This window comes from Citreimonas salinaria (genome assembly GCF_900107235.1).
Classification (GTDB): domain Bacteria; phylum Pseudomonadota; class Alphaproteobacteria; order Rhodobacterales; family Rhodobacteraceae; genus Citreimonas; species Citreimonas salinaria.
Genome location: NZ_FNPF01000008.1, coordinates 1 through 111315, shown reverse-complemented (window position 1 = coordinate 111315; position 111315 = coordinate 1). Strand labels below are relative to the sequence as shown.

Genomic DNA, 111315 nt, shown 5'->3' with positions numbered 1-111315 from the left:
ACCTTGCTCGGTCAGCGTCCATTCCGCCGCCCGCTCGCGGCAGGCGGACAGGTCCGAGATGGTCGCCTGCATCGCCTCGTCCAGTTCAGGGCCCTTCGACGCACGCGTCCGGCGCGCGCGCAGGCGGCTGCGCAACTCCTTCACCGTGGCGTCGTCGGGCGCTGTTCCCTCGCGTTCGGCCAGCTTGTCCAGCGTTTCCAGCATCGAGGTCCGGTCGCGGAACCGCGACAGGTGGCGGGCGGCGTCGCGGACGGCGCGATTCTCGGCCTTGTAGTCGGCGAAGGCGGGCCGGACCAACCGCAGCAGCCCGCGCAGCTTCTTGCAGCGCTTGCGGATGTCGTGGATGCGCGCGTGCAGGTCGCCCTCTTCGTCGCGGGCCGAGGCCAGCGCGCTGTCGATCTGGTCCAGCGCAATGCGGCGGAAACCATGCGTGACGGACGGGTCGGAGGGTTTGAAGCTGTAGCTCATGGCGGGACAACCCGCGCGAGGCTTGGTCGGTTTCACGTCACAGCGGGCCGGGGCGTCGCTCCTCGGACAGCAGCACGTTGGCGTCGATCGCCCCCGCCCCCGGCAGCGCCATGATCCGGCGCCGCAGCACCCGCTCGAAATCGGAAATATCGCGCGCTACCACCCGCAGCCGATAATCATAGCCGCCCAGCACGTGCTCGACGGTCTGCACCTCGGGGATGGCGGTCACCGCGCGCTCGAAATCCTCGAGGCTGACGCGCCCCTTCGCGGCCAGCTTCACGCCCAGGAACACCGTGACGCCGAAGCCGAGCGCCTGTTCGTCCACGTCCAGCCGCGCGCCACGGAACACGCCCGCATCGCGCAGGCGGCGGATGCGCCGCCAGCAGGCGGGCTGCGACAGGCCCAGCGTTCGGCCGAGCGCGCCCGCACTGGCGGTTGCATCCTGCGCCAGCGCCCGAACCAGCGCGCGGTCGATGTCGTCCAGCGCGATCACAGCGGCAGCGTCTCGCGGCCCTTGACACGGGCCACGTGCATCAGCGCCTCGATGTCGGCGATATGCGGCAGGGTCAGCAGGCGGTCGCGGTAGAGCTGCTGGTAATGCGCCATGTCGCGCGCGATCACCGACAGGCGCGCGTCGACCTGACCTAGGAAGGTCTGGATCTCAAGCACCTCGGGCACGGCACGGGCGGCCTCGATGAACGCGTCGAAGGCGCGCGGCTGGGTCTTGTCCAGCGTCACGCGCAGCGAAACCTCGACCGCGTAGCCCAGCGCCTGCCAGTCGATGACCCCGCGGACGCCGCGCAGGATGCCCGCCACGCGCAGCCGCTCGATCCGCCTTCCGTAGGTGGCGGGCGTCACCCCGGCGCGCTCGGCGATCTCGGCGGCGCGGGCCTCGGGCGTGGACTGAAGCTGGCGAAGTATGCGCCGGTCCGTGTCGTCGAGCATGGAAATCCCGCAGGCCGTGAAAGTAGCGAATGAAGCCGCCGCACATTCGGGCAAAAGCGCGAAGAACGCAAACACTCTCGCCCCTGTGCGGCTAGTCTGCGCCCACAACGAAAACCAGAGGGGAAGAGACATGCGCGTCTATTACGATCGCGATTGCGACATCAACCTGATCAAGGACATGAGGGTGGCCATCCTGGGCTACGGCAGCCAGGGCCACGCCCACGCGCTGAACCTGCGCGACAGCGGCGCCAAGAACGTCGTCGTCGCCCTGCGCGAAGGCTCGCCCAGCCGCGCCAAGGCCGAGGGCGAAGGCCTGCAGGTCATGGGTATCGCCGAAGCCGCGGCGTGGTGCGACCTGATCATGTTCACCATGCCCGACGAACTTCAGGCCAAGACCTACAGGGAGCACGTGCACGACAACCTGCGCGAGGGCGCAGCGATCGCCTTCGCCCACGGCCTCAACGTGCATTTCGGCCTGATCGAGCCCAAGGCCGGCGTCGACGTCATCATGATGGCACCCAAGGGCCCCGGCCACACGGTGCGCGGCGAATACGTCAAGGGCGGCGGCGTGCCCTGCCTCGTGGCGGTCGACAACGACGCCTCGGGCCGCGCGCTCGAGATCGGCCTCAGCTACTGCGCAGCCATCGGCGGCGGGCGCTCGGGCATCATCGAGACCGACTTCAAGGAAGAGTGCGAGACCGACCTCTTCGGCGAGCAGGCGGTGCTGTGCGGCGGCCTGGTCGAACTGATCCGCATGGGCTTCGAGACGCTGGTCGAGGCGGGTTACGCCCCCGAGATGGCGTATTTCGAGTGCCTGCACGAGGTGAAGCTGATCGTGGACCTGATCTACGAGGGCGGCATCGCGAACATGAACTACTCGATCTCGAACACGGCCGAGTACGGCGAATACGTGTCGGGCCCGCGCATCCTGCCCTATGACGAGACCAAGGCGCGGATGAAGGCAGTCCTGGCGGACATCCAGTCGGGCGCCTTCGTGCGCGACTTCATGACCGAGAACGCCGTCGGCCAGCCGTTCTTCAAGGGCACGCGCCGCAACAACGACGCGCACCAGATCGAGGCGGTGGGCGAGAAGCTGCGCGAGATGATGCCCTGGATCTCGGCCGGCAAGATGGTCGACAAGGCGCGCAACTGAGGCGCGGGCGGCGGACCGGTCCCGCCGCCGAACCGGTCTTCGGGCCGGATGATCTTCGCAGGCCCGCGCCCGGCATGACGGGACGCGGGCCTGTTCGTCACGGAACGGGCAGATATCGTGCAGACACCGCCAACCATCACCGGCCGTGACTGGGCCATGGTCGCGATCCTAGGGGTGATCTGGGGCGCGACCTTCCTGCTGACCGAGATCGCGCTGACCGGGCTGCCGCCGCTGTGGATCGCGGCGGGGCGGATCGGGTTCGCGATGGTGCTGACGGTGGCGGTCTGGCGCCTGCGCGGCGGGGCGCTGTTCCTGAGCGAGCGGACGGCCTGGCCGTCGCTGGTGCTGGTGGGCGCGCTGGCGTCGGCGGTGCCGTTCACGCTGCTGGCCTGGGGGCAGCAATACGTGACCGCGGGCTTTGCCGGCGTGTCGATGGCGGGCGTGGCGCTGATGGTGCTGCCGCTGGCGCATTTCCTGGTTCCGGGCGAGAGGATGCACCTGCGGCGGGCGGCGGGGTTCCTGATCGGCTTTCTCGGTGTGGTGCTGCTGATCGGGGGGCAGGCCTTCGCGTCCTCGGGTGCCGCGCTCGAGCCCTTGGGGCGCGCGGCCTGCGTGGCGGCGGCGGGCTGCTACGCGGTCAGCATGGTCACGATGCGGCGCCTGCCGCCGGTGGACCCAATCGGGCTGGCGGCGGTGCCGCTGATGGTGGGCTCGGTCGTGGTGATCCCGGCGGCGCTGGTCGTCGAGGGGGTGCCGCCCCTGCCCTCGGCCGAGATCCTGGCCGTGGTGGCGCTGCTGGGCCTGGTGCCCACGGCGGGGGCGAACCTGCTGCGGGTGCTGGTGATCCGCAGCGCGGGGCCGGTCTTCATGTCCCTGGTGAACTACCAGGTGCCGGTCTGGTCGGTCGTGCTGGGGGTCGTGCTGCTGGGCGAGCCGTTCGAGGTCTCGCTTCTGGCGGCGATGGGGCTGATCCTGGCGGGGCTTCTGGTCAGCCAGTGGGGGGCGCTGAAGCGGCTGTTCGGGCGACGGGCCGAGACGCGTCCGGCGGAGTGTCCCACGGTGGGACAGGTTTCCGCGCACGAAGAATCAATGACTTACAGAGACGGATTCACCAAGCGTTAGGAATGTCCCGCGCCGAGGCCCCGCGGGCGGGGCCAGCGGGGCGCGCCGAAAAGTGCCCCGCCGCGCCCTAGCCTTCCAGCTTCGTCAGGTCGGCGGCCTGAAGGCAGACCTTGCGGATCATCCCCAGCAGGTTGAGCCGGTTGCGCCGCACGATCTGGTTGTCGGTGTTGACCTGCACCGCCTCGAAGAAGGCGTCGATGGGCGCGCGCAGGCCGGCCATCGCCTGCATGGCGGTGGCGAAATCCTCGTCCCGCATGGCGGGGGCGATCCGGCCTTCGGCCTGTTGCAGCGCGTCGAAGAGCGCGCGTTCCTCGTCGGCCTCGGCGAATTTCGGATCGGCGCCGAAGGAGTATTCGACGCCGTCGTTCTCCTCGGCCTGGGTCAGGATGTTGTTGGCGCGCTTGAAGCCCTGCACGAGGTTTTCGCCGTCGTCGGTCTTGCGGAAGGCGGCGAGCGCCTCGGCGCGTTTGACCAGCAGGGTGAGGTCGTCGTTGCCCGGCATGGCAAGGCAAGCGTCGATCACGTCGTGCGGGATGCCCTCGTCGCGGAGGTGGACCTTGAGGCGGTCGTGGAAGAAGGCGAGGAGGTCGCCGGCAAGCTGAAACTCGACCAGATCCTCTTTCCGAACTGCGCTCCAGCTATCGATTTGCTTCTTCAACTCATCAAGATCGATAGTTTCGAACTCAAGGGTGCGAAGGCGATCTTCATCCAATCCAGTGGAGGCCGCGTAGCGCCTCCTAAGATTTAGCGGTGTATTCGGATCGCCTGCGCTTAACTTCGCAAACAGTTTCTCTACCCGAAAGAGCGCCAATAGTATTTGCCGCTCTAGCGAGAAACGCACCCCGTTCCCCAGCACCAGCCGGATCACGCCCAGCGCGGCGCGGCGCAGGGCGTAGGGGTCTTTCGAGCCGGTGGGCTTCTCGTCGATGGCCCAGAAGCCGGTGAGCGTGTCCAGCTTGTCGGCCAGCGCGACGGCGACCGAGACAGGCGCCGAGGGCACGGAGTCGGTGGGGCCAAGCGGGGAATAATGCTCCTGCGCCGCGGCGGCGACTTCGGGCGGAAGGCCGGCGGCCTCGGCGTAGTAGCGGCCCATGAGGCCCTGAAGCTCGGGGAATTCGCCGACCATCTCGGATTGCAGGTCGGCCTTGGCGATGCGGGCGGCTTGCTCGGCCGCGTCGGCGTCCGCACCCACGACGGGCGCGATCTCGCGGGCGAGGGCCGCGATGCGCTCTACCCGGTCCTTCTGGCTGCCCAGCTTGTTGTGGAAGGTGACGCTGGCGAGGCCGTCGGTCCAGTGCTCCATGCCGTGGTCGCGGACCGTGCGCAGGTCGTTTTCCCAGAAGAACGCGGCGTCGGACAGGCGCGCGGCCAGCACCTTCTGGTTGCCGGCGAGGATCGTCGCGCCGTGGTCCGCCGTCTCGATATTGGCGACGGTGACGAATTTCTCGATCCGGCCGGTGGCGGGATTGCGGACGGAAAAGAACTTCTGGTGTTCCTTCATCGAGGTCTGCAGCACTTCCGCAGGCAGCGACAGGAAGCGGTCCTCGATCTCGCCCATCAGGACGACGGGCCATTCGACGAGGCCGGCGACCTCGCGCAGCAGGCCCTTGTCCTCGACCAGTTCCAAGCCTCGGGCGAAGGCGATCTGCTGGGCGTCGTTCCACAGGGTCTCGGCGCGCTCATCCGTCGACAGGATGACCTTGGCGCGCTTCAGCTTGGTCTCGTAATCCTCGAAGGACGAGACCTCGAACGGGGCGACGCCCATGAAGCGGTGGCCGCTTGTGACGCGGCCCGCCGTGATGCCGTCGATGTCGAGCGGGACGACCGAGGCCTCGCCCGCGTCGTCGGTGAGGATGCACAGGATGGAATGCAGCGGGCGGACCCAGCGCAAGCTGCCCGCGCCCCAGCGCATGGACTTGGGCCAGGGGAAATTGCGGACGGTCTTTTCAAGCTGCTCTGCCACGATCTCGGCCGCCTGGCGGCCGGGGGTGGTGACGGTGGCGTAGTAGAAGGCGCCCTTCTTGTCCTCACGTTCTTCCAGCTGGTCGCGCGACACGCCGGCGCCGCGGCAGAAGCCCTCGATCGCCTTGTCGGGCGCGCCCACCTTCGGCCCGCGGCGTTCCTCGCGCAGCGTGGGCGAGTTGGCGGTGAGGCCGTGGACGGTCAGCGCGAGGCGGCGGGGCGTGGCGAAGGCCTTGGCGCCCGCGTAGGTGAGGCCCGCGTCGACCATTCCGTCGGTCATCGCCTTGAGCAGGTCGGCGGCGGCCTTTTCCTGCATGCGGGCAGGGATTTCCTCGGAAAAGAGCTCGATCAGGAGATCAGGCATTGGGGCCTCGGCGCTGGGATTTGCGGGGGCGTGTTAGCCGCCCCCGGCGCCGGGGTCCAGTGCGGATGAGGCGAGGCTCAAGCGCCGGCCTTGCGCGCGCCGCGCTCGGCCGAGTTCTTGGCGCGCTGGGCCAGCGTCTCGACCGAGTCGCCGGCGCGGGCCTTGACGATGCGGTACTTCGCCTCGACCGCGTTCTCGATCCCGAAGAAGATCAGGCCGAGGGCGACGATGCCCAGCGCGATGCGGCCATAGGCGACCGAGCGGATCTCCGTGAGCGCCTGGCCGATGCCGCCGGCCTGTTCGGGGTTCGTGGTGAAGGCGGCGTAGAGGACCAGCGCGCCGACGATGCCCACGACGAGCCCCTCGGCGAGGAAGCCGCCGCGCATCAGCGGGTCGAGCTTCAGCGTGGTCCGGTTGGTGCGGATGTCCTTCTGGTAGCGGCGGGAATAGCCCTTGTAGGCGTAGTAGATACCGGCGCCGAGGATGCCGAGGCCGATAAGGCCCACCAGCCAGCGCCCATAGGGCATCTGCATGACGCGGGCGGTCAGGCTTTCGGCGTTGCCGCCGCCGCTGCTGTCGCCCATGGCGAGGCCAAGCGCCGAGATGCCCAGCGCCGCGTGGACGAGGCCGGTGACGACGAGCGCGAGGCGGGCGAAGATGCCCTTGGCGTCGCTGCCGTAGGTGTCGAGGTCCATCCACGCGTCGATGAAGCGCCAGGCGGCGTAGCACAGCAGTCCGAGCCCGACGATCCAAAGCAGCAGCACGCCCCACCAGGACCCACGCAGATCGGCGAGCGCGTTGGTGGTGCCCTGCGCCTGCCCTCCGTAGATCGAGGCGAGCAGCGCGAGCACGCCGACGGTGACATAGACGATCGCGCGGGCGGCATAGCCGGCCTGCATGACGGGAACGACCCAGGCGGGGGCTTTGTCGGACATTGGAAGGCCTCCTTCGCGGGCACGGGACGCGCCCCTTCCGGGGGGGAAAGCGCCCGGACCCGGTGCAGGTTCCATCGCGGCCGGAGGAAGTCAGTCGCGGGGCGGGCAATCCTCGCCGAGCGGCGTGCCGTCGTAGGCGCGGTCGCCGCATTCGTTGACCTCGTGCCAGATGTAGCCGCGGCCGCTGTTGGTGATCGCCACGACGCGGTCGATGCCGAATTCGAGGTTGCGCTGGCCGGTGAAGACGCGGGCGCTGCCCTCGGCGATGGCGGCGCCGACGGCGTCGGCGTCGAAGCAGTCGAACCAGAACGGCCCGCGGCGCGGGATGGCGCGGGGGTAGATCTCGGCGTCGAGGGTGTCGAGGCTGGCATCGGTGCGGAAGCAGGCGCGGAACCGGATCGGCGAGCTTTCGGCGTCGATCGCGCGGAAGTCGCGCACCGGCAGGTCGATGGGCGTGCCGTCCGAGCCGGTCAGGCGGACGCTGTCCTGCATCGGCGCCTCTTCGTAATAGTGGAAGACCTGCAGGTAGTACATCCCTGCCCCGGCGACGATGGCGCACAGGATCAGGACGATGGCCAGGATTTTTCCGGCATGCACGGCGCTATCTCCTCGGGACGAAGGGGAAGGCCGCGGATCGGCGGGCGCGACCGGTCATGCCGCGGCGCCGCCCGCGGGGGTGCGCGCGAAGGCGTCGGCGCACATCTTGGCCAGCGCGCGCACCCGGCCGATATAGGCCTGCCGCTCGGTGACCGAGATCACGCCGCGGGCGTCGAGCAGGTTGAAGATGTGCGACGCCTTGATGCACTGGTCGTAGGCGGGGTGCGCCATGACGATCGCTTGGCCCGACCGCGGGTCGGCTTCCTCCTGGCCCAGGATGCGGGCGCATTCGGCCTCGGCCTCCTGGAAGTGGCGCAGCAGCATCTCGGTGTCGGCCACGTCGAAGTTCCAGCGGGAGTATTCCTGCTCGGTCTGGTGGAAGACATCGCCGTAGGTCAGCGGCTGCGGGCTGGCGGGATCGTTGTAGGGCATGTCCATGACGTGATCGACGCCGAGGACGTACATCGCCAGACGTTCCAGCCCGTAGGTCAGTTCGCCCGAGACCGGGTGGCAATCGTGCCCGCCCACCTGCTGGAAGTAGGTGAACTGCGACACCTCCATGCCGTCGCACCAGACCTCCCAGCCCAGGCCCCAGGCGCCGAGCGTGGGGCTCTCCCAGTCGTCCTCGACGAAGCGGACGTCGTGCAGGCCCATGTCGATGCCGATCGCGGCCAGCGATCCGAGGTACAGATCCTGCAGATCCGGGGGCGACGGTTTGATGATCACCTGAAATTGATAATAGTGCTGAAGCCGGTTCGGGTTCTCGCCGTAGCGCCCGTCGGTGGGCCGGCGCGAGGGCTGCACGTAGGCCGCAGCCCAGGGGTTCGGACCCAGCGCGCGCAGGGTCGTCGCCGGGTGGAACGTGCCCGCGCCGACCTCCATGTCGTAAGGCTGAAGCACCGCGCAGCCCTTTCCCGCCCAGTAGCTTTGAAGCCGCAGGATGATTTCCTGGAAACTGCGCGGTCTGTCGGTCGTTGCCTGCATGACGCTCTCCGGTCCGGTCGCGCGCCTGATAGGGCAAGCCGGCCCTCGGGGTCAATGAGACGGCGCAGATTCGGGGTGCACGTTACCGCTCTTATGTTAACACTCGTGCGGCAGGATCGCACCAACCGGGAAAGGCAGACCCGACGATGCTAAAGAAATTGATGGCGGCGCTCGCGCTGGCGGGGGCGCTGACCGTTGCGGCGCAGACCGAGGCACGGGCACAGCAGCAGGCATACTTCATCCAGGTCGAGGCGGAATCGAGCCTGACCGGCGCGCGCGAGACCGCGAGAAGCTACGGCGACGTCTTCGACAACGCCGCCAGCTTCGCGCTGGGCGGCGGGTGGTACGGCATCGCGCTGGGACCCTACACCCAGGACGAGGCCGAGCGCGTGCTGGCGAACCTGCAGGGCCGGGGCCAGATCCCGCCCGACAGCTACGTGCAGGACGCCGGACGCTACGACGAACAGGTCTGGCCGCCGGGCGCGGATCGCGCCAGCACCATGGCCCGGCTGGATGCGTCCGGGTCTTCGTCCTCGGAGGACGCGCTGGCGCAGGCGCTTGGCGCGGCCCAAGACGGTGCGCAGGACGCGCAGGACACCCAGCAGCAGGCCGCACGGGACACCGCGCCCGAGCCGGAAACTCCCGAGCAGGCGCGCGCATCCGAGCGCGAGCTGACGCGGGCCGAGCGCGAGCAGCTGCAGATCGCCCTGCAATGGGCCGGGCATTACGGCGGCCGGATCGACGCCGCCTTCGGGCCGAACACCCGCAACGCCATGCGCAGCTGGCAGCAGGCGAACGGCTACGAGACGACGGGCATCCTGACCACGGCCCAGCGCGCCCAGGTGCTGGAGCAATACAATTCCGTCTTCGACGGGCTGGGATTTGCCCGCCACGTGGACGACCGCGCCGGCATCGCCATGGAGATCCCGCTGGGCGTCGTCGCCTTCGACGGCTACGAGCCGCCCTTCGCGAAGTTCGAGCCGACCACCGACCTTGGCGCGCGGGTGCTGCTGATCAGCCGCCCCGGCGACCGCCAGACGCTGGGCGGGCTCTACGAGATCATGCAGACGCTCGAGATCGTGCCGCTGGAAGGCGAACGCAACCGCAGCAACGACGGCTTCGTTCTGAAGGGCGCGAACGACGCGATCGTCAGCCATACCGAGGTCGGGCTGGCCGACGGCGCGCTGAAGGGCTTTACCCTGATCTGGCCGGCGGGCGACGAGGCGCGACGGACCCGCGTGCTGGCGCGCATGCAGGAGAGCTTCGAGCGCCGGCCCGGCGTGCTGGAGGCGCCGGCCGCCCTTGCCGATGATCCGGCCGTGGACCTGGTGGCGGGGCTGCGCGTGCGCCAGCCGGTGCGCTCGACCTCGGGGTTCTTCGTCGACCGCGCGGGCCGCGTGCTGACCAGCGCGGCGGGCGTGCAGGGCTGCGCGCGCGTGACGCTGGACAGCGAGCACGAGGCACAGGTGGTGGCGCAGGATGCGGAACTCGGGCTGGCGGTGCTGCGGCCCGAGGACGCGCTTGCGCCGCGGCGGGTGGCGCAGTTCCGCGCCGACCCGCCCCGCCTGCGATCCGAGGTCGCCGTCGCGGGCTATTCCTTCGGCGGCGTGCTGGGCGCTCCGACGCTGACCTTCGGCACGCTGGAGGAGATGCAGGGCCTGCGCGGCGAGGATGCGCTGAAGCGGCTGACGCTGGCATCGCAGCCCGGCGATGCGGGGGGTCCGGTGCTCGACGATGCCGGCGCGGTGCTGGGCATGCTGCTGCCGCGCGACGACCAGGACAACCGCCGCCTGCCGCAGGATGTCAGCTTCGCTGCCAAGACCGACGAGATCATGGCCTTCCTGCGCGGGGCCGGGATCGACGCGCGGGCGGGCGGCGCCGGCGGGGCTTTGGACCCGGTGGACCTGACGCGCGTGGGCGCCGAGATGACCGTGCTGGTCAGCTGCTGGGACTGACGGCCGCGCCGCCGGCTCTCGTGGCCGGCGACGCGTCGTCCGGGCTTGTCACGGCGGGCGGATCGGGGCGAGGGTGCCGGCATGGATGATGCCGCCACCGCCCCCGATCCGCACGTGACCCCGATCACGCCCACCGCCCCGGTCGCGGCGGTGACGCATGGCGGCCGGGCGAAGTGCCTGCAGCGGCTGGTGCGGCTGGAGATGCCGCTGCCGCGCACGGTGGCGCTGTCCTTCGACACGGTCCACGGCATCGCCGCCGGCCGGATGCCCGACATCGCCGCGCTGGTCGCCGGGTTCCACGCGGGCGCGCTGCTCTGCGTGCGGCCGTCCTCGGGCGATCCGGACTGGGGCGGGCCGGGGGCGATTCTGAACATCGGCATGAACGAAGCGCGGTGCCGCGCGCTGGCCCCGCGCCTGGGCGAGGCGGCGGCGCGCGCGCTGTACCTGCGCTTCGTGGAATCCTACGCGGTGCACGTGGCGCGGCTGGATCCAGACAGCTTCGAGGGGCGCGACGCGACCCATCCCGACGCATTGGCCGCCGCGCTCGCCGCCTACGAAGACGAGGCCGAGGAGCCGTTTCCGCAGGACCCGGTGGTGCAGCTGTCCGAGGTTCTGCGCTCGATGGCGCGGGCGTGGGAGGGCACAACCGCGCGGCTGCTGCGGCAGGCGCGCGGTGCGCCGGCCGATGCGGGACTGGGGCTGGTGGTGCAGGAGATGGCGCTGGGCCTGGGGCCCGGCGAATGCGGCTCGGGCGTGCTGCAGCTGGTCGACCCCGAGACCGGCCTGCCGCAGATCACCGGGCGCTATCTGTCGCAAAGTCAGGGCCGCGAGGCGCTGGAGCACGGGCTGGCGAGCCTGTACCTGGGCCGCGACCCGCGCGGGCCCTCGCTGGAGGAGCTGGCGCCGCAGGCCTTCGAGGACCTGAAGCGCCACGCGGCGCGGATGCGCGAACGGCTGCGCGAGGAGATGCAGATCGAGTTCACGATCGAGGACGGCGGCGTGCACATCCTCGACGGCATCCGCGTGCCGCGCAGCGCGCGGGCGGGCCTGCGCATCGCCGTGCGGCTGGCCGAGGACGGCGTGATCTCGCGCGCGGAGGCGGTGATGCGGATCGAGCCGCGCGCGGTGTCGGAACTGCTGCACCGGCAGGTCGCACCCGGCGCGCCGCGCGCCGTCATCGGCCGCGGCGTCGCGGCCAGCCCCGGCGCCGCGTCGGGGCGGATCGTGTTCACCGCCGCCGACGCGCAGGCCAGCGCCGCGCGCGACGAGCCGTGCATCCTGGTCCGGCGCGAGACCACGCCCGAGGACATCCGCGGCATGCACGCGGCGGCGGCCGTGCTGACCGAGCGCGGCGGCATGACCAGCCACGCGGCGGTGATCGGCCGCGGCCTCGGCCTGCCCTGCGTGGTGGGCGCGTCGCGCATCCGCTTCCACTTCAAGCGGCGGCAGATCGTCGACACCGAAGGCCGGGTCTTCCGCGAGGGCGACGTCATCACCGTGGACGGCACCACCGGAGAGATCCTCGCCGGCAGCCCCGCGATGGTCGAGGCGGCGCTCGACGATGCCTTCACCACTTTGATGGACTGGGCCGACGCGGCGCGCGACATCGACATCCGCGCCAACGCCGACACGCCCGCCGACGCGCAGACCGCGCGCAATTTCGCCGCGCAGGGGATCGGGCTGTGCCGGACCGAGCACATGTTCTTCGAGGCCGACCGCCTGACGCCCATGCGCGAGATGATCTTCGCCGACAGCCCCGCCGACCGGCAGGAGGCGCTGGCGCTGCTGCTGCCGATGCAGCGCGGCGACTTCGTCGAGCTGTTCCGCATCATGGAGGGCATGCCGGTCTGCATCCGGCTGTTCGACCCGCCGCTGCACGAATTCCTGCCCTCGGACCGCGCCGGGCTGCGCGACCTGGCCGAGGCGCTGGACATGGCCGTCAGCGACGTCACCCGCCGGGTCGAGGCGATGGGCGAATACAACCCCATGCTGGGCCTGCGCGGCGTGCGGCTGGGCATCACCGTGCCGGAAATCTACGACATGCAGGCGCGCGCGATCTTCGAGGCGACGCTGGAGGCCAGCCGCGACGGCGCGCCGGTGGTGCCCGAGATCATGCTGCCGCTGGTCTCGGCGCGGCGCGAGGTCGAGCTTGTCCGGGCGCGCATCGACGCCGTCGCCGCAGCGGTACGCACCGAGCGCGGGCGCGACTTCACCTACCGGCTGGGCGTCATGGTCGAGACGCCGCGCGCCTGCCTGCGCGCCGGCGACATCGCCCAGCACGTGCACTTCCTGTCCTTCGGCACCAACGACCTGACGCAGATGACCTACGGGCTGTCGCGCGACGACGCCGGGCGCTTCATGCAGGCCTACGTGGCCGAGGGCGTCTTCAGCGAGGATCCGTTCCACGTGCTGGACCACGAGGGCGTGGGCGAGCTGGTCTCGATCGGGGCGGAACGGGCGCGGCGCGCGAAGCCCGGCATTACCCTGTCGATCTGCGGCGAACATGGTGGTAACCCCGAGTCGATTGCGTTCTGCCGCGCGGCGGGAATGGATTACGTCAGCTGTTCGCCCTTCCGGGTTCCGGTTGCGCGGCTGGCGGCGGCTCAGTTGGCCATCCGCGATGCGTGGCAAAATTAACCCAAATAAGCTCAAATTCTTTACGTTATGGTAACCATTCGGTAACCAGCAAGCGTTTTGCGGTGCTCTTCAGGCTCGCAAGGCGGTGCAACGACCGAAGGTTTTCGCCTATGTTACGGGCACTTGCGATCATATCTTTCCTGATTCTTCCCGCCTCTGGCGCGCTGGCCGACGGTGGCGGGCTCAAGGCGATGCAGCTGATCTCGCTCGAGCGCCGGGCGCTCGACGATACCGCGACGGCCCACCTGGGCCGCCTGCTGATGGGCCCGGACGCCCCCAGGATGCCGCGCTACGACGCCGCCTGGCTGGCGACCCAGCCCGAGGCTACCGGCGACAGCCAATGGGAATGCCTAGCCGAAGCACTGTACTTCGAGGCCCGCGGCGAATCCATCCGCGGCCAGTTCGCGGTGGCCGAGGTGATCCTGAACCGCGTCGAAAGCGGCCGCTTCCCCGACAGCGTCTGCGATGTCGTCCGGCAGGGCACCGGGCGCAAGTTCGCCTGCCAGTTCACCTATACCTGCGACGGCTTGCCCGAAGACGTGCACGAGAAACGCGCCTGGGAGCGTGTGGCCAAAGTGGCGCGAGCCGTGCTCGACGGCCGGGCCGGCCGGTTGACCGAGGGCGCGACCCACTATCATACAACCGCCGTGAACCCCGACTGGGCCAATGTCTACGAGCGCACCGCGCAGATCGGCGCGCATCTGTTCTATCGCCACACCTGGCGATCCACGAGCCGCTGAGCCTTCGGCGGGCCGCACGACGCCTTGGCCCGGCCGGGCAAAGGCACCCGAGGCCCGCCGCGGGCCGCCCTGCAGGAGCCCGCCATGGCCGACGAGATCCGCCTAGCCTTCGCGCACCCCTCGGAACGCGCCATCGCCACCGCAGGCGAGGCGCCGCGCGACCGGATCTCGGTCCGGGATCTGGTGATGGAAGCCGAGATCGGCGCCTTTCAGACCGAACGCGGCACCACCCAGCGGCTGCGCTTCGACGTGGTGGTCGAGGTAGCGCCGCTGGCCACGCCGGTCGAGGACGACGTCGACCGCATCCTGTCCTACGACCGGCTGAGCGAGGCGATCGCGCACGAACTGGCCGCCGAGCGGCTGAACCTTCTGGAAACGCTGGCCGAGCGCGTGGCCGAGCGCATCCTGCTCGAGCCGCAGGCGATGCGCGCCTTCGTGCGGATCGAGAAGCTGGACCGCGGCCCCGGCGCGCTGGGGGTCGAGATCGTCCGCACGCGGCGCGATTTCGGCGAGCACCTGGACGCCCTGGCGGACGAGGCTGCGCGCGAGCGGCCGCATCCGCGCATCGCCTTCCTGGCGAACGAGGCGATCGCCGATCCGCGGCTGGCGTCGTGGATCGACGCGCTGCTGGCGGGCGACGCGCCGGTGGTGCTGTGCGTGGGCGCACCCGACCTGCCCGCGCCGCAGACCGGCCACAAGATGACCCAGCGCCGCATCGACCTGCTGGCGATCGAGCAGAACGGCTGGTGTCTGGCCGCGCGCGACTTGCGCTGCAAGGTGGTCGCCACCCGAACGGAACTCGACTGGGAGATGCGCAACGGCCAGCTTTGCGTCTGGGCGCCGTCGAAGATCGTGCTGGACGCGACGCAGGGCCCTCAGGCGCAGCCGCGCGACGCGGTGGCGCTGGCGGCGTGGTTCGCCGGCGCGATGGAGGCGCGCGAGCTCGTGGTCGTGGGCGCGGCCGCGCCCGAGCCGGCGCCCGTTCCGGTGCGCGCCATCGCGCTGGAGGACGGCGCGCTGTAGTCGCTTGCCAAAGGCGCCGGGATCGGCCACCACCGGACGCATGACCACCTCCTTGCCTGAGTATTTCCGCCCCCTGCCGCAACGGGACGGACCGCGCCCGGAAGACGCCGTGCCGCTGGCCGGCGGCGGGCTGTGGTTCACCGAGGCGGTGCGCCTGTCGCGCGACGCCGCGCCCCGGCGGGTGCCCGTGGCGGAGATCCCGCGCGACTGGCTGGAGCGGCTGAGCGCGCCGCGCGCGCCGCTGGCGGGTCTGCCCATGGACCGCTCCCGCGTGATGGGCATCGTCAACGTGACGCCCGACAGCTTTTCCGACGGCGGCCGGCTGCGCGACTCCGCCGCGGCGGCGCAGGACGCGCGCGCCATGGTCGCCGCGGGTGCCGACATCGTCGATATCGGCGGAGAGAGCACGCGGCCCGGCGCGGACACCATCGCGGACGAACTGGAAATCGAGCGCACGCGGCCGGTGATCGAGGCGCTGGCCGGGGATCTCGGCGCGCCGATCTCGATCGACACGCGCAAGCGCGCGGTGGCCGAGGCGGCGGTGGCCGCCGGTGCGGCGATCGTCAACGACGTCTCGGGGCTGCTCCATGATCCGGCGCTGGCGGGTCTCGTGATGGATCGCGACCTGCCGGTCTGCGTTATGCACGCGAAGGGCGATCCGAAGACCATGCAGGACGACCCGCGCTACGACGACGTGCTGCTGGACGTCTACGACTGGCTGGCCGGCCGGGTCGAGGCGCTGGAGGCGCAGGGCATCCCGCGGGCGAACATCGTGGTCGATCCGGGGATCGGCTTCGGCAAGACGAAGGCGCACAACCTGGCGCTGCTGGCCGGGTCGGCGCTGTTTCACGGGCTGGGATGCCCGGTGCTGATCGGTGCCTCGCGCAAGCGGTTCATCGGCACCATCACCGGCACCGAGCGTCCCGCCGACCGGATGCCCGGATCGGTCGCGGTGGCGCTGGAAGCCGCCGCGCGGGGGGCTCAGATCCTGCGGGTTCACGACGTGCCCGAGACCGTCCAGGCGCTGCGCGTCCGGGCGGCTTTGAGCGAAGGAGAAAGCGATGTCGCGTAAGCTGTTCGGAACCGACGGGGTACGCGGCACCGCGAACGCCCATCCCATGACCGCGCACCTTGCGCTGGAGCTGGGCGCCGCAGTCGGGCGGTATTTCCGCAACGAGCATCACGGCGTGCACCGCGTGGTGATCGGCAAGGACACACGCCTGTCGGGCTACATGTTCGAGAACGCGCTGACCGCCGGGCTGACCAGCACCGGCATGAACGTGCTGCTGCTGGGCCCGGTGCCGACGCCGGCGGTGGGCCTGCTGACGCCGTCCATGCGCGCGGACCTCGGGATCATGATCTCGGCCAGCCACAACCCGGCGGCCGACAACGGGATCAAGTTCTTCGGCCCCGACGGCTACAAGCTGTCCGACGCGGTCGAGACCGAGATCGAGGCGCTGATGGACGCGGGCGTGGAACCCGCGGCGCCGGCCAATATCGGCCGCGCCCAGCGCATCGACGACGGCCGCTTCCGCTACCAGGAGCGGGTGAAATCCACCCTGCCGCCGGGCCTGCGGCTGGACGGGATGAAGGTCGTGGTCGATTGCGCCAACGGCGCCGCCTACCGCACCGCGCCCGAGGTCCTGTGGGAACTGGGCGCCGACGTGATCCCCATGGGGGTCAAGCCCGACGGGCACAACATCAACGCGGAATGCGGCTCGACCAAGCCGCAGGCGGCGGCGGCGCTGGTCCTGGAGACCGGCGCCGACGTGGGCATCTGCCTGGACGGCGACGCGGATCGGATCGTCCTGATCGACCAGAACGGCACCATCGCGGACGGCGACCAGATCATGGCGCTGATGGCCGCCCGCTGGGAGGAGGAGGACCGCCTGAAAGGCGGCACCGTGGTCGCGACGGTGATGTCGAACCTCGGGCTGGAGCGCTTCCTGACCGGGCGCGGCCTGCGGCTGGAGCGCACGCAGGTCGGCGACCGCTACGTCGTCGAGGCGATGCGCAAGGGCGGCTGGAACCTGGGCGGCGAGCAGTCGGGCCACATCGTGATGACCGATTACGCGACCACCGGCGACGGGCTCATGGCCGCACTGCAATTCCTGACCGAGATGGCGCGCTCCGGAAAGCCGGCGTCCGAACTGGCGGCCAGCTTCGAGTTGGTGCCGCAATTGCTGCGAAACGTGCGCTACGATCCCGCGCAGGCGCCGCTGGAGAACGCTTCGGTCCGCGCCGCCATCGCCGAGGCCGAGGCGGTGCTGGACGGCAAGGGCCGGCTGCTGATCCGCAAGTCGGGGACCGAGCCGCTGATCCGCGTCATGGCGGAATGCGAGGATTCGGCCCTGATGAACGAGATCGTGTCGGGTATCATCGCCGAGGTCGAGGCGGTCGCGGCCCGCTAGGGGCGGCGCCCGCCCCGCCGGTGCCCCAGTCCGCGCTGCGGACGAGCAAGGGAATCGGGGTTCTGCCCCGTCGGCGCAGCGGGCAGACACGGGAATGGGCGCTCTGCCCCCGCCCGCTTCGCGGGCTCCTTGGAATCCTTCGGGACAGACGAAGCAGGCCGGCCGCCTGGCCGGCCGGCGCTTTAGGCGGAGGCCTTGCCGTAGATCTGCGCGATGCGCTCGACGGCCTGCTCGGGGGGCAGCTCCTCGCTGGTGCCGGTACGGCGGCTGGTCAGTTCGACCACGCCGTTCTTGAGCCCGCGCGGCCCGACCGTGATGCGCCACGGCAGGCCGATCAGGTCCATCGTGGCGAACTTGGCGCCGGCCCGGTCGTCGGTATCGTCGTAGAGCGGCTCGAGCCCCAGCGCGGTCAGCGAATCGTAGATCGACCGGCAGGCCGCGTCGGCGGCCTCGTCACCGGATTTCAGGTTCACGATGCCGCAATGGAAGGGCGTGACGCCCTCGGGCCAGATGATGCCCCTGTCGTCGTGGCTGGCCTCGATGATCGCGCCCAGCAGGCGCGAGACGCCGATGCCGTGGCTGCCCATGTGCACCGGGACCGCCTGCCCGTCGGGCCCCTGCACCGTGGCGCCCATCGGCTCGGAGTATTTCGTGCCGAAGTAGAAGATCTGCCCGACCTCGATGCCGCGCGCGGTGCGGCGGCGTTCCTCGGGGACCTGGTTGAACAGCGCCTCGTCGTGGGTCTCGTCGGTGCGGGCGTAACGCGAGGTGAATTCCTCGAGCACGGCGCGGCACTGGGCGTGGTCGTCGTAGTCGATGGCACGGTCGCCGAACTTCAGGTCGGTGATCTCGGAATCGTAGAACACCTCCGACTCGCCGGTCTCGGCGAGCACGAGGAATTCGTGCGTGTCGTCGCCGCCGATCGGGCCGCTGTCGGCTCGCATCGGAATCGCCTGAAGCCCCATCCGCTCGTAGCTGCGCAGGTAGCTGACCAGGTGGCGGTTGTAGGCGTGCAGCGCGTCCTCTTTCGTGAGGTCGAAGTTGTAGCCGTCCTTCATCAGGAACTCGCGGCCCCGCATGACGCCGAAACGCGGCCGGATCTCGTCGCGGAACTTCCACTGGATGTGGTAGAGCGTCAGCGGCAGGTCCTTGTAGCTGCTGACGTGGCTGCGGAAGATGTCGGTGATCAGTTCCTCGTTGGTGGGACCGTACAGCATGTCGCGGTCCTGTCGGTCGCGGATGCGCAGCATCTCGGGGCCGTAGGCGTCGTAGCGGCCGCTTTCGCGCCACAGGTCCGCCGATTGCAGCGTCGGCATCAGCATCGGGATGTGGCCCGCGCGCTGCTGCTCCTCGTGGACGATCGCCTCGATGTTGCGCAGGACCTTGTAGCCCAGCGGCAGCCACGAATAGATGCCTGCGCTGGCCTGCTTGATCATGCCGGCGCGCAGCATGTAGCGGTGGCTGACGATCTGCGCCTCGGACGGCGTTTCCTTGAGAACCGGCAGGAAATATCTCGACAGGCGCATGGGCTCCCCTTCGCGTCTCGGATGCGCGCCGGTTGTGGCGCAAGGGCCGGGACTTGGCAAGGGACCCTCGGGCCTTGCGCGAGGCGTTCGTGCAGGCGATGAAGGGTGAAACGCAAGGATCGGACGCCATGGCGCTGCCCGTCAGGGAACAGCTGAAATACTGGGGTATCGCGCTGGCGGTGCTGGCCGTGGTCCTGTGGCTGCTGGGCGACGTCCTGCTGCCGTTCATCCTGGGCGGCGCGATCGCCTATGCGCTGGACCCGCTGGCCGACCGGCTGGAGCGGCTGGGCCTGAGCCGCGTGCTGTCCGTGGCGGTCATCACCTTCGCCGCGCTGGTGCTGTTCGTGGTGATCGCGCTGGCGGTGGTGCCGGCGCTGGTGCAGCAGACCGTGCAGCTGGTCGACCTCGCCCCGCAGCTGTTCCGCGACCTGCAAACCTTCCTGACCGGCCGCTTTCCGCAGATCATGGACGAGGACAGCTCGGTCCGCGTGGCGCTGGTGGGCATCGGCGACACGATCCGCGAGCGCGGCGGCCAGCTGGTCCAGACGGCGCTGAGCTCGGCCGCGTCGCTGCTGAGCGTGATCCTGCTGTTCGTGATCGTGCCGGTGGTGGCGATCTACATGCTGGTCGACTGGGACAACATGGTCGCCCGCGTCGACGACCTGCTGCCGCGCGATCACGTCGACACGATCCGCCAGCTCGCGCGCGAGGTCGATGCGGTGCTGGCGGGGTTCGTACGGGGCATGGGCTCGGTCTGCCTGGCGCTGGGGGTGTATTACGCGGTGGCGCTGTGGCTGGTGGGCCTGCAGTTCGGGCTGGTGGTGGGCGTGGTCGCGGGCCTGCTGACCTTCATCCCCTACGTGGGCGCGATCGTCGGCGGTGCCTTGGCGATCGGGCTGGCGCTGTTCCAGTTCTGGGGCGACTGGATCTGGATCATCGTGGTCTGGGCGATCTTCCAGTCCGGCCAGTTCATCGAGGGCAACGTGCTGACGCCGCGCTGGGTGGGCGGCAGCGTAGGGCTGCACCCGGTCTGGCTGCTGCTGGCGCTGACGGTGTTCGGCTCGCTCTTCGGGTTCGTGGGCCTTCTGGTGGCGGTGCCCTTGGCCGCTGCGCTGGGCGTTCTGGCGCGGTTCGTCGCGCGGCGTTACAAGGAGTCTCAGCTTTACGGTGGGGTCGCATCCGAATCCGGCCGCCCCGCAATCGACCGCGACCTGCCATGACCGCCATCCGCCAGCTTCCGCTTCCACTGCCCGCGCGCACGGCGCTTGGGCGCGAGGACTTCTTCGTCTCGCCCGCAAACGCGATGGCGGTGGCGGTGATCGAGGCCTGGCCGACCTGGGCGTCGCGCAAATGCGTGCTGACGGGGCCGGAAGGCGCCGGCAAGTCGCACCTGGCGCATGTCTGGGCGGCGCAGAGCGGCGCGCGCATCGTGCCGGCCGACACGCTGGCGGACGCCGACATCGCCGCGCTGGCGGACAGGTCGGTCTGCGTCGAGGACGCGGACCGAATCGCAGGCGACGCCGGGGCCGAGGCCGCGCTGTTCCACCTGCACAACCTGGTGCTGGCCGAGGGGCACGCGCTGCTGCTGACCGCGCGGCGGGCGCCGAACCACTGGTCGCTGACGCTGCCCGACCTGCGCAGCCGGATGCTGGGCACGCAGGCCGTCGCTCTGCCCGAGCCCGACGACACGCTGCTGGCGGCGCTGCTGGCCAAGCTGTTCGGCGATCATCAGACCGTGCCCGCGCCCGACGTGATTCCCTACCTGCTGACGCGCATGCCGCGCAGCTATCGCGCGGCGCAGCGCATCGTCGAAGCGCTGGACCGCGCGGCGCTGGCGCGCAAGGGGGCGATCACGCGGCCCCTGGCGATGCGCGTCCTCGAAACCCTTGCTGAAGGCCGCCCCGATGGCCGATCCTGAACCCGTGCGTCACGAAACCGTTGCATCGGGGCCCGACAACCCCGCCATGACCAATGCCGATTTCCTCAAGTCGCCGCTTCCGCCGGCGGTCGAGATCGAGGGCCTGGACCTGTCCGGGCCGGGGCGCTTCGTCAACCGCGAGCTGTCCTGGCTGGGCTTCAACTGGCGCGTGCTGGAGGAGGCCGAGAATACCCGCGTGCCGCTGCTGGAGCGGCTGCGCTTCCTGTCGATCTCGTCGGCGAACCTCGACGAGTTCTATACCGTCCGCGTGGCGGGCCTGCGCGAACTGGCGCAGGCGGGCAATACCAGCCCGGCCGACGACGGCCTGACGCCGGCCCAGCAGCTGGAGCTGATCGACGCCGACGCCCGCCGGCTGATGGGTGCGCAGCAGCGCGTGCTGGGGGAATTGCGCGCGCTGATGTCCGAGCAGGGCATCACGATCGTCCGGCGCGACGCGCTGACCGACGCGGACCGCGCCTTCCTGGCCGAGACGTTCCTGGCGCAGGTCTTCCCGGTGCTGTCGCCGCTGGCCATCGACCCCGCGCACCCTTTCCCGTTCATCGCCAGCATGGGCTATTGCCTGGCGCTGCAGCTGGAACGCGAACGCGACGGGCGCGGGCTGCAGGCGCTGCTGCCGATCCCGGCGCAGATCGATCGGTTCATGGTGCTGCCGGCGGAAAAGGGCGAAAGCCGCTTCATCCTGCTCGAAGACGTGCTGCTGCTGCACATCGACAGCCTGTTCCCCGGCTACATCGTGAAGGATCACTTCGGGTTCCGCGTGCTGCGCGACAGCGACATCGAGGTCGAGGAAGAGGCCGAGGACCTGGTGCGCGAGTTCGAGGTCGCGCTGAAGCGCCGCCGCCGCGGCGAGGTGGTGCGCCTGACGGTCTCGCGCGGCGCGCCCGCCGGCCTGCGCCGGATCGTCATGCGCGAGCTGCACGTGAACGAGGACGAGGTGATCGAACTCGACGGGATGCTGGGGGCGGCGGACCTCAAGGAACTGGTGCTCGAGTCGCGGCCCGACCTGCTGTGGCCCAGCTTCACGCCCCGCGTCCCCGAGCGCGTGCAGGACCACGAGGGCGACATGTTCGCCGCCATCGCGCAGAAGGACATGCTGCTGCACCACCCCTACGAGACGTTCGACATGGTGGTGCGTTTCATCAGCCGCGCGGCACGCGATCCGAACGTGGTGGCGATCAAGCAGACGCTGTACCGAACCTCGCGCAACTCTCCGATCGTCGAGGCGCTGTGCGAGGCGGCCGAGGACGGGAAATCCGTCACCGCGCTGGTGGAACTGAAGGCCCGTTTCGACGAGGCCGCCAATATCCGGCAATCTCGCCGGCTGGAGCGCGCGGGCGCGCATGTGGTCTACGGATTTCTCGACTGGAAGACCCACGCCAAGATCAGCCAGGTGGTCCGCCGCGAGGGCAGCAAGCTGGTGACATACACCCACTGGGGCACCGGCAATTACCATCCCATCACGGCCAAGATCTACACCGACCTGTCGTTCTTCACCTGCGACGCGGCGCTGGGGCGGGATGCCGCGAAGATCTTCAACTACCTCAGCGGCTACGCCATGCCGGCGGGGCTCGAGAACATCTACATCTCGCCGCACAGCCTCAAGCAGGGGATGCTGGACCTGATCGCGGCCGAGGCCGAGCATGCCCGGGCGGGTCGGCCGGCGCAGATCTGGATCAAGCTGAACTCGCTGATCGAATCCGACATGATCGACGCGCTCTACGCCGCCAGCCAGGCCGGCGTGCGGATCGACTGCGTGATCCGGGGCATCTGCGGGCTGCGGCCGGGGGTGAAGGGCCTGTCGGACAACATCCGCGTGAAATCCATCGTCGGGCGATACCTGGAGCATTCGCGCATCATCTGCTTCGGCAACGGCCACGGGTTGCCGCACGCCAAGGCACGGGTGTTCCTGTCCTCGGCGGACTGGATGGGGCGCAACCTCAACCGCCGGGTGGAAACCGGCGTCGAGATCCACAACGCCACCGTGAAGGCGCAGATCGTCAGCCAGATCATGGCCGCGAACCTTGCCGACACGGCGCAAAGCTGGGTCATGGCGCCCGAGGGGCATTTCACCCGCGAGCCGGTGCCAGAGGGCGTCTTCGCGTTCAACTGCCATCGTTTCTTCATGGAGAACCCCTCGCTGTCGGGCCGCGGCTCGGCCGGGGCGGGCGACGTGCCCAAGCTGACCCATACCGAGGATTGAGCGCCGCCCCCCGGCGGCAGGGCCGCGAACGGGCGATTGACCCCGCCGCCCGGTCGGTTCTACGTAGGGGCGCCTAAGTGGGGATGACGACGTGGACGGCGACACCACCACCGAACCGGATTGGGGCCCGTTCGGGCGACCGCTCTTCGACGATGCCTCGGCCCGCGCGCTCGCCCGTGTGGGCGTGGTCGACATCGGCTCAAACTCGGTCCGGCTGGTCGTGTTCAACGGCGCCGCGCGCAGCCCGGCCTATTTCTACAACGAGAAGATCATGTGCGCCCTCGGCGCCGGCATGGCCGAGACCGGCCGCCTGAACCCCGAAGGGCGCGAGCGCGCGCTGGCCGCGCTGAAGCGGTTCCGCCTGCTGGCGCGGGGGATGGAGCTGCCGCCGCTGACGGTGGTCGCCACCGCCGCGATGCGCGACGCCGAGGACGGACCCGAATTCCGCAAGCAGCTGGAATCCGAGACCGGGCTGAAGATCCACGTCATCGACGGCGAGGAAGAGGCGCGGCTGTCGGCGCAGGGCGTGCTGCTGGGCTGGCCGGGCAGCTACGGGCTGGTCTGCGACATCGGCGGCTCGTCGATGGAACTGGCCGAGATCCACGGCGGCCGCGTCGGCAAGCGCATGACCTCTGCCCTCGGTCCGCTGAAGTTCAAGGATCTCGAGGGCGGCAAGAAGGCGCGCGAGAAGTACATCCGCCAGACGATGGCACCGCTGGCCCAGCACATGGGCGCCCAGCGCGACCGGCTGTTCCTCGTCGGCGGCAGCTGGCGCGCCATCGCGCGCATCGACATGGAGCGGCGCGGCTATCCGCTGCACGTGCTGCACGAATACCGCATGGACGCCGACGCCGTGCGCGAGACAGTCGCCTTCATCGAGGCCGCGGACCTGGACTCGCTGCGCCACGCCTGCGGCCTGTCCTCGTCGCGGATGGCGCTTGTTCCCTACGCATCCGAGGTGCTCAGCCAGCTGATCGAGACGTTCCAGCCGAAGGACATCGCGATCTCGTCCTACGGCATCCGCGAGGGGCTGCTGTTCGAGCAGATGCCGCAGGAACTGCGCGACCGGGATCCGCTGATCGAGGCCTGCCGCTTCGCCGAGAAGAAGGACGCGCGCATGCCCGGCTTCGGCCGGACGCTGTACCACTTCGTGCTGCCGCTGTTTCCCGACGCGCAGCCGGCGCAGATGCGGCTGATGCGGGCCGCCTGCCTGCTGCACGACGTCAGCTGGCGCGCGCACCCCGACTACCGCGCCGAGGTGTGCTTCGACTACGCCACGCGCGCCAACCTCGGCGGGCTGAAGCACCACGAGCGCATCTGGCTGGGGCTGGCGCTGCTGCACCGCTACCGCAACAAGCGGCACGGCACCCGGTTCGAGGAACTGTACGACCTGCTGCCGCCCGAGGCCCAGACCGAGGCCGAGGTGCTGGGCAAGGCGATGCGCTTCGGCGCGATGCTGTGGTCGGTGGATGCCGGGCAGAAGAACGCGCGGCTGGACTGGCACCCCGCGCAGCGCCGGCTGCGGCTGAACCTGAGCGAAGAGCTTGCGCCGCTTTACGGCGAGGTCACGCAGGCGCGGTTCAAATCCCTCGCATCGGCGCTGGGCTCCGACAATTTCGACCTTCAGATCGAGGGCTAGAGTTCGATCTCGCCGGTCTCGCTGTCGGGCTGCGGCTCGGTTCCCGGCGCGATGTCGGGCACGCCGTCCGGCGCGTCCTCCAGCGGCTCGCGCCGGCGGATGATGATGTCGCCATTGGGCAGGATCTCGGGCGCGTGGTAGACCGACCAGTCCTCGACCTCGGTCATCAGGTCGCGGAAGGCGGGGCCCATCTCGGCCACGAAGTCGCGCAGCGCGGGGCGCATCTGCTCGGTCATGCCCTGCAGGCCCTCCAGCGCGGGCTCCATCTCTCCCATCAGGCCGCGGAAGAAGGTGCGCGCGCCCTCCTCCATCATCCGGAAGCTTTCGGACTCCTCGGAGGGTTCGGGCACGGGCTGGTCCTGCAACGGCTCCTGCGCGGCCAGCGGCGTGGCGGACAGAAGCGCGGTCAGGGCGAAGGCTGCGATGCGTGTCATGCCCTGAAGATAGGGCCGCGGCGCGCTCGCGCAATCCTCAGGCGGCCTGGCGCGAGATTTCCTCCCACGCGCGGTTGATGTCGATCAGCCGCTTCTCGGACAGCTTCACCGCCTCGGGGGGGACGCCGCGCGCGATCATCGCGTCGGGGTGGCTTTCGCGCACCAGTCCGCGCCAGGCCTTGCGGATCTCGGGCAGCGGGGTGTCGGGATCGACGCCCAGGATCGCGTAAGGGTCGCGCCGCGCTTCGGGCACGAATCGCGCCCGCAGGCGGGCAAAGCGGCGCTGGTCGAGGCCGAAGATCTCGGCCACGCGCTCGAGGAACGCATCCTCGGCCGGGTGATAGGCGCCGTCGGACAGGGCGATGTGGAACAGCCCCTCCATCAGGTCGCACAGTGTGTCCTTCCGGTCGCCGAACATGGCGCCGATTCGCCGGGCGTATTCCTCGAACCCCGCCACGTCCTGCCGCGCCAGGTTGAAGACGCGCGCGGCGCCGGGCTCGTCCTCGGGGGGGATGTGGAACACCTCGCGGAAGGCGGTGACCTCGGCACGGGTCACCTGCCCGTCGGCCTTGGCCATCTTGGCCGACAGCGCGATCACCGCGATGGTGAACGCGACCGTGCGCTCGGGCGGCGTGCGCAGCCGCTCGAAGAGCGCGGCAAGGCCTTCGCCGCTGCGCAGCGCCTCGACCAGATCGGTAATGCGGGTCCAGATCGACATGGGGTCATCCTATGCCAGGCCGCCGGGGATGTCAGCGCGGTGGGGACAGGAATTTCTGCATCAGCACAAGGTCCATCCAGCGGTCGAACTTGCGCCCCACCTGCGGCAGGCGGGCCACCTCGACAAAGCCCGGGGCGGCGTGGAAGGCGACGCCGCCGGGGTTCTCGCCGCTGACGCCAGCCCAGAGCGAATGCACCCGCTCGGCCCTTGCCGTGTCCTCCAGCGCGACCATGAGCGCGCGGCCGAGGCCCCGCCCGCGGGCTTCGGGGGCAAGCTGGATCGAGTGTTCCTTGGTGAAGGCGTAACCCGGCCCGCCGCGGAACGGGAAATACGTGGCGAAGCCCAGCACGCGGCCCCGATCTTCGGCCACCTGGAAGGCGGGGCCGCGCGCGGCGATGTCGGCGGCGATGCCCGACGGGGTCTTCAGCTCGGTGGTGAAGGTGACGGCGGTGCCGTCGATCACCGCGTTCCAGATCGCGACGATCGCCTCGGCATCCTCGGGCCGCGCGGGGCGGATCGTCATTCCAGCGTCACCGTCCCGTGCGTCGTGCGGATCCGGGCGCGCAGGCCCGCCGCGCCGGTCTCGAAGGCAAGTCCGGTGGTGTCGAGATGCGGAGCCAGCAGGTCGCGCAGGGCGTCCACCTCGGGGTGCGAGACGCACAGCCCCTCCAGCGCCAGCCCCGACGCGGCCAGCGTCTTGCCCGGCGGCACCGGGCTGCGCCACTGCATCAGCGCCGGGAACAGCCCGTCGAAGGGCAGCAGCCCGTCCTCGGGGACCGCCATGGTCCAGGCAAGATCGCCCCGTTCCAGATGCACCGGGTGCCCCGCCATCGGCAGCGCCTTCAGCGCGGCGTCGATGTCGTCGCAGCGCAGCACCCACTTGTCGAGCCGCGGCGGCCCGGCGAAGCGGTCGAGCCCGAACCAGCGCGCCTCCTTCGGCGGCGCCAGCGCCGGGTCGACGGCGATCGCCTCGATATACAGCTCGGGCGAAAGGCCCAGCAGTCGGTTATGCGTGCCGTAGCGTTCATGCTGGCCGCCGGGGATCATCGGCACGCCCAGCGCGCGCTCCACATGCGCGGCGGCCTCGTCCAGCGTCTCTCCCAGCACCGCGACGTGATCGAGTTGCAGCATGACCATGACCCTTCATCCCCTGCCCTTCCGAGTATGGGCGGGAGATGGGCACTTGGCCAGTGCCCGCGCGCAGGCAGAGCGCCGGTGTCCGCGCGCGCTGCACGCGCGGGCGCGGGGTCAGAGCCCGCGGGCCTCGCGGACGAGGGTCAGGATGTTCTGTGCCGCCTCGGGGATGTTCGTGCCGGGGCCGAAGATCGCCTTCACGCCGGCCTGCTTGAGGAAGTCGTAATCCTGCTGCGGGATCACCCCGCCGCAGATCACCAGGATGTCCTCGGCACCCTGCGCGCGCAAAGCCTCGACCAGCTGGGGCGCCAGCGTCTTGTGCCCCGCCGCCTGGCTGCTGATGCCGATCACGTGCACGTCGTTGTCGATGGCGTCCTGCGCGGCTTCCTCGGGGGTCTGGAACAGCGGGCCCACGTCCACGTCGAAGCCGATGTCGGCGAAGGCCGTGGCGATCACCTTCGCGCCGCGGTCGTGGCCGTCCTGGCCCATCTTGACCACCAGCATGCGCGGGCGGCGGCCGTCGACCTCGGCGAAATCCTCGACCGACTTCTGAATCGCGGCGAAGCCCTCGTCGCCCTCGTAGGCGGCGCCGTAGACCCCGGCGAGCGTCTTCACCTCGGCCCTGTGCCGGCCGAACACCTTTTCCATCGCCATGCTGATCTCTCCTACCGTGGCGCGGGCGCGCGCCGCCTCGACCGCCGCCTCGAGCAGGTTCCCGCCCTCGGCCGCGCGCTTTTCCAGGTCCGCCAGCGCCGCGTCGCAGGCCGCTTGGTCGCGGGTGGCGCGGATGCGCTCCAGCGCCTTGACCTGCCCGTCGCGGACCTTGGCGTTGTCGATCGACAGGATGTCGAGATCGTCCTCCTTCGCGAGGCGATACTTGTTCACGCCGACGATCACGTCGCGGCCTCGGTCGATATCGGCCTGCCGGCGGGCGGCGGTCTCCTCGATCCGCAGCTTGGGCATGCCCGACTCGACCGCCTTGGTCATGCCGCCCATGCCGTCGACTTCCTCGATCAGCTTCCAGGCCTCCTCGGCCAGCTGGTGCGTCAGGCTTTCGACGTAATACGAGCCTGCCAAGGGATCGACGACCTTGGTGACGCCGGTCTCCTCCTGCAGGATCAGCTGGGTGTTGCGCGCGATGCGGGCGCTGAAATCGGTGGGCAGCGCCATCGCCTCGTCCAGCGCGTTGGTGTGCAGGCTCTGCGTGCCGCCCAGAACCGCGCTCATCGCCTCGTAGGCGGTGCGGATGACGTTGTTGTAGGGGTCCTGCTCGGCCAGGCTCACGCCCGAGGTCTGGCAATGGGTGCGCAGCATCTTGGACTTGGGGTCCTGCGCGCCAAGCTCGGTCATGATGCGGTGCCACAGCATCCGCGCGGCACGCAGCTTGGCGGCCTCCATGAAGAAGTTCTTGCCGATCGCGAAGAAGAAGCTCAGCCGGCCGGCGAATCTGTCCACGTCCATGCCGCGCGCCATCGCGGTCTTCACGTATTCCTTGCCGTCGGCCAGGGTGTAGGCCAGCTCCTGCACCAGGTTCGCGCCGGCCTCCTGCATGTGGTAGCCGGAGATCGAGATCGAGTTGAAGCGCGGCATCTCGTTCATCGTGTATTCGATGATGTCGGCGATGATCCGCATGCTGGGCTCGGGCGGGTACACGTAGGTGTTCCGCACCATGAATTCCTTGAGGATGTCGTTCTGGATCGTGCCCGACAGCTGCGCGCGCGACACGCCCTGCTCCTCGCCCGTGACGATGAAGTTCGCCATGATCGGGATGACGGCGCCGTTCATCGTCATCGAGACGCTGACCTGGTCCAGCGGGATGCCGTCGAACAGGATCTTCATGTCCTCGACGCTGTCGATGGCGACGCCGGCCTTGCCCACGTCGCCCACCACGCGCGGGTGGTCGCTGTCATAGCCACGGTGGGTGGCAAGATCGAAGGCCACGCTGACGCCCTGCTGGCCGGCATCCAGCGCGCGGCGGTAGAAGGCGTTGCTTTCCTCGGCGGTCGAGAAGCCGGCATATTGCCGGATCGTCCAGGGCCGGCCGGTATACATCGTGCTGCGCACGCCGCGGGTGAAGGGCTCGTCCCCCGGCAAGGTGCCGAGATGCGGCAGGCCCTCGGTATCGGCCTCGGTGTAAAGCGGCTTGACGTCGATGCCTTCCAGCGTGTGCCAGGTCAGGTCCTCGACCGTGCGGTTGCGCAGTTCCTTCTCGGCGCGGGCGCGCCAATCCTGTGGCAGATCCGTCATCCTGTGATCCTCTCTGGTTCGGGACGGCGACCGAGGTCCATCATCCGCGCGAGGGTGAACTTTTCGTGCCCGGCGGGGATCAGGGCCTGTGCAGGGGCCCCCGCTCGGCTTATATCGAATGTCATGAAATCCCTGACAAGAAGCGCATGGATCGGCGTCTTTGCCCTGCTCGCGACACTGGGTGGCGCAGCGACCGGCGCGACGGCGCAGATCTCCGTTACCGACGACGACCCGCCCCTGGCCGAGCCTTCGGTCGACGCGCAGGAGGCGCCACCCGACGCGGCCGAGCCGGAGGTCGTCGATCCCATCCGCTCGGCGGTCGGAACCACGCTGGAGGAATGGCGCTGGACGCGGCGTCCGGTCGTCGTCTTCGCGGAAAGCCCGAACGATCCCCGCTTCGTCGAGCAGATGGAGAACATCACCTCGCGGCTCGACGCGCTGGTCGACCGCGACGTAGTCGTGATCACCGACACCGATCCCGCCTCGGGTTCGTCTTTCCGGCGATCCCTGCGGCCGCGCGATTTCATGGTGGTCGTCATGGCCAAGGACGGCACAATCGTCCTGCGCCGGCCGATGCCGTTGTCCGTGCGCGAGATCTCGCGATCGATCGACAAGTTGCCCCTGCGCCGGCAGGAAGTGCGCGAGCGCCGCCTCGATGCGGATTGAGCCGCGGCGCGGGCCTTCGCACGGGTCGTCGTGGTTTCCGGCCGCGGGTCCATCGCCCTATTCGAACTCCATGATGACGTCGTCCACGGCAAGGCTGTCGCCGGCGCTGGCGTTGATCTTGGCCACCGTGCCGCGGCGTTCAGCGCGCAGGATGTTCTCCATCTTCATCGCCTCGACGGTGCAGAGCGCCTGCCCCTCCTGCACCTCCTGACCCTCCTCGACGTCGATCTTCACGATTAGGCCGGGCATCGGGCAGAGCAGCATCTTGGACGTGTCCGGCGGCACCTTTTCCGGCATCAGCGCGGCCAGCTCGGCCTGCCGCGGGGTGCGCACATGCACCTTGAGGTCGGCGCCGCGGGTGCGCAGGCGGAAGCCCTGCGTGATCTTGTCGACCTTCAGCACCAGCGGCGCGCCGTCGACCATCATGCGTGCCAGCCGGTCGCCGGGGGTCCAGTCGCCCTCGACCCGCATCGCATCACCGGTCGCGAAGGTGACGGTGGTGCCCTGCCGGTCCGCGGCGGTCGCCACCTCGAATCGCTCGCCCTGCGCCTCGACCATCCATTCGGTGCCGACCTTGCGTTCGTGGTTGTCGAGCGTGCCCGAGATGCGCGCGCGCCGAATCTCGGCCACGCGGTTCATCGCCGCCGCCGCCGCCGCCACGCGCCGCAAAGCGGTGTCGTCCAGCGCGACGCCGTCGAACCCGTCGGGCCACTCCTCGGCGATGAAGGCGGTCGTCATGTCTCCGCTGACGAATTTCGGATGGTCCATCACCGCCGACAGGAACGGCAGGTTGTGCCCGATGCCCTCCACCTCGAACGCGTCGAGCGCGGTGCGCATTGTCTCGATCGCCTGCGCCCGCGTGGGCGCCCAGGTGCACAGCTTGGCGATCATCGGGTCGTAGTACATGCTGATCTCGCCGCCCTCGAAGACTCCGGTGTCGTTGCGCACGGTGCCCGCGCCCATCGCGCCCTCGGCCGGGGGGCGGTAGCGGGTCAACCGGCCGATCGACGGCAGGAAGTTGCGATACGGGTCCTCGGCGTACAGCCGGTTCTCGATCGCCCAGCCGTTGATCGTCAGGTCCTCCTGCCTGAACGGCAACTTCTCGCCGTTGGCGACCCGGATCATCTGCTCGACCAAGTCCACGCCGGTGATCATCTCGGTGACCGGGTGTTCGACCTGAAGGCGGGTGTTCATCTCGAGGAAGTAGAAGTTGCGCTCGCCGTCGACAATGAATTCGACGGTGCCGGCGCTGGTGTAGCCCACGGCCTGCGCCAGCCTGACGGCCTGTTCACCCATCGCGCGGCGGGTCGCCTCGTCCAGGAACGGCGAGGGCGCCTCCTCAACGACCTTCTGGTTGCGCCGCTGGATCGAGCATTCTCGCTCGTGCAGATAGACCGCGTTGCCGTGCTGGTCGCACAGCACCTGGATCTCGATGTGGCGGGGCTGGGTGACGAATTTCTCGATGAAGATGCGGTCGTCGCCGAAGCTGCTGGCGGCCTCGTTCTTCGAGGACTGGAAACCCTCGCGCGCCTCGTCGTCGGTCCACGCGATGCGCATGCCCTTGCCGCCGCCGCCGGCGCTGGCCTTGATCATCACCGGATAGCCGATCTCGCCCGCGATCTTCACCGCCTCGTCGGCATCACCGATCAGGCCCATGTAGCCGGGAACGGTGTTCACCCCCGCCTCCTGCGCGATCTTCTTGGAGGTGATCTTGTCGCCCATCGCCTCGATCGCCTTCACGGGCGGGCCGACGAAGGCCACGCCCGCCGCATCCAGCGCCTGCGCGAATTTCGGGTTCTCCGACAGAAAACCGTAGCCCGGATGCACCGCCTGCGCGCCCGACGCCTTGATCGCGTCCATCACCTTGTCGATGACGATGTAGGACTGGTTGGCGGGCGGCGGCCCGATATGGATCGCCTCGTCCGCCATCTCGACATGCAGCGCGTTGCGGTCCGCGTCGGAATAGATCGCGACTGTGGTGATCCCCATGCGCCGCGCGGTCTTGATGACGCGGCAGGCGATCTCGCCGCGGTTGGCGATCAGGATCTTGTCGAACATGGCCGTCCCTTTTCCGGTTTTCTTGCGCCCGGACCGCTTGTCCGGGCGAGACACGAAAAGGCCGCCCGCAGACGATTGTCCGGGGCGGCCTCGATCTCGATGTCACGTGGTTCCGCGCGGGCCAGTTCGCCTCGCGTCAGCGCGTCCGCAGGCTCAGCGGTCTGCGCAGAGACGCGGCGAGATGTCGTCGCAGACCACGCCGGCCGCGCCGCCGATGGCCGCGCCGGCCGCAACATCGTTGTTGGTCGCCGCAGCGCCTGCCGCGCCGATGCCTGCGCCCAGGACGCCGCGTTCAAGATCGGAGCCTTCGCACGCCGCGAGACCGACGCAGGATGCCAGGGCAAGAGAGAGAGTGACGATACGCATAGAATGAGCTCCATAGATTGCATGCGGCCGCGCAGGCGCGGCCGGAACCGGCGGCAAGACCCTTGCTGCGTGCGGCTGGTTCCTCGGTGACAGGCGGTCAGCCCGCCACCGGCATGAACCCGCTCGCAAGCCCCTGCCCCACCGACGATCGTCATCGATCATCTCCGAATATTTCGGGGAAGGCAACGCGCGCCGCCTCTTCGTCTATGACCAGGCGGGCCTCGTAGCTTTCGGGGTCGAACGGGTCGTCGAACGGCAGCACCTCGCGTCCGAACAGCCATGACAGGCGCCCCGCGTCCAGGTTGCCGCGCTCGAAAGGCTCGTCGCCAAACGACTCCCACAAGGCCGCCATGAAGGCCGCGTCGGCGCGGCGGTCGGCCGGCCTGCGATCGCGGTAGCGTTCGCGCCGGATCAGCGGGGCCGCGCCACGAGGATTTGCGCGCCTGATGGTGAACTGGAAATCCGTACCCGGCATGCGGCCGGGAAATCCACGATGCTTCAGCATGCCGTCCTCCGGTCGGGCCGGGATGCAGGGTGAAGCTGCGGCCGGGCCATGTGCGCTGTGTTCTGCGCTGCGGCGGGACGCGTGGGGGCCGCGCCATACGTCGCGCGGAGGACGGGATCGGGGACGGGCCCAGCGGCCCGTCCCGCGAAGGTCTTACTTGTACTTACCGGTGTAGACCGGCTCAACGCTGATCGGCTCGGGATCGACGATGACAACTTCTTCTTCCTGCTGGCCGCAGGCCGCGAGGCCAGCGACGAGGCCGAGTGCTGCAAGCAGTTTGATGCTCTTGGACATCTTTGTCTCCTGTCTGTTTCGTCTGCGCCCGGCACGCGCTGCGCCCGGGCCTGCGACGGTGTAACGATCGCATGGGTGCAATCGGTTCCAAAAATATCGAACGTTTCGAACGAAATATATGGGGCGGCAAGAGATGAGCGGCCCTGTGACACGATTGCCATATTCCGCCGGGTCAAACCGTCCGGAACTACAACATCTTGATTCGCGGGGGAGGCGACGACTACATGCAGTAGGCCGCAGGAAGGGCAGAAAAATATTTTCGGCCCCGCGGAACTGTGGGACCGGGTCGCGCAGGCCGTTGTCTCGGCCAGGCGCGGCCGCGGGGCCCGATGCATTTTCGCCACATGGCCACACACGTGCGCATCCGCACCGCAAAGCGGGCAGCCCCGACACCGTTTCCGGTCTCCTCCTGTCGGAGCTGCCGCGCGCCCGGCCTCGGCAGGGGCGCTTTTGACTTGTCGGGGGCCGGCGTTCATGCGGCCCACTTCGATGCGTGGGCGATCCAGCGCGCCCGCAGGCACGGATCGTCCAGAAGCGCCTCGATCCGCGTCTCGAGGCCGGGCGGAACCGGTCTGGCAGCCCGCCCACCGGCGGTGACGCGGATTCCGGTATCCCTTACGTCAATTTGTACCACCGGTGAAAAACCGCGCAAGCGCTGAAATGCGCGCCAGACATCCTGGCGCACCTGGTGCGCCAGGCGCGATGCGCGCAGCGGCGGGAAATCCGCGCTGGCCGCGACGTCGAAGCGCGGCGGCCAGTGCCGGGCAAGGGTGTAGCGCCCGCTCTCGCGGTGCTCGTACCATCCGCGCAGGGGAGCGGGTCCGGATTCGTCCAAGGCGATGCTCACAGCGGGATGTTGTCGTGCTTCTTCCACGGCATGCTCCGCCGCTTGTTGCGCAGCATGGCGAAGGCCCGTGACACCCGCCGCCGGGTCGAGCGCGGCTGGATCACCTCGTCGATGAAGCCGCGTTCGGCGGCGACGAACGGGTTGGCGAATCGCTCCTCGTATTCCTGCGCATGCGCCGCGATCTTGCCGGGATCGCCCAGGTCGGCACGGTGGATGATCTCGGCCGCGCCCTTGGCGCCCATCACCGCGATCTGCGCGGTGGGCCAGGCATAGTTCACGTCCGCGCGCAGGTGCTTGGACGCCATCACGTCGTAGGCGCCGCCATAGGCCTTGCGGGTAATCAGCGTGACCTTGGGCACGGTCGCCTCGCCGTAGGCGAACAGCAGCTTGGCGCCGTGCTTGATGACGCCGCCGAATTCCTGCCCCGTGCCGGGCAGGAAGCCGGGCACGTCCACCAGCGTCAGGATCGGAATCTCGAACGCGTCGCAGAACCGCACGAAGCGCGCGGCCTTGCGGCTGCTGTCGATGTCCAGCACGCCGGCCAGCACCATCGGCTGGTTCGCCACCACGCCCACACTCTGCCCTTCGAGCCGGATGAAGCCGGTGACGATGTTCTTGGCGAACTCCTCTTGGATCTCGTAGAAATCGCCCTCGTCCGCGACCTTGGTGATCAGCTCCTTCATGTCGTAGGGCTGGTTCGGGCTCTCGGGGATCAGCGTGTCGAGGCTGGTCTCCACGCGCTCGACATCGTCGAAGAACGGCCGCACCGGCGGCTTCTCGCGGTTGTTGAGCGGCAGGAAGTCGACCAGCCGGCGCACCTCGGCCAGCGCCTCGACGTCGTTCTCGAACGCGCCGTCGGCAACCGAGGATTTGCGCGTATGGGTCAGCGCGCCGCCCAGTTCCTCGGCGGTGACCTGCTCGTTGGTCACAGTCTTCACCACGTCGGGCCCGGTGACGAACATGTAGCTGCTGTCCTTCACCATGAAGATGAAGTCGGTCATCGCCGGCGAATAGACCGCCCCGCCCGCGCAGGGCCCCATGATGACGCTGATCTGCGGGATCACGCCCGAGGCCTCGACGTTGCGCTGGAAGATCTCGGCATAGCCCGCAAGGCTGTCGACGCCTTCCTGGATGCGCGCGCCGCCCGAATCGTTCAGCCCGATGACGGGCGCGCCGTTCTGCACCGCCATGTCCATGACCTTGCAGATCTTGCGGGCGTGGGTCTCGCTGACCGACCCGCCGAGGACGGTGAAATCCTGGCTGAAGACGTAGACCATGCGGCCGTTGATCGTGCCCCAGCCGGTAACCACGCCGTCGCCGTAGGGGCGGTTTTGCTCCATCCCGAAATCGGTGCAGCGGTGGGCCACGAACATGTCGTATTCCTCGAAGCTGCCCTCGTCGAGCAGCAGGTCGATGCGTTCGCGCGCCGTCAGCTTGCCCTTCGCGTGCTGGACATCGAGCCGTTTCTGCCCGCCGCCCAGCCGCGCCTGGCCGCGCCGGTTCTCGAGCTCCTGCAGGATATCCTTCATGCGTGTCCTCCGCCTGGCCGCGGCGCCGGAGGGGCCGCCACGGGTGGCACCATACGACACGGCGGATCGGTCTCAAGTCAAATCCGGCAAATTTGCAAAGCATGAAGAGGAGACGCGCGCAAAAACGCAAATCCGCAAATCGCACGGCCGCGCGCGGGCGCAGATGGACAAACCCGCGGCAGGGGCCTAACCCCTATCGCATGAACAGCGCCGTCAAGGTCCGCTTTCTGGACCGCTCCACCCCGCCGCATATCGCCACGCTCATCTTCATGTCCGGCCTCTCGGCGCTGGCCATGAACATCTTCCTGCCGTCCCTGCCGCAGATGACCGAGTATTTCGATACCGACTACCAGCTGATGCAGCTTTCGGTGGCGGTCTACCTGGGCGTCAACGCGGTGCTGCAGATCGTCGTGGGGCCGCTGTCGGACAAGCTCGGGCGCCGGCCGATGGTGCTGGGCGGTATCGCGCTGTTCTGCCTGGCCACGCTGGGCTGCCTGCTGGCGACGAACGTCTGGGTCTTCCTCGCCTTCCGCATGTGCCAGGCGGTGATCGTCGTCGCCATGGTGCTGAGCCGGGCGATCGTGCGCGACATGGTCCCGCAGGACCAGGCGGCGTCGATGATCGGTTACGTCACGATGGGCATGGCGGTGGTGCCCATGATCGGGCCCGCCATCGGCGGCCTGCTCGACCAGATCGCGGGCTGGCAGGCCAGCTTCTGGATGCTGCTCGCGCTGGGGATCGGCCTGTTCTGGCTGTGCTGGCGCGACCAGGGCGAGACGGCGACGGTCAGCGGACTGTCGCTGGGGCGCCAGTTCAGCCAGTACCCCGAGCTGTTCCGCGCGCCGCGCTTCTGGGGCTACGCCCTCGCGGCGGCCTTCGCGTCGGGGGCGTTCTTTTCCTACCTCGGCGGCGCGCCCTTCGTGGGCTCGGTGGTCTTCGGTCTCGATCCGGCGACGCTGGGCATCTATTTCGGCGCCCCGGCCGTCGGCTACTTCCTCGGCAACTGGGCGTCGGGGCGGTATTCGGCGCATTACGGCGTCAACCGGATGGTGCTGGTCGGCGCGATCATCGTCACCAGCGGCCTCGTGCTGTCGCTGGTGGTCTTCGCGCTGGGCTTCAAGACCCCGCTGACCTTCTTCGGCTTCATGACCTTCGTGGGCCTCGGCAACGGCATGACGATCCCCAACGCCACCGCCGGCATGCTGTCGGTGCGCCCGCACCTCGCGGGAACGGCCAGCGGCCTCGGCGGCGCGATCATGATCGGCGGCGGCGCGGGCCTGTCGGCCTTCGCCGGCGTGATCCTGCAGCCGGGCACGGGCGCCTGGCCGCTGCTGTGGCTGATGCTGTCGACCTCGGTCGCCGGTGTCGCGGCCATCGCCTTCGTCATCTGGCGCGAGCGGCAGCTGGAAAGGCTGGACACCGCCTGAGCGGTTTGCAAACGTCGCCGCCGACGCTGCAAATCCGCGAAAGCCCGCCATGCCCGCACCCAAGCTCTATGCCGGCGCCAAGCTGCGCGACCTGCGGACGCGGCTGGGCCTGACGCAGAAAGACTTTGCCGCGAAGCTGGGCGTGTCCCTGCCCTACCTGAACCAGATGGAGAACAACAACCGCCCCGTCAGCACGACGGTGGTGCTGGGGCTGGCGCAGGAATTCGGCTTCGACGTGACCGAACTGGGCTCGGGCGAATCCGAGCGCATGGTCACCGACATGCGCGAGGCGCTGGCCGACCCTGTCTTCAACGAAACGCCCGGCATGGCCGACCTGCGGCTGGCGGCGTCGAACGCGCCGGCGCTGGCCCGCGCGTTCCTGGAACTGCACCGCGCCTACCGCCAGACCCACGAACGGCTCGCCTCGCTAGACGAGGCGCTGGGTCGCGACGGCGCGCAGCTTCAGCCCAGCCCGTGGGAAGAGGTGCGCGACTTCTTCCACTATTGCGACAACTACATCGACGCGGTCGACCGCGCGGCCGAGCGCACGGCGCAAGGCTTCGGCGACCGCGACCCGATGGCCGCCGCGACCGAGCGGCTGGCGCATCACGGCATCACGGTGCGGGTCGAACGCACCGCGCCCCTGCGTGTGTTTGACGAGGCGCGGGGCACGCTAACCCTGTCGGCCCTGTCGCCGCCCGAGACGCGCCGCTTCCAGCTTCTGGTGCAGTTGGCACTAGTGACGCAGGCCCCGCTGCTGGGCGCGACGCTGGACCTCGCCCGTTTTCAGACGGACGAGGCGCGCCAGATCGCGCTTCTTGGGCTGGCCAACTACTTCGCGGGCGCCGTGGCGATGCCCTATGCGGCCTTCCTCGATGCCGCGCGGGAAACCCGGCACGACCTCGAACTGCTGGCGGCGCGCTTCGGCGCCTCGATCGAGCAGGTGGCGCACCGGCTGTCGACGCTGCAGCGCCCGGGCGCCAAGGGAATTCCGTTCTTCTTCGTCCGCGTCGACCAGGCCGGCACGATCACGAAACGCCATTCGGCCACGCGGCTGCAATTCGCCCGCTACGGCGGCGCCTGCCCGCTGTGGAACGTGCACCGCGCCTTCGAGACGCCGGGCCGCTTCCTGCGCCAGGCGGCGGAAACACCCGACGGCGTGCGCTACATCAGTCTTGCCCGCGACGTGTCGAAGCCCGGCGGCCATTTCGGCGCCCCGGTTCGCCGCTACGCCTTCGCGCTGGGATGCGAGACGCGGCATGCGGCGCAGATCGTCTATGCCGACGGACTGGACCTGCAAAGCGACCGCGCCTTCGAGCCGATCGGCATTTCCTGCCGGATCTGCGAACGCACCGCCTGCCACCAGCGCTCGGTCCCGCCGCTGGAACGCCGGCTCAGCGTCACCACCGACCGCCGCGACGTGCTGCCCTACCGGATCGAATGACCGGCTCGTTCTTCAGTCGACGCAGGGAAACCCGGCCGCAAGGCCCGCCGCAAGTGCTGCGTCCACCCGGTCGGGCGCACCGCCGAGGGCTGTCGCATCGGGGCGGAACCGCGACCGGAAGGCGCCCAGAACCGCGTCCTCCTGCCCCTCGGCCCAGCGGTATCCCGCCCTGCGAAGATCGACCCAGGCATCCCCCGGCGTGGCTGGCTCGGGCCAGACCGACAGGTCCTGAAGCGCCAGACGGCGCCAGTCGAAGCGGCGGCCGGGGTCGATCTTGCGGCCCGGCGCGATGTCGGAATGCGCCACCACGCGGGCGGACGGGATGCTCCAGCGCCGCATGATCCCGCGCAGCAGGTCCTCGAGCCGGTCCATCAGCGGGGCCGCGAAGGGCGTCGCCCCGTCATTGTCCAGCTCGATCCCGATCGAGCGGGAGTTCACATCCGCGCACGCGCCCCAGGCGCCCGCGCCAGCGTGCCACGCGCGGGCGTCCTCGTCGACCATCTGCCACAGGGTGCCGTCGCGACCGATCAGGTAATGCGCCGAGACCTGCGATTCCGGATTGCACAGCCAGTCGCGCGCCGCGACCGCATCCTTCATCGCCGTGTAGTGCAGGACGATCATGTCCGGCAGCGCGCCGTCGCGCCGCGCGCCGTGGTTGGGCGACGGCGCGGCGAGCGCCGAAGGCTCGCCCCTCAACTGCCGCGGATGGCGCGGAAGGGCGTCGGATCCCAGCGGCAGGCAAAGCCGTCGCCGTCGGGGTCGAGGTTCTCGCGGTCACGCTCGGGGCCGCCGGCGGCCAGGAACGCCTCCTGCGCGAGGTCGGGCTTGGCGAATTGCGCGCAGGCGCGCTGGTGGCCCGCCGCGGTTCGGATGCCCATCCGGCGATACAACTGCGTCCCGACGGGGTTGTCGGTCCGCAGCGCGTATTCGACGATGTTTGGCGTTTCGGTGCCCGGACGCGTGGGAACGACGGTCGGCGTGATCACCTGGTATTGCGCGCGGTTGCGCGCGATCAGGTTCGCGTCGGCCGCGATGTCACGCTCTTCGCTCACGGCATCGAAATCGTTCTCGGCCGAGATCCCGGCGGCGTTGCTCACGACCTCGGGCACCCCGGCACTGGCGCTACCGTCAGCCCCCAGCGTCGCGCTTTCGACCGCGGGCGCGGCCGGCACGCCGCCCGTCAACTCGGCCTCGCGCGCGGCGTATTCGTCGTAATCGCCAAAGCCCACGCCCGCGCCGCTGTCGGGAATCGACGTCGTGCAGGCGGCAAGCGACAGGGCCATCAGCCCGGGAAGAATGAAGATGCGCATGGTCAGCCCCTGAGTCTCGCGTGAACCGGCAGCTACCACCATTTCGCGGGCTTATCCACAAAGCCCGCGGCACGTTCCAGCGCATAGGCGGTATTCAGCAGATCGCCTTCCTCCCACGGGCGGCCGATCAGCTGCAGACCCAGCGGAAGACCCTTCCGGTCCAGCCCCGCCGGCACCGCGATGCCCGGCAGACCGGCCAGGTTCACCGTCACCGTGAACACGTCGTTGAGATACATCTGCACCGGGTCCGCCTGCTCCTGCCCCAGCGCGAAGGCCGAAGAGGGCGTGGCCGGCGTCAGGATCGCGTCGATGCCCTCGGCGAACACGGTCTCGAAGTCGCGCTTGATCAGCGTGCGGACCTTGCGCGCGCGGTTGTAATAGGCGTCGTAGAAGCCCGCCGACAGGACATAGGTGCCGATCATCACGCGGCGCTTGACCTCGTCGCCGAAGCCCTCGGCGCGGGTCTTCTCGTACATCTCGGTGATGCCGTCGCCCTGGCTCAGCGTCGCGCGGTGGCCGTAGCGCACCCCGTCGTAGCGCGCCAGGTTCGACGACGCCTCGGCCGGGGCGATCACGTAGTAGGCGGGCAGCGCGTACTTGGTGTGCGGCAGGCTGATGTCGCGGAGCTCGGCGCCCGCGTCCTGCAGCATCTTGCGTCCCTCGGACCACAGCGCCTCGATCTCGTCGGGCATGCCGTCCATGCGGTATTCGCGCGGGATGCCGATCACCTTGCCCTTGATGTCGCCGGTCAGCATGGATTCGAAGTCCGGCACGGGGAGGTCGGCGCTGGTCGAATCCTTCGGGTCGTGGCCGCACATCGCCTGCAGCAGGATCGCCGCGTCGCGCACGTCCTTGGCCATCGGCCCCGCCTGGTCGAGGGACGAGGCAAAGGCCACGATCCCCCAGCGCGAGCAGCGCCCGTAGGTCGGCTTGATCCCGGTGATGCCAGTGAAGGCCGCCGGCTGGCGGATCGACCCGCCGGTGTCGGTGCCGGTCGCGCCCAGGCACAGGTCGGCAGCCACCGCGGCGGCCGAGCCGCCCGAGGACCCGCCCGGCGTCAGCTTCGTCTCGTCGTTGCCGGCGCGCCACGGGTTCACCACATCGCCGTAGGTGCTGGTCTCGTTGCTGCTGCCCATGGCGAACTCGTCCATGTTCAGCTTGCCCAGCATCACCGCACCCGCGTCGAACAGCTGGCTGGTGACGGTGGATTCGTATTCCGGCCTGAACCCCTGCAGGATGCGCGAGGCCGCCTGGCTCGGCACGCCCTTGGTGCAGAACAGGTCCTTGATGCCCAGCGGGATGCCGCACAGCGCCGGCGCATCGCCGGCCTTCACGCGCGCATCGGCGGCGCGCGCCTGCTCGGTCGCGATCTCGGGCGTGTGGTGCACGAAGGCGTTCAGCGGGCCCGCCCCGTCGATCGCCTTCAGGCAGGCCTCGGTCAGCTCGATCGCGGTCACGTCGCCCTTGCGCAGCGCGTCACGCGCCTCGGCGATCTTCATCTTCGGCAGCTCGGTCATCTGTCTTCCCTCTGGATCGTCCGGTCGGAGTGGGCCGTGCGCCTCACTCGACGACCTTGGGCACGGCGAAGAAGCCTTCGCGGGCATCGGGTGCGTTCGACAGGACCTTGTCCTGCATGCCGCCGTCGGTCACGCCGTCCGGCCGGCGCTTCAGCCGCATCGGGGTGACCCCGGTCATCGGCTCGATGCCCTCGACGTCGACCTCCTGCAGCTGCTCGATGAAGCCCAGGATGGTGTTGAAATCCTGCGCGAGCCCTTCCAGGGCCTCGTCCTCGACCTTGATGCGCGCCAGTTTCGCCACGCGCGCGGCGGTTTCGGTGTCGATCGACATCGCGGGTTCCCCTTGCCTCGGATCGGCCCGGCTTTAGCGTCCCGCCGCCCGGCCCGCAAGCCTGTGGCGCCGCGGCACGACGATCGTTCAGCCGGCCCGTTCGCCCCACGCCGGGCCCGTCCGCCATTTGGACCGGCGCGCCGAAGCTGCTAGTGTCGCCTGCAGGCAAAGGCATGCACGGAATGGGAGACGCATCATGCAGATCATCTGGCTGGGTCATGGCAGCTTCCGCATCGAGATCGAGGACCAGGTGCTGCTGGTCGATCCGTGGCTGAACGGCAACCCGATGATGGAGGGCCAGGACGTCGACGCTGCCGTCGCGGGCGCGACGCAGATCCTTGTGACGCACGGACACGGCGACCACACCGCCGACATCGTCGAGATCTCGAAGAAGACCGGCGCGCCGGTCTCGGGGATCGTCGAACTGGCCGGCCTGCTGCACGGCATGGGCGCGGCCGAGGGGCAGGCCTTCAACAAGGGCGGCACGGTGCGCTTCGGCGACGTCGCGGTGACGATGGTGCCGGCCTCGCATTCGTCGTCAATGTCCGTGGACGGCGCGGCGCGCTACACCGGCATGGAGATCGGCTACATGATCGCGGGCGAAGGCCACGTGATCTACGTCTCGGGCGACACCGGGATCATGGCAGACATGGGTTGGATGGGCGAATACCACCGGCCCGACATCGGCATCCTGTCGACGGGCGGGCATTACACGATGGACATGAAGCAGGCGGCCTTCGCGGCGAAGAAATACTTCGACTTCAAGACCGTGATCCCGTGCCACTACCGCACCTTCCCGCTGCTCGAGCAATCCGCCGACGCGCTGAAACAGGGCCTGCCCGGCGTCGACGTGATCGAGCCGCAGGTGATGCAGCCCATCACCCTCTGAGGTGCCCGCGCCCACGGTCCTGATCGTCGCGCAGGCCGGCCGCCTGCAGGCCGAGGCGCTGCTCTTCGCCGCCTCGCTGGCCGAGACCTCGCCCTCAGCGCGCCTCGTGGTGGCCGAGCCGCAGCCCGGCCCGCTCTGGGACGACGATCCGCGGCTCGACCACGACGCGCGCGCCGCGCTGAGGCGGCTGGGCGCGACGATCCTGCCCTTCGACGCGAGGCATTTCGGCCGGACCTACCCGCAGGGCAACAAGATCGAGGCGCTATTCGCCCTGCCCGCGGACACGCCCTTCGTGTTCTTCGACACCGACACGCTGATCCTGGGCGACCTCGCCGCCGTGCCGCTCGACTTCGACCGGCCGGCGGCATCGCTGCGGCGCGAGGATACGTGGCCGAAGCCCGATATCGCGGGCCACGACCGCGCGGCGATCTGGCGCGCGCTCTACGACCGTTTCGACCTCGACATCGACGGCAGCCTAGACACGGCCCACGCGCCGGACGACTGGCGCCGCTACCTCTATTTCAACGCCGGCTTCTTCCATTTCCGCTGCCCCCATGTCTTCGGGCAGCGCTTCCTGCACATCGCGCAAACGATCCGCGACGCGCCCCCGCCCGAACTGGCGGGCCAAAGCCTCGACCCGTGGCTCGACCAGGTGGCGCTGCCGCTGGTGATCCACGGGCTTGGCGGCGGGCGCGACGCGCTGGAGCCCGGCTGGCTCGACGGGCGGACCTCGTGCCACTGGCGGGCGCTGCCGCTGCTCTATGCCCGCGAATCCGACGCCGTGGTGGACACTGTGGAACGCATCGCCAACCGCCCCGACCTGAAGCCCCTGCTGGCGCGCCACGCGCCCCTGCGCAAGCTGGTCCACGAGGGCGGCGGCGCCCGGATCCGCGCGATGTTCGACCGCACCGCCCTGCCTGCGCAGGAACGCGACCTCCGCAAGCGCATCCGCGCCGCGGGGCTGTGGCTGCGCTGACGGAACCCGGCCGTCCCCGGGGCGGTTTCCACGCCATGACACAGATCCCCGACATGCTGTTCCAGGGCTGGACCGGAATCCTGCGCGTGCTGATCGTCGGCACGCTGGCCTATGCAGGCCTGCTGATCTTCCTGCGCGTCTCGGGCAAGCGCACGCTGGCCAAGCTCAACGCCTTCGACCTCGTGGTCAGCGTGGCGCTCGGCTCGACCCTCGCGACCATCCTGCTGTCGGATTCGGTCGCGCTGGCCGAGGGGATGACGGCCTTCGCGCTGCTGATCTTCCTGCAATGGCTGGTCGCGCGGCTGTCGGTCGCCTCGCACGGCTTTGCCCGCACCGTGCGCTCCGAGCCCCGCATCCTGATGCACAACGGCGAGCCCTGCCCCCGCGCCATGCGGGCCGAGCGCGTCACCGAGGACGAGCTCGCGCAGATCCTGCGCGCCAACGGATCGACCCAGCCGGACGACGCCGACACCGTCATCCTCGAAAGCGACGGGTCCTTCAGCGTGATCGCCCGCGACTTCACCGGGCACGTGCGCACCGCCCGCGTCGGCCTTCCCGACGAGGCGCGCTAGGCGACGGCAAAGATTGTCGCGTCCCCTCCAAGCCGCTAGTGATTCCGCAAGCGACACAGCAGCATCTCCGGAGGGACAGCCCATGACCGACACGCCCCGCTACGGCTTCGGCACGCTTCAGATCCACGCCGGCGCCCGCCCCGACCCCGCCACCGGCGCGCGGCAGGTGCCGATCTACCAGACCACCGCCTACGTCTTCCGCGACGCCGAGCACGCCGCCGCGCTCTTCAACCTGCAGGAAGTCGGCTACATCTACTCGCGCCTGACCAACCCGACGGTCGCGGCGCTGCAGGAACGCGTGGCCACGCTGGAGGGCGGCGCCGGCGCGGTCTGCTGCTCGTCCGGGCACGCGGCGCAGATCATGGCGCTGTTCCCGCTGATGGGACCGGGGCGGAACGTCGTCGTCTCGACGCGGCTCTACGGCGGGTCGATCACCCAGTTCAGCCAGACCATCAAGCGCTTCGGTTGGTCCGCCCGCTTCGTCGACTTCGACGATGTCGAGGCCATCGCCGCCGCCATCGACGAGGACACCCGCGCGGTGTTCTGCGAATCCATCGCCAACCCCGGCGGCTACATCACCGACCTCGACGCGGTGGCCAAGGTCGCCGACGCCGCCGGCCTGCCGCTGATCGTCGACAACACCTCGGCCACGCCGTACCTCTGCCGCCCGATCGAGCACGGCGCCACGCTGGTCGTGCACTCGATGACCAAGTTCCTGACCGGCAACGGCACCGTGACCGGCGGCTGCGTCGTCGATTCGGGCAAGTTCGACTGGTCCGCCTCGGACAAGTTCCCGTCGCTGAGCGAGCCCGAGCCCGCCTATCACGGCCTGAAGTTCCACGAGACCTTCGGCCCGCTGGCCTTCACCTTCCACGGCATCGCCATCGGGCTGCGCGATCTCGGCATGACGCTGAACCCGCAGGCGGCGCACTACACCCTGATGGGGATCGAGACGCTGTCCCTGCGGATGGAGCGGCACGTGAAGAACGCCGTCGAGGTCGCCGGCTGGCTGGAAAAGCACCCGGCGGTAAAGGCCGTGACTTATGCCGGGCTGCCCTCGTCGCCGTGGCACGATCGCGTCGCACGGATCTGCCCCAAGGGCGCGGGCGGGCTCTTCACGGTGACGCTGAAGGGCGGCTACGACGCGTGCATGACGCTGGTCGACAGCCTGGAAATCTTCAGCCACGTGGCCAACCTCGGCGACACGCGCAGCCTGGTGATCCACTCGGCCAGCACGACGCACCGCCAGCTGACCGAGGAACAGCAGATCGCGGCCGGGGCCGCACCGGACGTGGTGCGCATCTCGATCGGGATCGAGGACGCCAAGGACCTGATCGCCGATCTCGACCAGGCGCTGGCCAAGGCCGGCTGATCCGCCGGCGTCATTCGCCGGAACGCGTCGGCCGGTCCGCGACCGGCCGGCGCGCGCATCACTGCTCCAGGTTCCAGACCATGGTCACCCGCGCGGTGACCGACGTGCTGCCCGGCTCGACCGGCACGCCGCGCGAGGCTTCCATCGCCATCATCGGCCGCGGCCCTCCGCCGTTCTCGGTCTCCTCCGAGATCGAGCGGATCCCGCCCAGCGCGACGCCGGCCGCGTCGGCGTAAAGCTGCGCCTTCGCGCGCGCATCCTCGACCGCGTCGCGACGGGCGTCGTTCATCACCGGGCGCGGGTCCTGCAGCGTGAATTGCAGCGACGACAGCCGGTTCGCCCCGTCCTCGAGCACCGCCTGAAGCACCGGCCCCAGCGAGTCGAGCTCGCGCACCTGCACCGACAGCTGGTTGGAGGCCTCGAAACCCTCGAACTGCGCTTGGCCCGACATGTCGTTCTCGCGCACCGGGTACAGCGACAGGTCCGTCGTCTGCATGTCGGCGGGCGCGATCCCGGCCGCGCCCAGGCGCTGGATGATCGCCTCGGCGGTGGTGGATGCCGCGTTCATCGCGTGGCTGGCGCGGGCCGCGCGTTCCGTGACGCCGACGGTGACCACCGCCATGTCGGGCGCGACGTTTCGGCTGCCCTCGCCCGTGACCGTCAGCGTGGATTGTGCGGCTGCGGGCAAGGCCATCGCCAGCAGGATCGCGGTGAGAAGTGCACGCATCGGCGTTTTCCTTTCCGAGGTTTTCCGGTGTCGCGGCATCTTGCGCCCCGCACCGCCCGATACAAGCCCGTCGCCGCGGCATTCTTTCCCTTGGCGGAGTCTTGCTGTAGGCTTGGTCGACGCTGCGCGTCCGGGGATGTCCGGACCGCAAGGGCCGTGTTAAGGACGCAGGATGGTATCGACGCTCGCGCTGTCATTGTCCTTCGAGGGGATCACCCTGCTGCGGCGAGATCCCGGGGGGTGGCAGACGCTCGGCCACGTGGCGGTCGATGACCCCGATCTCAACGCCGCGATGGCGCGCCTGCGCGACCGCGCGATCCGGGCCGACGCGCAGGGCGATGCCGTTCTCCTGCTTCTGCCCGAGGCGCAGATCCGCTTTCTCGACCTGCCCGCGCCCGACGCCGACCCGGCCGGGGCGGCGCGCGCGGCGATGCGCGGCGCCACCCCCTATGCCGTCTCCGAGCTGACGATCGACCACGTGATGGACGGCGCGACGCTTTATGTGGCCGCCGTCGCCAACGAGACCCTGGCCGAGGCCGAGACCTTCGCCCGCAGCCACGGCTTCCGCCCGGCCGGCTTCGCCGCGCTGCCCCCCGAGGGCGCGTTCCCCGGCACGGTCCTGTTCGGCGCCCCCGCCGCGTGGGACGGCCCCGCCCACGCGCGGCCCGACGTGCCCGCCGTCATCCTGCCCGCGCAAGTGGCACAGGCCGGCGACGAGCCCGCGGTGTCGGAGGATGCCGCCGCCACGCCCCCCCCGCCGGACGAGAGCGCACCGCCGCTGACATTCGCCAGCCGCCGCGCGGCTGCCGCACCGGACCCGGCGAAACCGGCGGACGACCCGACCGCCGGCCCCGCGGCCGCCGCCAAGCACCGCGCGAATGACGCAACGCCGCGCCACGCGACCCGACCCAAACAGCCCGCTTCCAAGGCCGCACCCGCGGTCGATGCGAAGATCGCCACCGCGGCCGGTGCGAGCGCCGGGCCCGCGGTCAGTGCGAACTTGGCCGCTGGAAAGGCCGCACCGGTGTCCTCCTCCGGCGCAAGGCCCGCCGCGCCGCCGGTCACGCCCACCGCGCTGCAGGGCGCGGCCTTCCGCCAGCGCATCCTCGACCGTGCGCGCGAGGCGCAGGCCGCCGCGTCCGCCACGCCGGAGCAGCCCTCGGAGCAGCCCCGCGGCCGGCGCGGCATGCGCACCGAGCGGCCCGCCCTCGCCGCCAACGGCCTGCCCGGCGGCGGCGGCGCGAAAGGACGGAAGGTGGGGCTGGCCGTAACCGCGGCGCTGCTGGTGGCGCTGGCGATGGTGGCGTTCTGGTCCCTGCGCGACGCGCCCCTGACCAGCGCGCTGCCCGTCCCGGTGGCCAGCCTCCCCCCATCCCAGGACGACACGCCGCAGGACCCGCCGCCCCTCGATACCGGGCAGGTGCCCGCGCCGCTTCCGCAAACCGCGCCGCAAGGCGACGACACCGAGGTGGCCGCGCGCGAGCCGGATGACGAGCTGCTCGATGTCCCGGCCGCGCCGGACACCACCGCCCTCGAACCGCCCCCGCTTCCGCTGACCCCGGAGGAGGCAGCCGCCACCTATGCCGCCACCGGCATCTGGCAGCGCGCCCCGGAACAACCCGCCCGCCCCGAGACCGGCAGCGTCGAGGATCTCTACGTCGCCTCGATCGACCCGGATGTCGGGCAGTTCGACGCCGTCGCCCTGCCGCCCGCGCGCGGCTACGCGCCGGACGCACCCCCGGCCGATCCCGCCCCGCCGCCGCCCGCGGGCGTCACCTTCACGCTGGACGACCGCGGCCTGGTCGCCGCCACGCCGGATGGCGCGCTCACGCCCCACGGGCACCGCGTCTTCTCGGGGTCGCCGCCGGCGGTGCCGCCGCTGCGCGAGGCCGCTCTGCCCGCGCCCGCGCCCGAGACTGAAACCGGAACCGAGAGCGACGCCGCGGCCCCGCCCGCGTCGCAGAGCGCCGGGCTTCGTCCCGCCGCGCGCCCGGACGACCTGGTCGAACAGCGCGAACGGGCGACCCTGCAGGGCCTGTCGCGCGACGAACTGGCGGATTTCCGCCCAGCGCTGCGCCCGGAATCGGCGCAAGCGCAGGCAGAACCGGACACGCCGGCGGCCACCGACGAAGCGGTGGCGCAATCGCTGGCGCCGGTGCGCCGGCCGGGCACGCTCGCCGACGTGGTCGCCACGGTCCGCGAAAGTGCCCCCGCGCAGGCCGCACCCCGGCCCCAGACCGTGCCCGACCTGCCCACCACGGCCGAGGTCGCCCGCGCGGCGACCGTGCGCGACGCCGTCGATCTCAGCAGAACGACACTGTTCGGCATCTACGGCGACGCCTCGGCCCGGCGCGCACTGGTGCGGCTGCCGAACGGACAATACGAGAAGGTGAAGGTGGGCGACCGGCTGGACGGCGGCCAAGTCCTTGCCATCAGCGAGACCGAGCTGCGCTACCGGAAGCGCGGCAGGACCATCACGCTGGACATGCCGCAGGGCTGATCCTTCGAGCCGCCCCCGCCGCAAGGGGCTGCAAGGGAAAGGCGGGCCGCGTCCTTAGCGCCGCCCGCCGCAATCGTCACTCGGCCTCGGACAACTCTCCGCTCTCGATCTGCTCGCGCTCGATCGATTCGAACAGCGCCTTGAAGTTGCCCTCGCCGAAGCCGTCGTCGCCCTTGCGCTGGATGAACTCGAAGAAGATCGGCCCGATCACCGTCTTCGAGAAGATCTGCAGCAGGATGCGCGTCTCGCCCCCGTCGACCACGCCCTCGCCGTCGATCAGGATGCCGTGCTTCTTCATGCGGTCGATCGGCTCGTCGTGGCCGGTCACGCGGTCGAAGCTCATGTCGTAATAGGTGTCGGGCGGTGCCGGCATGAACCGGATGCCGTTCTCGGCGATCCTGTCGGTCGCCTCGTAGATGTCGCGCGCGCCCACGGCGATGTGCTGGATGCCCTCGCCGTTGTACTTCTTGAGATAGGCCACGATCTGGCCCTTCTCGTCCCGGTCCTCGTTGATCGGAATGCGGATGCGCCCGCAGGGCGACGTCAGCGCACGGCTGGTCAGGCCGGTATACTTGCCCGAGATGTCGAAGAAGCGGATCTCGCGGAAGTTGAACAGGTCGCCGTAGAAGCGGAACCACGTGTCCATGTTGCCCTTGAACACGTTGTGCGTGAGGTGGTCGAGATACCAGAAGCCGACGCCGCGCGGCTTGGATTGCGCGATCCAGTCGAACTCGTCGTTGTAGGGCGAGGTGTCGTAGTACTGGTCAGTGAAGTAGATCAGGCTGCCGCCGATCCCCTTGATCGCGGGCCAGTCGACGGTCTTGTCGTCGCCCTCGTAAGGCTCGGCGCCGTTCTTCACCGCGTGCTCGAAGGCATGCTCGGCATCGACCACGCGCCACGCCATCGACGGCGCGCAGGGGCCGTGCTCCTCGACGAAGCGGGCGGCGAAGCTGCCCGGCTCGGCGTTGAGGACGTAGGTGATGTCGCCCTGCTGCCAAAGCTCGACCGCCTTGGTCTTGTGCGTGGCGACATGCTCGTAGCCCATCTTTGCGAAGAGGTCGCGCAGCTCCTGCGGCTCGGGATGCGCGAACTCGACGAACTCGAAGCCGTCGGTGCCGGCGGGGTTCTCGTCGGTGATCTTCGCCTGGGGGGCGTCGTGCGGGAACGGGCCCATGGTCTCTCCTCCTGTCTGGATTTGGAACAGATATATGTTGGCCCGCACGCGGCTGCTGCGCATTGGCGTGTCGATTCTGACGCCGGATGCGACGCGATTGCGTCCGGACGCCTGTTCGTGCGAAGTATCCGCATGGATCTCGACTCGGTGGACATCGCGCTTCTCGACGCCCTGCAACGCGACGGGCAGGCCACGGCGCAGGATCTGGGCGCCCGGCTGAACCTGTCGCCCAGTCAGGCCGGCCGGCGCCGACAGCGGCTCGAGGCGGCCGGCATCATCGAGGGCTACCGCGCGGCGCTTGCCCCGGAACGGCTGGGCCTCGCGGTGCAGGCCTTCGTCCAGGTGCAACTGTCGCGCCACGGCGCCGAACAGGCGCGCGAATTCGCCCGGCTGCTGGACACCCGGGCCGAGATCACCTCGGCCTGGACGATGACCGGCGAGGCCGATTACCTGCTGCGCGTCTGGTGCCGGGACCTGCAGGCGCTCAACCGCCTGATCCACGAGGACCTTCTGGCCAACCCGCTGGTGGCGCGGGTGCACAGCCAGATCGTGATGAACCAGCCCAAGGCGGATTCGCCCCTGCCGATCGAGTGAACGCGACGGGCTGCAGGGGGCTTTCCCCGTTCGTCCTGCGGCCAGTCCGGCGCCCGGCGGCTGCGGCGCGGAAACCGTCACGGTTTCCGGCACGCACCTCCGCCAGCGGGGCACCATGAACAGAAGACGCCGCTGCCGGTCGGCCGGAGCCCGCGCTCACGCACACCGGCCGCAAGGGCGACAGCCACATTCGGCACCGGCGCGGGGCCACTCAGATCCGGCCCGAAGGTTGACGAATCCTGAATCCGCCTCTGTAACCCGTTGATTTCCCGTGGGGCGAAACATGTCCCACCGTGGGACACGCCTAGAACGGCACGTCGTCCGCCGCCGTCACGAAGCGCGCCACCACCTTCTTCGTGCCCGCCTTCTCGAAGGCGATCTCCAGCTTGTCGCCCTCGATTCCGGCCACGGCGCCGTAGCCGAATTTCTGGTGGAACACCCGCTCTCCGACCGAGAAGGCGCTGACCGCCTCGAGGTCGATCACCTGGTGGCGGCTTTCGCGCGGCTGGCTGACCGGCCGCTGGGCCGAGCGTTCCTGCAGCCGCCGCCATCCGGGCGAGTTGTAGACGTCGGCGCGGCTGGCTTTGTCCTGAAGGTCCGATTCCGCGGCCGTCCGCATCACCGGCGACGCGCCCGCCGCCATGCCGCTTGCGCCATAGCCGCCGCCATACAGACCCGGCGGGGTCAGCACCTCGACATGATCTGCCGGCAACTCGTCCACGAAGCGCGAGGGCATCTGCGACTGCCACTGCCCGAACACCCGCCGGTTGCCCGCGAACGAGATGGTGCAGACCTCTTCGGCCCGGGTGATGCCGACATAGGCCAGCCGGCGCTCCTCCTCGAGGCCCTTCACGCCCGACTCGTCCATCGAGCGCTGCGACGGGAACAACCCGTCCTCCCAACCCGGCAGGAAGACGACCGGGAATTCCAGCCCCTTGGCCGCGTGCAGCGTCATGATGCTGACCTTCGCACCGGCCTCGTCGGATTCGTTGTCCATCACCAGGCTGACATGCTCGAGGAACCCCTGCAGGTTCTCGAAGCCTTCCAGCGCCTTCACGAGTTCCTTCAGGTTCTCCAGCCGACCCGGCGCCTCGGGCGTCTTGTCGTTCTGCCACATCGCCGTGTAGCCGGATTCGTCCAGCACGATCTCGGCCAGTTCCATGTGCGAGAGGTCCTTGTCGCCGGTCATCCGGCCCCAGCGGGCAAGACCGGCGACAAGCTCGCGCAGCGCGGCGGCACCCTTGCCCTTGATCGCGCCCTGCTCGACCGCCAGCGCCGCACCGTCCAGCAGCGACACGCCGTTGTCGCGCGCGATGCGCTGGATCGTCTGCTGCGCCTTGTCGCCGAGGCCGCGCTTGGGCGTGTTCACCACGCGCTCGAACGCGAGATCGTCGGCGGGCGAGACGACCAGCCGGAAGTAGGCCATCGCGTCCCGGATCTCCATCCGCTCGTAGAAGCGCGGGCCGCCGATCACGCGGTAGGGCAGCCCGATCGTCAGGAAGCGGTCCTCGAAGGCGCGCATCTGGTGCGACGCGCGGACGAGGATCGCCATGTCGTCGAGGCTGAACGGCCGCATTCCGCGCGTGCCGTTCTGCATCGACTCGATCTCCTCGCCGATCCAGCGTGCCTCTTCCTCGCCGTCCCAGTGGCCGATCAGGCGCACCTTCTCGCCCTCGGCGGCGTCGGTCCACAGCTCCTTGCCCAGCCGGCTTTCGTTGCCGCGGATGACGTTCGACGCGGCGGCGAGGATATGCGGGGTCGAGCGGTAGTTCTGTTCCAGCCGCACCACGTGCGCGCCCTCGAAATCCTTCTCGAAGCGCAGGATGTTGCCCACCTCCGCGCCGCGCCAGCCATAGATCGACTGATCGTCGTCACCCACACAGCAGATGTTGCGATGCCCCTGCGCCAGCAGGCGCAGCCACAGGTACTGCGCCACGTTCGTGTCCTGGTACTCGTCGACAAGAATGTACCGGAACCAGCGCTGGTATTTTTCGAGCACGTCGGGATAGTTGCGGAAGATCGTGACCATGTGCAGCAGCAGGTCGCCGAAGTCGCAGGCGTTCAGTTCTTTCAGACGGGCCTGGTACATCCCATACAGCTCAACCGCAGTAACTAACCGACGGCCTACTGCGCCACTTTCCCAATTTCGCGACCTGAACTCGTAAGACCTAGTTGCTGAAGAAATTTCCTGAGACGAGTAAAGCCGCTCTCCCCACAATTCTGAGTCCTCTTTCGCAGGCACTCTGTCGGGGGTCCACGCATTGTTTTTCCAACGATCAAAGAGCGAAGCAATTGCTCGCGGCGGATGCCGTTTCTCATCGATCTCATAAGCTTGAAGTAGCTGCTTCAAAGTCCGTTTCTGATCATCTGTGTCCAGAATCGTGAAGTTCGACTTCAGCCCCGCCAGTTCGGCGTGGCGGCGCAGCAGCTTGACGCAGATGGCGTGGAACGTGCCCAGCCAGGGCATCCCCTCGGCAGGCTGTCCCAGCATCTGGCCCACGCGGTTCTTCATCTCGCGCGCGGCCTTGTTGGTGAAGGTCACGGCCAGGATCTCGTTCGGTCGAGCGCGGCCGGTCGACAGCAGGTGCACGATCCGCGCAGTGAGCGCGCGGGTCTTGCCGGTGCCCGCGCCTGCCAGCATCAGGACGGGGCCGTCCAGCGTCTCGACCGCCTGGCGTTGCGCCGGATTGAGGCCGTCCAGGTACGGCGCAGGCCGCGCCGCCATCGCGCGCGCGGACAGCGAGGCGCCCTCGAAGGCGTCCATGTCGTCGAAGCTGCTCATGCCTCCAATCTAGCCCCTGCGCGGCCGGATGGAAAGCGTGTGTTCCCGTCTTGTTCCGACCCATTTCGCCAGATCGGCGAAAACGCCTTCGGCGCGGCGTGTTGCGGGCATGGACAAATGCGCGCGGGCGGGCATGAGTACGCGGATGACTCTCGATCTCGACTATCCCGCCGTGTCCGACCTGCGCCGCGCCGCGCGCCGGCGCATCCCGCATTTCGCATTCGAATACCTCGACAGCGGCACCGGGCGCGAGCTTCAGGTGGCCGCCAACCGCGCGGCGCTGGACGCGGTGCGGTTCCTGCCCGGCATCCTGCCGGGCGAGGTCGCGCCGGATTTCGCCACGCAGTTCCTGGGCGAGAACTGGTCGCGCCCCTACGGAATCGCGCCGCTGGGCATGTCCGGGCTGATCTGGCCGGGAGCCGAGGCGATGCTGGCGCGCTTCGCGCACGAGGTCGGCATTCCCTACGCGCTGTCCACCGTCGCCACGCGCCTGCCCGAGGATATCGGCCCGCTGACCGGCGGGCGCGGCTGGTTCCAGTTGTACTGCCCGCGCGACCCCGAGATTCGCCGCGACATGCTGGCGCGCGCCAGGACATCCGGCTTCTCGACACTGGTCTTCACCGTCGACGTTCCCGACGATTCGCGACGCGAACGTCAACGTCGCGCGCGGCTGACCCTGCCGCCCCGGATCACACCACGCGTGGTGTGGGAGGTGGCGACCCGTCCCCGGTGGGCGCTTGGCACATGGCGCGTGGGCGAACCGCGCATCCGCCTGCCCGAAAGCTATGTCGGCGACCGCGCTTCGCGCGACAGCACGGCCCATGCCGGCCACGTGATCCGCGGTGCGCCCGACTGGGACACCCTGCGCGCGCTGCGCGAGGAATGGGACGGACCGATGATCGTGAAGGGCGTAATGGACCCGGTGTCCGGTCGCCGCCTGATGGACGAAGGTGTCGACGCAATCTGGATATCGAACCACGGCGGCCGGCAGTTCGAGCCCGGCCCGGCTTCTCTGGACGTGCTGCCGGGGATGCGCGCCGCCCTGCCCGACACGCCGCTGATCTTCGACAGCGGGGTCGCGTCGGGCGTGGACGTGCTGCGCGCGCTGGCGCTGGGGGCGGATTTCGTGATGCTGGGGCGGGCGTGGCACTACGCGCTGGGGGCGCTGGCCGAACGCGGGCCGGCGCATCTGCACCACATCCTGACCGAGGACATGCGCCTGAACATGGCCCAGATCGGGGCGCACCGGATGACGGACCTGGCCGCGAGGCTGTGGCGGGGCGACTTCCCCGACTTGGCGATCGCTGGCGGCGCGCGGAATCCGGGTGCCGGTGCCGATGGGTTGCACAGCGGCTGATTGCCGCTAACATCGCCGCGATGCAGCATCGCCAAGTCCGCGACGCTGCACCGCCGCAAACACGAGCACCGACCCCGTGCGGGCCGGTATCTCAGGAACCCCTTGCTCCGCGCCGTTCGCGGGGCCCCAGGCCGGGAAGACGTCAATGACCAGCTTTTCCAAGATCCTCATCGCCAACCGCGGCGAGATCGCCATCCGCATCATGCGCGCGGCCAACGAGATGGGAAAGAAGACGGTCGCCGTCTACGCCGAAGAGGACAAGTTGGGCCTGCACCGCTTCAAGGCAGACGAGGCGTACCGCATCGGCGAAGGCCTCGGCCCCGTGCAGGCCTACCTGTCGATCCCCGAGATCATCCGTGTAGCCAAAGCCAGCGGCGCCGACGCGATCCACCCCGGCTATGGCCTGCTGTCCGAAAACCCCGAATTCGTCGACGCTTGCGACGAGGCCGGCATCACCTTCATCGGTCCGCGGGCCGAGACGATGCGCGCGCTCGGCGACAAGGCCAGCGCACGGCGCGTGGCGATCGAGGCCGGCGTGCCCGTCGTCCCCGCCACCGAGGTGCTGGGCGACGATTTCGACGCCATCGCGCGCGAGGCCGATAAGGTCGGCTATCCGCTGATGCTCAAGGCATCCTGGGGCGGCGGCGGGCGCGGCATGCGTCCGATCAACGGCCCGGACGAGCTGAAGGAGAAGGTGCTGGAAGGCCGGCGAGAGGCCGAGGCCGCCTTCGGCAACGGCGAAGGCTATCTCGAGAAGATGATCCAGCGCGCCCGCCACGTCGAGGTTCAGATCCTCGGCGACAAGGCGGGCAACATCTACCACCTTTACGAACGCGACTGCTCGGTCCAGCGGCGCAACCAGAAGGTCGTGGAACGCGCCCCCGCGCCCTACCTGTCCGAAGCCCAGCGCGAGGAGATCTGCGAGCTTGGCCGCAAGATTTGCGCCCACGTGAACTACGAATGCGCCGGCACGGTCGAGTTCCTGATGGACATGGATTCGGGCGAATTCTACTTCATCGAGGTCAATCCGCGCGTCCAGGTCGAACACACCGTCACCGAGGAAGTGACCGGCATCGACATCGTGCAGGCGCAGATCATGATCGCCGAGGGCAAGAGCCTTGCCGAGGCGACCGGCAAGGCATCGCAATACGATATCCGCCTGAACGGCCACGCGCTGCAGACCCGGATCACCACCGAGGATCCGCAGAACACCTTCATCCCCGATTACGGCCGCATCACCGCCTACCGCGCCGCGACCGGTATGGGCATCCGGCTGGACGGCGGGACGGCCTACGCGGGCGGCGTCATCACCCGGTTCTACGATTCGCTGCTGGTGAAGGTCACCGCCTGGGCGCAGACGCCGGAAAAGGCGATCGCCCGGATGGACCGCGCGCTGCGCGAATTCCGCATCCGCGGCGTGACCACGAACATCGAGTTCGTCATCAACCTGCTGCGGCACGAGACCTTCCGCACCAACCAGTATTCCACCCGGTTCATCGACACCACGCCCGAGCTGTTCACCTTCGCCAAGCGGCGCGACCGCGGCACCAAGGTGCTGACCTACATCGCCGACATCACCGTCAACGGCCACCCCGAGGTCGAGGGCCGCCCGCGCCCCGCTGCCGACCTGAAGCCGCCGCGCATGCCCGACCTGCGTGCGGAATCGCCCGCCCCCGGCACGCGCACCCTGCTGGAGGACAAGGGTCCGCAGGCGGTGGCCGACTGGATGGCCGCGCAAAAGCAGCTGCTGATCACCGACACCACGATGCGCGACGGGCACCAGTCTCTGCTGGCCACGCGCATGCGCTCGATCGACATGATCCGCGCGACGCCCGCCTACGCGCACAACCTGCCGCAGCTGTTCAGCGTCGAATGCTGGGGCGGTGCCACCTTCGACGTCGCCTACCGCTTCCTGCAGGAATGCCCGTGGCAGCGCCTGCGCGACATCCGCGAGCGGCTGCCCAACGTGATGACCCAGATGCTGCTGCGCGGCGCCAACGGGGTGGGCTACACCAACTATCCCGACAACGTGGTGCAGTTCTTCGTGCGTCAGGCCGCCGAGTCCGGCGTCGACGTGTTCCGCGTGTTCGACAGCCTCAATTGGGTCGAGAACATGCGCGTGGCGATGGACGCCGTTCTGGACAGCGGGAAGGTGCTGGAAGGCACGATCTGCTACACCGGTGACATCCTCGACCCCGACCGCGCGAAATACGACCTGAAATATTACGTGGCGATGGGCAAGGAGCTGCGTGACGCGGGCGCGCACGTCCTCGGCCTCAAGGACATGGCGGGGCTGATGAAGGCGCCCGCCGCCGGCCCGCTGGTGCGCGCGCTGAAGGACGAGGTCGGGCTGCCGATCCACTTCCACACGCATGATACCAGCGGCGCTGCCATCGCCACGATCATCGCCGCCGCCGATGCGGGCGTCGACGCGGTCGATGCCGCGATGGACGCGCTGTCGGGCAACACCAGCCAGCCGACGTTGGGCTCGGTCGTCGAGGCGTTCCGCCACACCGAGCGCGACACCGGGCTGGACATCGGCGCGATCCGCGCGATCTCCAACTACTTCGAGGCCGTGCGCGGGCAGTACGCCGCCTTCGAATCGGCCCAGCAGGCGCCGGCGTCCGAGGTCTACCTGCACGAGATGCCCGGCGGGCAGTTCACGAACCTAAAGGCGCAGGCGCGCAGCCTGGGGCTGGAAGAGCGCTGGCACGAGGTGGCGCAGACCTATGCCGACGTGAACCGGATGTTCGGCGACATCGTGAAGGTCACGCCGTCGTCCAAGGTGGTGGGCGACATGGCGCTGATGATGGTCAGCCAGGGCCTGACCCGCGCCGAGGTCGAGGACCCGGACCGCGACCTGAGCTTTCCGGATTCGGTGATCGACATGATGCGCGGCAATCTCGGCCAGCCGCCGGGCGGGTGGCCGAAGGCGATCCAGAAGAAGGTACTGAAGGACGAGAAGCCCTTCACCGACCGGCCCGGAAAGCACGCCAAGCCCGTCGACATCGAGGAGGCGCGCGCCGAGGCGTCGAAGGCGCTGGACGGGCGCGAGATCGACGACGAGGATCTCGCCGGCTACCTGATGTATCCCAAGGTCTTCCTCGACTACGCCCGCCGCCACGAGACCTACGGGCCCGTGCGGGTGCTGCCGACGCCGACCTTCTTCTACGGCATGGAACAGGGCGACGAGATCTCTGCAGAGATCGACCCGGGCAAGACGCTGGAGATCCGCCTGCAGGCGGTGGGCGACACCCAGGACGACGGCGAGGTGCGGGTCTTCTTCGAACTGAACGGCCAGCCGCGCACGATCCGGGTGGCCGACCGCAAGGCCAAGGCCGTCAGCGGCGCGCGGCCCAAGGCCGAGCTGGGCAACCCGAACCACGTGGGCGCGCCGATGCCCGGCGTGGTGGCCAGCGTCGTGGTCCAGCAGGGCCAGACGGTCAAGGAAGGCGACATGCTGCTGACCATCGAGGCGATGAAGATGGAGACCGGCCTGCATGCCGAGCGGGACGGGACGGTCAAGGCGATCCACATCCAGCCGGGCGGGCAGATCGATGCCAAGGACCTGCTGATCGAGCTGGAATGAGGGTGTCCCACGGTGGGACACCCCTTCGCCCACGAAGAATCAATGGGTTACAGAGACGGACTCACCGCGCGTTAACGATCGGCCGAAGCCGGGCGCGGTGAATCCGGTGGCCGGCGCGCGGTCAGCGGCGCTTGTCCAGCTTGCCGAACTCGCTTTCCAGCAGCGTGCGCAGCTTCTTGCCGGCGCCGCGCAGGGACGCGTCGATGTCGGCGTCCTTGTGCGTGACGGTGTGCGGCTGCATCCCCTCGGGGCGCGCCTCGATCGTGCACCGGATGTCATCGGAACCGCCCTTTGCGCCGTTCAGGTCGGCCAGATGCACCTCGACCCGCGTGAGACGATCCGTCAGATGCCCCAGCGCGCCGGTGACGGTGGATTCGGCCTTGTCGGCCAGATTGTCGTCGCCCTGGATGTGGTTGTCGGTGTTGAACTGGAACTGCATGCTCGTTGTCCTCTTTCTGATCTGCGGACCTTGCGGTCAAGCTCGCTGAGGAAACGCCCGGGCGGTCCAACCGTTGCGTGCGATTTTCCCTGGCCGAGGCCCTAGCCGACGCCGCGCGCTGGTTTCCGCCTGCGGCCGTCGACGCCGCGCCGCCCTGCCCTGCCGTCGCATGGATCAGGCGCGGGGCGGCACGCGCACTGTCGCGGTGCCCGCGCAAATTTTCCCCTTGCACGCCGGCGCGGGCGGCGATACATCCGCGCTCACCAACTGGCATGCGGGCGTAGCTCAGGGGTAGAGCATAACCTTGCCAAGGTTAGGGTCGGGCGTTCGAATCGCCTCGCCCGCTCCAGTTTGGTCGGACCGATGGCATGCGGGCGTAGCTCAGGGGTAGAGCATAACCTTGCCAAGGTTAGGGTCGGGCGTTCGAATCGCCTCGCCCGCTCCATCGGACTTCCTTCACGACAGCGCTTCCACTACCGGCTTTCCCCCCTGCGATCCGCCGCCTATAAGGCACCCGGACAGGCAGGAGGTGGCGATGCGCCGCGCTGAAATCACCCGCAAGACCGCCGAGACCGACATCTCGGTGACGATCGACCTCGACGGGACCGGCGTCTACGACAACCGCACCGGCGTGGGGTTCTTCGACCACATGCTGGACCAGCTGTCGCGCCACGCGCTGATCGACATGACCGTGCGGGCGGAGGGCGACCTGCATATCGACGACCACCACACGGTCGAGGATACCGGTATCGCGCTGGGCCAGGCGCTGGCGCGCGCGCTGGGCGACAAGCGCGGGATCCGGCGCTACGGCTCTTGCCTGCTGCCGATGGACGACGCGCTGGTGCGCGCGGCGCTGGACCTGTCGGGACGGCCCTACCTTGTGTGGAAGGTGGATTTCGCGGCCGCCAGGATCGGCAGCTTCGACACCGAACTGGTGCGCGAGTTCTTCCAGGCCTTCGCGACGCATGGCGGGATCACCCTGAACGTCGCCTGCCTTGACGGGATCAACGCGCACCACGTGGCCGAAGCGGCGTTCAAGGCCGTGGCACGCGCGCTGCGCGAGGCGGTCGAGACCGACGCGCGCAAGGCCGACGCGATTCCGTCGACCAAGGGCGCGCTGTAGGTCGAAGGGCACTGCCCCGCCGGCGCCTGCGGCGCCATTCGCCCCAATAGTTTCCAGGACAGAAGAAGACGACATGCTGACGGCGATCATCGACTACGAAAGCGGCAACCTGCACTCGGCCAACAAGGCATTCGAGCGCGTCGCCCGCGAAATTGGCGAGGGCGAGGTCGTGGTGACCACCCGCGCCGAGGACGTGGCGCGCGCCGACCACATCGTGCTGCCCGGCGACGGGGCGTTCCCGGCCTGCGCGCGCGCGCTGCGCAACTCGGGCTGCTTCGAGGCGATGGTCGAGGCGGTCGAGGTGCGTGGCCGGCCCTTCCTGGGCATCTGCGTCGGCATGCAGCTGATGGCGCGCATGGGTCATGAATACCACGAGACCGAGGGCCTGGGCTGGATCGACGGAGAGATCCTGCGCATCGTGCCGACGGACCCGGCGCTGAAGGTGCCGCACATGGGCTGGAACGACCTGGTGATCGACCACCCGCACCCGGTGCTGGACGGGATCGAGACCGGCGACCACGCCTATTTCGTGCATTCCTACCAGATGCGGCTGGCCGACCTGACGCAGCGTATGGCGCACGTGGATTACGGCGAGGACGTCACCGCCATCGTCGCCAGCGAGACGCGGATGGGCCTGCAGTTCCACCCCGAGAAGAGCGGCCCCACGGGGCTGAAGATGATCGAGAACTTCCTGCGCTGGAAGCCCTGAGGCAACGCGGCCCGTGCGGCGTGCACGGGCCGGCGCCGGCCCGGTCCGGTTTCGGCCTAGTCCAGTTTCGTCCAGGTCTGACTGGAGCAGATAAGGCCGCCCACGACGCAGCCCTTGAGCTCGATCGTGTCGCCCACCACCGCCATCCGGCCGAGATAGACCTTGTCGTTCGACGGGCGCCAGACCTTGCCCTCGTAGCGGCCGTCGCCCTGCGGGACCATGTTGATCACCAGCACCTTGCCGAGGTTGGGGGACTTGTATTCGCCCTGGGCGTTGAAGGTGCGCTCGATCACGCCGCAGATCTTGCCGTCGCAGGGCGCCATGCGGATATGCGCGTAAGAGCCGTCGTCGACTTCGGTCTTCCAGGCGGTGCCCAGCAGCGGGTCGGCGAGGGCTGCGCTTGCGGCCATGACGGCGCCGGCGGCCAGAATCAGGATCTTCTTCATTGGTTTCCTCCCATGATGCCAAAAACGATGGCGGTCGGCCGGTGACCGGGCAAGCGTGACGCGGGGTCGCTTGCATCGGCCGGGGCCATTGGGTAACGCGGCGCGACACCAGAGAGGGCGCGCGACCATGATCCTTTACCCGGCGATCGACCTGAAGGACGGACACGCCGTGCGCCTGCTGCGCGGCGACATGGACAAGGCCACCGTGTTCAACGACGACCCCGCCGCGCAGGCGCAGGCCTTCGTCGACGCCGGCTGCGAATGGCTGCACCTGGTGGACCTGAACGGCGCCTTCGCCGGTACGCCGGTGAACGCCGCCGCGGTCGAGGCGATCCTGGCGCGCACGCAGGTGCCCGCGCAGCTGGGCGGCGGCATCCGCGACATGGCGACGATCGAGGCGTGGCTGGACAAGGGCCTGGCGCGGGTGATCCTGGGAACCGTGGCGGTGGAAAACCCCGCGCTGGTGCGCGAGGCGGCGCGCGCCTTCCCCGGCAAGGTCGCCGTCGGCATCGACGCGCGCGCGGGCCGCGTGGCGACCAAGGGCTGGGCCGAGACGACCGAGGTGATGGCGACGGATCTCGCGCGCTCCTTCGAGGACGCGGGCGTCGCCGCGATCATCTACACCGACATCGAGCGCGACGGCGCCATGCAGGGCCCCAACGTCGAAGCGACGGCGGCGCTGGCGCGGGCGGTGTCGATCCCGGTGATCGCGAGCGGAGGCGTGTCCTCGGTCGCGGACCTGGTGGCGCTGCGCGATTGCGGCGCGCGGCTGGACGGCGCGATCTCGGGGCGGGCGCTCTACGACGGTGCGCTGGACCTGGCCGAGGCGATGGCCGCCCTGCGCGGCTGACCCCTTTCCCTCGGCCCCGTTCCCGCCTATCAAGCCGCCATGTTGAAGACGCGCATCATTCCCTGTCTCGATGTCGCCGATGGCCGCGTGGTCAAGGGCGTCAATTTCGTGGATCTCCGTGACGCGGGCGACCCCGTGGACGCCGCGCGCGCCTACGACGCCGCCGGCGCGGACGAGATATGCTTTCTCGACATCCACGCCACGCACGAGAATCGCGGCACCATGTTCGACGTGGTCACCCGCACGGCCGAGACCTGCTATATTCCGCTGACCGTGGGCGGCGGGGTGCGCACCGTGGCGGACGTGCGCGCGCTGCTGCTGGCTGGCGCCGACAAGGTCAGCTTCAACTCGGCGGCGGTGGCCAATCCCGACGTGGTGGCCGAGGCCGCCGACCAGTTCGGCAGCCAGTGCATCGTCTGCGCCATCGACGCCAAGGCGGTGGACGAAAACCGGTGGGAGATCTTCACCCATGGCGGCCGCAAGCCCACCGGCATCGACGCGGTCGAGTTCGCCATGATGATCGCCGCGAAGGGCGCGGGGGAAATCCTGCTGACCTCGATGGACCGCGACGGCACCAAGGAAGGCTTCAACATCCCGCTGACCCGCACGATCGCGGACGCGGTCGACGTGCCGGTGATCGCGAGCGGCGGCGTCGGCAACCTCGACCACCTGGTCGAGGGCGTCGTCGAAGGCCACGCCTCCGCCGTGCTGGCGGCGTCGATCTTCCACTTCGGCACCCACACCATCGCCGAGGCCAAGGCCCACATGGCCGAGGCCGGCATCGCGGTCCGGCTGTGACGCTGGACGATCTCGCGGCGCTGATCACGCAGCGCGCCAAGGCATCGCCCGACGAAAGCTGGACGGCCAAGCTGCTGGCGAAGGGCCCCGAAAAGGCGGCCGAGAAGTTCGGCGAAGAGGCGATCGAGGCGGTGATCGAGGCCGTGAAGGGCGATCGCGAGCGGCTCGCCTCCGAGGCCGCCGACGTGCTGTTCCACCTGCTGGTGATGCTGGAATCGCGCGGCGTGGCGCTGGCCGAAGTCATGGCCGAACTCGACCGCAGGCAGACGCAATCGGGCCTCGCCGAAAAGGCAAAACGCAAGACCTGACGCGCGGGCCGGGGACGGCGGGCGGGGCGAGTTCGGCGTAGCCGAAGAGCGCCGTACCGCCGTCACAACCTCAAGGCATCAGCCGAACAGGCGCGGATACTCGATCTTCGGGCACCGGTCCTGCACGACGTCCACGCCGCGGGCGCGGGCCTTCTCGGCCGCCTCGGCGTGGCGCACGCCGATCTGCATCCAGATCGTGCTCAGGTTCGGCAGATGCTCCAGCGCCTCGTCCACCACCGGCGGGACGTGCTCGGACCGGCGGAAGATGTCCACCATGTCCACGTCGTCGGGGCAGTCGGCCAGCGAGGCGCGGACCGTCTCGCCGAACAACGTCTCACCGGCATGGCCGGGATTGACGGGGATGATCGTGAACCCCTTCTGCGCCAAGAATTGCGAAACGTAGTGGCTGGGGCGCGCCGGGTTCATCGAGGCGCCGACTACGGCGATCTTGCGGGTGCGCTCGAATACGGCGCGCAATTGGGCGTCTGTTTCCATCATGCCTTGGATATAGGAACGACGGCACAAAGAAAAAGCGCCCGAGGCTAAGCTCGGGCGCAAGTCACGGAACGAGGGACAGTGAAGGCTCTGCAAAGGTTCCGTCTCTGCAGACCTGTCACGGATGTAGGCGCGAATGCCACGTCTTGAAGGGTTGTAAAGAAGTTGTGATTGTTTCCCTTGACCCCGGACGCTTGAAGTGCATGCAGGCCGAGGAAGAATCGCTTTCCGTCTGGACCGGGCAGAACGCGATTCCGCCAGGGCCTCGGGTCACAGACTCATTCCGCCGCCAGCGGCGCGTCGCGGGTCATCTCCCACACCCGTTGCGGGGTGAACGGCATGTCCACCTGCCGCACGCCGCGTGACCACAGCGCGTCCTGCATGGCGTTGGCCATTGCCGCGAGCGCGCCGACGGTTCCGGCCTCGCCGCAGCCCTTCATGCCCATCGGGTTGGCCGTGGACGGCACGGGTTCGACGTCGAAGGCGATCATCGGCACGTCGGCCGCGCGCGGCACCGCGTAGTCCATGAAGCTGGCGGTCAGCAGCTGGCCCTCCGCATCGTGCACCGCGACCTCGGTCAGCGCCTGGCCTATGCCCTGCACGACGCCGCCGTGGACCTGCCCCTCGGCCAGCCGCGGGTTGATGAGGTTGCCGAAATCGTCGACCACCGTGTAGCGCGCGACCTCGACATGCCCGGTCTCGGGGTCGATCTCTAGCTCGGCCACGTGGGCACCGTTGGGGAAGCTGCGCGCTGGCAGCTGCGCATGCGCCTTCCACGTCAGCAGATCGTCGCGCCCCGCCTCGCGGGCCATCTGCGCCGCCTCGACCATCGTCGGCGACAGGTTCGACCCGTCCGCGCGGAAGCGTTCGTCGTCGAAGCGCACCGCGTCCGGCGCCACACCCATCTCGGGCGCGAGGAACTCGGTGAAGCCCTTCACCATGTCGGCGACCGCCACCAGCGTCACGTTGGTCTGCACCGTCACGGATCGCGACCCGCCCGTGCCGCCGCCCCCCGCGATCAGGTCGGAATCGCCCTGCACGACCTTGATCTTCTCGAACGGGATGCCGGTCTGGTCGGAGAGGAACTTGGCGAAGACCGTCTCGTGCCCCTGCCCGTTCGACTGGGTGCCCACGTAGATCAGAGCGCCGCCGTCCCCGGTGAACTCGACCTTCACGTCTTCCGACGGCGCGCCGAGGATGCTTTCGATGTAGCAGCCCAGCCCCAGCCCGCGCAGCTTGCCCGCCTTCTCCGATGCGGCGCGTCGGGCGGGGAAGCCCGCGATATCGGCATCCTGCGCGGCATGGTCCAGCACCTTGCGGAAATCGCCCACATCGTAGGTTTCGCCCGTCTGCGTCGGGTAGGGAAACTGGTCGGGCCTGATGAAGTTGATGCGACGCAGCTCGAACGGGTCGACGCCCAGTTCGCGCGCGGCGCGGTCCATGACACGTTCCAGCACGTAGTTCGCCTCGGGTCGGCCGGCGCCGCGATAGGCGTCGACCTGCGTGGTGTTGGTGTAGAAGGCCTCGGTCCGCAGATACGCCGCAGGGATGTCGTAGACCCCGGTCAGCACGCGCGAGAACAGCTGCCCCTGCATCAGCTGCCCGAACTGCGAGTTGTAGGCGCCGAGGTTGCTGAGGTTGTGCAGCCGGTAGGCGGTGATGCGATTGTTCTCGTCGAAGGCCATCTCGGCCATGGTCACGAGGTCGCGGCCGGCATTGTCCGACAGCATCGCCTCGGACCGGTCCGAGAACCAGCGCACCGGGCGGCCCAGCACCATCGCGGCATGCGCCACGGCGAAGTATTCCGGGTAGGGCATGGTCTTGGTGCCGAAGCCGCCGCCCACGTCGGGGGTTGTGACGTGCACCTGCGCGGAATCGAGGTGCAGCATGCGCGACAGCTGCTCCTTCATGCCCCAGACGCCCTGCCCGCCGAAGGTGAAGTGCAGCCGGTCGTCGCGCCATTCCGCGTAGGCCGCGCGCGGCTCCATCGGGTTCGAGATGATGCGGTGGTCGGTCACCTCCAGCCGCACGACGCGGGCGGTGTTCCCGATCGCCTCGGCGGTGGCGGATTCGTCGCCGATGCCGAAATCGAAGGCGCGGTTGTTCGGTGCCTCGGGGTGAATGGCGTCATTCGACGGCGCGAGCTCGACGCAGACCGGCAGGTCGTCGTAGTCGAAGACGATCAACTCGGCCGCGTCGCGGGCCTGTTCCAGCGTGTCGGCGACGACCATGGCGACGGGTTCGCCGACGAAGCGCACGCGCCCCTCGGCCAGCGTGGGCCGCTTGGGCGAGGCCGCGGCCGAGCCATCGCGGTTCTGCGTCAGCACCGCGTTCATCGCCGTGTCGAGACCCGCGTCCAGCATCTTCTGCCCGGTCAGCACCAGGTGAACGCCGGGCGCCTCCTCGGCGTCCGCGGTGTCGAGCGTGGTGATCTCGGCATGCGCGACGGGCGAGCGCAGGACATAGGCGCGCAGGGCATCCGCGGGCGCGATGTCGTCGACATAGCGCCCTGCCCCGGTCAGGAAGCGCAGGTCCTCGACCCGTGCGACAGACTGGCTTTTGCCGAATTTTTCCATGTGTTTCCCTCCGCGACCCGATCGCGGCGGACCTTAGACGGCGCGGCGCCGGTGTCCAGTGCCCGAAGGCAGCGCGACGCGGGTGGTGCCGTAACCGTTGAAGCGGGTGACGAGACTGCCGGCATAGGCGCCCATGCCGCCGATGACGACCCGGTCGCCGTCCTGAAGGTCCTCGGGCAGCGACAGCGGCGCGGGCAGCATGTCCACCGAATCGCAGGTGGGCCCGAAGACGCGCCACGGCACCGGCGCACCGCTGCGCGGCTGGCCATCGGGCGCGACCACGGCGACCCGGTCGGCGGCCGGCAGGTCCCGCCATTCGCCCAGCGCGCCATAGACTCCGTCGTTGAGGAACAGCGTCCGGCCGTCCACCGCCTTCACCCGCAGCACCAGCTGCGCGGCGTCGGCCACCAGCGCGCGGCCCGGCTCGCACACCAGCGGCGGGGGCGTGTCGAAGGCATCCGTGGCCGCCTGCGTGATGGTGTCGAAATGGCCCTGAAGGTCCGGCGCCGCGCCCGAGCGGTGGGCCGGAAAGCCGCCGCCGACGTTGAGCCGGGCCAGCCGGCAGCCCGCGCGATCGGCGATGTCGGCCGCGGCGGCGATGTAGCGCGCCCACGGCTCGGCGCCTTCGCACTGGGTGCCGGGATGGAAGGTCAGCGAGGGCCGGCCGCCACGCTCGGCGACCAGACGCAGCAGCGCCACGGCCATGTCGGGCTCGGCCCCGAACTTGGCGCCGAAATCGTAGGCCGCACCGCGCACCGTCAGCTTGAACCGCACGGCGATCTCGTCGCCGGCGATGTCGCCCAGCTTGTCCAGCTCGGCGGGGCGGTCGATCGACCAGCTGGCGATGCCGTGGCGGCGCGCGGCGGCGATCTCGGCAGGCGAGCGGACCGGGTTGTGATAGTGCAGCGCGGCATCGGGCGCCACGTCGCGCACCAGCGCCATCTCGGCCGGAGAGGCGACGTCGAAGGCGGTGATCCCGGCGCGGCTGAGACCGGCGAGGATCACGGGCGCCGGGTTCGCCTTGACCGCGTAGGTGACCTGCCCCGGAAAGCCCGACAGGAACGCCCGCGCCGCGCGGTCCAGCGCCTGCGCATCATGGACGAAGTAGGGTGCGTCGTCGTCGGCACCGCTGGCCGCGCCGATGCCGGGATTCGTGCCTTCGAAGAGATGCCTGCTGTCGCCTGCCATGAACCGCTCCTGTTTCCTTGTCGCCGTCTGTTTGGCGCCGTCTGCCAGCGTGCCGCAGAAATCGCTCGGAATCGCGCGCCGGATCGACCAGTATGACGGAAATGAACGACGCAACGCCGGGGTTCCCTTGCAGATCGACGAAACGGACCGGGCGCTGATCGCCGCGCTGTCGGAGAATGCCCGCCTGCCGACCGCCGATCTGGCCCGCAAGCTGGGGTTGGCGCGCTCGACGGTGCAGGCAAGGCTGGACCGGCTGGTGGCGCGGGGCGCGATCGCCGGCTTCACCATCAAGCCGGGCGCGGGGCTGCGCGCGCCGCTGCGCGCCACGGTGCTTATCTGCATCGAGCCGCGCGCCGCCCCGGCCGTGCTGTCGCGTCTGCGCACCATGCCGGTGGTCGAGACGGTCCACACGACCTCGGGGCGGGTCGACATGATCGTGCAATTGTCGGCCGGCACGACCGAGGAACTGGACGCGACGCTGGACAGGATCGGCGAGGCGCAGGGCGTGCGGTCGTCGGAAAGCCTGATCCACCTGAGCACCAAGATCGACCGCACCGCCTGAGGCCGCGGGGCAAGGCCTGCCGGACCGGAAGGCGCGACTATCGCCCGGCGTCGCCCTCTGCGTCGGCCTCGGGGTCGTCCTTGATGCCGTGCGCGGTGAACAGCGAGCCCTGCAGGATGAAGAACGCGAAGACGGCCAGCGGCAGGCCGAAGGTCTCGAAATAGACCCAGGTTTCGGTATCGAAGAAGCGCCAGACGATCTCGTTCGCGGCGGCGAGCGCGAAGAACAGCCACATCACGCGGCGGGTCAGGATTCGCCAGCCCTCGTCGCGCATGGGCATGAGTTCCTCCATGACGTATTGCAGCCAGGATTGCCGGCGCAACAGGCCGGCCGCCAGCAGCCCGCCGAACAGCAGGTAGATGATCGTGGGCTTCATCTTGATGAAGCGTTCGTCGTTGAGCCAGACGGACAACCCCCCGAACACCACGATCACGATCGCCGTGAACGCCTGCATCCGGCTGAGCCGCCCGGTCAGCGCCCACAGGATGCCCATCGCCAGCAGGAAGATCGGGATGAAGGCCGCTGTGACGACGATGAAGCCGTCGTAGTCGGTGCCGCCCCAGGTGAAGACCTCGTCCTTGAGCCAGAGATAGGCGACGAAGAAGCCGATCACCGGGCCGAGTTCGAGCGCGCTTTTCAGCGCCGGATTGATCTTGCGGTCTGCCATGCGTTTCTCCCGTTGGGGGCTAGTTAGGCCGCGGGGCGCGGGGACGCAATGCTAGCCGCCCAGTTCGACGACCACGGCGCCCAGCGCGATCAGCGCCATCAGCGCGATCCGGCGCGGGCCGACGGTCTCGCGCAGCACCAGCCAGCCGATGATCGCGGCGAACACGGTCGAGGTCTCGCGCAGCACCGCGGCCTCGCCCACCTGGTCGAGCCGCGTGGCCAGCATGATCGAGCCGAACGAGAAATAGGCGACGAAGGCGCCGATCACCCCGCGCCGCAGCAGCGGCCAGGGGGCGGGGCGTTCGCCGCTGCTGTGCAGGCGAAAGGCGGCGACTATCGGCATCAGCCAGCCGTCGATCACGAAGAACCACGCGAGGAAGGTGAACGGATCGGCGGTGGCGCGGATGCCGTAGGCGTCGTAGGTGGTGTAGAGCGCGACGAAGACGCCCGTGGCCACGGCGAGGGTTAGCGCCGAGGGCAGCTTCGCGCGATCGACTTCGAGGAAGATCAGGTTGTAGACCGCCAGCCCGAAGATCCCCGAGACCAGGATCGCGACGCCCAGCCACTGCATCAGGCTGTAGGATTCGCCGAACAGGATGACCGCGCCGATCATCGCGAACAGTGGTCCGGTGCCGCGCACCACCGGGTAGACCACCGTGTAGGCGCCTTGGGTGTAAGCCGCCGCCTGCAGAAATTTGTAGGCGGTGTGGGTGACGAAGGCGCCGAAGAAGATCGGCCACATGTGCGGCTCGGGCCAGGGCACGAGGAACAGCGCGACCGGAAGCGCGATCAGACCGTAGCAGCCGTCGATCGCGCCGCGCGACAGCCACGGATCGTGCTTGCCCTTCTGCAGCGCGCCGAAGGCCGCGTGCAGGAACGCTGCCAGCAGGGCGAGGCACAGGGCCACTGTCTGGCCCGTCTCGGTGCCCTCGATGGAGATGAGCCACTGGCTCATGCGGCGCGGTGGGGGTGTGGGGGCTCTGCCCCCGTCCGCCCTGCCGGGCGGCCTTCCCCGGGATATTTGCTGACCAAAGAAGCCGGCGCGGGGCCGCGGGACGTCATGCGGCGTCGTCCGTGGCCAGACCGGTCAGCGCGGCGGCGAATTCCTCGGGGTCGAAGGGGGCGAGATCGTCGATCTGCTCGCCCACGCCGATGGCGTGGATGGGCAGGCCGAACTTGTCGGCCAGCGCCACCAGAACGCCGCCCTTGGCGGTGCCGTCGAGCTTGGTCATCACCAGCCCCGAAACGTCGGCGAGTTTCCGGAACGTCTCGACCTGGTTGAGCGCGTTCTGCCCGGTCGTGGCGTCCAGCACCAGCAGCGTGTTGTGCGGCGCGTCGGGGTCCTTCTTGCGGATCACGCGGACGATCTTGGCCAGTTCCTCCATCAGGTCGGCGCGGTTCTGCAAACGGCCGGCGGTGTCGATCATCAGCAGGTCGGCACCATCGGCCTGCGCGCGGCCCATCGCGTCGAAGGCGAGGCTGGCGGGGTCGGAACCTTCGGGCGCGGTGAGCACCGGCACGCCGGCGCGGTCGCCCCAGACCTGCAGCTGCTCGACCGCCGCCGCGCGGAACGTGTCGCCGGCGGCGATGACGACGGACTTGCCGGCGGCGCGGAACTGGCTGGCGAGCTTGCCGATCGTCGTGGTCTTGCCCGAGCCGTTGACGCCGACGACCAGCACGACCTGCGGGCGCTTGGGGTAGATCGGCAGGGGTCGCGCCACGGGCTCCATGATGCGGGCGATCTCGGCGGCCAGCAGCGTCTTGATCTCGTGCACCGACAGGCGCTTGCCATAGCGGCCCTCGGCGATGTTGGCGGTGACGCGCAGCGCCGTATCGACGCCCATGTCCGAGGCGATCAGCAGTTCCTCGAGCTGTTCGAGCATCTCGTCGTCGAGGGTGCGGCGCACCACCGGCGCGGCGTCGGGGCCGCGGAAGAGCCGGCCCAGAAGGCCCGGACGGGCGGGCGCCTCTTCGTCGGGCGTCCGGGGAAGGTCCTCGGGAATGGCGGGCTGCACCGGCTCGCGCGGCTCTTCGCGCGATGGAGGCTGTTCGGCGCGCGGTTTGGGCGGCTGCGGCGGCTCGGGCGCGGGCGTCGGCGGGACGTCTTGTGCTTCGGACCGTTCCTGCGGCGGCTCGGAGGGCGACGGCGCATCGGGTTCGCCGTCGCCCTCGTGGACGATGGCATCCAGCCCCTCGTCGAGCTTCGACGAGGACTTGAAGAGTTTTGTCTTGAGCTTGCCGAAGAAGGACATGAAGGACCGCCTTGCCGTCGTTTGGACCGAGTTAATACGCCGCGCCGGGATTTGAAAGCGCCCGCGCGCCGTGGCGCCGGCCCGGAGGCCGGGCGATTTCCATGCTTTGGCCTTTGCCGTGCCGCGATTCGCGCGCCAGAGTGGGCGCGCGCCGGATGGGCGCGACACCGGCGGGGGCGGCATGCGCTTTGCAATCGTGACGATCGGCGTGACGGCTCTGGTCGCGGCCGGGATCGCCTGGGGCGGGGCGTGGGCTGCGCTGGCGGTCGCGTCCATAACCGTCTTCGCCTGGGCACTGGACCGGATCGCGGCGCTTTCCGCGCCCGATCGCGCGGGGCAGGAATTCCCCTCGGGCGCCGCACTGTCGGTGGCGCTGGGGCTGGCGCATTTCCCCATCCTGTTCGGCGCGGTGGCGGCGCTGGCCTCGGAGGGCCACGGCACCCTGGACAAGGCGCTGATCTTCGTGGCGGCGTCGCTGTTCATCGGCCAGGTCGGCAATGCCAACGCGCACGAACTGATCCACAGGAAGCGGCGCGCGATGCGCCTGCTGGGGGCGGCGGTCTACGCGTCGATCCTGTTCGGGCACCATGCCTCGGCGCATCTGCGGGTGCATCACGTCCATGCGGCGTCGGCGGGAGATCCGAACTCGGCGCGGCTGCAGGAGGGTTTCTACAGCTATGCGGTGCGCGCGTGGGCCGGGTCGTTCCGCGCCGGATGGCGGGCCGAGCGGCGCCTGCGCGGCGGGCGCGGCCGGCATCCCTACTGGGGCTATGGGGCGGGCTCGGTGGCATCGCTGACCGTGGCCGCGGCGCTTGGCGGCGGCGCCGGGATCGCGGCGCTGCTGGCGATCGCGGTTTACGCGCAGGCGCAGCTTCTGCTGTCGGATTACGTCCAGCATTACGGGTTGCGCCGGCGCAGGCGGGAGGACGGGCGGCTGGAGCCGGTCGGTCCGCAGCACAGCTGGAACGCGCCGCACGGGTTCACGTCGGCGATGATGCTGAACGCGCCGCGCCACTCGGATCATCACGCGCGCCCTGCGCGGGCCTATCCTGGGCTCGAGCTTGACCGCGAGGCGATGCCGATGCTGCCGCATTCGCTGCCGGTGATGGCGGTGATCGCGCTGCTGCCGCCGCTTTGGTTCCGGGTGATGGACAAGCGCGCGCTGGCCTGGTCGCCGGACGCGGACCCGGCGGTGCCGGACGGCGCGCCGGTGGCGGCGGCATAGCGCCCGCATTAACGAAGCGTTCACCATGTGCTTTCCCCGGTGCCGCCCTTTTGACATGGTGGAAGGCATGAAACATGCGCTTGCCCTGATCCTTGCCGTCGCCGCCGCACCGCTCGTGGCGGCCGAAGGCATGTCCGCCGCCGAGTTCGAAGCCTATGTCGAGGGCAAGACGCTCTACTTCGGCCTGAGCGGCCAGCCCTACGGCGCCGAGCGCTATCGCGACGACCGGCGCGTGACGTGGTCGTTCCTCGATGGCGAGTGCAAGGAAGGCTACTGGTACGAGGATGCCGGGCAGATCTGCTTCGTCTACGAGGACCGCCCCGACCCGCAATGCTGGGCGTTCTATCGCGAGGGCAACGGCCTGCGCGCCGAATTCGCCGGCGACCCGTTCTCGACCGTGCTTTACGAGGCGCGGCAGAGCGACGAGCCGATGCTGTGTTACGGACCCGACGTGGGCGTCTGAGCCTCAGGCCGCGGCCGGGGTCGCGCTCATCGCGGCGAAGCCCTGGCGCAGCGCCTCGGCCATCGCCAGCACGATCTCGGACTTGGCGGCGCCGCAATACAGGTTGACCCGCTGCAGGCCGAGGTCGGGCAGACCGCTGCCGGCGTCGATATAGGCCAGCTGCGGCGGCGCGTGGCCTTCCAGGCTGGTGGTCACGGCAAGATCGGCGCTGACCGTCGCCTCGACCGTGCGGTCGTTGTCCGAATCGACGGCCATTTCCCAGTCGATGCCCTTGGCGTCCAGCCGCGTCAGCGCGCCGGGGCGGAAACCGCAATAGCGGCAGAAGGCCAGCCGTAGCGGCCGGCCCTTCCACGCCTGCCCGTCCGGCGCGCCGATCCAGCGCAGCGGCACGCGGGCCAGCGTTTCGGCGCCCGGGCCGTTGGTATCCTCGGTCGTCAGGATCACGTCGGCCTCGCCGCGGGCGAAGGTCTTCTTCAGTTCGCGCGTGTACGAGCTGATCAGCTGCACCTTCACGCGGGGATGGGTGCGTTCCATCTGCTGCAGCACCTTGGGAATCACCGGGTAGACGATGTCGACCGGCACGCCGAGCACGATCTCGCCCTCCCAGGACTGGTGCGTCAGGCGGGCATAGGCCTCGTCGTTGAGCGCGATCATCTTGTGCGCGTACCCCAGCAGCTGCGCGCCCGCGGGCGTCAGGCTGATGCCCCGCCCCGAGCGTTCGAGCAGCTCGAGACCCAGCAGATCCTCGAGCCGCTTGAGCTGCATCGAGACCGCCGATTGCGTGAGGTTGAGGAAGCCGGCCGCACGCGTCACGCCGCCGGCCTCGGCGACCGCGGCGAAAGAGCGGAGCGTGGTGATGTCGAAATTGCGCATTGATCACGGTCCGTGATGGGTGACGTCAATAACATTCGTTTCACACATGGATCACGAATAGGCATCTGGATCAAGGATAGAAATGACACCCGCCACTTACATCACGAAAATTGAAGGATTGCATCATGATCCGCACTGTCGCACCGACCGCGTTCATCCCCGCTTACCGGCCCTCGGGCAATTTCGGCCTGACCGTCCTGCGCTGGATAGCCGTGGCGCGTCAGCGGCGCGACCTTGCCGGACTGGACGCCCGCGCGCTGGCCGATATCGGCATCACGCCCGCCGCCGCGCGGCGCGAGGCAACGCGTCCCTTCTGGGACCTCGACGCATAAGCATCATTCGAGGCATATCTTTCGTCGCACCCGTCCTGTCATGCTTGAAAAAGCCGGCTTGGGCGCCAATATGTTGCCCATAACCGCGCACGCGCGCGGGGCGCCCCGGGAAGGGCGAGACAGGGTACGACAAGGAGGCTTCTATGGCTGAATACGACACGATCCGGGCGGCTGGCGTCTCCGGCGCGCGCGCCGAACGGATCGACGCCGGGCTGCGCGCCCACATGAACAAGGTCTACGGCACGATGTCCGTGGGCATGCTGATCACCGCGCTTGCGGCTTGGGCGATCGCCGGACTGGCGACCACGACCGATCCGACGCAGGCCGTGGGGCAACTGGGCAACGGCTCGATGCTGACCAACTTCGGCGCCCTGATCTACACCAGCCCGCTGCGCTGGGTGATCATGCTCGCGCCGCTGGGCTTCATCTTCTTCGGCTGGACCGCGCTGATGCGCAAGAGCTCGGCCGCCGGCGTGCAGCTTGGCTTCTTCGCCTTCGCCGCGCTGATCGGCCTGTCGCTCAGCTCGATCTTCATCGTCTTCACGTCGTTCTCGATCGTGCAGACGTTCCTCGTGACCGCGATCGCCTTCGCCGGTCTGTCGCTGTGGGGCTACACCACCAAGCGCGACATCTCGGGCTGGGGATCCTTCCTGATCATGGGCGTGATCGGCCTGATCATCGCGATGCTCGTCAACATCTTCCTGCAGTCGCCCGCGATGATGTTCGCGATCTCGGCGATCGGCGTGCTGATCTTCGCCGGCCTGACCGCATGGCACACGCAGGAGATCAAGAACACCTACGTGGCACACGCCGCGCATGGCGACCAGGAATGGCTGGACAAGGCCGCCTACGACGGCGCGCTGAGCCTCTACATCAGCTTCCTGAACATGTTCCAGTTCCTCCTGATGTTCATGGGTCAGCAGGAATAGCGGCACGGCCGAAGCGAGACAGACAGACGAAGGGCCGGTCGATCGACCGGCCCTTTTTTCGTGCGCGGGGTCCGGTGGCGTCGGTCAGAGGTCGGTCGCCATCGCCACGCAAGGAAACAACACCCCGCCGGGCAGGTCCAGCACCGTTTCGCCCTGTGCAGTGAACCCCATGGCGGCGTAGAACGGCACTGCCAGGCGGGTGCTCTGGCACAGCATGCGGATCACCGCCGCGCCGCGCGCCTGGTGCATGACATGCGCGACCAGCGCGGACCCGATGCCCATGCGGGCGTGGCGCGGCTCGACCGCGACGTGGCGCAGATGGCCCATGCCGCGCAGGCCGGGGCGCCCGCCCGGCGGCTCGAACGACCAGCCGGCGGCACCCACGATGCGCGCCCCCTGCTCGGCCACGAAGAAGCGGCCCGAGCGGATCAGCGCCGGCTGGGCGTGGCCGATCACCGGCAGCGCCGAGACCAGCGCCGAGGGCGGGTAGTCCGTCTTCAGCAGCGTCATGAAGCTGCGCTGGAACATCCCGTCCAGCGCCCGGGTGTCGGCGATCGTGGCGGTACGGATGGTCAGCGTCCGGGACATGCCTCGACAGGTAGCACGCCCCGCCACACAAGAAAGGGCCGCGCGGTGCAACCGGCGGCCCTTTCTCGAATGCGGTCGATCACGGGCGCGGGCGCCCGGCCTTACGGCTTACTTGATCTTGCCTTCCTTGTACTCGACGTGCTTGCGCGCGACCGGGTCGAATTTCCGGATGGTCATCTTCTCGGTCATCGTGCGCGCGTTCTTCTTGGTCACGTAGAAGTGGCCCGTGCCCGCGGTCGAGTTCAGGCGGATCTTGATGGTGGTCGGCTTTGCCATTGTCGCTCTCCGTCGAACGCGCAGAGGGCCTGCGCGTGGAATCCATTGAACCCCGCCTTCTACGGACAACGGGTCCCAAGTCAACCGGTATTCCGCAGGGCTGGCGGTTACGTGCGTGGAAGGCCTGTAAGCCGGATCCTGTCCAGGGCTTGCGCCCTTGGGCGACCATTCATCTGGGCCGCGCGTCGCCGCGCGGCTCAAGCTGCCAACCCGGATCGCTCGGGCTGAAGCGGCCCTGCCTTTCGGCGCGCGATCCCTATTTGGCATTGCTCCCGGTGGGGCTTGCCATGCGGGTCCTGTCGCCAGGCCCCCGGTGGGCTCTTACCCCACCGTTTCACCCTTACCCGTCACACGTGAGGGGCGGTCTGATTTCTGTGGCGCTTTCCGTCGGGTTGCCCCGCCCGGGCGTTACCCGGCACCGGCGCTTCATCGAGTCCGGACTTTCCTCCAGCGCGGGACAAGCCCGCGCCAGCGGCCGCCCGGCCTTCCACGCAAGGGGCCGATAGCCCCCACGGCGGGGCGGGGTCAATGCAAATCGCTTCGCCAAGTGGCTTCAGCCGCGATGCGCCGCGATCTGCATGCGGATCGCGGTCTCGTCATACAGGGTGAATTCGCGGCGCAGGCCCCAGGGGCCGAACTCGGCATGGCTGATGCCCATCACGTGCACCTCGGCACCCGAGGGCGCGCCGAACGCGCCCCAGCCGTCGTGCCGGCCCTGCAGCGACCAGCGGATCGCGGCGCGCGGCGGCAGCAGCGGCTCTTCCATGCCGATGCGGTGGTGGATGGTGAACGTGGCCGACGGAAACGACGCGCGCAGGCCCAGCCAGAAGGCTTCGGCCGCGTCGGGCGCGTGGGCCGTCGTGCCGCCGGAATAGGCCAGCGTACAGGCACGGTCGTACTGGTCGGGAATGGCCGACCAGGCGCCCTGCATCACGTGGTCGAGCAGGTCTGCAAAGGCGGTGCCCCAGTGGTTGTCGTTGCCTTGGCCGGTATAGGGACCGGGATCGTCGATCGCGGGGCGGAAGGGCTGCGTCTCGGGGTCGGCCTCGGCGGCGCGGCGGGACGCCCACTCGGCCGGGTCCAGGCCCAGCTGCGACAGGATCGCGCCGGTATCGACCACCTGCCAGACGTCGCTGATGCGGTTGTCCTTGGCGTAGCTGTCGGTGAGCATGCGCCAGGACAGCGGCCGCCCCGTGGCCGGCCCGAAAATGCCGGCACCCGAATGCCGCCCCTGCGCCAGAACCCGCTGCGACCCCAGCATGCCGACCTGCGGCGTGCCCGACCAGATCACGTCCTCGGACAACAGGCGCATCCCCGGCAGCGCCGCCAGCATCGACAGGACCGAACCCGCCACGCCCGCGTCGCCATGCACGATCCCGGACGCGTCGCGCAGCGTGACCTGCGGGTGGTACAGCTCGGCCAGCCGCCCGGCGAGGCGGCGCTCTTCCCAGATCTCGCGGCTGACGGCCATGAGATAATCCGGATAATCCTTGAACCTCGGATCGAAACCCTTCACCGCGTTTCCCTTCATGCGTGTCCCGGCTTCTGTGGCATCCCCCGGGGCGCCGGGCAATGGGCGGGCGGCCGGATCAGGCGATGTCTGCGATCGCCACTTCGACGAACGCCAGGCATTCGGGGGTCGAGAAGCGGTGGTCGGCGCCCTTCACGAAGGTCAGCCGCACGTCCGGGCCGTCGATGTGGTCCAGCAGCGCCAGCGCGGTCTCGCGCCTGACCGCCTCGTCCTCGGTCCCCTGAAGCAGCCGCACCGGCCAGGGCATGGGCAGCGGCTTGCGCAGCACGAGGTTCTCGCGCCCGTCCTCGATCAGCTTGCGGGTGACAATATAGGGGTCCTCGTAGGCCGAGGGCTGTTCGATCCCGCCCTGCTCCATCACCGTGCGGCGTTCGGCCTCCGAGAAACCGGCCCAGAAGCCGTCTTCGGTGAAATCGGGCGCGGCGGCGATGCCTATGAACCCTGCGACCTCCAGCCGCTGCGACAGGATGCACGCGATCCAGCCGCCCATGGACGAGCCCACCAGGACCACCGGCCCGTCGGTCGCGTGGCGGATCACCGCCTCGGCATCCGCCGCCCAGTCGCCGATGCAGCCCTCCTCGAACACGCCGCCGGACTGGCCGTGCCCGGCATAGTCGAGCCTCAGGAACGCGCGACCCTGCGCCTTGGCCCAGGCCTCCAGATGCACCGCCTTGGTGCCCTCCATGTCCGAGCGGTAGCCCGACAGGAAGACGATGCACGGCCCCTGCCCCGGCGTATGCGCATAGGCGAGGCGGTCGCCGCGCGGCCCTTCGATGGTGGATGGCATGCTGTCCCCCTTGCTGTGTCGCCGGTGCCGGATCGGCGCCACCCTACAAGCCGCAGCCGCGATGCCAAGGGGGTCGGGGGCGTGGCACGCCACGGCGCGCTTGACAGGTCCGCATCCCGCGTTCAAACCCCGCGGACACATAACCCGCAACCGGGCGTTCCGTGGGCGCCAAACCGACGAGGAGCATGGCCGATGGCCCCTGATTCCGCTTCCCCCCAGATCAATGTCACCTTGCCCGATGGCAACGCACGTCCCTTTCCGGCCGGCGTGACGCCAGCCGACATCGCGGCCGAAATCTCGAAGTCGCTGTCGAAGAAAGCGATCTCGGCCATGGTCGACGGCGTGCACTGGGACCTGCAATGGCCGATCGACCGTGACGCGACGGTGGCGATCAACACGCTGTCGGACGAGGACGCGGCGCTCGAGCTGATCCGCCACGACCTGGCCCACGTCATGGCCCGCGCCGTGCAGGAGATCTGGCCCGACACGAAGGTCACGATCGGCCCCGTCACGGACAAGGGCTGGTTCTACGACTTCGACCGGTCCGAGCCCTTCACGCCGGAAGACCTCGGCGCGATCGAGGCGAAGATGAAGGCGATCATCGCCGCCCGCGATCCCGTCCGCACCGAGGTCTGGGACCGCGACCGCGCGCGCCGGCACTACGAAGAGCACGGCGAGCCCTACAAGATCGAGCTGCTGGACCGCATTCCGGCCGAAGCGCCGATCCGCATGTACTGGCACGGCGACTGGCAGGACCTGTGCCGCGGCCCGCACCTGCAGCACACCGGGCAGCTTCCGGCCGATTCCTTCAAGCTGATGAGCGTCAGCGGCGCGCACTGGTTCGGCCAGACCGACCGGCCGATGCTGCAGCGCATCACCGGCGTCGCCTTCCGCAACCGGCAGGACCTGAAGGACTACCTGACCTTCCTCGAGGAAGCCGCCAAGCGCGACCACCGCAGGCTGGGCCGCGAGATGGACCTGTTCCACATGCAGGAGGAAGCGCCCGGCCAGGTCTTCTGGCACCCCAACGGCTGGTCGATCTACGTCACGCTGCAGGACTACATGCGCCGCCAGCAGCGCCGCGGCGGCTATGTCGAGGTGAACACGCCTCAGGTGGTGGACCGCAAGCTGTGGGAGGCCTCGGGCCACTGGGAAAAGTACCAGGACCACATGTTCATCGTCGAGGTCGACGAGGAACACGCCCGCGAGAAGTCCGTCAACGCGCTCAAGCCGATGAACTGCCCCGGCCACGTGCAGATCTTCAACCAAGGGTTGAAATCCTATCGTGACCTTCCGTTGCGCATGGCCGAATTCGGTTCGTGCAATAGGTACGAGCCTTCCGGTGCATTGCACGGCATCATGCGCGTCCGCGGCTTCACGCAGGACGACGCCCACATTTTCTGTGCAGAGGAGCAGATCGAGGATGAGACGAAACGATTCATCGACTTCCTTGCCGGGATCTATCGCGACCTCGGTTTCGAGCAGTTCAAGGTCAAGTTCTCGGACCGCCCCGAGACCCGCGCCGGATCGGACGAAACCTGGGACAAGGCCGAACACGCCCTCAAGGCAGCCACGCTTGCCGCGGGTGGCGAGTTCGAGCTGAACCCCGGCGAGGGCGCGTTCTACGGCCCCAAGCTGGAATTCGTGCTGACCGACGCGATCGGGCGCGACTGGCAATGCGGCACGCTGCAGGTCGACTTCGTCCTGCCCGAACGGCTGGACGCGGCCTATATAGGCCGCGACGGTGCCAAGCACCGCCCCGTCATGCTGCACCGCGCCGTGCTGGGCAGCTTCGAGCGGTTCATCGGCATCCTGATCGAGGAACACTCGGGCAAGCTGCCCTTCTGGCTGGCGCCGCGGCAGGTGGTCGTGGCCTCGATCACCTCGGACGCGGACGAATACGTGCTGGACGCGGTGGCGCAGCTCGAGGCCGCCGGCATCCGCGCCGAGGCCGACCTGCGCAACGAGAAGATCAACTACAAGGTCCGCGAGCACTCCGTGGGCAAGGTGCCAGTGATCCTGGCCGTCGGCCACCGCGAGGTCGAGGAGCGCACCGTTACCGTGCGCCGGCTGGGCGAGAAGCAGACCTCGGTCACCCCGCTGGCGGAGCTGGTGGGCCAACTGGCGCAGGAGGCGACGCCGCCCGACCTGCGGTGACGTCCGGCGCTGCGCCGGTTCCGTGCGTGACGGGGCCGGTTGCGCGGATCGATTGCCGGCATTGACCGGAGACCGGGCGCCGCCCCGGCGCCTGCGGCGTATTTCGCGGAAGAACGAGTCGCGGCGGCAGGGCGGATCGTCGCGCGGGAGTGGTTGCCGGGAGGCGTTCAGACCACACCCAGCTCGGCCTGCGCGGCGCGGTCCCAGCCCAGCACCATCCGCGAGCCGTCGACCACCAGCGGCCGCTTCATCAGTGTTGGATGATCCACCAGCAGATTCAGCGGCGGCCGGGCGCGCTCGGCCTCGGACAGGCCGCGCCAGGTTGTCGAGCGGGTGTTGACCAGCGCGTCGCCGAAGCGGTCCTGCGCGGCGGCCAGCACGTCGCGCGGCACGCCATCGGCCCGCACGTCGACGAAATCGGCGTGGGGCAGCGCCTTGCGCGCCTTGCGGCAGGTATCGCAGGTGGACAGGCCATAAAGGATCATTCGCGCTCTCCCGTGTTTTTCGCCTGGATAATCCGCATGCGCGCGGAAGGCGAGAGGGTGCGGTTCGTGCGGCGCGGAGTGTATCCCCTGACACACTGGCGTGAGCGCCCGCGCCTTGCCTTTGCACCCTGTCTCTGCTTCCCCATACTGGCGACGCAACGTCAGGAGAGCACCGTGACACCCCGCCAGACCCGGCCGACCACCCGCGCGGAGACCGCATGATCGACGCGGCGATCATGCCGCTTCAGCGCCGGGCGCTGCAGCCGCCGGCCGCGTGGCTGGCCGCGCGGGGCGTGTCGGCGGACAGCATCACACTGGCGGGTTTCGCGCTGGGGCTGGCGGCGATCGGCGCGCTGGCGCTGGGGGCGTTCGGCTGGGCACTGCTGCTGATCGGGCTGAACCGGCTGTGCGACGGGCTGGACGGGGCGGTGGCGCGGCTGACCCGTCAGACCCGGCGCGGCGCGTTCATGGACATCGCGCTGGACTTCGTCTTCTACGCGCTGGTGCCGCTGGGCTTCGCGCTGCACGCGCCCGACACGAACGCCCTGCCCGCCGCCGTGCTGATCGCCGCCTTCGTCGGCACGGGCTCGTCCTTCCTGGCCTTCGCGAGCGTCGCGGCCGAGGCGGGCCTGACCGCGCCGCGTTACCCGACCAAGGGCATCTACTATCTCGGCGGGCTGACTGAAGGGTTCGAGACGATTGCCGCCTTCGTGCTCATGTGCCTGTTTCCCGGCGCCTTTCCCGTGATCGCGCTGGCCTTCGCGACGCTCTGCGCCATATCCACCCTGTTGCGCTGGAGGCAGGGCTGGATCGCCTTCGCGCCGGACACCACGACCAGACCCTAGGAGAGACCGCATGCGCCTGACCCTGACCACCGCCCTCGTGGCCGCATTCGCGCTGCCCGCCGCCGCACAGGACTGGCAGGAGACGCTGGACGCGGCGCGCGGGCAGACCGTCTACTGGAACGCGTGGGGCGGCGACGGGCGCACGAACGCCTTCATCGACTGGGTAGGCGAGCGGACCGAGGATCGTTACGGCGTGACCATCGAGCATGTGAAGCTGTCGGACACGGCCGAGGCGGTCACTCGCGTCGTGTCGGAGAAGGCTGCCGGGCGTGACGAGGGCGGGTCGGTGGACCTCATCTGGATCAACGGGCCCAACTTCCTCGCGATGAAGGAGCAGGGGCTGCTGCACGGGCCGTTCGTGTCGGACCTGCCCAACAGCCGCCATGTCGACCTGTCCGAGGGCGCGCCCGCGACGGTCGATTTCACCGAAGCCGTCGAGGGCATGGAAAGCCCCTGGCGGCTGGCGAAGTTCGTCTTCATCCATGACAGCGCACGGGTCGAGCCGCCCGCCGACATGGCCGCGATGGTCGACTGGGCAGAGGCGAACCCGGGCCGCATGACCCACCCGGACCCGTCGAACTTCATGGGTGCCACGTTCCTCAAGCAGGCGCTGATCGAACTGGCGCCGGATGCCTCCGCGCTGCAGGAACCGGTGACGGACGCCGCGTGGGAAACCACGTCCGAGCCGCTCTGGGACTGGTACGACGCGCTGCGGCCGAACCTGTGGCGCGGGGCCGAGGCGTTTCCGGAAAACGAATCCGTCCAGCACCAGCTGCTGAACGACGGCGAGGTCGACATCTCGATGGCCTTCGACCCGGCGGCGGCGGCCTCGCTGATCGCGCAGGGGTTGCTGCCCGAAACCGCGCGCGTCTTCGTGCCCGAGGGCGGCAGCCTCGGCAACGTGAGCTTCGTGGCGATTCCCTACAACGCCAACGCGAAGGCGGGCGCGATGGTCGTCGCTAACGAATTGCTCGACCCCGAGGTGCAGGCGCACATGCAGAACATCGAGGTGCTGGGCTCGTACTCGGTGCTCGACCCCGGGACTCTCGACGCCGAGGCGCGCGCCGCCTTCGACGCGCTGCCCGACGCGCCCGCACTGCCAGCGCTCGAGGACTTGGGGGACACGTTGCTGGAACCGCATGCCAGCTGGATGACCCGTCTGACGCAGGCATGGACTGAACGCTACATTCGGTGACCCGGGCGCGATCCGCACAGCAGCCGCTTCACCCGCCGCGGGCCCGGACAGGCGCTCCGCGGCCCGCGGGCGGCCGCGCGCTGCGTGCGGGCGTGCTGGCCGCGGTCGTGCTGGGCCTGCTGCTGCCCATCGCCGCCGGGTTGTGGGAGACGCTGCGTGCGGCCTTCGGGCATTTCCCGGCTATCGGCGCGACCGGTCCCTCGCTTTCGCCTTTCGCCGCGTTGCTGGCGACGCCGGGCCTGGGGCAAGCCGTGGCGCTGAGCCTGTGGACGGGATTTGCGGCCACCGCCTTGTCCCTGCTGCTGGCGCTGGGGCTGTGCGCGGTGGCGCATGCGCGGCTTTCGGGGTCGCGCGGCGCGCGGCTGCTGGCGCCGTTCCTTGCCGCGCCGCATGCCGCGCTGGCGATCGGTCTAGCCTTCACCATCGCGCCCTCGGGCTGGATTGCGCGGGTGCTTGCCCCGCTGCTGGGCTGGGACCGGCCACCGGACGTGGCACTGGTGGGCGATCCGTGGGGGCTGGCGCTGATCGCGGGTCTGGCGATCAAGGAGATGCCGTTCCTCGTGCTGATGCTGCTGTCGGCGCTAACGCAGATCCCGCTGCGCGAGGCAATGGCGGCAGGCCGCTCGCTTGGCTACGGGCGGGGGCTGGTCTGGATGAAGGTGATCGTGCCGCAGGTCTGGCCGCTGATCCGCCTGCCGGTGATGGTGGTGCTGGCCTATTCGCTGTCGGTCGTCGACATGGCGCTGATCCTCGGACCCTCCAACCCGCCGACGCTGGCGGTGATGCTGACGCGGATGTTCTCGGACCCCGACATCTTCGCGCTACTGCCGGCCTCGGCCGGAGCGCTGGTGCAGCTTACGCTGGTCCTGGGCAGCTTCGCGGCGCTGCTGGCCGCCGAGCGCGTCGCCGGCGCCATCGGACTGTGGTGGATCCGCGCCGGCGGGCGGGGCCTGACGGCCGAACCGATCCTGCGCGGCGCGGCCGGCGCCGCCGCCGCGCTTCTGGCGCTTGGCGCGCTGGCGATGGCGTCGCTGGTCGTCTGGTCGGTCGCCTTTCGCTGGCCCTGGCCCGCGCCGCTGCCCGAAAGCTGGTCGTGGCGCGCCTGGCGGACGGCCAGCGGCGGATGGGACAGCGCAGTGTTCAACACGCTGGTTCTGGCGGGGCTGACCACGGCGGCGTCGCTGGTTCTGGCAATCGCGTGGCTCGAGGGCGAGGATCGCGCGCGCCGCGGCCGCGCCGGCTGGGCCGAGGCGCTGATCTACCTGCCGCTGCTGCTGCCGCAGATCGGATTCCTCTACGGGCTGAACGTGCTGTTCCTGCGGCTGGGGCTGCGCGCGGACCTCTTCGCGGTGGCGTGGGCGCAGGCGCTGTTCGTCTTTCCCTACGTGATGATCACCCTGTCGGCGCCGTGGCGCGCGCTGGACGCGCGTCTGCCGCGCGCCGCCGCGTCGCTGGGCGCGGGGCCGTGGCGACGGCTGGTCGCGGTCAAGCTGCCGGTGCTGCTGGCGCCGATGCTGACGGCGGCGGCGGTGGGCGTGGCCGTGTCGGTCGCGCAATACCTGCCGACGCTGTTCATGGGCGCGGGCCGTGTGGCGACGCTGACGACCGAGGCGGTGACGCTGGCCTCGGGGTCGGATCGGCGCATCGCCGCGGCCTATGCCAGCCTTCAGGCCGCCCTGCCCTTCGCGGCCTACCTCGCCGCTTTCGCGATCCCGGCGCTGGCCTTCCGCCACCGCCGCGCGCTGCTGGGAGGCGCGGCATGACACTGGTTCTGGACGCGCTGACCGTCAGCCCGCGCGGTGGCCCGTCGCTGTTCCCGCCGGTATCGATGACGATCGCGGGCGGCGAGATGGCGGCCGTGATGGGTCCGTCCGGCGTGGGCAAGTCCACGTTGCTGGACGCCGTGGCCGGACACCTGGCGCACGGCTTCGCGATGCAGGGCCGCGTCGTGCTGGGCGGGCGCGAGGTGACGCACCTGCCGCCCGAGGCGCGGCGCATCGGGCTGATGTTCCAGGACGCGGTGCTGTTCCCGCACCTGTCGGTGGGCGACAACCTGGCCTTCGGCCTGGCGCGCCGGGTGCGCGGGCGCGCCGCGCGCCGCGCCGCGGTCGAGGCGGCGCTGGATCAGGCGGGCCTGTCGGGCATGGCCGCGCGCGATCCCGCAACCCTGTCGGGCGGACAGCGCGCGCGGGCCGCGCTGATGCGCACGCTGCTGGCCGAGCCGCAGGCGCTGCTGCTGGACGAACCGTTCTCGAAGCTCGACGCCGAGCTGCGCGACGAGATGCGCGCCTTCACCCGCGATCACGTGGCGCGGCTGGGCATCCCCGCGCTGCTGGTGACGCACGATCCCGACGACGCGCGGATCGCCGGTGGCGCGGTCGTCACGTTGCGGGCCGCCTAGGCCGCCTGCAGGCGTCGCGCCTCGCGCCCCGCAAGGTCGATCAGCTCGCGCATGTAGGGCTTGTCCAGGTCGCCGGTCCGCGTCGCGGCGTACAGCCTGCGCGTCAGGCCCTTTTCGGTCAGCGGGCGCGTGACGTAGTCCGAGCTGTACTTGACCTCGCGCACGACCCAGTCGGGCAGCACGGACACGCCCCGGTTCGACGCCACCAGCAGCAGGATCACCGCCGTCAGCTCCGCCTGCCGGATGCTGGCCGGCTCGACCTTGGCCGGGGTCAGAAGTTGGCTGAAGATGTCCAGCCGTGACCGTTCGACCGGGTAGGTGATCAGCGTCTCGCCGCGGAAATCCTCGGCCTCGATGAAGGGCTTGTCGGCCAGCGGATGGCTCGAGGCGGCGACGAAGACCGGGCTGTAGTCGAAGAGCGGCGAGAACGTGACGCCGGACAGCGTCTCGGGGTCGGACGAGATCACCACGTCGACGTCCTCCTTCATCAGCGCGGGCAGCGCGTCGAAGGCGAGGCCGGGGCGGATATCGACGTCGACGTCGGGCCAGGACTTGCGGAACGCCTCCAGCACCGGGAAAAGCCATTCGAAACAGGCGTGGCACTCGATGGCGATGTGCAGGCGGCCGGACTTGCCGTCGCGCAGTCCCGAGAACTCGGCCTGAAGCGCCTCGACCTGCGGCAGGACCTGCTCGGCCAGGCGCAGCAGGCGCATGCCCGCGGGCGACAGGCGCATGGGTTTCGAGCGGCGGATGAACAGCTCGACCCCCGCCTGGTCCTCGAGCCCCTTGATCTGGTGGCTCAGCGCGGACTGCGTGATGTTGAGCTGACCGGCCGCGCGCGCGACGCCGCCCGCCTCGTGGATGGCCTTGATCGTGCGCAGGTGGCGGAACTCGATATGCATGTGAGGCTCATGTTGGTGATGAGATTTATGAGTTTGTCTCACATGACCCGACATGCCACAAGTCGGGCAACGCATATAGGAGCCTTCCATGCCCCGCCCCGAGATTTCCTTCGAATTCTTCCCGCCCAAGAACATCGAGGGCACCTTCCGCCTGTGGGACACGGTCAACGTGCTGGCGCCGCTTGCCCCTCGCTTCGTGTCGGTCACCTACGGCGCCGGCGGCACCACCCGCGACCTGACGCGCGACGTGGTGGCGACGCTGACGAAGCATTCGGGGCTGCGCACGGCGGCGCACCTGACCTGCGTCGAGGCGACGAAGGACGAAACGCTGGAGATCGCGCGCGGCTTCAAGGCTGCGGGCGTGCGCGACATCGTGGCGCTGCGGGGCGACCCGCCGAAGGGCGCGTCAGGCTTCACGCAGCACCCGGACGGCTTCGCCAACTCGGTCGAGCTGATCGAGGCGCTGGCCGCCGAGGGCGATTTCGACATCAAGGTGGGCGCCTATCCGGACAAGCATCCCGAGGCGGCGGATGCGCAGGCCGACATCGACTGGCTGAAACGCAAGCTGGACGCCGGCGCCTCCGAGGCGATCACGCAGTTCTTCTTCGAGACCGAGACGTTCCTGCGCTTCCGCGACGCCTGCGTGAAGGCCGGCATCGACAAGCCGATCGTTCCGGGCATCTTCCCGGTCGAGAACTGGAAGGGCGCGCGCCGCTTCGCCGAGGGCTGCGGCACGAAGATCCCAGCCTGGGTGTGCGACGCCTTCGACAAGGCCGGGCGCGACGGTCGGTCCGACCTTCTGGCGACGGCCCTGTGCACCGAGATGTGCTCGGACCTGATCGACGAGGGCGTGGACAAGCTGCACTTCTACACGCTCAACCGTCCCGAGCTGACCCGCGACGTGTGCCACGCGATCGGTGCCACGCCCGAGGCCCGGCTGGAAAAGGTCGCCTGAGGGCGCCTTCCGCCAAGACTTTCTGCCAAAAGGGGCGCGCCTTTCGGCGCGCTCTCTCATATGCGGGGACTGCGCCCCCGCGCCCCCGGTCGGGGCCTTCGCCCCGACCACGGGAATGTGTCAGACGGAAGCGACCCGGCCGGCGCCGAGACCGCGGCTGACGGAGGCCGCCGCCTCGATCACCTTGGCGCCGATGTCTGGAATCGCGTCATCCGGCAGGCGGTCGGCGGGCCCCGAGATCGACAGGCCGGCCACCGCCTCGTCGTGCATGTCGAAGATCGGAGCGGCGATGCAGCGCATGCCGCGGGTCTTTTCCTGGTCGTCGATGGCATAGCCGCGGCGGCGGGTCTGGGCGAGGTCCGCGGCCAGCGCCTCGGGCGCGGTCAGGGTGCGGCCGGTGAAGCGCGTCAGCCCGTGCTTCGCGGCTATGTGCGCAGCACGCTCGGGAGGAAGCTGGGCCAGCAGCGCCTTGCCGATGCCTGAGGCATGCATGGGCGACATGGTTCCGGGCGGGAAGAAGGCGCGGATGCTCTCATGCGTCTCGACCTGGCTGACGAACAGCACGTGTCCCTCGCGCGCGATGCCGAGGTTCGCGGTCTCTCCGGTCGCCTCCATCAGCGTCCGCAGGACGGGGCGCGCCCGTTCCACCAGCGACGTGCGGCGCAGGAAGCGCGAGCCGATGCGGAAGGCGCTGGGCCCAATGTGCCAAGTCTGCGGAACCGGGTCGAAATCGACCATGCCGCGGGACTCGAGCGTCACCAGGATGCGGTAGAGCGAAGCCGGCGCATGATCCGTCGCCTCGGCCAGGTCGGACAGGGTGGCGCCGCCCAGTTCCGACAGCCGTTCCAGCACGCCGATGGCGCGGTCAAGCGACTTGATCCGGTTCTGCTCGGTGGTGTCGGACCACGCCCGCGGCCGTCCCCGCGCGCGCCTTTGTCCCGTGCCGTCCTCTGCCGTCGCCATTGCCGCTCCGTCAGTGAAATGATTTCTCGCAGTGTGGAAAATGCAAGTGCCTGACGCAAGGCGCAAATTCAGCCGGTTGGCGTTCCGAAAAAAGATTTCAAAAAAATGGACGACGCGCCGCCACCGGGCATAGGGTGCCCGCGATCCAAGGAGGAGCGCGTCCATGAGCCTGCAGAACCCGGTCTTCATCCCCGGCCCGACGAACATCCCGGACGCGATCCGCAAGGCTTGCGACATGCCGACGATGGACCATCGCTCGGCCGCCTTCGCGGACATCCTGCATCCGGCGTTGAACGGCGCGCGGCAGGTGATGGGGCAATCCACGGGCGAGACCTTCGTCTTTCCGTCAACCGGCACCGGCGGCTGGGAGACGGCAATCGCCAACACGCTGTCGCCCGGCGACCGGGTGCTGGCGGCACGCAACGGCATGTTCAGCCACAAGTGGATCGACATGTGCCAGCGCTTTGGACTGCAGGTCACGCAGATCGACGTGGAGTGGGGCGAGGGCGTGCCCACCGCCGCGTTCGAGGAGGCGTTGCGCGCCGACACCGGGGGCGGGATTAAGGCCGTGCTGGCCACCCACAACGAGACCGCGACCGGCGTCGTGTCGGACATCGCGGGCGTGCGCCGGGCGCTGGACGCGGCGGGGCACGGCGCGCTGCTGCTGGTCGACGGGGTCAGTTCCATCGGCTCGATGCCGTTCGACTTCGACGGCTGGGGCGTCGACGTGGCGGTGACCGGGTCGCAGAAGGGCTTCATGCTGCCGGTCGGGCTGGCCATCGTGGGCTTTTCCGATAAGGCGGTGGCCGCGTCGCAGACCGCGACGCTGCCGCGGACGTTCTTTTCCATCGACGACATGCGCAAGGGCTATGCCGCGAATGGGTACCCCTACACGCCCGCGGTGGGCCTGCTGAACGGCCTGAAGCTGTCCACGGCCATGCTGCTGGACGAAGGGCTGGAAAACGTGTTCGCCCGGCATGCGCGCATCGCCAGCGGCGTGCGCGCCGCGGTCGCCGCCTGGGGGCTGGAGCTGTGCGCGAAATCGCCCGAGCTGTATTCCAACACCGTCACCGCCGTCCGCACGCCTGAAGGCTTCGATGCCTCGCGCATCGTCGAGACCGCGTCGCGCGACTACGGCATGGCCTTCGGCACCGGCCTGGGCGACGTCGCGGGCAAGGTGTTCCGCATCGGCCACCTGGGATCGATGACCGACGCGATGGCGTTGTCAGGCATCGCCACGGCGGAGATGGTCATGGCCGACCTCGGGCTCGACATCACCCTTGGCGCGGGCGTCGCGGCGGCGCAGTCTGTCTATCGCCACGGCGCGCAGACGGAAAGGATGGCAGCACAATGAAAGACACCGATACCCGCATCCCCACCTACGAGGACATGCTGGCCGCGCACGAGCGGATCAAGCCGCATATCCACCGCACGCCGGTGCTGACCTCGTCCTACCTGAACGAGCTCACCGGCGCGCAACTGCTCTTCAAGTGCGAGAACTTCCAGAAGGCCGGCGCCTTCAAGGTGCGCGGTGCCTCCAACGCCGTCTTCGGTTTGCCCGAGGAGATGTGCGACAAGGGCGTCGCCACGCACAGTTCCGGAAACCACGCGCTGTCGCTCAGCTACGCGGCCGGGCGCCGGGGCATCCCCTGCCACGTGGTCATGCCGCGCACCGCGCCGCAGGCCAAGAAGGACGCCGTGCGCGGCTATGGCGGCATCATCACCGAATGCGAGCCTTCGACCTCCAGCCGAGAGGCGGTCTTCGCCGAGGTGCAGGAAGCCACCGGCGCCGAGTTCGTGCACCCCTACAACGACCCGCGCGTGATCGCCGGCCAGGGCACCTGTTCCAAGGAACTGATGGAGCAGATCGACGCGATGGACGGCTGCGGGCTGGACGCGGTGATCGCACCCATCGGCGGCGGCGGCATGGTCTCGGGCACCTGCCTGACGCTGTCCACGCTGGCGCCCGACGTGAAGATCTACGCCGCCGAGCCCGAGAACGCCGACGACGCCATGCGCAGCTTCAAGGCCGGGCACATCATCGCCGACGACGCGCCCGACACCGTCGCGGACGGGCTGAAGGTGCCGCTGAAGGACCTGACCTGGCACTTCGTGTCGCGCCACGTGACCGACATCCTCACCGCCTCCGAGGACGAGATCGTCGACGCGATGAAGCTGACCTGGAAGCGCATGAAGATCGTGATGGAGGCGTCGTGCGCGCCGCCGCTGGCCACGATCCTGAAGAACCCGGAGGTGTTCCGCGGCAAGCGCGTGGGCGTCATCATCACCGGCGGCAACGTGGACCTAGACAAGCTGCCCTGGGTCGTCGGCTACTGAAGACCCGCCCGGGATAGTGGTCGGACTGGCGCGCTCTTTCAGGGGCAGCGGTTGAATCCCCGGTCCGGGCGCTGATATGTTTCCTATCGGAAACCCTCGCCCGGCCCGCCCCCGCCAGGCGCGCCGCCCGACCCGACAACCCGCGCCACAGCGCGCAGCATGGGAGAAGACTGATGAAAGACGTAAGCAATCTCGACGACTTCGAAGTCGGCTACGACATTCCCGCCGTTCCCGGCATGGACGAGGCCGACATCCAGACTCCGTGCCTGGTGCTCGACCTCGACGCGCTGGAACGCAACGTGAAGAAGATGGGCGACTATGCCCGCGAACACGGCATGCGGCATCGCGTGCACGGCAAGATGCACAAGTCCGTCGACGTGGCGAAGCTTCAGGTCGAACTGGGCGGCGCCTGCGGCGTGTGCTGCCAGAAGGTGTCCGAGGCCGAGGTCTTCGCCCGCGGCGGCATCAAGGACGTGCTGGTGTCGAACCAGGTGCGCGACCCGGCCAAGATCGACCGTCTCGCCCGCCTGCCCAAGCTGGGTGCGCGCACCATCGTCTGCGTCGACGACGAGGCCAACGTGGGCGACCTGTCCGCCGCCGCGCAGAAGCACGGCACCGAGATCGAGTGCCTGGTCGAGATCGACTGCGGCGCCGGCCGCTGCGGCGTGACCACGACCGAGGCCGTGGTACGCATCGCCAAGGCGATCGACGCGGCGCCGGGGCTGAAGTTCGCCGGGCTGCAGGCCTACCAGGGCGCGATGCAGCACATGGACAGCTACGAGGACCGCAAGGCCAAGGTCGACGTGGCCATCGGCATGGTCCGCGACGCGGTCGAAGGCCTCAAGGCCGAGGGGCTGGAGTGCGACATTGTCGGTGGCGGCGGCACGGGCAGCTACTATTTCGAGAGCAACTCGGGTGTCTACAACGAGCTTCAGTGCGGCTCCTACGCCTTCATGGACGCCGATTACGGCCGCATCCTCGACAAGGACGGCAACCGGATCGACCAGGGCGAATGGGAAAACGCGCTGTTCCTGCTGACCAGCGTCATGTCGCACGCCAAGCAGCAGAAGGCGATCTGCGACGCCGGCCTCAAGGCGCAGTCGGTCGACAGCGGCCTGCCCTTCGTCTACGGCCGCGACGACGTGACCTACGTCAAGTGCAGCGACGAGCACGGCGTGATCGAGGACCCCAAGGGCGTGCTCAAGATCAACGAGAAGCTGAAGCTCGTGCCCGGCCACTGCGACCCCACCTGCAACGTGCACGACTGGTATGTCGGCGTGCGCGGCGGCAAGGTCGAGACCGTCTGGCCGGTCTCGGCCCGCGGCAAGGCCTACTAGGACCGTCACCGGGCGGGGCGCGACCCCGCCCGGCGCGGATCTGCGCCGGGGGTGTCGCGTCTCCGGCGATACGGCCGTGCCCCGGCCGCGCGCCCCGGTCGACGCGGCCCCGCCGGCCGCACGCCATACGCACGGGTTGTGCATGCGATGTGCATCGGATGTGCAGGCCCGTTTCCGCCCGTTTTCGCCAAGGAGAGAGCGCCCGATGAACGCCCCCGACAAGACAGCAACCGCCGCCAACATGGTCACCATCGTCCCCGAATCCGAGATCGGCGGCCTGATGGATGCGGCCTCGGCCTTCGACGCGGTCGAGGCGACCTTCGCCGCCATGGCACGCGGCGACGCCTACAACTTCCCGGTGATCCGCGAGGCGATCGGCCACGCCGACGCGCTCTACGGCTTCAAGTCGGGCTTCGACAAGGCGGCGCTGGCGCTGGGGCTGAAATCGGGCGGCTACTGGCCCGGCAACGAGGCGCGCGGCCTGACCAACCACCAGTCGACCGTTATCCTGTTCGATGCCGACACCGGACGCGTCAAGGCGCTGGTGGGCGGCAACCTGCTGACCGCCTTGCGCACGGCCGCGGCCTCGGCCGTGTCGATCGCGCATCTTTCGCGCAAGGATTCCAAGGTGTTGGGCATGGTCGGCGCGGGGCACCAATCCGCTTTCCAGATGCGCGCCGCCTGTGCGCAGCGCGACTTCGACAAGGTCGTCGGCTGGAATTACCACCCCGAGATGCTGTCGCGCCTCGAGGATACGGCGAAGGAGCTTGGCCTGCCCTTCGAGGCGGTCGAGCGCGAGGATCTGTGCGCGCAGGCCGACGTGATCATCACCATCACCTCCAGCCACGACGCGCAGCTGATGGCCGATTGGGTCAAGCCGGGCACGCATGTCGCCTGCATGGGCACAGACACCAAGGGCAAGCAGGAGGTCGACCCCGCCCTGCTGGCCCGCGCCTCGGTATTCACCGACGAGGTCGCGCAGTCGGTCACCCTGGGCGAGGCGCAGCATGCCGTCGCACAGGGCCTGATCAAGGAGGCCGACATCACCCCGATCGGCGCCGTCATCGAAGGCACGGCCAAGGGCCGCACCTCCGACGATCAAGTCACGCTGTTCGACGGGACGGGCGTCGGGCTGCAGGATCTGGCTGTCGCCGCCAAGGTGGTCGATCTTGCGCTAAAGGCGGGCAAGGCGCAGCAGGTTCCTTTCTGAGCGCGCGGCGCTTGTAACAGCGGCCGCTTCGCGTCAATCCTCGGCCCGTCTACAGGAGACGGGCCGTGACCGGGGATCGCAGGACAATCGCCATCATCGGCGCCGGGATCGTCGGCGTCTCGACTGCGCTTTGGCTTCTGCGGGCGGGGAACGACGTCGTGCTCATCGACCGCACGGGCCCGGCCGAGGGCGCGAGCTTCGGCAATGGCGGCGTTCTGGCGGCGTCGGGCTTCGTGCCGGCGACCGGGCCGGGCCTGCCCGCCGCCCTGCCCCGGATGCTGATGAGCCGCGACGCGCCGCTGTTCCTGCGCTGGCGCCACCTGCCGCGCGCGCTGCCCTGGCTGCTGCGCTACCTGTCCTATTGCAGCGCCTCCCAGACCACGCGCATCGCCCGCGCCATGGCGGCCCTGACCGAGGGCAGCTACGACGAACACCGCGCGCTCAGCGACGGCACCGAGGCGGCGCGCTACCTTTTCGCGTCGGATTACCTGCACGTCTTCCCCGACCGCGCGGCGTTCGAGGCAGAGCGCGCCGAGTGGGATCTGTGCCGCGCGGCGGGCTACACCTGGACCGAGATGGACCGCGCCGCGCTGAAGGCCTACGACCCCGCGTTTTCCTCTGCGACCGGCTTTGCCGTGGCGCTGCCGGGCCATGGCTACGTCTCCGATCCCGCCGCCTATGTCCGCGCGCTCGCGCGGCACGCGGAAAACGCCGGGCTGCGCCTTCTGCGTGCCGACGCGACCGCCATCGTCACCGAAGGCGGAGAAATCCGCGGCGTCCGGGCCGGGGGCGAGGTGGTCGCCTGCGACGCGGCCGTGATCGCGGCGGGCGCGTGGTCGGCGTCGCTTTGCCGGCAGCTCGGCCTGCGCGTCCCGCTGGAATCGGAACGGGGCTACCATCTCGATCTATGGGAGCCTTCGATCACCCTGCGTGCGCCGACGATGGTCTCGGGCGGGCAGTTCGTGATGACGCCGATGGAGGGCCGCCTCCGCCTGGCCGGCGCGCTCGAGATCGGCGGATTGACGGCCGGCCCCTCGGACGCGCCGGTGGCCCTGCTGCGCAGGCTGGCGCGCGCGGCCCTGCCCGGCCTGCGCTGGTCGCACGAGACGTCGTGGCTGGGCCACCGACCGGGCATCCCGGATTCGCTGCCGGTGATCGGCGAAGTGCCGGGCGCGCAGGGCGTCTGGACCGCCTTCGGGCACCACCATCTTGGCCTGACCTCGGGCCCCCGCACCGGGAAGCTGCTGGCGCGGATGATCGCCGGCGGTCGGCAGAACACCGACATGGCCCCCTACGCCCCCGCGCGCTTTTCCCGAAGCGCCTGAAAAACCGTCGCCACGCCGCGCAATCGCGCGCCTGTCGTTCGAAAGCATTGTCGAACCACGGCCCCGATGTATGGTGGTGACATGACCGAGACACCGATCTTCGACGAGATGTGGGGCCGCGACCAGACGCTGCGCCAGCCCTACGCGTCCTTCAACAGCTGGCTCGAAACCGAGGACACGGCCCGCCTGCGCGCCAAGCAGCGCGAGGCCGAGGAGCTGTTCCGCCTGTCGGGCATCACCTTCAACGTCTACGGCCGCGCCGAGGCCGAAGAGCGGCTGATCCCCTTCGACATCATCCCGCGCATCATCTCGGGGCGGGAATGGCAGCGGCTGACCCGCGGGATCGAGCAGCGCGTGCGCGCGATCAACGCCTTCCTGCACGACATCTACCACCGGCAGGAGATCGTGCGCGCCGGACGCCTTCCGGCCGAGATGATCGCCCGCAACGAGGCGTTCCTGCCGCAGATGATCGGCGTCACGCCGCCGGGCGGGATCTACACCCACATCGTCGGCATCGACTTGGTGCGCACCGGCGACGACGAGTTCTTCGTGCTCGAGGACAATGCCCGCACGCCGTCGGGCGTCAGCTACATGCTCGAAAACCGCGAGACGATGCTGCAGATGTTCCCTGAACTCTTCAGTCGCAACCGCGTGCAGCCGGTGCAGAACTACCCGCGCGACCTGTGCACCTCGCTCATGGCCTGCGCGCCGGACATGCAGCGCGCGAACCCTGCGGTCGCGGTGTTGACGCCGGGGATCTACAACTCAGCCTATTTCGAACACGCCTTTCTGGCCGACCAGATGGGGGTCGAGTTGGTCGAGGGACACGACCTGCGCGTGGTGGACGGCCGCGTGGCTATGCGCACCACCGAAGGCTACAAGGCGATCGACGTGCTCTATCGCCGGGTCGACGACGATTTCCTGGACCCGCTGAACTTCAACCCGGAAAGTGCGCTGGGCGTGCCCGGCATCATGGACGTCTACCGCGCGGGCGGCATCACGATCGCCAACGCGCCCGGCACCGGCATCGCCGACGACAAGGCGATCTACAGCTATATGCCCGACATCGTCGAGTTCTACACGGGCGAGAAGGCGATCCTGAAGAACGTGCCGACCTGGCGCTGCTCGGACCCTGACAGCCTGGCCTACGTGCTCGACAACCTGTCCGACCTGGTGGTCAAGGAGGTGCACGGATCGGGCGGCTACGGCATGCTGATCGGCCCCACCGCGACCAAGAAGGAGCTGCGCGAGTTCGCGAAGAAGCTGAAGGCTCGGCCCGGCAACTACATCGCGCAGCCCACGCTGAGCCTGTCGACGGTGCCGATCTTCACCAACAAGGGGCTGGCGCCCCGCCACGTCGACCTGCGGCCCTTCGTGCTGATGAGCCCGGGCGGCATCAACGTCACCCCCGGCGGGCTGACGCGGGTGGCGCTGAAGAAGGGCAGCCTGGTGGTGAACTCGTCGCAGGGCGGCGGCACCAAGGACACCTGGGTGCTGGAGGACTGAGGCGATGCTGGGCAAGACCGCGAACGGGCTCTTCTGGATGTATCGTTATCTCGAGCGGGCCGAGAACACCTCGCGCCTGATCGAGACCGGCCAGCGCATCGCGCTGACCCGACTGGGCGACGGCGACGAGGAATGGGAATCTGTCCTGCAGACGGCGGGCATGGCGTCCGGCTTTCACGCCCACAACGAAGAGTTGGGCAAGGACGCCGCGATCGACTGGATGCTGAGGGCGCGCGAGAATCCCTCGGCCGTGCGATCGACCATCGGGGCGGCGCGGCAGAACGCGCGGCTGGTGCGCACGGCCCTGACCGGCGAGGTCTGGGAGGCGATGAACCGCGCCTACATGGGGTCCGAGGAGCGCCTGGCCCGGCGTGTGTCGGAACGCGACCTGCCCCGCGTGCTGGGGCTGGTGCGGCAGGGCACCGCGCTGGTTCGCGGCGCGACGCTGGGAACAATGCTGCGCAACGACATGTACGATTTCGCCCGTCTGGGCACCTTTCTGGAACGCGCGGACAACACGGCGCGCATTCTCGACGTGAAGTACTATGTCCTGCTGCCGGGGATGAGCGCGGTGGGATCCAGCATAGACAACGTCCAGTGGGAGACGATCCTGCGTTCCGTCTCGGCGCGCGGCGGGTTCCGGATGGAATACGGCGGGGCGGTCGAGCCGCGCAACATCGCGCAGTTCCTGATCCTCGACAAGCGGATGCCCCGCAGCCTGGCCTTCTGCGCCGTCAAGCTGCGCGACAACCTGGGCTACCTTGCCTCGAACTACGGCACACGCCCGCAATCGCTCGAGATGGCCGATGCGCTGGTGCGCCGCCTCCTGACCCACGACATCGAGGCGGTCTTCGATTTCGGCCTGCACGAATACATCGAGGAAGTGATCGGCGCGCTGGGCACGCTCGGCCGGCAGATCGAGATCGACTTCCGCTTCTACGAGTGAGCCCCATGCGCCTCAGCATCAAGCATGCCACGCGATACCGCTTCGACACACCGCTGACCTACGGGCTGCAGCAATTGCGAAAGACGCCGAAGTCCAGCAACGGGCAGCACGTGCTGGACTGGGTGACGCGGATCGAGGGCGGCAAGCGCGAAGTGAGCTTCGAAGACCACCACAACAACGTGGTCGAACTGATCAGCTTCGACCGCGGGACGACCGAACTGGAGGTCGTCAGCGAAGGGCTGGTGACCATCGACGACACCTCGGGCATCGTCGGCCCGCATCGCGGGCCGGCGCCGCTCTGGCTGTACGCGCGCCCGACCGACCGCACGCGCGTCGGGCCTGCCACGCGAAAGCTGTTGCGCGGGATCGACGGCGACAGCGATCTGGCGCGGCTGCACGCCCTGTCGGCCGCCATCAGCGAGGCGGTGGTCTACCTTGTCGGTGCATCCGAAGCGACCTGGACTGCCGAGGACGCGCTGAACGCCGGCGAAGGCGTCTGTCAGGACCACACCCACGTCTTCCTGGCCTGCGCGCGCGAGCTGGGCTTTCCCGCACGCTACGTGTCGGGCTACCTGCTGATGGATGGCCAAGTCCGGCAGGACGCGATGCACGCTTGGGGCGAGGCGCATGTGGAGGGGCTGGGCTGGGTCGGCTTCGACGCCAGCAACGGCATTTCGCCGGATGCACGCTACGTCAGGGTTGCAACCGGGCTGGACTACGCCGATGCGGCGCCGGTCACGGGGCTGCAGGTGGGCGGCCACGGCGAGGCTCTGCGCGTGGATATCGCGGTCCAGCAGCAATAGGGGAAGATCAGTGACCTATTGTGTCGGGATGGTCCTGGACAGGGGCCTCGTGTTCATGTCGGACACGCGCACCAATGCCGGCGTCGACAACGTGTCGACCTTCCGCAAGATGTTCACCTGGGAAAAGCCGGGCGAGCGGGTGTTGGTGCTGATGACCGCCGGCAATCTGGCTACGACGCAGGCGGTGGTCTCGGAACTCGACGAGCGGTCGAAGGCGGTGGACGAACGCGCGCCCTCGCTGCTCGAGGCGCCGTCGATGTACCAGGCCGCGCGCATCGTTGCGGGCATGCTGCGCGACGTGATCGCGCGGCACAACCAGGCCGGCCCCGCGGCGGAATCGCCCTTCGGCGCGACTATGATCCTGGGTGGTCAGATCGCCGGGGGGCCGCCGCGCCTGTTCCTGATCTACGCCGAAGGCAACTTCATCGAAGCGGGCGAGGACACGCCCTTCTTCCAGATCGGCGAGACGAAGTATGGCCGGCCCATCCTGGTCCGGGCCTACGACCCGGACATGGATTTCGAGGCTGCGGTCAAGTTGCTGCTGGTCAGCTTCGACTCCACGGTGAAGGCCAACCTGTCGGTAGGGGCGCCGTTCGACCTGCAGATCGTCCAGCGCGACCAGCTGGCGCTGGGGCCGTCGCAGCGCATTCCGGCGGACGACCCCTATTACGACGCGATCTCGCGGCGCTGGGGAGAAGCCCTGAAAAGCGCGCTGGAATACCTGCCCGACTTCTCGCTGTGAGCCGCGCGTTAGCGGCCGCTGCCCATGCCGTCGGCGGGGTCGTTCGCATCGGGTTCGGTCTGTGCACCGGCCTTGGCGGGATTGGTCTTGTCCGCCGCTTCATGGGCGACGACGTCCTGCAACCGCACCGTCTTGCGCTCGATCCCCCACGGATCGACGCCGATGCGCAGCGCGGCACGACCGATCATGTGCGCGCCGATCGGAGCCGTCAGCAGCAGGAACAGCACGATCAGCACGACCTTGAAGATGACCACCGGCTCTTCGAAATGCAGTGCCACGCCCAGCAGGATCAGGCCCGACGACAGCGTGCCCACCTTGGTCGAGGCGTGCATGCGGATGAACACGTCTGGCTGCCGCAGGATGCCGATCCCGGCGACGACCATCAGCAAGCCGCCGGTGACGAACAGGATGCCCTGAAAAATCTCGATCATGGCCTGTCCTCGTCCGCGTCGTTCCGAGCCCGCCGTTCCAGCATCCGTTCGGCGAAACGCGCCAGTGCGACGGTGGCGAGGAAGCCCACAAGAGCCAGCGCCAGAGCCACGTCGAGGAATGCCGGATCCTCGGCCTGCGTCGCCATCAGCCCGCAGAACGACACGATCGCGACGGTCATCATGTCCAGCGCGACGACACGGTCGGGCAGCGTCGGGCCAAGCGCCAGCCGCAGCAACGCCATGATGACGGCAAGCAGGACCGTCACGAATCCGATGCCGACGCAGATCGTCAGAAAGCTCATGCGGGTCCCTCCACGGCGTCGATCACCCATTTCTCCATGCCCTGTTTCAGGCTGCGGCACACCGCCTCGGGATCTTCGGCGAACATGGCATGCACGATCAGGGTCTTTCGGTCCTCGCTTACGTCGATGCTGAGCGTGCCCGGCGTCAGCGAGATCAGGTTTGTCACCAGCAGGATCCCGGTGTCCGACTTCACGTCCAGCGGAACCTCGATCAGCGCGGGACGTGCGCTGTAGGCCGGCGTGACGATGTCCCATATGACCTGCAGGCTCGAGACCACCAGTTCGTAATGGAACATGATGGCGAGCTTCACGCTGTAATAGACCCGGCCGAAATAGCGCGACCGCATGCCCGTGAGCGGCTGCAGAAGCCACAGCACGCCGTACCCCAGAAGGAACCCGCTGCCGAGCATCAATGCGCTGAAGCTGCCGAAGAACGCGCACCACGAAACGGCCAGCAGCAGGTTGACGCCAAAGGTGTTCATGACGCCTCCTCTGCCAGATCGGCAGGCATCGGCAGCGCGTCGGCGCCCAGGACGGTCCGGATGTAATCAGACGGGTCCAGAAGTTGCTGCGCCGCCGTCTCGGCGAAGCCGATGAAGGGCTGCGGGAACAGGCCGATCAGCATGGTCAGCGCGGCAAGCCCGATGACCGGGGCCAGAAGCCACCGGCGCTGCGCGGTCCCTATGCGCGTCAGCTTCGGCTCCACCCCGTCGGGATGCGCCTTCCAAAACGCTTCGGCCCAGATCTTGGTCATCGAGTAGATCGTCAGCGCGCCCACCAGCAGCGCCACGCCGGCGACCAGCCAGCCCTGCACGTCGAGCGCCGCGGCCACCAGAACATACTTGGCCCAGAACCCCGAGAGCGGCGGAAAGCCCGCGAGCGAGAAGGCGGGGACAAGGAAGAGCGCGCCCAGCAGCGGAGCCGATTTGTACAACCCGCCGATCCGGGCAAGGTCGCTCGACCCGGCGGCGCGTTCGGCGATACCCGCGATCAGGAACAGATTGGCCTTCACGATGATGTGGTGAACCACGTAGAACACCGCGCCCGCCACCGCCAGCGGCGTGTAGAGCGCGAGGCCCAGCACCATGTAGCCGATCTGGCTGACGATGTGGAACGACAGGATCTTGCGCATGTCGTTCTGCGCCGCCGCTCCAAGAACGCCCGTGATCATGGTCAGCCCCGCCACCCACAGAAGGATCGTGTGAGTATAGCCCGTATCCTCGGTGAAGATCATGGTGAAGACGCGGATCAGCGCGTAGACGCCCACCTTGGTCAGCAGGCCGGCGAATACCGCCGACACCGCGTAGGCCGGGGTGTGGTAGGAGGCGGGAAGCCAGAAGAACAACGGGAAGACGGCCGCCTTCACGCCGAATGCGATCATGAACAGCATCGCGACGGTGGTGACCAACCCCTGGTCTTCCAGCGCGGGCACCACGCGGGCAAGGTCGGCCATGTTCAGCGTGCCGGTCATGCCGTAGAGCAGGCCGACGCCCGACAGGAACAGGATCGTCGAGATCAGGTTCAGCGTGACATACTTGATCCCTCCGTCTATCTGCGCGCGCGAGGCGCCGAGGACCAGCAGCCCGAAGCTCGAGATCAGCATGACCTCGAACCAGACGTAGAGGTTGAACAGGTCGCCGGTCAGGAAGGCCCCGGTCACGCCGCCGATCAGCACGTTGAACAGCGCGTGGAAGCCCAGACCGGCCTTGTGCTCGTCGATATCGCCCATCGCGTAAAGCGCGGTGGCCAGCGCGGTGATCGCGGTGATCATCGCCATTGCCGCCCCCAGGTAGTCGGCGACAAGCGTGATGCCGAACGGCGCGGCCCAGCCGCCCATCTGTCCGGCGACCACGCCCTCGTCCAGCACGGCGGCCAGCAATGCGCCCGCCGCCACCAGAAGGGCCACGTTGCCTGCGACGCTGATCCGGCGCCCGGCGGGACTGTGCCGCCACAGGAAGGACAGGACCGCCGTCAGGAAGGGCAGCACGAGGGGCGCGGCAAGGATCCAGCTCATACGTCGTTGTCCCCGCGCGGTTCGGCCACGCGCATGTCGTCCGAGAACAGCGTGCCCAGCGCGGAATAGGCCCGCAGAGTCAGCACCAATGCGAAGGCGAACAGGCCGAAGCCGATCACGATGGCGGTCAGCACCAGCGCCTGCGGCAGGGCGTTGGCCACCTCGCCTGCGGGCGCGTAGGCGCCCTCGGGGATCAGAGGCGGCGCTCCCTCGACCAACCCGCCCGAGACGAAGATCGTCAGGTTCGCCGCGTTCGAGATCAGGACCAGCCCGAACAGGAAGCGTAGCACGTTGCGCGCCAGCATCAGATAGACCGCGGCGGCGACCAGTACGCCGATGGCAATGGCAAGCAGGGCCTCCATCAGATTTCCTCTTCCATGGCGAAGACCAGCGTCAGGATCGACCCGAAGACGACCAGATAGACGCCGATATCGAACACCAGCACGGTCGACAGCGGCAGGCCTTTCTCGCCCAGCGCGGCGCCCAGGAACAGCCATTGACCGGTGAACAGATCGTCACCGAACAACGCCGCCGCGATGCCAGCGATAAGCGCGATCCCGAGGCCGACCATGGCGATGTTTTGCGGCTGGACCCTCAGCGACCGGCGGGCATCGGCAACGCCCGAAGCGATGGCAAAAAGCACGAACCCGATCGCGCCGATCAGCCCGCCGATGAAGCCGCCGCCGGGCTCGTTGTGGCCACGCAGCAGCATGTAGAGCGAGAAGACCAGCAGCAGCGCCGAAAGATAGCGCGTGCCGGCCCGAAGGATGATCGAGTTCATCTATCGCCCCCTTTCGAAGGCCGGGCCCGCAGCAGCGCGTAGGCCGACAGCGCGGCAATGATCACCACCGAGATCTCGCCAAACGTGTCGAGCGCTCGGAAATCCACCAGGATGACGTTGACGATGTTGCGTCCGTGCGCCTCGGGGTAGGACGCCACCTCGAAGAAATCCGTCAGGCGGCGGTCGACCGGGGTGGCGATCACCGCGAAGATGACGGCACTGACGGCACCGCCGACGCCCACGGCCAGAAGCGCGTCCAGAGGGCGCCAGTCTTCCGACGCACGGTCGAGCTTGGGCAGCCGCAGCAGTGCGACGGCGACGAGGACGACGATCAGCGTCTCGACCATCAGCTGCGTGATCGCGACGTCGGGCGCCGAGAACACGATGAAAATCATCGCGACGCCGATCCCGACCACGCCCAGCGAAGCCATCGCGGTGATGCGCGAGGTGGTCAACGTTGCCAGCACGGCGCCCACGATCATCAGCATGACCAGCGCGACGTTCATCCACGTCACGTCGCTCAGATCCGGCATCGGCACGCGAACCCCGCGCGCAACCATCGTCGCAACCAGCCCGACGAGGACGACCAGGAACATCACCGCCATGTAGCGGCGAAGCACGCCCGACTGCAGCAGCGCGGTCTGCCACGCAGCCAGCGCCTTCAGCCCGTCAAGGAACCTGTCCCACCAATCGTCGAGCGTCGGCGTCGCGGCGTCGGCGCGCGCCAGCGCGGCGCGCAGCGACCGGTGCAGCGCGTACAGAAGAAAGCCGAGCGCGAAGGTCGCCAGCGACAGGAAAAGTGGCAGGTTCACGCCAGCCCACAGGTGCAGGTGTTTCGTCTGGTCCGGGTCGCCCAGCAATCCGCCGACAAGCGGCGCGATCATCGACTCCTCGATCAGCCAGGGGAAGGTCCCGAAAGCCAGCCCGCCCAGCGCCAGCAGCAGCGGCCCGGCCAGCATCGGCCAGGGCGCCTCGTGCGGGGTTTTCGGCAGCTTGCCGCCCGGCTTGCGCCAGAACGGGCCCAGCGCGACCACGCCCGCCACCGCGACCATCAGGGCGTTCGCCGCCAGCGCGGCCGCGGTCACGAAGACCGGGCTGGATTCCGCGACGATCGCGCCGGCATAGATCAATTCCTTGCCGATATAGCCGATGAAGGGCGGCAGGCCCGCCATCGACAGCCCGGCCAACGCCGCCGCGACCGCGGTCACGGGCATGGCGCGCGCGAGCCCGCCCAGAATGCCCGCCTCGCGCGTTCCTGTCTCGTGGTCGATGCAGCCGACCATCAGGAACAGCGAAGCCTTGTAGAGCGAGTGCACCACGAGGAAGGTCGCGAAGGCCGTCATCGCGTAGGCCGAGCTTTGCCCCAGCAGCAGCGTCAGCGTGCCCAGCGCCATCAGGGTCGTGTAGGCCAGCGCCTGCTTCAGGTCGGTCTGGCGCAATGCCAGCACGCTGGCCAGCACCGCCGTAAGGGCCCCGGCGATGGTCAGCGACCAGATCCATCCGTCGGTACCCGACATGCCCGGATGCAGGCGCGCCAGCAGGTAGACGCCGCCCTTCACCATCGTCGCCGAATGCAGGAAAGCAGAAACCGGCGTCGGCGCGGCCATGGCGTTTGGCAGCCAGAAGTGGAACGGCACCTGCGCCGACTTGGTGAACGCGCCCAGCAGGACCAGCACCAGGATCGCGGTGTAGTGTTCGTGCGCCTTCAGCGCCTCGGGGTCGGTCAGGATCTCGGACAGTTCGAACGATCCGGCCGCGTTGCCCAGGAGGATGAAGCCCGCCAGCATCGCCAGCCCGCCCGCGCCCGTGACCAGCAGCGCCTGCAGCGCCGAGCGGCGGCCCTTCTTCGTCTCGTGCCCGAAGCCGATCAGCAGGTACGAGGTGATCGTCGTCAGCTCCCAGAACACGAACACGCCGATGAGGTTGTCCGACAGGACCAGGCCCAGCATCGCCAGCATGAACGAGAACAGGAACAGCACGAAGCGTGCGAACTGCGGATGCCCGGCGAGGTAGCTGTTGGAGTACAGGAAGACCAGCGTGCCGATCCCCGAAATCAGCAGCGCGAAGGTCAGCGACAGCCCGTCCAGCAGGAACGACAGCGTGACGCCCAGCGACGGCACCCAGTCCACCGCGAGGCGCAGGGGCTCGCCGTCCGAGACGCGCGGCAGCGCACCCAGAAATCCTGCGAAAATCGCCGCCGAGAGCAGGATCGGCAGGATTCCGACCCAGCCGTTGCCGCGTGGACCGTCGCTCATGCCGGAAGGCCCGACCGGCGTGGGATGAATGCGGATGCAAGGCCCGCTCGCGCGCGACGCGGTTCCGGATGCACCATCTGCCTGTGGTTCTGCACGCCGCCCTCCCAAACGATTCGAGCGAAGACCTACCGTTCTATGCCGCGTTGTTCCAATCGAAAGTCGCCGTTACCATGACAGAAACAGCCTATCAACAGACCGGCCGAAGCCTGAATGTCGCAGTTGCGCAATCTCTTGGTGCATGGTCCGCCCCGGTGCGCCGCCTGCCTTGACGCGCTGGACGACATAGCCGCATTGGGTCCGGCGAACAGGGGAAAGCCTGCATGCTCGACAAGCTGGAGATGTTCCTTGCGGTCTCCAAGGAACAGCATTTCGGGCGCGCGGCGGAAAGCCTCGGGATCACGCAGCCCACGCTTTCGGCCGGAATCAAGAACCTCGAGGAACAGCTGGGCGTGCAGCTGATCTTTCGCGGGTCGCGCTATGGCGGGCTGACGCCCGAGGGGCAAAGCACGCTGATCTGGGCGCGCCGCATCGTCGGCGACGCCCGCCAGCTGCGGCAGGAGATGCGCGCGCTGCGCCACGGGCTGGCGGGGACGGTGCGGTTCGCCGTGATCCCGACCGCGCTGACCCGCGCCTCGACGCTGATGGCGCGGTTTGCGCGGCGGCATCCCGCGGTACGGTTCACCGTGCTGTCGCGGTCCTCGATCGACATCCTGCAGATGATCGACAACCTGGACGCCGATGCAGGTCTTTCGTACCTCGACAACGAGCCGCTGGGCCGGGTCAGCACGCAGCCGCTCTACCGCGAGCACTACCACCTGATCTGTGCTTCGAACGCGCCGCTGGCGGGGCGTGCCTCGGTGACCTGGGCCGACCTGCGCGACGCGCCGCTGTGCCTGCTGACCCCCGAGATGCAGAACCGCAGGATCATCAACCGCTGCTTCATGCTGGCCGGGATCGAGCCGCAGGCGATGGTCGAGTCGAACTCGACCGTCATGCTGGTCGCGCACGTGGAACAGGGCGACTGGATGACGATCCTGCCGGCCGAGATGGCGGCCTTCCTGACCGCCGGCAAGCCGCTGGCCAGCGTACCGATCGAGGGCGGCGAACAGGGCCACGCCGTGGGCCTCGTGGCGCCCTACCGCGATCCCCACACCCCGGTGATCGCCGCCCTTCTGGCCGAGGCGCGACGCATGGCGGCCGAGACCTGAGCGGACGCGAAAGCGCCGCCATTGTTTCGGCAGGCATCGCGCGGCGGGCGCTTTGCCGCCGGCGAGCGCTGTTACAAAACCGTCAAGAAACTTTTGCATTGGCATCACAGACTCCCGTTAGCCAGCGCTTCGAGGCCGAATGCTCCGGCCCTGAACGCACACAGGAGTCACCATGTCTTTCACCAAGCTTACCGTGTCGGCGCTGGCCCTCGCGGCCGTCTCTGCCACTGCCGCCGCCGCCCGTGACGAGATCCGCATCGTCGGATCCTCCACCGTGTTCCCCTACACCCAGGCCGTGGCCGAGCAGTTCTCGAACAACACCGGCGCCCCGTCGCCGATCGTGGAATCGACCGGCACCGGCGGCGGCATGCAGATATTCTGCGGCGGCATCGGCGAGCAGCACGCCGACATCACCGGCGCATCGCGCGCGATGAAGGCGTCGGAGTACGAGCTGTGCCAGCAGAACGGCGTGACCGACATCTCCGAGGCGCTGATCGGCTTCGACGGCCTCTCGCTGGCCGTGTCGCGCGCCAACGAGAACGACTGGGACCTGACGCTGTCCGAGATCTACCAGGCGCTCGGTGCGCAGGTTCCGGTCGACGGCGAGTGGGTCGACAACCCCTACACCAAGTGGAGCGAGATCAACCCCGACCTTCCCGACGTGGAAATCCTCGCCTACGGCCCCCCGCCAACCTCCGGCACCCGCGACGCGTTCGTCGAGCTGGCGATGCACGCCGGCTGCGAAGAACTGCCCTACGTGCAGGAAGCCGGTCATGACGGCGACTGGATCGAGGAAAACTGCTCGCGCATGCGGACCGACGGGCCCTTTGTCGAAGCAGGCGAGAACGACAACCTGATCGTGCAGCGCCTCGAGGCAGACCCGAACGCCATGGGCATCTTCGGTTACTCGTTCCTCTACGAGAACCTCGACAAGCTGAAGGGCGTCAAGATCAACGGCGTCGAGCCGACGACCGACACCATCGCGGACAAGTCCTACCCGATTTCGCGTCCGCTGTACTTCTACGTGAAGAACGCACATCGCGGCGTCATCCCGAACCTCAACGAGTTCCTTGAGGAATACATGTCGGACGATGCGCTGGCCGAAGACGGCTACCTGGCCGAGCGCGGCCTGGTCGCCCTGGCCGAGGATCGCCGCGAAGAGCTGCAGGACGCGGTCCTGAACGGCAAATCCATGGAAGCCCCGGAATAACACGCGTCTTCGCTGAGCCAACGTGCGGGCCGGTCTGTCGGCCCGCATCCTTTACTACAGGGCCTCCCATGACCGGTTTCGCATTCCTCCTGCTGCTAATGGCCGCCATTCTCGGCTACATGCTCAACCGCTACGCCGCGCAGTCCGTCCGGGCCGGCGGCGGCCGGTTCCATTCGCTGACCGGGTATCACGGGATGTTCTCGGCGCTTCTGGTGCTGGTGCCGGTCCTGACGATCATCCTGGCCTGGCTGGTCCTGCAGGGCCCGCTCATCGACCGGATGGTCATGGGCGGCCTGCCCCAGGGCGCGCTGCAAGGCCTCGACACCGGCGGCAGGCAGCTTGTCCTTGCCGAGATCAAGTCGATCGCCGGCGGCCGCGTCTTCGGCACGCCCGAGGACTGGAAGCTGGCCGCGGCCGACCGGCTGGTGGCGCTTCGGGAAACCTCTGGCTGGCTGCTGGTCGTCGTGGTGGCTGTCCTGGGCCTGTCCATCATCGCTTTCGCCCGCAGCCGGGTGTCCGCGGGCTTCCGCGCGCGCCAAGGGGTCGAGCGCATCGTGTCCGGGCTGATGATCTTCTGCTCGACCGTGGCGGTCTTCACCACCGTCGGCATCATCCTGTCGCTGACCTTCGAGACCTACAGGTTCTTCCAGGCCGTTCCCGTGTCGGAATTCCTGTTCGGCACGAACTGGGAGCCGCAGATCCCGATCCGCGCGGACCAGATCGCCGCCGAAGGCGCGTTCGGCTGGCTGCCTGTCATCCTTGGCACGATGGTGATCACCGTCGTGGCACTGGTCGTTGCCATCCCCATCGGGCTGCTGTCGGCGATCTATCTCAACGAATTCGCGCCGGGCCGCGTCCGGTCGGTCGTGAAGCCCGTGCTCGAGATCCTCGCCGGCGTTCCGACGGTGGTCTACGGCTTCTTCGCCATCCTCGTCGTGGCGCCGGCGATCCGTTCCTTCGGCGCGACGATCGACATCGACGTGGCGCCGAACACCGCGCTCGCCGCGGGCGGCGTCATGGGGATCATGCTGATCCCGTTCATCTCGTCCTTCGCCGACGACGCCCTGTCGGCCGTGCCGCAGGCGATGCGCGACGGCTCGCTTGGCCTTGGTGCGACGCGCGGCGAGATGATGACCACCGTGCTGTTCCCCGCCGCCCTGCCCGGCATCGTCGGAGGCATCCTGCTGGCGGTCAGCCGGGCCATCGGCGAGACCATGATCGTGGTGATGGCCGCGGGCCTCATGGCGCGGATGACGATCAACCCGCTGGACAGCGTGACCACGGTCACGGTGCAGATCGTGACCCTGCTGATCGGCGACACGTCCTTCGACAACCCTAAGACGCTGGCGGCCTTCGCGCTGGGGATGATGCTGTTCCTGGTCACCCTGGTCATCAACATCTTCGCGCTGCGCATCGTGCGCAAGTACCGCGAAGCCTACGATTGAGGCACCTTCCATGACCGATGTCACCAACAGGCCGCCCGGCCGGACCCCGAACCGCGCGAGCGAGCTGGTCGCCGCGTCGCTGAAGCGGCGCCACGCGAAACAGGCGCGGCTGAAATGGCTGGGCATGGGCGCAATCGGCATCGCCTTCCTGATGCTGTTCATCCTGGTCGGGTCGCTTGTGTCGACGGGCTGGCAGGCGTTCACGCAGACGCACGTGACGCTGGACGTCTACGTTGACCCCGACGAGATCGAGGCCGAAGACCTGCCCCGGGGCGATTTCGACGATGTCCTGGTGGACTCGCTCGCGTCCATGCTGCCCGAGGTGGGCACCGAGGACCGCGCGACCGCCCGCAGCGTCGCCGGCATCCTGTCCAACGGCGCGCAGTTCATGCTGCGCGACCTTGTCGTGGCCAACCCGTCCCTGATCGGAGAGACGATCACGATGACGGTGCCGGTCTCGGACCCCTACGACCAGTTGAACAAGGGCCTGATAGAGCGCGCGACGCCCGAGGCGCTCCGCCGCGTGAAGGACAACGAGATCGCCTGGTTCGACACACTCGCCGAGCAGGGGGCAGTTTCCAAGCCGTTCAACTGGGCGCTGTTCACCAACGCGGATTCGCGCTTTCCCGAACTCGCCGGCCTGAAGGGCGCGCTTGTAGGGTCGTTCTGGGCGCTGCTCGTCTGCTTCCTCATATCCTTCCCGCTGGGGATCGGAGCGGCGATCTACCTCGAGGAGTTCGCGCCCAAGAACAAGCTCAGCGACTTCATCGAGGTGAACATCAACAACCTCGCGGCGGTGCCTTCGGTGGTGTTCGGCCTGCTGGCGCTGGCGGTGTTCATCAACTGGTTCGGGCTGCCGCGCTCGGTCCCGTTCGTCGGTGGCCTGACGCTGGCCCTGATGACCATGCCGACCATCATCATCGCGACCCGTGCCGCGCTGAAGGCGGTGCCGCCCTCGATCCGCGAGGCAGCGATGGGCCTGGGCGCGTCGCGGCAGCAGGTGGTGTTCCAGCACGTCCTGCCGCCGGCAATGCCGGGCATCTTGACGGGCACCATCATCGGCCTTGCGCAGGCGCTGGGGGAAACCGCGCCGCTGCTGCTGATCGGGATGAACGCCTTCATCACCTCGGCCGCCTCCGGCCCCTTCGACAGCGCCACCGCCCTGCCGACGCAGATCTTCATCTGGGCCGACAGCCCCGAGCGCGGCTTCGTCTCGCGGACATCGGCCGCGATCCTCGTCCTGCTGGGCTTTCTCGTGGCGATGAACGCGGTCGCGATCTTCCTGCGGCAGAAGTTCCAGCGCAAATGGTAACCGTCCCGGAAAGGACAAGCCCATGAACGACATTAGAAAGATCGAGCGGGACGTGAACATGGCGAACACCAAAATCTCGGCCCGCTCGGTGGACGTGTTCTACGGCGAGACGCACGCGATCAGGAACGTCTCGGTCGACATCGCCGACAGGACCGTGACCGCATTCATCGGCCCGTCGGGCTGCGGCAAGTCGACCTTCCTGCGCTGCCTCAACCGGATGAACGACACGATCGAGACATGCCGCGTGACCGGCGACATCGAATTGGACGGCCGGGACATCAACGCGCGGTCGGTGGATGCCGTGCAGCTGCGCGCCCAGGTCGGCATGGTGTTCCAGAAACCAAACCCCTTCCCCAAGTCGATCTACGACAACGTTGCCTACGGGCCGAAGATTCACGGCATGGCGCGCAACAAGGCCGAGTTGGACGAGATCGTGGAAAAGGCCCTGCGCCGCGGCGCCATCTGGGACGAGGTCAAGGACCGCCTGCACGCACCCGGTACGGGCCTGTCGGGCGGCCAGCAGCAGCGCCTGTGCATCGCGCGTGCCGTCGCGACCGAACCCGAGGTGCTGCTGATGGACGAGCCGTGCTCGGCCCTCGACCCGATCGCGACGGCCCAGGTCGAGGAGCTGATCGACGAGCTGCGGCAGGATTACGCGGTCGTCATCGTGACCCATTCGATGCAGCAGGCCGCGCGCGTCAGCCAGAAGACGGCGTTCTTCCACCTCGGCGATCTGGTCGAATACGACGACACGGACAGGATCTTCACCAATCCCCGGGACCAGCGCACCGAAAGCTACATCACCGGCCGCATCGGATAAGCGAAGGGCATCATGGAACAGCATATCTCATCGGCCTTCGAGCGCGATCTCGAAGGCATCCAGGCGCAGATCATGAAGATGGGCGGCCTGATCGAGGCGGCGATCCGCGACGCAGCGAAGTCGCTGGCCACGCACGATGTGGAACTGGCCGAACGGGTCCGGGACGGCGACGCGGCGGTCGACGCGCTCGAGGACATGCTCAACGACGAGGCCGCACGCGTCATCGCGCTACGCGCGCCCACGGCAATCGACCTGCGGGTGATCCTGTCGGTGATGCGCATGTCGGCCAACCTCGAACGGATCGGCGACCTGGCCAAGAACATGGCCAAGCGCACCGGCATCCTGATCGAGATGCCCGAGATCGGAGGCGCCGCGAAATCGCTGCGCCGGATGTCGCGCGAGGTCGAAGCCATGCTCAAGGACGCGCTCGACGCCCATATCCAGCGCGACGAGGCGCTGGCCCGGGACGTGATCGCGCGCGACCTGGACGTCGACCAGCTCTACAACACGCTGTTCCGGGAATTGCTGACCTTCATGCTGGAGGACCCGCGCAACATCACGCCCTGCATGCACCTGCATTTCATCGCCAAGAACATCGAGCGCATGGGCGATCACGTCACGTCCATCGCGGAACAGGTGGTTTTCCTGACATCGGGCACCCGGCCCGGCGACGTGCGTGCGAAAAGCGACCGCACCTCGTGCGACCCGGCCTTCAGCACGCCCGTCGCGGCGCGGGACGTCTGAGATGGCCGGGGGACAGCCGACGGTGCTGGTGGTCGAGGACGAGGCCGCGCAGCAGGAAATCCTCAGCTACAACCTCGAGGCCGAGGGCTTTCGCGTGGTTCGTGCCTGCGATGGCGAAGAGGGCCTGATGAAGGTGGTCGAGGAAGCCCCCGACATCATCGTTCTGGACTGGATGCTGCCGAACCTGTCGGGGATCGAGGTCTGCCGCCAGGTGAAGATCCGGCCACAGACGCGCAACACGCCGATCATCATGCTGTCCGCCCGCTCCGAGGATGTCGACCGCGTGCGCGGGCTGGAAATGGGCGCGGACGATTACGTGGTCAAGCCGTATTCGGTCCTGGAACTGATGGCGCGGGTGCGCGCGCAACTGCGCCGAGTCCGCCCCTCTTCGGTGGGCGTGCGGCTGGAGTTCGAGGACATTGAACTGGATTCGGAGACCCATCGGGTCACGCGCGCAGGCGCGGCCGTGAAGTTGGGGCCGACCGAATTCCGCCTTCTGTCGACGTTCCTCGAAAAGCCGGGTCGCGTGTGGTCGCGCGAACAGCTTCTGGACCGGGTCTGGGGGCGCGACATCTATGTCGACAGCCGGACGGTGGACGTGCATGTGGGCCGGCTGCGCAAGGCGCTGTGCGCGCATGGCGGCGACGATCCGGTGCGCACGGTGCGTGGCGCCGGCTACGCGCTGGGCTAGCAGGCCGCGACACCCACCTGCGCGGCGTGAGGGCCGGCCACGGGTCCGGCGACACTCGAGCGCAGGCATTCGGATCGCGGACGCGACGAAGGACGGCTGCACCGGATGTCGGAAGTCGTTGCCGCTGCGGAACTCTGGCCAACAAAGCCATCGCAGGCCCTATGAACGACCGCCCGGATCAAAGCGGTCGGGTGTCGTGATCGAGTGTAGGTGGGGTGGTGGCGGACCGAGGAGGACTGCCCCACGCAAGCAAAATCAATGGACTAAAAGATCTTAGACACTTTTCGGGGCATTATGTTGCTCAATGAGTTGTGCAGGCCGATGTCTAACCATCGGACGCTGGAACGCTGTCAAGAGCATTCGTGGTGCAGGCCACAGGAGAGGACTCTCGCTTCCGGTCCAGCCGTTGTTTAAGCCCTGCAAAGTCCTCGGCCACTTCAAGGCGCATCGAATCCGGAAGTTTCTCCGCCGTGGCCTCACCATCGTCGAGAAATTCCCGCGCCCGACCATGATCGGCCATTTCGGCTTTGTTGCGCAAAGGCGAGGTGAGGGATTCATCTTGTGAATCCAGCGTGGTAGCTGGCCTGCATGAGCAGACCAATCCCGCCGAGCTACAAG

General features: G+C 68.9%; 105 protein-coding genes, 2 tRNA genes and 1 other RNA gene (1 of these 108 only partly in view). 57 read left to right on the top strand and 51 right to left on the bottom strand.

The genetic code is table 11. The annotated features are described in order from the left end of the window. The 3 genes in view from BLW27_RS11675 to BLW27_RS11665 are tightly spaced (at most 37 nt apart) and all read right to left on the bottom strand, a layout consistent with a single transcriptional unit that may run on beyond the window. A protein-coding gene (locus tag BLW27_RS11675) for a CHAD domain-containing protein (protein ID WP_089883477.1) crosses the window boundary here: on the bottom strand, nucleotides 1-468 show its 5' portion. The gene continues 429 nt to the left of window position 1, outside the view; only the first 468 of its 897 coding nucleotides appear in the window; its start codon is at nucleotides 466-468; its stop codon lies beyond the left edge, outside the window. Between the two features lie 37 nt (nucleotides 469-505). Next, nucleotides 506-961, bottom strand: a complete 456-nt coding sequence (locus BLW27_RS11670) for an Lrp/AsnC family transcriptional regulator (protein ID WP_089883474.1) — start codon at nucleotides 959-961, stop codon at nucleotides 506-508. Then, on the bottom strand, nucleotides 958-1413 hold the full coding sequence (locus tag BLW27_RS11665; protein ID WP_089883472.1) for an Lrp/AsnC family transcriptional regulator: 456 nt from the start codon (nucleotides 1411-1413) through the stop codon (nucleotides 958-960). The genes BLW27_RS11670 and BLW27_RS11665 overlap by 4 nt, the downstream gene beginning before the upstream one ends. Nucleotides 1414-1543: 130 nt before the next feature. On the opposite strand from BLW27_RS11665, the gene ilvC reads away from it, so the two are divergent. Both ilvC and BLW27_RS11655 read left to right on the top strand, forming a co-directional pair. Then, nucleotides 1544-2566 carry a ketol-acid reductoisomerase gene (gene ilvC, locus BLW27_RS11660; RefSeq protein ID WP_089883470.1) on the top strand — a complete coding sequence of 341 codons (1023 nt, stop codon included), beginning with the start codon at nucleotides 1544-1546 and terminating at the stop codon, nucleotides 2564-2566. 156 nt (nucleotides 2567-2722) lie between these two features. Continuing rightward, the gene (locus BLW27_RS11655) at nucleotides 2723-3688 is read left to right on the top strand and encodes a DMT family transporter (RefSeq protein ID WP_089883468.1); all 966 of its coding nucleotides are present in this window, start codon (nucleotides 2723-2725) and stop codon (nucleotides 3686-3688) included. 67 nt (nucleotides 3689-3755) lie between these two features. Here the strand turns inward: BLW27_RS11655 and glyS are convergent, their stop codons facing one another. From glyS to BLW27_RS11635, 4 genes are all read right to left on the bottom strand, one after another. Next, nucleotides 3756-6014: a glycine--tRNA ligase subunit beta gene (gene glyS, locus BLW27_RS11650; protein WP_089883466.1), complete on the bottom strand. Its 2259-nt coding sequence runs from the start codon at nucleotides 6012-6014 to the stop codon at nucleotides 3756-3758. 77 nt (nucleotides 6015-6091) lie between these two features. Further along, nucleotides 6092-6949, bottom strand: a complete 858-nt coding sequence (locus tag BLW27_RS11645) for a DUF1206 domain-containing protein (RefSeq protein WP_089883464.1) — start codon at nucleotides 6947-6949, stop codon at nucleotides 6092-6094. Between the two features lie 90 nt (nucleotides 6950-7039). Further along, nucleotides 7040-7546, bottom strand: a complete 507-nt coding sequence (locus BLW27_RS11640; protein WP_245710850.1) for a DUF6446 family protein — start codon at nucleotides 7544-7546, stop codon at nucleotides 7040-7042. A gap of 54 nt (nucleotides 7547-7600) precedes the next feature. Beyond that, the gene (locus tag BLW27_RS11635) at nucleotides 7601-8530 is read right to left on the bottom strand and encodes a glycine--tRNA ligase subunit alpha (protein WP_089883461.1); all 930 of its coding nucleotides are present in this window, start codon (nucleotides 8528-8530) and stop codon (nucleotides 7601-7603) included. A 146-nt stretch (nucleotides 8531-8676) separates the two neighbouring features. On the opposite strand from BLW27_RS11635, the gene BLW27_RS11630 reads away from it, so the two are divergent. The 6 genes from BLW27_RS11630 (at nucleotide 8677) to glmM (ending at nucleotide 17296) form a co-directional block, all read left to right on the top strand. After that, nucleotides 8677-10485, top strand: a complete 1809-nt coding sequence (locus BLW27_RS11630) for a trypsin-like peptidase domain-containing protein (RefSeq protein WP_089883459.1) — start codon at nucleotides 8677-8679, stop codon at nucleotides 10483-10485. An 81-nt stretch (nucleotides 10486-10566) separates the two neighbouring features. Next, on the top strand, nucleotides 10567-13122 hold the full coding sequence (locus tag BLW27_RS11625; RefSeq protein ID WP_089883457.1) for a putative PEP-binding protein: 2556 nt from the start codon (nucleotides 10567-10569) through the stop codon (nucleotides 13120-13122). 110 nt (nucleotides 13123-13232) lie between these two features. Then, complete coding sequence (locus BLW27_RS11620) at nucleotides 13233-13862, top strand: cell wall hydrolase (protein ID WP_089883455.1); 630 nt, start codon at nucleotides 13233-13235, stop codon at nucleotides 13860-13862. Between the two features lie 84 nt (nucleotides 13863-13946). Next, a complete protein-coding gene (locus BLW27_RS11615; protein WP_089883453.1) occupies nucleotides 13947-14885 on the top strand; it encodes a dihydroneopterin aldolase in 939 nt (312 codons plus the stop codon). 40 nt (nucleotides 14886-14925) lie between these two features. Then, complete coding sequence (gene folP, locus BLW27_RS11610; protein WP_089883451.1) at nucleotides 14926-15957, top strand: dihydropteroate synthase; 1032 nt, start codon at nucleotides 14926-14928, stop codon at nucleotides 15955-15957. After that, nucleotides 15947-17296, top strand: a complete 1350-nt coding sequence (gene glmM / locus BLW27_RS11605; RefSeq protein ID WP_089883449.1) for a phosphoglucosamine mutase — start codon at nucleotides 15947-15949, stop codon at nucleotides 17294-17296. Before folP ends, glmM begins: the two co-directional genes overlap by 11 nt. Before the next feature lie 182 nt (nucleotides 17297-17478). Here glmM and proS read toward each other — a convergent pair whose 3' ends face one another. Next, nucleotides 17479-18822: a proline--tRNA ligase gene (proS, locus tag BLW27_RS11600; protein WP_089883447.1), complete on the bottom strand. Its 1344-nt coding sequence runs from the start codon at nucleotides 18820-18822 to the stop codon at nucleotides 17479-17481. Between the two features lie 128 nt (nucleotides 18823-18950). On the opposite strand from proS, the gene BLW27_RS11595 reads away from it, so the two are divergent. From BLW27_RS11595 to ppx, 4 genes are all read left to right on the top strand, one after another. After that, nucleotides 18951-20042, top strand: a complete 1092-nt coding sequence (locus BLW27_RS11595; protein WP_089883588.1) for an AI-2E family transporter — start codon at nucleotides 18951-18953, stop codon at nucleotides 20040-20042. After that, nucleotides 20039-20740 carry a P-loop NTPase family protein gene (locus BLW27_RS11590; protein WP_089883445.1) on the top strand — a complete coding sequence of 234 codons (702 nt, stop codon included), beginning with the start codon at nucleotides 20039-20041 and terminating at the stop codon, nucleotides 20738-20740. The genes BLW27_RS11595 and BLW27_RS11590 overlap by 4 nt, the downstream gene beginning before the upstream one ends. A 46-nt stretch (nucleotides 20741-20786) precedes the next feature. Then, nucleotides 20787-22961: an RNA degradosome polyphosphate kinase gene (locus BLW27_RS11585; protein ID WP_089883586.1), complete on the top strand. Its 2175-nt coding sequence runs from the start codon at nucleotides 20787-20789 to the stop codon at nucleotides 22959-22961. A 91-nt stretch (nucleotides 22962-23052) separates the two neighbouring features. After that, nucleotides 23053-24600 (top strand): exopolyphosphatase, encoded by a 1548-nt coding sequence (gene ppx / locus BLW27_RS11580; protein ID WP_089883443.1) that lies wholly within the window; start codon nucleotides 23053-23055, stop codon nucleotides 24598-24600. On the opposite strand, the gene BLW27_RS11575 is transcribed toward ppx, so the two are convergent. From BLW27_RS11575 to scpA, 5 genes are all read right to left on the bottom strand, one after another. Next, a complete protein-coding gene (locus BLW27_RS11575) occupies nucleotides 24597-25034 on the bottom strand; it encodes a hypothetical protein (protein ID WP_089883441.1) in 438 nt (145 codons plus the stop codon). The two genes, ppx and BLW27_RS11575, sit on opposite strands and share 4 nt — an antisense overlap. A 37-nt stretch (nucleotides 25035-25071) precedes the next feature. Next, complete coding sequence (locus BLW27_RS11570) at nucleotides 25072-25752, bottom strand: molecular chaperone DjiA (RefSeq protein ID WP_089883438.1); 681 nt, start codon at nucleotides 25750-25752, stop codon at nucleotides 25072-25074. A 31-nt stretch (nucleotides 25753-25783) separates the two neighbouring features. Next, the gene (locus BLW27_RS11565; RefSeq protein ID WP_089883435.1) at nucleotides 25784-26275 is read right to left on the bottom strand and encodes a GNAT family N-acetyltransferase; all 492 of its coding nucleotides are present in this window, start codon (nucleotides 26273-26275) and stop codon (nucleotides 25784-25786) included. Continuing rightward, nucleotides 26272-26883, bottom strand: a complete 612-nt coding sequence (locus tag BLW27_RS11560) for a VOC family protein (RefSeq protein WP_342708059.1) — start codon at nucleotides 26881-26883, stop codon at nucleotides 26272-26274. Before BLW27_RS11560 ends, BLW27_RS11565 begins: the two co-directional genes overlap by 4 nt. Before the next feature lie 117 nt (nucleotides 26884-27000). Then, nucleotides 27001-29133 carry a methylmalonyl-CoA mutase gene (scpA, locus tag BLW27_RS11555; protein WP_089883430.1) on the bottom strand — a complete coding sequence of 711 codons (2133 nt, stop codon included), beginning with the start codon at nucleotides 29131-29133 and terminating at the stop codon, nucleotides 27001-27003. 123 nt (nucleotides 29134-29256) lie between these two features. Between scpA and BLW27_RS11550 the strand changes: the two genes are divergently transcribed. Beyond that, nucleotides 29257-29799 (top strand): DUF4174 domain-containing protein, encoded by a 543-nt coding sequence (locus BLW27_RS11550; RefSeq protein ID WP_089883428.1) that lies wholly within the window; start codon nucleotides 29257-29259, stop codon nucleotides 29797-29799. A gap of 57 nt (nucleotides 29800-29856) precedes the next feature. On the opposite strand, the gene BLW27_RS11545 is transcribed toward BLW27_RS11550, so the two are convergent. From BLW27_RS11545 to BLW27_RS11525, 6 genes are all read right to left on the bottom strand, one after another. Next, nucleotides 29857-31857: an acetyl-CoA carboxylase biotin carboxylase subunit gene (locus BLW27_RS11545; protein ID WP_089883426.1), complete on the bottom strand. Its 2001-nt coding sequence runs from the start codon at nucleotides 31855-31857 to the stop codon at nucleotides 29857-29859. 153 nt (nucleotides 31858-32010) lie between these two features. Beyond that, entirely contained in the window at nucleotides 32011-32223 is a 213-nt protein-coding gene (locus BLW27_RS11540) for a hypothetical protein (protein ID WP_089883424.1), read from the bottom strand. Between the two features lie 151 nt (nucleotides 32224-32374). Further along, nucleotides 32375-32728, bottom strand: coding sequence for a hypothetical protein (locus BLW27_RS11535; protein ID WP_089883422.1), 354 nt, complete (start codon nucleotides 32726-32728; stop codon nucleotides 32375-32377). 153 nt (nucleotides 32729-32881) lie between these two features. Then, on the bottom strand, nucleotides 32882-33022 hold the full coding sequence (locus BLW27_RS21185) for a hypothetical protein (RefSeq protein ID WP_177177881.1): 141 nt from the start codon (nucleotides 33020-33022) through the stop codon (nucleotides 32882-32884). A gap of 472 nt (nucleotides 33023-33494) precedes the next feature. Continuing rightward, complete coding sequence (locus BLW27_RS11530) at nucleotides 33495-33869, bottom strand: hypothetical protein (RefSeq protein ID WP_245710849.1); 375 nt, start codon at nucleotides 33867-33869, stop codon at nucleotides 33495-33497. Continuing rightward, entirely contained in the window at nucleotides 33866-35398 is a 1533-nt protein-coding gene (locus BLW27_RS11525) for an acyl-CoA carboxylase subunit beta (protein ID WP_089883420.1), read from the bottom strand. Before BLW27_RS11525 ends, BLW27_RS11530 begins: the two co-directional genes overlap by 4 nt. Before the next feature lie 200 nt (nucleotides 35399-35598). On the opposite strand from BLW27_RS11525, the gene BLW27_RS11520 reads away from it, so the two are divergent. Together BLW27_RS11520 and BLW27_RS11515 are read left to right on the top strand one after the other, a co-directional pair. After that, nucleotides 35599-36825 (top strand): multidrug effflux MFS transporter, encoded by a 1227-nt coding sequence (locus BLW27_RS11520; RefSeq protein WP_089883418.1) that lies wholly within the window; start codon nucleotides 35599-35601, stop codon nucleotides 36823-36825. A 49-nt stretch (nucleotides 36826-36874) separates the two neighbouring features. Then, nucleotides 36875-38269 (top strand): helix-turn-helix domain-containing protein, encoded by a 1395-nt coding sequence (locus tag BLW27_RS11515; RefSeq protein ID WP_089883415.1) that lies wholly within the window; start codon nucleotides 36875-36877, stop codon nucleotides 38267-38269. 12 nt (nucleotides 38270-38281) lie between these two features. Here BLW27_RS11515 and BLW27_RS11510 read toward each other — a convergent pair whose 3' ends face one another. From BLW27_RS11510 to gatC, 4 genes are read right to left on the bottom strand one after another with little or no spacing between them, the layout of a single operon-like run. Beyond that, entirely contained in the window at nucleotides 38282-38965 is a 684-nt protein-coding gene (locus BLW27_RS11510) for an N-acetylmuramoyl-L-alanine amidase (RefSeq protein WP_483862382.1), read from the bottom strand. Then, the gene (locus tag BLW27_RS11505; protein ID WP_089883413.1) at nucleotides 38962-39579 is read right to left on the bottom strand and encodes a hypothetical protein; all 618 of its coding nucleotides are present in this window, start codon (nucleotides 39577-39579) and stop codon (nucleotides 38962-38964) included. The genes BLW27_RS11510 and BLW27_RS11505 overlap by 4 nt, the downstream gene beginning before the upstream one ends. A gap of 32 nt (nucleotides 39580-39611) precedes the next feature. After that, the gene (gene gatA, locus BLW27_RS11500) at nucleotides 39612-41096 is read right to left on the bottom strand and encodes an Asp-tRNA(Asn)/Glu-tRNA(Gln) amidotransferase subunit GatA (RefSeq protein ID WP_089883411.1); all 1485 of its coding nucleotides are present in this window, start codon (nucleotides 41094-41096) and stop codon (nucleotides 39612-39614) included. Nucleotides 41097-41139: 43 nt separating this feature from the next. Continuing rightward, nucleotides 41140-41427: an Asp-tRNA(Asn)/Glu-tRNA(Gln) amidotransferase subunit GatC gene (gatC, locus tag BLW27_RS11495; protein WP_089883408.1), complete on the bottom strand. Its 288-nt coding sequence runs from the start codon at nucleotides 41425-41427 to the stop codon at nucleotides 41140-41142. Nucleotides 41428-41623: 196 nt separating this feature from the next. On the opposite strand from gatC, the gene BLW27_RS11490 reads away from it, so the two are divergent. The 4 genes from BLW27_RS11490 to BLW27_RS11475 all read left to right on the top strand — a co-directional run bounded on the left by BLW27_RS11490 (nucleotide 41624) and on the right by BLW27_RS11475 (nucleotide 45236). Beyond that, nucleotides 41624-42316 carry a metal-dependent hydrolase gene (locus tag BLW27_RS11490; protein ID WP_089883406.1) on the top strand — a complete coding sequence of 231 codons (693 nt, stop codon included), beginning with the start codon at nucleotides 41624-41626 and terminating at the stop codon, nucleotides 42314-42316. A 1-nt stretch (nucleotide 42317) separates the two neighbouring features. Then, nucleotides 42318-43292, top strand: coding sequence for a hypothetical protein (locus tag BLW27_RS11485; RefSeq protein ID WP_089883404.1), 975 nt, complete (start codon nucleotides 42318-42320; stop codon nucleotides 43290-43292). A 35-nt stretch (nucleotides 43293-43327) separates the two neighbouring features. After that, complete coding sequence (locus BLW27_RS11480; RefSeq protein ID WP_089883402.1) at nucleotides 43328-43864, top strand: DUF421 domain-containing protein; 537 nt, start codon at nucleotides 43328-43330, stop codon at nucleotides 43862-43864. 82 nt (nucleotides 43865-43946) lie between these two features. Further along, nucleotides 43947-45236: an O-acetylhomoserine aminocarboxypropyltransferase/cysteine synthase family protein gene (locus tag BLW27_RS11475; RefSeq protein WP_089883399.1), complete on the top strand. Its 1290-nt coding sequence runs from the start codon at nucleotides 43947-43949 to the stop codon at nucleotides 45234-45236. A gap of 58 nt (nucleotides 45237-45294) precedes the next feature. Here the strand turns inward: BLW27_RS11475 and BLW27_RS11470 are convergent, their stop codons facing one another. Beyond that, entirely contained in the window at nucleotides 45295-45963 is a 669-nt protein-coding gene (locus tag BLW27_RS11470; RefSeq protein ID WP_089883397.1) for an SIMPL domain-containing protein, read from the bottom strand. Between the two features lie 172 nt (nucleotides 45964-46135). On the opposite strand from BLW27_RS11470, the gene BLW27_RS11465 reads away from it, so the two are divergent. Continuing rightward, the gene (locus BLW27_RS11465) at nucleotides 46136-48463 is read left to right on the top strand and encodes a hypothetical protein (RefSeq protein ID WP_089883394.1); all 2328 of its coding nucleotides are present in this window, start codon (nucleotides 46136-46138) and stop codon (nucleotides 48461-48463) included. A 76-nt stretch (nucleotides 48464-48539) separates the two neighbouring features. Here the strand turns inward: BLW27_RS11465 and hppD are convergent, their stop codons facing one another. Beyond that, nucleotides 48540-49637, bottom strand: coding sequence for a 4-hydroxyphenylpyruvate dioxygenase (hppD, locus tag BLW27_RS11460; RefSeq protein WP_089883392.1), 1098 nt, complete (start codon nucleotides 49635-49637; stop codon nucleotides 48540-48542). A gap of 132 nt (nucleotides 49638-49769) precedes the next feature. Between hppD and BLW27_RS11455 the strand changes: the two genes are divergently transcribed. Next, entirely contained in the window at nucleotides 49770-50231 is a 462-nt protein-coding gene (locus tag BLW27_RS11455) for an Lrp/AsnC family transcriptional regulator (RefSeq protein WP_089883390.1), read from the top strand. Between the two features lie 304 nt (nucleotides 50232-50535). Here the strand turns inward: BLW27_RS11455 and BLW27_RS11450 are convergent, their stop codons facing one another. Further along, a complete protein-coding gene (locus BLW27_RS11450; protein ID WP_089883388.1) occupies nucleotides 50536-53013 on the bottom strand; it encodes an ATP-dependent helicase in 2478 nt (825 codons plus the stop codon). Nucleotides 53014-53158: 145 nt separating this feature from the next. On the opposite strand from BLW27_RS11450, the gene BLW27_RS11445 reads away from it, so the two are divergent. Both BLW27_RS11445 and BLW27_RS11440 read left to right on the top strand, forming a co-directional pair. Further along, entirely contained in the window at nucleotides 53159-54370 is a 1212-nt protein-coding gene (locus BLW27_RS11445; protein WP_089883386.1) for an alpha-hydroxy acid oxidase, read from the top strand. Nucleotides 54371-54515: 145 nt separating this feature from the next. Then, the gene (locus BLW27_RS11440; protein ID WP_089883384.1) at nucleotides 54516-57959 is read left to right on the top strand and encodes a pyruvate carboxylase; all 3444 of its coding nucleotides are present in this window, start codon (nucleotides 54516-54518) and stop codon (nucleotides 57957-57959) included. Between the two features lie 121 nt (nucleotides 57960-58080). Here the strand turns inward: BLW27_RS11440 and BLW27_RS11435 are convergent, their stop codons facing one another. Then, nucleotides 58081-58398, bottom strand: a complete 318-nt coding sequence (locus BLW27_RS11435) for a hypothetical protein (protein WP_089883382.1) — start codon at nucleotides 58396-58398, stop codon at nucleotides 58081-58083. A 274-nt stretch (nucleotides 58399-58672) separates the two neighbouring features. Here BLW27_RS11435 and BLW27_RS11430 point away from each other — a divergent pair. The 4 genes from BLW27_RS11430 to hisH all read left to right on the top strand — a co-directional run bounded on the left by BLW27_RS11430 (nucleotide 58673) and on the right by hisH (nucleotide 60230). After that, nucleotides 58673-58747, top strand: a tRNA-Gly gene (locus BLW27_RS11430). A gap of 21 nt (nucleotides 58748-58768) precedes the next feature. Beyond that, nucleotides 58769-58843, top strand: a tRNA-Gly gene (locus tag BLW27_RS11425). Nucleotides 58844-58933: 90 nt separating this feature from the next. After that, on the top strand, nucleotides 58934-59521 hold the full coding sequence (gene hisB / locus BLW27_RS11420) for an imidazoleglycerol-phosphate dehydratase HisB (RefSeq protein WP_089883380.1): 588 nt from the start codon (nucleotides 58934-58936) through the stop codon (nucleotides 59519-59521). Nucleotides 59522-59594: 73 nt separating this feature from the next. Further along, nucleotides 59595-60230 (top strand): imidazole glycerol phosphate synthase subunit HisH, encoded by a 636-nt coding sequence (gene hisH, locus BLW27_RS11415; RefSeq protein ID WP_089883378.1) that lies wholly within the window; start codon nucleotides 59595-59597, stop codon nucleotides 60228-60230. 56 nt (nucleotides 60231-60286) lie between these two features. On the opposite strand, the gene BLW27_RS11410 is transcribed toward hisH, so the two are convergent. After that, the gene (locus BLW27_RS11410; protein ID WP_089883376.1) at nucleotides 60287-60676 is read right to left on the bottom strand and encodes a DUF2147 domain-containing protein; all 390 of its coding nucleotides are present in this window, start codon (nucleotides 60674-60676) and stop codon (nucleotides 60287-60289) included. A 127-nt stretch (nucleotides 60677-60803) separates the two neighbouring features. On the opposite strand from BLW27_RS11410, the gene hisA reads away from it, so the two are divergent. Genes hisA through BLW27_RS11395 form a run of 3 tightly spaced genes read left to right on the top strand, consistent with a single transcriptional unit; the run spans nucleotide 60804 to nucleotide 62632 of the window. Next, a complete protein-coding gene (gene hisA / locus BLW27_RS11405) occupies nucleotides 60804-61526 on the top strand; it encodes a 1-(5-phosphoribosyl)-5-[(5-phosphoribosylamino)methylideneamino]imidazole-4-carboxamide isomerase (RefSeq protein WP_089883374.1) in 723 nt (240 codons plus the stop codon). Between the two features lie 39 nt (nucleotides 61527-61565). Next, the gene (gene hisF / locus BLW27_RS11400; RefSeq protein ID WP_089883372.1) at nucleotides 61566-62324 is read left to right on the top strand and encodes an imidazole glycerol phosphate synthase subunit HisF; all 759 of its coding nucleotides are present in this window, start codon (nucleotides 61566-61568) and stop codon (nucleotides 62322-62324) included. Further along, on the top strand, nucleotides 62321-62632 hold the full coding sequence (locus tag BLW27_RS11395; protein ID WP_089883370.1) for a phosphoribosyl-ATP diphosphatase: 312 nt from the start codon (nucleotides 62321-62323) through the stop codon (nucleotides 62630-62632). Before hisF ends, BLW27_RS11395 begins: the two co-directional genes overlap by 4 nt. Before the next feature lie 78 nt (nucleotides 62633-62710). On the opposite strand, the gene BLW27_RS11390 is transcribed toward BLW27_RS11395, so the two are convergent. The 3 genes from BLW27_RS11390 to BLW27_RS11380 form a co-directional block, all read right to left on the bottom strand. Beyond that, a complete protein-coding gene (locus tag BLW27_RS11390; RefSeq protein WP_089883368.1) occupies nucleotides 62711-63130 on the bottom strand; it encodes a CoA-binding protein in 420 nt (139 codons plus the stop codon). Between the two features lie 275 nt (nucleotides 63131-63405). After that, nucleotides 63406-65703: a xanthine dehydrogenase family protein molybdopterin-binding subunit gene (locus tag BLW27_RS11385; protein WP_089883366.1), complete on the bottom strand. Its 2298-nt coding sequence runs from the start codon at nucleotides 65701-65703 to the stop codon at nucleotides 63406-63408. Between the two features lie 33 nt (nucleotides 65704-65736). After that, nucleotides 65737-66891, bottom strand: coding sequence for a type III PLP-dependent enzyme domain-containing protein (locus tag BLW27_RS11380; RefSeq protein WP_089883364.1), 1155 nt, complete (start codon nucleotides 66889-66891; stop codon nucleotides 65737-65739). Nucleotides 66892-67018: 127 nt separating this feature from the next. Here BLW27_RS11380 and BLW27_RS11375 point away from each other — a divergent pair, with 127 nt between their 5' ends. Then, the gene (locus tag BLW27_RS11375) at nucleotides 67019-67453 is read left to right on the top strand and encodes an Lrp/AsnC family transcriptional regulator (protein WP_089883578.1); all 435 of its coding nucleotides are present in this window, start codon (nucleotides 67019-67021) and stop codon (nucleotides 67451-67453) included. Nucleotides 67454-67490: 37 nt separating this feature from the next. On the opposite strand, the gene BLW27_RS11370 is transcribed toward BLW27_RS11375, so the two are convergent. The 3 genes from BLW27_RS11370 to ftsY form a co-directional block, all read right to left on the bottom strand. Then, nucleotides 67491-68120, bottom strand: coding sequence for an inner membrane-spanning protein YciB (locus tag BLW27_RS11370; protein ID WP_089883362.1), 630 nt, complete (start codon nucleotides 68118-68120; stop codon nucleotides 67491-67493). Between the two features lie 51 nt (nucleotides 68121-68171). Continuing rightward, entirely contained in the window at nucleotides 68172-69074 is a 903-nt protein-coding gene (locus tag BLW27_RS11365) for an EamA family transporter (protein ID WP_089883360.1), read from the bottom strand. A gap of 103 nt (nucleotides 69075-69177) precedes the next feature. After that, on the bottom strand, nucleotides 69178-70371 hold the full coding sequence (gene ftsY / locus BLW27_RS11360; RefSeq protein ID WP_089883358.1) for a signal recognition particle-docking protein FtsY: 1194 nt from the start codon (nucleotides 70369-70371) through the stop codon (nucleotides 69178-69180). A gap of 181 nt (nucleotides 70372-70552) precedes the next feature. On the opposite strand from ftsY, the gene BLW27_RS11355 reads away from it, so the two are divergent. Then, nucleotides 70553-71596 carry an alkane 1-monooxygenase gene (locus tag BLW27_RS11355; protein WP_089883356.1) on the top strand — a complete coding sequence of 348 codons (1044 nt, stop codon included), beginning with the start codon at nucleotides 70553-70555 and terminating at the stop codon, nucleotides 71594-71596. Between the two features lie 67 nt (nucleotides 71597-71663). Continuing rightward, the gene (locus BLW27_RS11350) at nucleotides 71664-72059 is read left to right on the top strand and encodes a hypothetical protein (RefSeq protein WP_089883354.1); all 396 of its coding nucleotides are present in this window, start codon (nucleotides 71664-71666) and stop codon (nucleotides 72057-72059) included. A 3-nt stretch (nucleotides 72060-72062) separates the two neighbouring features. Here BLW27_RS11350 and BLW27_RS11345 read toward each other — a convergent pair whose 3' ends face one another. After that, entirely contained in the window at nucleotides 72063-72932 is an 870-nt protein-coding gene (locus BLW27_RS11345) for a LysR family transcriptional regulator (RefSeq protein ID WP_089883352.1), read from the bottom strand. Between the two features lie 125 nt (nucleotides 72933-73057). Here BLW27_RS11345 and BLW27_RS11340 point away from each other — a divergent pair, with 125 nt between their 5' ends. Both BLW27_RS11340 and BLW27_RS11335 read left to right on the top strand, forming a co-directional pair. Continuing rightward, nucleotides 73058-73264, top strand: coding sequence for a DUF1127 domain-containing protein (locus BLW27_RS11340; protein ID WP_089883350.1), 207 nt, complete (start codon nucleotides 73058-73060; stop codon nucleotides 73262-73264). A gap of 143 nt (nucleotides 73265-73407) precedes the next feature. Next, nucleotides 73408-74193 carry a Bax inhibitor-1/YccA family protein gene (locus tag BLW27_RS11335; RefSeq protein WP_089883349.1) on the top strand — a complete coding sequence of 262 codons (786 nt, stop codon included), beginning with the start codon at nucleotides 73408-73410 and terminating at the stop codon, nucleotides 74191-74193. 84 nt (nucleotides 74194-74277) lie between these two features. On the opposite strand, the gene BLW27_RS11330 is transcribed toward BLW27_RS11335, so the two are convergent. From BLW27_RS11330 to BLW27_RS11310, 5 genes are all read right to left on the bottom strand, one after another. Then, nucleotides 74278-74781 (bottom strand): GNAT family N-acetyltransferase, encoded by a 504-nt coding sequence (locus BLW27_RS11330; RefSeq protein ID WP_089883347.1) that lies wholly within the window; start codon nucleotides 74779-74781, stop codon nucleotides 74278-74280. Nucleotides 74782-74889: 108 nt separating this feature from the next. Next, nucleotides 74890-75057 (bottom strand): 50S ribosomal protein L33, encoded by a 168-nt coding sequence (rpmG, locus tag BLW27_RS11325; RefSeq protein WP_005856346.1) that lies wholly within the window; start codon nucleotides 75055-75057, stop codon nucleotides 74890-74892. A 111-nt stretch (nucleotides 75058-75168) separates the two neighbouring features. Then, nucleotides 75169-75548, bottom strand: an RNA gene (gene rnpB / locus BLW27_RS11320) — RNase P RNA component class A. Between the two features lie 62 nt (nucleotides 75549-75610). Further along, nucleotides 75611-76588, bottom strand: coding sequence for a nuclear transport factor 2 family protein (locus BLW27_RS11315; RefSeq protein WP_245710848.1), 978 nt, complete (start codon nucleotides 76586-76588; stop codon nucleotides 75611-75613). Between the two features lie 58 nt (nucleotides 76589-76646). After that, nucleotides 76647-77375 (bottom strand): alpha/beta hydrolase, encoded by a 729-nt coding sequence (locus BLW27_RS11310; protein WP_089883345.1) that lies wholly within the window; start codon nucleotides 77373-77375, stop codon nucleotides 76647-76649. A 192-nt stretch (nucleotides 77376-77567) separates the two neighbouring features. Between BLW27_RS11310 and thrS the strand changes: the two genes are divergently transcribed. After that, complete coding sequence (gene thrS / locus BLW27_RS11305; protein ID WP_089883342.1) at nucleotides 77568-79532, top strand: threonine--tRNA ligase; 1965 nt, start codon at nucleotides 77568-77570, stop codon at nucleotides 79530-79532. 167 nt (nucleotides 79533-79699) lie between these two features. On the opposite strand, the gene BLW27_RS11300 is transcribed toward thrS, so the two are convergent. Beyond that, entirely contained in the window at nucleotides 79700-80017 is a 318-nt protein-coding gene (locus BLW27_RS11300; RefSeq protein WP_089883340.1) for an arsenate reductase family protein, read from the bottom strand. A 218-nt stretch (nucleotides 80018-80235) separates the two neighbouring features. On the opposite strand from BLW27_RS11300, the gene BLW27_RS11295 reads away from it, so the two are divergent. The 4 genes from BLW27_RS11295 to BLW27_RS11280 all read left to right on the top strand — a co-directional run bounded on the left by BLW27_RS11295 (nucleotide 80236) and on the right by BLW27_RS11280 (nucleotide 84458). Then, on the top strand, nucleotides 80236-80862 hold the full coding sequence (locus BLW27_RS11295; protein ID WP_089883338.1) for a CDP-alcohol phosphatidyltransferase family protein: 627 nt from the start codon (nucleotides 80236-80238) through the stop codon (nucleotides 80860-80862). Nucleotides 80863-80872: 10 nt separating this feature from the next. Continuing rightward, complete coding sequence (locus BLW27_RS11290; protein WP_089883336.1) at nucleotides 80873-82057, top strand: ABC transporter substrate-binding protein; 1185 nt, start codon at nucleotides 80873-80875, stop codon at nucleotides 82055-82057. Nucleotides 82058-82149: 92 nt separating this feature from the next. Then, on the top strand, nucleotides 82150-83820 hold the full coding sequence (locus BLW27_RS11285) for an ABC transporter permease (RefSeq protein ID WP_245710847.1): 1671 nt from the start codon (nucleotides 82150-82152) through the stop codon (nucleotides 83818-83820). Continuing rightward, nucleotides 83817-84458: an ATP-binding cassette domain-containing protein gene (locus BLW27_RS11280; RefSeq protein WP_089883334.1), complete on the top strand. Its 642-nt coding sequence runs from the start codon at nucleotides 83817-83819 to the stop codon at nucleotides 84456-84458. The genes BLW27_RS11285 and BLW27_RS11280 overlap by 4 nt, the downstream gene beginning before the upstream one ends. On the opposite strand, the gene BLW27_RS11275 is transcribed toward BLW27_RS11280, so the two are convergent. After that, nucleotides 84455-85360, bottom strand: a complete 906-nt coding sequence (locus BLW27_RS11275) for a LysR family transcriptional regulator (protein ID WP_089883333.1) — start codon at nucleotides 85358-85360, stop codon at nucleotides 84455-84457. The genes BLW27_RS11280 and BLW27_RS11275 overlap by 4 nt on opposite strands. A gap of 88 nt (nucleotides 85361-85448) precedes the next feature. On the opposite strand from BLW27_RS11275, the gene metF reads away from it, so the two are divergent. Then, nucleotides 85449-86315: a methylenetetrahydrofolate reductase [NAD(P)H] gene (gene metF, locus BLW27_RS11270; protein WP_089883331.1), complete on the top strand. Its 867-nt coding sequence runs from the start codon at nucleotides 85449-85451 to the stop codon at nucleotides 86313-86315. Nucleotides 86316-86435: 120 nt separating this feature from the next. Here the strand turns inward: metF and bhcR are convergent, their stop codons facing one another. Further along, entirely contained in the window at nucleotides 86436-87278 is an 843-nt protein-coding gene (bhcR, locus tag BLW27_RS11265) for an HTH-type transcriptional regulator BhcR (protein WP_089883329.1), read from the bottom strand. A 163-nt stretch (nucleotides 87279-87441) separates the two neighbouring features. On the opposite strand from bhcR, the gene bhcA reads away from it, so the two are divergent. The 9 genes from bhcA (at nucleotide 87442) to BLW27_RS11220 (ending at nucleotide 97484) form a co-directional block, all read left to right on the top strand. Further along, the gene (bhcA, locus tag BLW27_RS11260) at nucleotides 87442-88632 is read left to right on the top strand and encodes an L-aspartate--glyoxylate aminotransferase BhcA (RefSeq protein ID WP_089883327.1); all 1191 of its coding nucleotides are present in this window, start codon (nucleotides 87442-87444) and stop codon (nucleotides 88630-88632) included. Further along, the gene (gene bhcB / locus BLW27_RS11255) at nucleotides 88629-89615 is read left to right on the top strand and encodes a beta-hydroxyaspartate dehydratase BhcB (protein ID WP_089883325.1); all 987 of its coding nucleotides are present in this window, start codon (nucleotides 88629-88631) and stop codon (nucleotides 89613-89615) included. The genes bhcA and bhcB overlap by 4 nt, the downstream gene beginning before the upstream one ends. 173 nt (nucleotides 89616-89788) lie before the next feature. Beyond that, a complete protein-coding gene (gene bhcC / locus BLW27_RS11250; protein WP_089883323.1) occupies nucleotides 89789-90952 on the top strand; it encodes a 3-hydroxy-D-aspartate aldolase BhcC in 1164 nt (387 codons plus the stop codon). Nucleotides 90953-91157: 205 nt separating this feature from the next. Next, nucleotides 91158-92162, top strand: coding sequence for an iminosuccinate reductase BhcD (gene bhcD, locus BLW27_RS11245; protein ID WP_425429294.1), 1005 nt, complete (start codon nucleotides 91158-91160; stop codon nucleotides 92160-92162). A 65-nt stretch (nucleotides 92163-92227) separates the two neighbouring features. After that, nucleotides 92228-93487 carry an NAD(P)/FAD-dependent oxidoreductase gene (locus tag BLW27_RS11240; RefSeq protein ID WP_089883321.1) on the top strand — a complete coding sequence of 420 codons (1260 nt, stop codon included), beginning with the start codon at nucleotides 92228-92230 and terminating at the stop codon, nucleotides 93485-93487. A gap of 81 nt (nucleotides 93488-93568) precedes the next feature. Continuing rightward, entirely contained in the window at nucleotides 93569-94993 is a 1425-nt protein-coding gene (locus BLW27_RS11235; protein ID WP_089883570.1) for a circularly permuted type 2 ATP-grasp protein, read from the top strand. Nucleotides 94994-94997: 4 nt separating this feature from the next. After that, nucleotides 94998-95939 (top strand): alpha-E domain-containing protein, encoded by a 942-nt coding sequence (locus BLW27_RS11230; RefSeq protein ID WP_089883319.1) that lies wholly within the window; start codon nucleotides 94998-95000, stop codon nucleotides 95937-95939. 5 nt (nucleotides 95940-95944) lie between these two features. Further along, entirely contained in the window at nucleotides 95945-96742 is a 798-nt protein-coding gene (locus BLW27_RS11225; RefSeq protein WP_089883317.1) for a transglutaminase family protein, read from the top strand. A gap of 10 nt (nucleotides 96743-96752) precedes the next feature. Beyond that, nucleotides 96753-97484, top strand: coding sequence for a proteasome-type protease (locus tag BLW27_RS11220; protein WP_089883315.1), 732 nt, complete (start codon nucleotides 96753-96755; stop codon nucleotides 97482-97484). Between the two features lie 8 nt (nucleotides 97485-97492). Here BLW27_RS11220 and mnhG read toward each other — a convergent pair whose 3' ends face one another. Genes mnhG through BLW27_RS11185 form a run of 7 tightly spaced genes read right to left on the bottom strand, consistent with a single transcriptional unit; the run spans nucleotide 97493 to nucleotide 103267 of the window. Then, complete coding sequence (mnhG, locus tag BLW27_RS11215; RefSeq protein WP_089883313.1) at nucleotides 97493-97915, bottom strand: monovalent cation/H(+) antiporter subunit G; 423 nt, start codon at nucleotides 97913-97915, stop codon at nucleotides 97493-97495. After that, nucleotides 97912-98217, bottom strand: coding sequence for an MrpF/PhaF family protein (locus tag BLW27_RS11210; protein ID WP_089883311.1), 306 nt, complete (start codon nucleotides 98215-98217; stop codon nucleotides 97912-97914). Before BLW27_RS11210 ends, mnhG begins: the two co-directional genes overlap by 4 nt. Beyond that, complete coding sequence (locus BLW27_RS11205) at nucleotides 98214-98699, bottom strand: Na+/H+ antiporter subunit E (RefSeq protein ID WP_089883309.1); 486 nt, start codon at nucleotides 98697-98699, stop codon at nucleotides 98214-98216. The genes BLW27_RS11210 and BLW27_RS11205 overlap by 4 nt, the downstream gene beginning before the upstream one ends. Continuing rightward, nucleotides 98696-100231 carry a Na+/H+ antiporter subunit D gene (locus tag BLW27_RS11200; protein ID WP_089883307.1) on the bottom strand — a complete coding sequence of 512 codons (1536 nt, stop codon included), beginning with the start codon at nucleotides 100229-100231 and terminating at the stop codon, nucleotides 98696-98698. The genes BLW27_RS11205 and BLW27_RS11200 overlap by 4 nt, the downstream gene beginning before the upstream one ends. Further along, nucleotides 100228-100593 carry a Na+/H+ antiporter subunit C gene (locus BLW27_RS11195; RefSeq protein WP_089883305.1) on the bottom strand — a complete coding sequence of 122 codons (366 nt, stop codon included), beginning with the start codon at nucleotides 100591-100593 and terminating at the stop codon, nucleotides 100228-100230. Before BLW27_RS11195 ends, BLW27_RS11200 begins: the two co-directional genes overlap by 4 nt. Further along, on the bottom strand, nucleotides 100593-101012 hold the full coding sequence (locus BLW27_RS11190) for a Na+/H+ antiporter subunit B (RefSeq protein WP_089883303.1): 420 nt from the start codon (nucleotides 101010-101012) through the stop codon (nucleotides 100593-100595). Before BLW27_RS11190 ends, BLW27_RS11195 begins: the two co-directional genes overlap by 1 nt. After that, a complete protein-coding gene (locus tag BLW27_RS11185; protein ID WP_089883301.1) occupies nucleotides 101009-103267 on the bottom strand; it encodes a putative monovalent cation/H+ antiporter subunit A in 2259 nt (752 codons plus the stop codon). Before BLW27_RS11185 ends, BLW27_RS11190 begins: the two co-directional genes overlap by 4 nt. Before the next feature lie 320 nt (nucleotides 103268-103587). On the opposite strand from BLW27_RS11185, the gene BLW27_RS11180 reads away from it, so the two are divergent. The 7 genes from BLW27_RS11180 to phoB all read left to right on the top strand — a co-directional run bounded on the left by BLW27_RS11180 (nucleotide 103588) and on the right by phoB (nucleotide 110697). Beyond that, nucleotides 103588-104475, top strand: coding sequence for a LysR family transcriptional regulator (locus BLW27_RS11180; RefSeq protein WP_089883299.1), 888 nt, complete (start codon nucleotides 103588-103590; stop codon nucleotides 104473-104475). A gap of 172 nt (nucleotides 104476-104647) precedes the next feature. Then, nucleotides 104648-105685, top strand: coding sequence for a PstS family phosphate ABC transporter substrate-binding protein (locus tag BLW27_RS11175; protein ID WP_089883297.1), 1038 nt, complete (start codon nucleotides 104648-104650; stop codon nucleotides 105683-105685). 68 nt (nucleotides 105686-105753) lie between these two features. Next, on the top strand, nucleotides 105754-107130 hold the full coding sequence (pstC, locus tag BLW27_RS11170) for a phosphate ABC transporter permease subunit PstC (protein WP_089883295.1): 1377 nt from the start codon (nucleotides 105754-105756) through the stop codon (nucleotides 107128-107130). A gap of 10 nt (nucleotides 107131-107140) precedes the next feature. Beyond that, complete coding sequence (pstA, locus tag BLW27_RS11165) at nucleotides 107141-108442, top strand: phosphate ABC transporter permease PstA (RefSeq protein WP_089883293.1); 1302 nt, start codon at nucleotides 107141-107143, stop codon at nucleotides 108440-108442. Between the two features lie 22 nt (nucleotides 108443-108464). Beyond that, nucleotides 108465-109262 carry a phosphate ABC transporter ATP-binding protein PstB gene (pstB, locus tag BLW27_RS11160; RefSeq protein ID WP_089883291.1) on the top strand — a complete coding sequence of 266 codons (798 nt, stop codon included), beginning with the start codon at nucleotides 108465-108467 and terminating at the stop codon, nucleotides 109260-109262. 12 nt (nucleotides 109263-109274) lie between these two features. After that, nucleotides 109275-110006 carry a phosphate signaling complex protein PhoU gene (gene phoU / locus BLW27_RS11155; protein ID WP_177177880.1) on the top strand — a complete coding sequence of 244 codons (732 nt, stop codon included), beginning with the start codon at nucleotides 109275-109277 and terminating at the stop codon, nucleotides 110004-110006. 1 nt (nucleotide 110007) lies between these two features. Next, nucleotides 110008-110697, top strand: a complete 690-nt coding sequence (phoB, locus tag BLW27_RS11150) for a phosphate regulon transcriptional regulator PhoB (RefSeq protein WP_089883287.1) — start codon at nucleotides 110008-110010, stop codon at nucleotides 110695-110697. Nucleotides 110698-111022: 325 nt separating this feature from the next. Here phoB and BLW27_RS21440 read toward each other — a convergent pair. Continuing rightward, nucleotides 111023-111315, bottom strand: a 293-nt coding sequence (locus BLW27_RS21440; protein ID WP_218141105.1) for a hypothetical protein, incomplete at its 5' end; no start/stop codon positions are given.

What these genes read in the sequence shown, in the direction of transcription:
- BLW27_RS11370 (WP_089883362.1), bottom strand. Translation starts at nt 68,120, where the DNA reads ATGGCAGACCGCAAGATCAATCCGGCGCTGAAAAGCGCGCTCGAACTC.
- BLW27_RS11475 (WP_089883399.1), top strand. Translation starts at nt 43,947, where the DNA reads ATGACCGACACGCCCCGCTACGGCTTCGGCACGCTTCAGATCCACGCC.
- BLW27_RS11630 (WP_089883459.1), top strand. Translation starts at nt 8,677, where the DNA reads ATGCTAAAGAAATTGATGGCGGCGCTCGCGCTGGCGGGGGCGCTGACC.
- BLW27_RS11200 (WP_089883307.1), bottom strand. Translation starts at nt 100,231, where the DNA reads ATGAGCTGGATCCTTGCCGCGCCCCTCGTGCTGCCCTTCCTGACGGCG.
- BLW27_RS11290 (WP_089883336.1), top strand. Translation starts at nt 80,873, where the DNA reads ATGCGCCTGACCCTGACCACCGCCCTCGTGGCCGCATTCGCGCTGCCC.
- BLW27_RS11190 (WP_089883303.1), bottom strand. Translation starts at nt 101,012, where the DNA reads ATGAACTCGATCATCCTTCGGGCCGGCACGCGCTATCTTTCGGCGCTG.
- glyS (WP_089883466.1), bottom strand. Translation starts at nt 6,014, where the DNA reads ATGCCTGATCTCCTGATCGAGCTCTTTTCCGAGGAAATCCCTGCCCGC.
- thrS (WP_089883342.1), top strand. Translation starts at nt 77,568, where the DNA reads ATGGCCCCTGATTCCGCTTCCCCCCAGATCAATGTCACCTTGCCCGAT.
- hppD (WP_089883392.1), bottom strand. Translation starts at nt 49,637, where the DNA reads ATGGGCCCGTTCCCGCACGACGCCCCCCAGGCGAAGATCACCGACGAG.
- BLW27_RS11445 (WP_089883386.1), top strand. Translation starts at nt 53,159, where the DNA reads ATGACTCTCGATCTCGACTATCCCGCCGTGTCCGACCTGCGCCGCGCC.
- BLW27_RS11195 (WP_089883305.1), bottom strand. Translation starts at nt 100,593, where the DNA reads ATGGAGGCCCTGCTTGCCATTGCCATCGGCGTACTGGTCGCCGCCGCG.
- BLW27_RS11300 (WP_089883340.1), bottom strand. Translation starts at nt 80,017, where the DNA reads ATGATCCTTTATGGCCTGTCCACCTGCGATACCTGCCGCAAGGCGCGC.
- BLW27_RS11235 (WP_089883570.1), top strand. Translation starts at nt 93,569, where the DNA reads ATGACCGAGACACCGATCTTCGACGAGATGTGGGGCCGCGACCAGACG.
- BLW27_RS11435 (WP_089883382.1), bottom strand. Translation starts at nt 58,398, where the DNA reads ATGCAGTTCCAGTTCAACACCGACAACCACATCCAGGGCGACGACAAT.
- BLW27_RS11535 (WP_089883422.1), bottom strand. Translation starts at nt 32,728, where the DNA reads ATGCTGAAGCATCGTGGATTTCCCGGCCGCATGCCGGGTACGGATTTC.
- BLW27_RS11295 (WP_089883338.1), top strand. Translation starts at nt 80,236, where the DNA reads ATGATCGACGCGGCGATCATGCCGCTTCAGCGCCGGGCGCTGCAGCCG.
- BLW27_RS11525 (WP_089883420.1), bottom strand. Translation starts at nt 35,398, where the DNA reads ATGAAGGATATCCTGCAGGAGCTCGAGAACCGGCGCGGCCAGGCGCGG.
- BLW27_RS11455 (WP_089883390.1), top strand. Translation starts at nt 49,770, where the DNA reads ATGGATCTCGACTCGGTGGACATCGCGCTTCTCGACGCCCTGCAACGC.
- BLW27_RS11205 (WP_089883309.1), bottom strand. Translation starts at nt 98,699, where the DNA reads ATGAACACCTTTGGCGTCAACCTGCTGCTGGCCGTTTCGTGGTGCGCG.
- BLW27_RS11310 (WP_089883345.1), bottom strand. Translation starts at nt 77,375, where the DNA reads ATGCCATCCACCATCGAAGGGCCGCGCGGCGACCGCCTCGCCTATGCG.
- BLW27_RS11565 (WP_089883435.1), bottom strand. Translation starts at nt 26,275, where the DNA reads ATGACGATCCGCCCCGCGCGGCCCGAGGATGCCGAGGCGATCGTCGCG.
- BLW27_RS11550 (WP_089883428.1), top strand. Translation starts at nt 29,257, where the DNA reads ATGAAATCCCTGACAAGAAGCGCATGGATCGGCGTCTTTGCCCTGCTC.
- BLW27_RS11210 (WP_089883311.1), bottom strand. Translation starts at nt 98,217, where the DNA reads ATGAGCTTTCTGACGATCTGCGTCGGCATCGGATTCGTGACGGTCCTG.
- phoU (WP_177177880.1), top strand. Translation starts at nt 109,275, where the DNA reads ATGGAACAGCATATCTCATCGGCCTTCGAGCGCGATCTCGAAGGCATC.
- BLW27_RS11665 (WP_089883472.1), bottom strand. Translation starts at nt 1,413, where the DNA reads ATGCTCGACGACACGGACCGGCGCATACTTCGCCAGCTTCAGTCCACG.
- folP (WP_089883451.1), top strand. Translation starts at nt 14,926, where the DNA reads ATGACCACCTCCTTGCCTGAGTATTTCCGCCCCCTGCCGCAACGGGAC.
- BLW27_RS11635 (WP_089883461.1), bottom strand. Translation starts at nt 8,530, where the DNA reads ATGCAGGCAACGACCGACAGACCGCGCAGTTTCCAGGAAATCATCCTG.
- BLW27_RS11365 (WP_089883360.1), bottom strand. Translation starts at nt 69,074, where the DNA reads ATGAGCCAGTGGCTCATCTCCATCGAGGGCACCGAGACGGGCCAGACA.
- BLW27_RS11545 (WP_089883426.1), bottom strand. Translation starts at nt 31,857, where the DNA reads ATGTTCGACAAGATCCTGATCGCCAACCGCGGCGAGATCGCCTGCCGC.
- BLW27_RS11280 (WP_089883334.1), top strand. Translation starts at nt 83,817, where the DNA reads ATGACACTGGTTCTGGACGCGCTGACCGTCAGCCCGCGCGGTGGCCCG.
- BLW27_RS21185 (WP_177177881.1), bottom strand. Translation starts at nt 33,022, where the DNA reads ATGTCCAAGAGCATCAAACTGCTTGCAGCACTCGGCCTCGTCGCTGGC.
- bhcR (WP_089883329.1), bottom strand. Translation starts at nt 87,278, where the DNA reads ATGGCGACGGCAGAGGACGGCACGGGACAAAGGCGCGCGCGGGGACGG.
- gatC (WP_089883408.1), bottom strand. Translation starts at nt 41,427, where the DNA reads ATGTCGATCGACACCGAAACCGCCGCGCGCGTGGCGAAACTGGCGCGC.
- gatA (WP_089883411.1), bottom strand. Translation starts at nt 41,096, where the DNA reads ATGACCGAGCTGCCGAAGATGAAGATCGCCGAGGCGCGTGACGCGCTG.
- BLW27_RS11490 (WP_089883406.1), top strand. Translation starts at nt 41,624, where the DNA reads ATGCAGATCATCTGGCTGGGTCATGGCAGCTTCCGCATCGAGATCGAG.
- BLW27_RS11625 (WP_089883457.1), top strand. Translation starts at nt 10,567, where the DNA reads ATGGATGATGCCGCCACCGCCCCCGATCCGCACGTGACCCCGATCACG.
- BLW27_RS11335 (WP_089883349.1), top strand. Translation starts at nt 73,408, where the DNA reads ATGGCTGAATACGACACGATCCGGGCGGCTGGCGTCTCCGGCGCGCGC.
- ftsY (WP_089883358.1), bottom strand. Translation starts at nt 70,371, where the DNA reads ATGTCCTTCTTCGGCAAGCTCAAGACAAAACTCTTCAAGTCCTCGTCG.
- phoB (WP_089883287.1), top strand. Translation starts at nt 110,008, where the DNA reads ATGGCCGGGGGACAGCCGACGGTGCTGGTGGTCGAGGACGAGGCCGCG.
- mnhG (WP_089883313.1), bottom strand. Translation starts at nt 97,915, where the DNA reads ATGATCGAGATTTTTCAGGGCATCCTGTTCGTCACCGGCGGCTTGCTG.
- bhcB (WP_089883325.1), top strand. Translation starts at nt 88,629, where the DNA reads ATGAAAGACACCGATACCCGCATCCCCACCTACGAGGACATGCTGGCC.
- BLW27_RS11275 (WP_089883333.1), bottom strand. Translation starts at nt 85,360, where the DNA reads ATGCATATCGAGTTCCGCCACCTGCGCACGATCAAGGCCATCCACGAG.
- BLW27_RS11350 (WP_089883354.1), top strand. Translation starts at nt 71,664, where the DNA reads ATGAAACATGCGCTTGCCCTGATCCTTGCCGTCGCCGCCGCACCGCTC.
- BLW27_RS11390 (WP_089883368.1), bottom strand. Translation starts at nt 63,130, where the DNA reads ATGATGGAAACAGACGCCCAATTGCGCGCCGTATTCGAGCGCACCCGC.
- BLW27_RS11440 (WP_089883384.1), top strand. Translation starts at nt 54,516, where the DNA reads ATGACCAGCTTTTCCAAGATCCTCATCGCCAACCGCGGCGAGATCGCC.
- BLW27_RS11520 (WP_089883418.1), top strand. Translation starts at nt 35,599, where the DNA reads ATGAACAGCGCCGTCAAGGTCCGCTTTCTGGACCGCTCCACCCCGCCG.
- BLW27_RS11590 (WP_089883445.1), top strand. Translation starts at nt 20,039, where the DNA reads ATGACCGCCATCCGCCAGCTTCCGCTTCCACTGCCCGCGCGCACGGCG.
- BLW27_RS11645 (WP_089883464.1), bottom strand. Translation starts at nt 6,949, where the DNA reads ATGTCCGACAAAGCCCCCGCCTGGGTCGTTCCCGTCATGCAGGCCGGC.
- BLW27_RS11225 (WP_089883317.1), top strand. Translation starts at nt 95,945, where the DNA reads ATGCGCCTCAGCATCAAGCATGCCACGCGATACCGCTTCGACACACCG.
- hisA (WP_089883374.1), top strand. Translation starts at nt 60,804, where the DNA reads ATGATCCTTTACCCGGCGATCGACCTGAAGGACGGACACGCCGTGCGC.
- BLW27_RS11380 (WP_089883364.1), bottom strand. Translation starts at nt 66,891, where the DNA reads ATGGCAGGCGACAGCAGGCATCTCTTCGAAGGCACGAATCCCGGCATC.
- BLW27_RS11340 (WP_089883350.1), top strand. Translation starts at nt 73,058, where the DNA reads ATGATCCGCACTGTCGCACCGACCGCGTTCATCCCCGCTTACCGGCCC.
- pstA (WP_089883293.1), top strand. Translation starts at nt 107,141, where the DNA reads ATGACCGATGTCACCAACAGGCCGCCCGGCCGGACCCCGAACCGCGCG.
- hisH (WP_089883378.1), top strand. Translation starts at nt 59,595, where the DNA reads ATGCTGACGGCGATCATCGACTACGAAAGCGGCAACCTGCACTCGGCC.
- proS (WP_089883447.1), bottom strand. Translation starts at nt 18,822, where the DNA reads ATGCGCCTGTCGAGATATTTCCTGCCGGTTCTCAAGGAAACGCCGTCC.
- BLW27_RS11330 (WP_089883347.1), bottom strand. Translation starts at nt 74,781, where the DNA reads ATGTCCCGGACGCTGACCATCCGTACCGCCACGATCGCCGACACCCGG.
- BLW27_RS11540 (WP_089883424.1), bottom strand. Translation starts at nt 32,223, where the DNA reads ATGCGTATCGTCACTCTCTCTCTTGCCCTGGCATCCTGCGTCGGTCTC.
- BLW27_RS11175 (WP_089883297.1), top strand. Translation starts at nt 104,648, where the DNA reads ATGTCTTTCACCAAGCTTACCGTGTCGGCGCTGGCCCTCGCGGCCGTC.
- bhcD (WP_425429294.1), top strand. Translation starts at nt 91,158, where the DNA reads ATGAACGCCCCCGACAAGACAGCAACCGCCGCCAACATGGTCACCATC.
- BLW27_RS11585 (WP_089883586.1), top strand. Translation starts at nt 20,787, where the DNA reads ATGACCAATGCCGATTTCCTCAAGTCGCCGCTTCCGCCGGCGGTCGAG.
- BLW27_RS11355 (WP_089883356.1), top strand. Translation starts at nt 70,553, where the DNA reads ATGCGCTTTGCAATCGTGACGATCGGCGTGACGGCTCTGGTCGCGGCC.
- bhcA (WP_089883327.1), top strand. Translation starts at nt 87,442, where the DNA reads ATGAGCCTGCAGAACCCGGTCTTCATCCCCGGCCCGACGAACATCCCG.
- BLW27_RS11410 (WP_089883376.1), bottom strand. Translation starts at nt 60,676, where the DNA reads ATGAAGAAGATCCTGATTCTGGCCGCCGGCGCCGTCATGGCCGCAAGC.
- bhcC (WP_089883323.1), top strand. Translation starts at nt 89,789, where the DNA reads ATGAAAGACGTAAGCAATCTCGACGACTTCGAAGTCGGCTACGACATT.
- BLW27_RS11505 (WP_089883413.1), bottom strand. Translation starts at nt 39,579, where the DNA reads ATGCGCATCTTCATTCTTCCCGGGCTGATGGCCCTGTCGCTTGCCGCC.
- BLW27_RS11575 (WP_089883441.1), bottom strand. Translation starts at nt 25,034, where the DNA reads ATGACACGCATCGCAGCCTTCGCCCTGACCGCGCTTCTGTCCGCCACG.
- BLW27_RS11560 (WP_342708059.1), bottom strand. Translation starts at nt 26,883, where the DNA reads ATGCTGCAACTCGATCACGTCGCGGTGCTGGGAGAGACGCTGGACGAG.
- BLW27_RS11480 (WP_089883402.1), top strand. Translation starts at nt 43,328, where the DNA reads ATGACACAGATCCCCGACATGCTGTTCCAGGGCTGGACCGGAATCCTG.
- BLW27_RS11230 (WP_089883319.1), top strand. Translation starts at nt 94,998, where the DNA reads ATGCTGGGCAAGACCGCGAACGGGCTCTTCTGGATGTATCGTTATCTC.
- metF (WP_089883331.1), top strand. Translation starts at nt 85,449, where the DNA reads ATGCCCCGCCCCGAGATTTCCTTCGAATTCTTCCCGCCCAAGAACATC.
- pstB (WP_089883291.1), top strand. Translation starts at nt 108,465, where the DNA reads ATGAACGACATTAGAAAGATCGAGCGGGACGTGAACATGGCGAACACC.
- BLW27_RS11615 (WP_089883453.1), top strand. Translation starts at nt 13,947, where the DNA reads ATGGCCGACGAGATCCGCCTAGCCTTCGCGCACCCCTCGGAACGCGCC.
- BLW27_RS11570 (WP_089883438.1), bottom strand. Translation starts at nt 25,752, where the DNA reads ATGTCGATCTGGACCCGCATTACCGATCTGGTCGAGGCGCTGCGCAGC.
- hisF (WP_089883372.1), top strand. Translation starts at nt 61,566, where the DNA reads ATGTTGAAGACGCGCATCATTCCCTGTCTCGATGTCGCCGATGGCCGC.
- BLW27_RS11315 (WP_245710848.1), bottom strand. Translation starts at nt 76,588, where the DNA reads ATGAAGGGAAACGCGGTGAAGGGTTTCGATCCGAGGTTCAAGGATTAT.
- scpA (WP_089883430.1), bottom strand. Translation starts at nt 29,133, where the DNA reads ATGACGGATCTGCCACAGGATTGGCGCGCCCGCGCCGAGAAGGAACTG.
- pstC (WP_089883295.1), top strand. Translation starts at nt 105,754, where the DNA reads ATGACCGGTTTCGCATTCCTCCTGCTGCTAATGGCCGCCATTCTCGGC.
- BLW27_RS11515 (WP_089883415.1), top strand. Translation starts at nt 36,875, where the DNA reads ATGCCCGCACCCAAGCTCTATGCCGGCGCCAAGCTGCGCGACCTGCGG.
- BLW27_RS11595 (WP_089883588.1), top strand. Translation starts at nt 18,951, where the DNA reads ATGGCGCTGCCCGTCAGGGAACAGCTGAAATACTGGGGTATCGCGCTG.
- BLW27_RS11185 (WP_089883301.1), bottom strand. Translation starts at nt 103,267, where the DNA reads ATGAGCGACGGTCCACGCGGCAACGGCTGGGTCGGAATCCTGCCGATC.
- BLW27_RS11385 (WP_089883366.1), bottom strand. Translation starts at nt 65,703, where the DNA reads ATGGAAAAATTCGGCAAAAGCCAGTCTGTCGCACGGGTCGAGGACCTG.
- hisB (WP_089883380.1), top strand. Translation starts at nt 58,934, where the DNA reads ATGCGCCGCGCTGAAATCACCCGCAAGACCGCCGAGACCGACATCTCG.
- BLW27_RS11470 (WP_089883397.1), bottom strand. Translation starts at nt 45,963, where the DNA reads ATGCGTGCACTTCTCACCGCGATCCTGCTGGCGATGGCCTTGCCCGCA.
- BLW27_RS11345 (WP_089883352.1), bottom strand. Translation starts at nt 72,932, where the DNA reads ATGCGCAATTTCGACATCACCACGCTCCGCTCTTTCGCCGCGGTCGCC.
- BLW27_RS11620 (WP_089883455.1), top strand. Translation starts at nt 13,233, where the DNA reads ATGTTACGGGCACTTGCGATCATATCTTTCCTGATTCTTCCCGCCTCT.
- BLW27_RS11180 (WP_089883299.1), top strand. Translation starts at nt 103,588, where the DNA reads ATGCTCGACAAGCTGGAGATGTTCCTTGCGGTCTCCAAGGAACAGCAT.
- BLW27_RS11465 (WP_089883394.1), top strand. Translation starts at nt 46,136, where the DNA reads ATGGTATCGACGCTCGCGCTGTCATTGTCCTTCGAGGGGATCACCCTG.
- BLW27_RS11655 (WP_089883468.1), top strand. Translation starts at nt 2,723, where the DNA reads ATGGTCGCGATCCTAGGGGTGATCTGGGGCGCGACCTTCCTGCTGACC.
- rpmG (WP_005856346.1), bottom strand. Translation starts at nt 75,057, where the DNA reads ATGGCAAAGCCGACCACCATCAAGATCCGCCTGAACTCGACCGCGGGC.
- glmM (WP_089883449.1), top strand. Translation starts at nt 15,947, where the DNA reads ATGTCGCGTAAGCTGTTCGGAACCGACGGGGTACGCGGCACCGCGAAC.
- BLW27_RS11450 (WP_089883388.1), bottom strand. Translation starts at nt 53,013, where the DNA reads ATGAGCAGCTTCGACGACATGGACGCCTTCGAGGGCGCCTCGCTGTCC.
- ilvC (WP_089883470.1), top strand. Translation starts at nt 1,544, where the DNA reads ATGCGCGTCTATTACGATCGCGATTGCGACATCAACCTGATCAAGGAC.